This is a genomic window from Rhodococcus sp. 06-156-4, from assembly GCF_002259345.1.
In the GTDB taxonomy this organism is placed as follows: Bacteria; Actinomycetota; Actinomycetes; order Mycobacteriales; family Mycobacteriaceae; genus Rhodococcoides; species Rhodococcoides fascians_E.
In genome coordinates, this window is record NZ_NPGB01000018.1 from 173014 (window position 1) to 288356 (window position 115343).

At 65.5% G+C, this 115343-nt stretch carries 109 protein-coding genes and 1 tRNA gene (2 of these 110 only partly in view); 34 read left to right on the forward strand and 76 right to left on the reverse strand.

What is annotated here, in order from left to right:
• From mshC to CH290_RS11575, 5 genes are all read right to left on the reverse strand, one after another.
• Nucleotides 1-760, reverse strand: the 5' portion of a protein-coding gene (mshC, locus tag CH290_RS11555) for a cysteine--1-D-myo-inosityl 2-amino-2-deoxy-alpha-D-glucopyranoside ligase (RefSeq protein WP_026347989.1). 482 nt of this gene lie to the left of the window's left edge; 760 of the gene's 1242 nt are visible here — the first part of the coding sequence; its start codon is at nucleotides 758-760; its stop codon lies beyond the left edge, outside the window.
• A gap of 43 nt (nucleotides 761-803) precedes the next feature.
• On the reverse strand, nucleotides 804-1589 hold the full coding sequence (locus tag CH290_RS11560; protein ID WP_170947581.1) for an SCO1664 family protein: 786 nt from the start codon (nucleotides 1587-1589) through the stop codon (nucleotides 804-806).
• Nucleotides 1590-1624: 35 nt separating this feature from the next.
• The gene (locus CH290_RS11565; RefSeq protein ID WP_026347991.1) at nucleotides 1625-2218 is read right to left on the reverse strand and encodes a DUF3090 domain-containing protein; all 594 of its coding nucleotides are present in this window, start codon (nucleotides 2216-2218) and stop codon (nucleotides 1625-1627) included.
• A gap of 167 nt (nucleotides 2219-2385) precedes the next feature.
• Nucleotides 2386-3117 (reverse strand): histidine phosphatase family protein, encoded by a 732-nt coding sequence (locus tag CH290_RS11570; protein WP_019666293.1) that lies wholly within the window; start codon nucleotides 3115-3117, stop codon nucleotides 2386-2388.
• A 30-nt stretch (nucleotides 3118-3147) separates the two neighbouring features.
• The gene (locus CH290_RS11575; protein ID WP_170947582.1) at nucleotides 3148-3990 is read right to left on the reverse strand and encodes an undecaprenyl-diphosphate phosphatase; all 843 of its coding nucleotides are present in this window, start codon (nucleotides 3988-3990) and stop codon (nucleotides 3148-3150) included.
• A 207-nt stretch (nucleotides 3991-4197) separates the two neighbouring features.
• Between CH290_RS11575 and CH290_RS11580 the strand changes: the two genes are divergently transcribed.
• The 4 genes from CH290_RS11580 to CH290_RS11595 all read left to right on the forward strand — a co-directional run bounded on the left by CH290_RS11580 (nucleotide 4198) and on the right by CH290_RS11595 (nucleotide 8114).
• Nucleotides 4198-5130 (forward strand): aldo/keto reductase, encoded by a 933-nt coding sequence (locus CH290_RS11580; protein WP_033189705.1) that lies wholly within the window; start codon nucleotides 4198-4200, stop codon nucleotides 5128-5130.
• A gap of 97 nt (nucleotides 5131-5227) precedes the next feature.
• A complete protein-coding gene (locus CH290_RS11585) occupies nucleotides 5228-6196 on the forward strand; it encodes a heme/hemin ABC transporter substrate-binding protein (RefSeq protein WP_230595727.1) in 969 nt (322 codons plus the stop codon).
• Nucleotides 6196-7263, forward strand: a complete 1068-nt coding sequence (locus CH290_RS11590) for a FecCD family ABC transporter permease (protein ID WP_033189704.1) — start codon at nucleotides 6196-6198, stop codon at nucleotides 7261-7263. Before CH290_RS11585 ends, CH290_RS11590 begins: the two co-directional genes overlap by 1 nt.
• 56 nt (nucleotides 7264-7319) lie before the next feature.
• Complete coding sequence (locus CH290_RS11595; protein WP_495677187.1) at nucleotides 7320-8114, forward strand: heme ABC transporter ATP-binding protein; 795 nt, start codon at nucleotides 7320-7322, stop codon at nucleotides 8112-8114.
• Here the strand turns inward: CH290_RS11595 and CH290_RS11600 are convergent.
• Nucleotides 8111-8488 carry a hypothetical protein gene (locus CH290_RS11600; protein ID WP_020110083.1) on the reverse strand — a complete coding sequence of 126 codons (378 nt, stop codon included), beginning with the start codon at nucleotides 8486-8488 and terminating at the stop codon, nucleotides 8111-8113. The genes CH290_RS11595 and CH290_RS11600 overlap by 4 nt on opposite strands.
• Nucleotides 8489-8682: 194 nt before the next feature.
• Between CH290_RS11600 and CH290_RS11605 the strand changes: the two genes are divergently transcribed.
• From CH290_RS11605 to CH290_RS11615, 3 genes are all read left to right on the forward strand, one after another.
• On the forward strand, nucleotides 8683-9711 hold the full coding sequence (locus CH290_RS11605) for a YncE family protein (protein WP_020110084.1): 1029 nt from the start codon (nucleotides 8683-8685) through the stop codon (nucleotides 9709-9711).
• Between the two features lie 118 nt (nucleotides 9712-9829).
• Nucleotides 9830-10048: a DUF5703 family protein gene (locus CH290_RS11610; protein ID WP_052083189.1), complete on the forward strand. Its 219-nt coding sequence runs from the start codon at nucleotides 9830-9832 to the stop codon at nucleotides 10046-10048.
• A gap of 15 nt (nucleotides 10049-10063) precedes the next feature.
• Nucleotides 10064-11131 carry a quinone-dependent dihydroorotate dehydrogenase gene (locus CH290_RS11615; RefSeq protein WP_033189702.1) on the forward strand — a complete coding sequence of 356 codons (1068 nt, stop codon included), beginning with the start codon at nucleotides 10064-10066 and terminating at the stop codon, nucleotides 11129-11131.
• A gap of 90 nt (nucleotides 11132-11221) precedes the next feature.
• Here the strand turns inward: CH290_RS11615 and CH290_RS11620 are convergent, their stop codons facing one another.
• Both CH290_RS11620 and CH290_RS11625 read right to left on the reverse strand, forming a co-directional pair.
• Entirely contained in the window at nucleotides 11222-11749 is a 528-nt protein-coding gene (locus tag CH290_RS11620; RefSeq protein ID WP_019666303.1) for a YbhB/YbcL family Raf kinase inhibitor-like protein, read from the reverse strand.
• A gap of 27 nt (nucleotides 11750-11776) precedes the next feature.
• Nucleotides 11777-13138: a M20/M25/M40 family metallo-hydrolase gene (locus CH290_RS11625; protein WP_080733931.1), complete on the reverse strand. Its 1362-nt coding sequence runs from the start codon at nucleotides 13136-13138 to the stop codon at nucleotides 11777-11779.
• Nucleotides 13139-13266: 128 nt separating this feature from the next.
• Between CH290_RS11625 and CH290_RS11630 the strand changes: the two genes are divergently transcribed.
• The 5 genes from CH290_RS11630 to CH290_RS11650 all read left to right on the forward strand — a co-directional run bounded on the left by CH290_RS11630 (nucleotide 13267) and on the right by CH290_RS11650 (nucleotide 18256).
• Nucleotides 13267-13355, forward strand: a tRNA-Leu gene (locus CH290_RS11630).
• A gap of 130 nt (nucleotides 13356-13485) precedes the next feature.
• The gene (locus CH290_RS11635) at nucleotides 13486-14994 is read left to right on the forward strand and encodes an SDR family NAD(P)-dependent oxidoreductase (protein WP_230621016.1); all 1509 of its coding nucleotides are present in this window, start codon (nucleotides 13486-13488) and stop codon (nucleotides 14992-14994) included.
• 82 nt (nucleotides 14995-15076) lie between these two features.
• Nucleotides 15077-16573: a glutamate-cysteine ligase family protein gene (locus CH290_RS11640; RefSeq protein ID WP_019666306.1), complete on the forward strand. Its 1497-nt coding sequence runs from the start codon at nucleotides 15077-15079 to the stop codon at nucleotides 16571-16573.
• 16 nt (nucleotides 16574-16589) lie between these two features.
• Nucleotides 16590-16970 carry a DUF2784 domain-containing protein gene (locus CH290_RS11645; RefSeq protein ID WP_019666307.1) on the forward strand — a complete coding sequence of 127 codons (381 nt, stop codon included), beginning with the start codon at nucleotides 16590-16592 and terminating at the stop codon, nucleotides 16968-16970.
• 20 nt (nucleotides 16971-16990) lie between these two features.
• A complete protein-coding gene (locus tag CH290_RS11650; protein ID WP_033189700.1) occupies nucleotides 16991-18256 on the forward strand; it encodes a saccharopine dehydrogenase family protein in 1266 nt (421 codons plus the stop codon).
• A gap of 25 nt (nucleotides 18257-18281) precedes the next feature.
• Here the strand turns inward: CH290_RS11650 and proP are convergent, their stop codons facing one another.
• Complete coding sequence (gene proP / locus CH290_RS11655; RefSeq protein ID WP_019666309.1) at nucleotides 18282-19766, reverse strand: glycine betaine/L-proline transporter ProP; 1485 nt, start codon at nucleotides 19764-19766, stop codon at nucleotides 18282-18284.
• Nucleotides 19767-19981: 215 nt separating this feature from the next.
• Between proP and CH290_RS11660 the strand changes: the two genes are divergently transcribed.
• A complete protein-coding gene (locus CH290_RS11660; RefSeq protein WP_170947573.1) occupies nucleotides 19982-21043 on the forward strand; it encodes a nucleoside hydrolase in 1062 nt (353 codons plus the stop codon).
• 8 nt (nucleotides 21044-21051) lie between these two features.
• Here CH290_RS11660 and meaB read toward each other — a convergent pair whose 3' ends face one another.
• Genes meaB through CH290_RS11675 form a run of 3 tightly spaced genes read right to left on the reverse strand, consistent with a single transcriptional unit; the run spans nucleotide 21052 to nucleotide 26233 of the window.
• A complete protein-coding gene (meaB, locus tag CH290_RS11665; protein WP_020110089.1) occupies nucleotides 21052-22056 on the reverse strand; it encodes a methylmalonyl Co-A mutase-associated GTPase MeaB in 1005 nt (334 codons plus the stop codon).
• 2 nt (nucleotides 22057-22058) lie between these two features.
• Nucleotides 22059-24341 (reverse strand): methylmalonyl-CoA mutase, encoded by a 2283-nt coding sequence (gene scpA, locus CH290_RS11670; RefSeq protein ID WP_020110090.1) that lies wholly within the window; start codon nucleotides 24339-24341, stop codon nucleotides 22059-22061.
• A 2-nt stretch (nucleotides 24342-24343) separates the two neighbouring features.
• The gene (locus CH290_RS11675; RefSeq protein WP_020110091.1) at nucleotides 24344-26233 is read right to left on the reverse strand and encodes a methylmalonyl-CoA mutase family protein; all 1890 of its coding nucleotides are present in this window, start codon (nucleotides 26231-26233) and stop codon (nucleotides 24344-24346) included.
• A 164-nt stretch (nucleotides 26234-26397) separates the two neighbouring features.
• Here CH290_RS11675 and CH290_RS11680 point away from each other — a divergent pair, with 164 nt between their 5' ends.
• Genes CH290_RS11680 through CH290_RS11690 form a run of 3 tightly spaced genes read left to right on the forward strand, consistent with a single transcriptional unit; the run spans nucleotide 26398 to nucleotide 28355 of the window.
• Nucleotides 26398-27099 (forward strand): TVP38/TMEM64 family protein, encoded by a 702-nt coding sequence (locus tag CH290_RS11680; RefSeq protein ID WP_027498514.1) that lies wholly within the window; start codon nucleotides 26398-26400, stop codon nucleotides 27097-27099.
• Nucleotides 27100-27130: 31 nt separating this feature from the next.
• Nucleotides 27131-27748 carry a hypothetical protein gene (locus CH290_RS11685; RefSeq protein WP_019666315.1) on the forward strand — a complete coding sequence of 206 codons (618 nt, stop codon included), beginning with the start codon at nucleotides 27131-27133 and terminating at the stop codon, nucleotides 27746-27748.
• A gap of 37 nt (nucleotides 27749-27785) precedes the next feature.
• Entirely contained in the window at nucleotides 27786-28355 is a 570-nt protein-coding gene (locus CH290_RS11690) for a hypothetical protein (protein WP_020110093.1), read from the forward strand.
• 43 nt (nucleotides 28356-28398) lie between these two features.
• On the opposite strand, the gene CH290_RS11695 is transcribed toward CH290_RS11690, so the two are convergent.
• From CH290_RS11695 to CH290_RS11705, 3 genes are all read right to left on the reverse strand, one after another.
• On the reverse strand, nucleotides 28399-29604 hold the full coding sequence (locus CH290_RS11695; protein ID WP_019666317.1) for an SPFH domain-containing protein: 1206 nt from the start codon (nucleotides 29602-29604) through the stop codon (nucleotides 28399-28401).
• Between the two features lie 6 nt (nucleotides 29605-29610).
• On the reverse strand, nucleotides 29611-30042 hold the full coding sequence (locus tag CH290_RS11700) for an NfeD family protein (protein WP_026347998.1): 432 nt from the start codon (nucleotides 30040-30042) through the stop codon (nucleotides 29611-29613).
• Nucleotides 30043-30159: 117 nt separating this feature from the next.
• Entirely contained in the window at nucleotides 30160-30972 is an 813-nt protein-coding gene (locus CH290_RS11705) for a DUF3097 domain-containing protein (RefSeq protein WP_033189699.1), read from the reverse strand.
• A 194-nt stretch (nucleotides 30973-31166) separates the two neighbouring features.
• Here CH290_RS11705 and CH290_RS11715 point away from each other — a divergent pair, with 194 nt between their 5' ends.
• Nucleotides 31167-32012, forward strand: a complete 846-nt coding sequence (locus tag CH290_RS11715) for an Rv1486c family protein (RefSeq protein ID WP_176460160.1) — start codon at nucleotides 31167-31169, stop codon at nucleotides 32010-32012.
• A 48-nt stretch (nucleotides 32013-32060) separates the two neighbouring features.
• Here CH290_RS11715 and CH290_RS11720 read toward each other — a convergent pair whose 3' ends face one another.
• The 8 genes from CH290_RS11720 to CH290_RS11755 all read right to left on the reverse strand — a co-directional run bounded on the left by CH290_RS11720 (nucleotide 32061) and on the right by CH290_RS11755 (nucleotide 40841).
• Nucleotides 32061-33143: a ferrochelatase gene (locus CH290_RS11720; protein ID WP_033189696.1), complete on the reverse strand. Its 1083-nt coding sequence runs from the start codon at nucleotides 33141-33143 to the stop codon at nucleotides 32061-32063.
• Nucleotides 33144-33209: 66 nt separating this feature from the next.
• Complete coding sequence (inhA, locus tag CH290_RS11725; protein WP_020110096.1) at nucleotides 33210-34034, reverse strand: NADH-dependent enoyl-ACP reductase InhA; 825 nt, start codon at nucleotides 34032-34034, stop codon at nucleotides 33210-33212.
• Nucleotides 34035-34078: 44 nt separating this feature from the next.
• Nucleotides 34079-34801: a 3-oxoacyl-ACP reductase FabG1 gene (fabG1, locus tag CH290_RS11730; protein ID WP_019666324.1), complete on the reverse strand. Its 723-nt coding sequence runs from the start codon at nucleotides 34799-34801 to the stop codon at nucleotides 34079-34081.
• Between the two features lie 84 nt (nucleotides 34802-34885).
• On the reverse strand, nucleotides 34886-35878 hold the full coding sequence (locus CH290_RS11735) for a VWA domain-containing protein (protein ID WP_019666325.1): 993 nt from the start codon (nucleotides 35876-35878) through the stop codon (nucleotides 34886-34888).
• A complete protein-coding gene (locus CH290_RS11740) occupies nucleotides 35875-36864 on the reverse strand; it encodes a DUF58 domain-containing protein (RefSeq protein WP_019666326.1) in 990 nt (329 codons plus the stop codon). Before CH290_RS11740 ends, CH290_RS11735 begins: the two co-directional genes overlap by 4 nt.
• Complete coding sequence (locus tag CH290_RS11745; protein WP_371828590.1) at nucleotides 36861-38288, reverse strand: AAA family ATPase; 1428 nt, start codon at nucleotides 38286-38288, stop codon at nucleotides 36861-36863. Before CH290_RS11745 ends, CH290_RS11740 begins: the two co-directional genes overlap by 4 nt.
• Before the next feature lie 136 nt (nucleotides 38289-38424).
• Nucleotides 38425-39915 carry an NlpC/P60 family protein gene (locus CH290_RS11750; RefSeq protein ID WP_020110099.1) on the reverse strand — a complete coding sequence of 497 codons (1491 nt, stop codon included), beginning with the start codon at nucleotides 39913-39915 and terminating at the stop codon, nucleotides 38425-38427.
• A 392-nt stretch (nucleotides 39916-40307) separates the two neighbouring features.
• Entirely contained in the window at nucleotides 40308-40841 is a 534-nt protein-coding gene (locus tag CH290_RS11755; RefSeq protein WP_019666329.1) for an Rv1476 family membrane protein, read from the reverse strand.
• 391 nt (nucleotides 40842-41232) lie between these two features.
• Between CH290_RS11755 and acnA the strand changes: the two genes are divergently transcribed.
• Together acnA and CH290_RS11765 are read left to right on the forward strand one after the other, a co-directional pair.
• Nucleotides 41233-44037 carry an aconitate hydratase AcnA gene (gene acnA, locus CH290_RS11760; protein ID WP_026348000.1) on the forward strand — a complete coding sequence of 935 codons (2805 nt, stop codon included), beginning with the start codon at nucleotides 41233-41235 and terminating at the stop codon, nucleotides 44035-44037.
• Between the two features lie 182 nt (nucleotides 44038-44219).
• Nucleotides 44220-44795, forward strand: coding sequence for a TetR/AcrR family transcriptional regulator (locus CH290_RS11765; protein ID WP_026348001.1), 576 nt, complete (start codon nucleotides 44220-44222; stop codon nucleotides 44793-44795).
• A gap of 16 nt (nucleotides 44796-44811) precedes the next feature.
• On the opposite strand, the gene CH290_RS30710 is transcribed toward CH290_RS11765, so the two are convergent.
• Nucleotides 44812-45057 (reverse strand): helix-turn-helix domain-containing protein, encoded by a 246-nt coding sequence (locus tag CH290_RS30710; RefSeq protein ID WP_020110102.1) that lies wholly within the window; start codon nucleotides 45055-45057, stop codon nucleotides 44812-44814.
• A gap of 105 nt (nucleotides 45058-45162) precedes the next feature.
• A complete protein-coding gene (locus CH290_RS11775; RefSeq protein WP_019666332.1) occupies nucleotides 45163-46794 on the reverse strand; it encodes an ABC-F family ATP-binding cassette domain-containing protein in 1632 nt (543 codons plus the stop codon).
• Between the two features lie 166 nt (nucleotides 46795-46960).
• On the opposite strand from CH290_RS11775, the gene CH290_RS11780 reads away from it, so the two are divergent.
• Genes CH290_RS11780 through ku form a run of 3 tightly spaced genes read left to right on the forward strand, consistent with a single transcriptional unit; the run spans nucleotide 46961 to nucleotide 49859 of the window.
• Nucleotides 46961-47749: an SDR family oxidoreductase gene (locus CH290_RS11780; protein WP_019666333.1), complete on the forward strand. Its 789-nt coding sequence runs from the start codon at nucleotides 46961-46963 to the stop codon at nucleotides 47747-47749.
• Entirely contained in the window at nucleotides 47746-48864 is a 1119-nt protein-coding gene (locus tag CH290_RS11785) for a lycopene cyclase family protein (protein WP_033189695.1), read from the forward strand. Before CH290_RS11780 ends, CH290_RS11785 begins: the two co-directional genes overlap by 4 nt.
• 53 nt (nucleotides 48865-48917) lie before the next feature.
• Nucleotides 48918-49859 carry a non-homologous end joining protein Ku gene (gene ku / locus CH290_RS11790; RefSeq protein ID WP_033189749.1) on the forward strand — a complete coding sequence of 314 codons (942 nt, stop codon included), beginning with the start codon at nucleotides 48918-48920 and terminating at the stop codon, nucleotides 49857-49859.
• An 87-nt stretch (nucleotides 49860-49946) separates the two neighbouring features.
• Here the strand turns inward: ku and CH290_RS11795 are convergent, their stop codons facing one another.
• From CH290_RS11795 to CH290_RS11825, 7 genes are read right to left on the reverse strand one after another with little or no spacing between them, the layout of a single operon-like run.
• On the reverse strand, nucleotides 49947-50336 hold the full coding sequence (locus tag CH290_RS11795; protein ID WP_019666336.1) for a metal-sulfur cluster assembly factor: 390 nt from the start codon (nucleotides 50334-50336) through the stop codon (nucleotides 49947-49949).
• An 11-nt stretch (nucleotides 50337-50347) separates the two neighbouring features.
• Nucleotides 50348-50839 (reverse strand): Fe-S cluster assembly sulfur transfer protein SufU, encoded by a 492-nt coding sequence (sufU, locus tag CH290_RS11800; RefSeq protein ID WP_020110105.1) that lies wholly within the window; start codon nucleotides 50837-50839, stop codon nucleotides 50348-50350.
• On the reverse strand, nucleotides 50839-52179 hold the full coding sequence (locus CH290_RS11805) for a cysteine desulfurase (RefSeq protein WP_033189694.1): 1341 nt from the start codon (nucleotides 52177-52179) through the stop codon (nucleotides 50839-50841). Before CH290_RS11805 ends, sufU begins: the two co-directional genes overlap by 1 nt.
• A 2-nt stretch (nucleotides 52180-52181) precedes the next feature.
• Complete coding sequence (gene sufC / locus CH290_RS11810; protein ID WP_020110107.1) at nucleotides 52182-52958, reverse strand: Fe-S cluster assembly ATPase SufC; 777 nt, start codon at nucleotides 52956-52958, stop codon at nucleotides 52182-52184.
• Nucleotides 52959-52987: 29 nt separating this feature from the next.
• On the reverse strand, nucleotides 52988-54205 hold the full coding sequence (gene sufD / locus CH290_RS11815) for a Fe-S cluster assembly protein SufD (protein ID WP_094739410.1): 1218 nt from the start codon (nucleotides 54203-54205) through the stop codon (nucleotides 52988-52990).
• Nucleotides 54206-55612, reverse strand: a complete 1407-nt coding sequence (gene sufB, locus CH290_RS11820; RefSeq protein WP_441347086.1) for a Fe-S cluster assembly protein SufB — start codon at nucleotides 55610-55612, stop codon at nucleotides 54206-54208. It abuts the gene before it with no gap.
• Nucleotides 55613-55647: 35 nt separating this feature from the next.
• The gene (locus CH290_RS11825) at nucleotides 55648-56472 is read right to left on the reverse strand and encodes a helix-turn-helix transcriptional regulator (RefSeq protein ID WP_052083185.1); all 825 of its coding nucleotides are present in this window, start codon (nucleotides 56470-56472) and stop codon (nucleotides 55648-55650) included.
• 269 nt (nucleotides 56473-56741) lie between these two features.
• Between CH290_RS11825 and mptB the strand changes: the two genes are divergently transcribed.
• The 4 genes from mptB to CH290_RS11845 are packed head-to-tail and all read left to right on the forward strand — an operon-like array spanning nucleotide 56742 to nucleotide 61190.
• Nucleotides 56742-58394, forward strand: a complete 1653-nt coding sequence (gene mptB / locus CH290_RS11830; protein WP_230594255.1) for a polyprenol phosphomannose-dependent alpha 1,6 mannosyltransferase MptB — start codon at nucleotides 56742-56744, stop codon at nucleotides 58392-58394.
• Nucleotides 58395-58420: 26 nt separating this feature from the next.
• The gene (locus CH290_RS11835; protein WP_026348004.1) at nucleotides 58421-59353 is read left to right on the forward strand and encodes an ABC transporter ATP-binding protein; all 933 of its coding nucleotides are present in this window, start codon (nucleotides 58421-58423) and stop codon (nucleotides 59351-59353) included.
• Nucleotides 59350-60150 carry an ABC transporter permease gene (locus tag CH290_RS11840; RefSeq protein ID WP_019666345.1) on the forward strand — a complete coding sequence of 267 codons (801 nt, stop codon included), beginning with the start codon at nucleotides 59350-59352 and terminating at the stop codon, nucleotides 60148-60150. Before CH290_RS11835 ends, CH290_RS11840 begins: the two co-directional genes overlap by 4 nt.
• A 56-nt stretch (nucleotides 60151-60206) precedes the next feature.
• Nucleotides 60207-61190, forward strand: coding sequence for a COX15/CtaA family protein (locus CH290_RS11845; RefSeq protein ID WP_033189746.1), 984 nt, complete (start codon nucleotides 60207-60209; stop codon nucleotides 61188-61190).
• A gap of 120 nt (nucleotides 61191-61310) precedes the next feature.
• Here the strand turns inward: CH290_RS11845 and CH290_RS11850 are convergent, their stop codons facing one another.
• Entirely contained in the window at nucleotides 61311-61694 is a 384-nt protein-coding gene (locus CH290_RS11850) for a hypothetical protein (RefSeq protein ID WP_019666347.1), read from the reverse strand.
• 73 nt (nucleotides 61695-61767) lie between these two features.
• On the opposite strand from CH290_RS11850, the gene CH290_RS11855 reads away from it, so the two are divergent.
• Nucleotides 61768-62733, forward strand: a complete 966-nt coding sequence (locus tag CH290_RS11855; RefSeq protein WP_027498519.1) for a quinone oxidoreductase family protein — start codon at nucleotides 61768-61770, stop codon at nucleotides 62731-62733.
• Between the two features lie 7 nt (nucleotides 62734-62740).
• Here the strand turns inward: CH290_RS11855 and CH290_RS11860 are convergent, their stop codons facing one another.
• The gene (locus CH290_RS11860; RefSeq protein WP_020110113.1) at nucleotides 62741-63772 is read right to left on the reverse strand and encodes a heme o synthase; all 1032 of its coding nucleotides are present in this window, start codon (nucleotides 63770-63772) and stop codon (nucleotides 62741-62743) included.
• A gap of 293 nt (nucleotides 63773-64065) precedes the next feature.
• On the opposite strand from CH290_RS11860, the gene tkt reads away from it, so the two are divergent.
• The 5 genes from tkt to pgl are packed head-to-tail and all read left to right on the forward strand — an operon-like array spanning nucleotide 64066 to nucleotide 70500.
• Nucleotides 64066-66165: a transketolase gene (gene tkt / locus CH290_RS11865; protein ID WP_019666350.1), complete on the forward strand. Its 2100-nt coding sequence runs from the start codon at nucleotides 64066-64068 to the stop codon at nucleotides 66163-66165.
• 3 nt (nucleotides 66166-66168) lie between these two features.
• Nucleotides 66169-67293, forward strand: coding sequence for a transaldolase (gene tal / locus CH290_RS11870; protein WP_019666351.1), 1125 nt, complete (start codon nucleotides 66169-66171; stop codon nucleotides 67291-67293).
• Between the two features lie 3 nt (nucleotides 67294-67296).
• Nucleotides 67297-68853, forward strand: a complete 1557-nt coding sequence (zwf, locus tag CH290_RS11875; protein WP_019666352.1) for a glucose-6-phosphate dehydrogenase — start codon at nucleotides 67297-67299, stop codon at nucleotides 68851-68853.
• A complete protein-coding gene (opcA, locus tag CH290_RS11880; protein ID WP_026348006.1) occupies nucleotides 68850-69758 on the forward strand; it encodes a glucose-6-phosphate dehydrogenase assembly protein OpcA in 909 nt (302 codons plus the stop codon). Before zwf ends, opcA begins: the two co-directional genes overlap by 4 nt.
• On the forward strand, nucleotides 69751-70500 hold the full coding sequence (gene pgl, locus CH290_RS11885) for a 6-phosphogluconolactonase (RefSeq protein WP_019666354.1): 750 nt from the start codon (nucleotides 69751-69753) through the stop codon (nucleotides 70498-70500). Before opcA ends, pgl begins: the two co-directional genes overlap by 8 nt.
• 45 nt (nucleotides 70501-70545) lie before the next feature.
• Here the strand turns inward: pgl and CH290_RS30245 are convergent, their stop codons facing one another.
• From CH290_RS30245 to CH290_RS11980, 20 genes are all read right to left on the reverse strand, one after another.
• Complete coding sequence (locus tag CH290_RS30245) at nucleotides 70546-70698, reverse strand: hypothetical protein (protein ID WP_020110115.1); 153 nt, start codon at nucleotides 70696-70698, stop codon at nucleotides 70546-70548.
• Between the two features lie 64 nt (nucleotides 70699-70762).
• Nucleotides 70763-73594 (reverse strand): phosphoenolpyruvate carboxylase, encoded by a 2832-nt coding sequence (gene ppc / locus CH290_RS11890; protein ID WP_033189693.1) that lies wholly within the window; start codon nucleotides 73592-73594, stop codon nucleotides 70763-70765.
• A gap of 90 nt (nucleotides 73595-73684) precedes the next feature.
• On the reverse strand, nucleotides 73685-73918 hold the full coding sequence (gene secG / locus CH290_RS11895; protein ID WP_019666357.1) for a preprotein translocase subunit SecG: 234 nt from the start codon (nucleotides 73916-73918) through the stop codon (nucleotides 73685-73687).
• Nucleotides 73919-74045: 127 nt separating this feature from the next.
• Nucleotides 74046-74831 (reverse strand): triose-phosphate isomerase, encoded by a 786-nt coding sequence (tpiA, locus tag CH290_RS11900; RefSeq protein ID WP_019666358.1) that lies wholly within the window; start codon nucleotides 74829-74831, stop codon nucleotides 74046-74048.
• Between the two features lie 3 nt (nucleotides 74832-74834).
• Nucleotides 74835-76046 carry a phosphoglycerate kinase gene (locus CH290_RS11905; protein WP_019666359.1) on the reverse strand — a complete coding sequence of 404 codons (1212 nt, stop codon included), beginning with the start codon at nucleotides 76044-76046 and terminating at the stop codon, nucleotides 74835-74837.
• A 4-nt stretch (nucleotides 76047-76050) separates the two neighbouring features.
• Nucleotides 76051-77070: a type I glyceraldehyde-3-phosphate dehydrogenase gene (gap, locus tag CH290_RS11910; RefSeq protein ID WP_019666360.1), complete on the reverse strand. Its 1020-nt coding sequence runs from the start codon at nucleotides 77068-77070 to the stop codon at nucleotides 76051-76053.
• Between the two features lie 157 nt (nucleotides 77071-77227).
• Entirely contained in the window at nucleotides 77228-78211 is a 984-nt protein-coding gene (whiA, locus tag CH290_RS11915; protein ID WP_019666361.1) for a DNA-binding protein WhiA, read from the reverse strand.
• On the reverse strand, nucleotides 78202-79200 hold the full coding sequence (locus CH290_RS11920; protein WP_019666362.1) for a gluconeogenesis factor YvcK family protein: 999 nt from the start codon (nucleotides 79198-79200) through the stop codon (nucleotides 78202-78204). The genes whiA and CH290_RS11920 overlap by 10 nt, the downstream gene beginning before the upstream one ends.
• Nucleotides 79197-80123: an RNase adapter RapZ gene (gene rapZ / locus CH290_RS11925; protein WP_371828079.1), complete on the reverse strand. Its 927-nt coding sequence runs from the start codon at nucleotides 80121-80123 to the stop codon at nucleotides 79197-79199. Before rapZ ends, CH290_RS11920 begins: the two co-directional genes overlap by 4 nt.
• A 56-nt stretch (nucleotides 80124-80179) precedes the next feature.
• Complete coding sequence (uvrC, locus tag CH290_RS11930; RefSeq protein ID WP_080733959.1) at nucleotides 80180-82306, reverse strand: excinuclease ABC subunit UvrC; 2127 nt, start codon at nucleotides 82304-82306, stop codon at nucleotides 80180-80182.
• 41 nt (nucleotides 82307-82347) lie between these two features.
• Nucleotides 82348-82803, reverse strand: a complete 456-nt coding sequence (locus tag CH290_RS11935; protein WP_019666365.1) for a PH domain-containing protein — start codon at nucleotides 82801-82803, stop codon at nucleotides 82348-82350.
• A complete protein-coding gene (ribH, locus tag CH290_RS11940; RefSeq protein ID WP_020110118.1) occupies nucleotides 82800-83297 on the reverse strand; it encodes a 6,7-dimethyl-8-ribityllumazine synthase in 498 nt (165 codons plus the stop codon). Before ribH ends, CH290_RS11935 begins: the two co-directional genes overlap by 4 nt.
• Nucleotides 83294-84547: a bifunctional 3,4-dihydroxy-2-butanone-4-phosphate synthase/GTP cyclohydrolase II gene (locus CH290_RS11945; protein WP_019666367.1), complete on the reverse strand. Its 1254-nt coding sequence runs from the start codon at nucleotides 84545-84547 to the stop codon at nucleotides 83294-83296. Before CH290_RS11945 ends, ribH begins: the two co-directional genes overlap by 4 nt.
• A gap of 81 nt (nucleotides 84548-84628) precedes the next feature.
• Nucleotides 84629-85243: a riboflavin synthase gene (locus CH290_RS11950; protein ID WP_033189691.1), complete on the reverse strand. Its 615-nt coding sequence runs from the start codon at nucleotides 85241-85243 to the stop codon at nucleotides 84629-84631.
• 25 nt (nucleotides 85244-85268) lie between these two features.
• On the reverse strand, nucleotides 85269-86294 hold the full coding sequence (gene ribD, locus CH290_RS11955) for a bifunctional diaminohydroxyphosphoribosylaminopyrimidine deaminase/5-amino-6-(5-phosphoribosylamino)uracil reductase RibD (protein WP_019666369.1): 1026 nt from the start codon (nucleotides 86292-86294) through the stop codon (nucleotides 85269-85271).
• Entirely contained in the window at nucleotides 86294-86971 is a 678-nt protein-coding gene (gene rpe, locus CH290_RS11960) for a ribulose-phosphate 3-epimerase (RefSeq protein WP_019666370.1), read from the reverse strand. The genes ribD and rpe overlap by 1 nt, the downstream gene beginning before the upstream one ends.
• 63 nt (nucleotides 86972-87034) lie before the next feature.
• The gene (locus tag CH290_RS11965) at nucleotides 87035-87370 is read right to left on the reverse strand and encodes an MmcQ/YjbR family DNA-binding protein (RefSeq protein WP_033189745.1); all 336 of its coding nucleotides are present in this window, start codon (nucleotides 87368-87370) and stop codon (nucleotides 87035-87037) included.
• A 51-nt stretch (nucleotides 87371-87421) separates the two neighbouring features.
• Nucleotides 87422-88852, reverse strand: a complete 1431-nt coding sequence (locus CH290_RS11970) for an RsmB/NOP family class I SAM-dependent RNA methyltransferase (RefSeq protein ID WP_371828592.1) — start codon at nucleotides 88850-88852, stop codon at nucleotides 87422-87424.
• Between the two features lie 41 nt (nucleotides 88853-88893).
• Entirely contained in the window at nucleotides 88894-89817 is a 924-nt protein-coding gene (gene fmt, locus CH290_RS11975; protein WP_033189689.1) for a methionyl-tRNA formyltransferase, read from the reverse strand.
• An 87-nt stretch (nucleotides 89818-89904) separates the two neighbouring features.
• Nucleotides 89905-90528: a PadR family transcriptional regulator gene (locus CH290_RS11980; RefSeq protein ID WP_080748739.1), complete on the reverse strand. Its 624-nt coding sequence runs from the start codon at nucleotides 90526-90528 to the stop codon at nucleotides 89905-89907.
• A gap of 158 nt (nucleotides 90529-90686) precedes the next feature.
• Here CH290_RS11980 and CH290_RS11985 point away from each other — a divergent pair, with 158 nt between their 5' ends.
• Nucleotides 90687-92474: a GGDEF domain-containing protein gene (locus CH290_RS11985; RefSeq protein WP_033189687.1), complete on the forward strand. Its 1788-nt coding sequence runs from the start codon at nucleotides 90687-90689 to the stop codon at nucleotides 92472-92474.
• Here the strand turns inward: CH290_RS11985 and CH290_RS11990 are convergent.
• The 17 genes from CH290_RS11990 to CH290_RS12070 form a co-directional block, all read right to left on the reverse strand.
• Nucleotides 92390-93241 (reverse strand): cyclase family protein, encoded by an 852-nt coding sequence (locus CH290_RS11990; RefSeq protein WP_033189686.1) that lies wholly within the window; start codon nucleotides 93239-93241, stop codon nucleotides 92390-92392. The genes CH290_RS11985 and CH290_RS11990 overlap by 85 nt on opposite strands.
• Nucleotides 93242-93332: 91 nt before the next feature.
• Nucleotides 93333-95369 carry a primosomal protein N' gene (locus CH290_RS11995; RefSeq protein WP_176460161.1) on the reverse strand — a complete coding sequence of 679 codons (2037 nt, stop codon included), beginning with the start codon at nucleotides 95367-95369 and terminating at the stop codon, nucleotides 93333-93335.
• On the reverse strand, nucleotides 95366-96583 hold the full coding sequence (gene metK, locus CH290_RS12000) for a methionine adenosyltransferase (RefSeq protein WP_019666379.1): 1218 nt from the start codon (nucleotides 96581-96583) through the stop codon (nucleotides 95366-95368). The genes CH290_RS11995 and metK overlap by 4 nt, the downstream gene beginning before the upstream one ends.
• Before the next feature lie 99 nt (nucleotides 96584-96682).
• Nucleotides 96683-97975: a bifunctional phosphopantothenoylcysteine decarboxylase/phosphopantothenate--cysteine ligase CoaBC gene (coaBC, locus tag CH290_RS12005; RefSeq protein WP_033189684.1), complete on the reverse strand. Its 1293-nt coding sequence runs from the start codon at nucleotides 97973-97975 to the stop codon at nucleotides 96683-96685.
• A gap of 22 nt (nucleotides 97976-97997) precedes the next feature.
• Entirely contained in the window at nucleotides 97998-98303 is a 306-nt protein-coding gene (gene rpoZ, locus CH290_RS12010; protein ID WP_019666381.1) for a DNA-directed RNA polymerase subunit omega, read from the reverse strand.
• Nucleotides 98304-98367: 64 nt separating this feature from the next.
• Nucleotides 98368-98964 carry a guanylate kinase gene (gene gmk / locus CH290_RS12015; RefSeq protein ID WP_019666382.1) on the reverse strand — a complete coding sequence of 199 codons (597 nt, stop codon included), beginning with the start codon at nucleotides 98962-98964 and terminating at the stop codon, nucleotides 98368-98370.
• An 18-nt stretch (nucleotides 98965-98982) separates the two neighbouring features.
• Nucleotides 98983-99303, reverse strand: a complete 321-nt coding sequence (mihF, locus tag CH290_RS12020) for an integration host factor, actinobacterial type (RefSeq protein WP_019666383.1) — start codon at nucleotides 99301-99303, stop codon at nucleotides 98983-98985.
• Nucleotides 99304-99463: 160 nt separating this feature from the next.
• Nucleotides 99464-100288 (reverse strand): orotidine-5'-phosphate decarboxylase, encoded by an 825-nt coding sequence (gene pyrF / locus CH290_RS12025; RefSeq protein ID WP_170947574.1) that lies wholly within the window; start codon nucleotides 100286-100288, stop codon nucleotides 99464-99466.
• Nucleotides 100285-103626: a carbamoyl-phosphate synthase large subunit gene (carB, locus tag CH290_RS12030; RefSeq protein ID WP_033189683.1), complete on the reverse strand. Its 3342-nt coding sequence runs from the start codon at nucleotides 103624-103626 to the stop codon at nucleotides 100285-100287. The genes pyrF and carB overlap by 4 nt, the downstream gene beginning before the upstream one ends.
• Nucleotides 103626-104762 carry a glutamine-hydrolyzing carbamoyl-phosphate synthase small subunit gene (carA, locus tag CH290_RS12035; RefSeq protein WP_019666386.1) on the reverse strand — a complete coding sequence of 379 codons (1137 nt, stop codon included), beginning with the start codon at nucleotides 104760-104762 and terminating at the stop codon, nucleotides 103626-103628. The genes carB and carA overlap by 1 nt, the downstream gene beginning before the upstream one ends.
• A complete protein-coding gene (locus tag CH290_RS12040) occupies nucleotides 104759-105271 on the reverse strand; it encodes a PH-like domain-containing protein (RefSeq protein WP_019666387.1) in 513 nt (170 codons plus the stop codon). The genes carA and CH290_RS12040 overlap by 4 nt, the downstream gene beginning before the upstream one ends.
• Nucleotides 105271-106608, reverse strand: a complete 1338-nt coding sequence (locus tag CH290_RS12045; protein WP_033189682.1) for a dihydroorotase — start codon at nucleotides 106606-106608, stop codon at nucleotides 105271-105273. The genes CH290_RS12040 and CH290_RS12045 overlap by 1 nt, the downstream gene beginning before the upstream one ends.
• Nucleotides 106605-107576, reverse strand: a complete 972-nt coding sequence (locus CH290_RS12050; RefSeq protein WP_019666389.1) for an aspartate carbamoyltransferase catalytic subunit — start codon at nucleotides 107574-107576, stop codon at nucleotides 106605-106607. Before CH290_RS12050 ends, CH290_RS12045 begins: the two co-directional genes overlap by 4 nt.
• A complete protein-coding gene (pyrR, locus tag CH290_RS12055) occupies nucleotides 107573-108205 on the reverse strand; it encodes a bifunctional pyr operon transcriptional regulator/uracil phosphoribosyltransferase PyrR (protein WP_080748738.1) in 633 nt (210 codons plus the stop codon). Before pyrR ends, CH290_RS12050 begins: the two co-directional genes overlap by 4 nt.
• 131 nt (nucleotides 108206-108336) lie before the next feature.
• Nucleotides 108337-108825: a transcription antitermination factor NusB gene (gene nusB / locus CH290_RS12060; protein ID WP_026348015.1), complete on the reverse strand. Its 489-nt coding sequence runs from the start codon at nucleotides 108823-108825 to the stop codon at nucleotides 108337-108339.
• A 43-nt stretch (nucleotides 108826-108868) separates the two neighbouring features.
• Entirely contained in the window at nucleotides 108869-109432 is a 564-nt protein-coding gene (efp, locus tag CH290_RS12065; protein ID WP_019666392.1) for an elongation factor P, read from the reverse strand.
• Between the two features lie 48 nt (nucleotides 109433-109480).
• Nucleotides 109481-110584 carry a M24 family metallopeptidase gene (locus tag CH290_RS12070; protein ID WP_026348016.1) on the reverse strand — a complete coding sequence of 368 codons (1104 nt, stop codon included), beginning with the start codon at nucleotides 110582-110584 and terminating at the stop codon, nucleotides 109481-109483.
• A gap of 73 nt (nucleotides 110585-110657) precedes the next feature.
• Between CH290_RS12070 and CH290_RS12075 the strand changes: the two genes are divergently transcribed.
• Nucleotides 110658-111278: a B-4DMT family transporter gene (locus CH290_RS12075; RefSeq protein ID WP_019666394.1), complete on the forward strand. Its 621-nt coding sequence runs from the start codon at nucleotides 110658-110660 to the stop codon at nucleotides 111276-111278.
• A gap of 83 nt (nucleotides 111279-111361) precedes the next feature.
• On the opposite strand, the gene aroB is transcribed toward CH290_RS12075, so the two are convergent.
• The 5 genes from aroB to CH290_RS12100 form a co-directional block, all read right to left on the reverse strand.
• On the reverse strand, nucleotides 111362-112474 hold the full coding sequence (gene aroB / locus CH290_RS12080) for a 3-dehydroquinate synthase (RefSeq protein ID WP_026348017.1): 1113 nt from the start codon (nucleotides 112472-112474) through the stop codon (nucleotides 111362-111364).
• A gap of 5 nt (nucleotides 112475-112479) precedes the next feature.
• Nucleotides 112480-113010 carry a shikimate kinase gene (locus tag CH290_RS12085; protein ID WP_019666396.1) on the reverse strand — a complete coding sequence of 177 codons (531 nt, stop codon included), beginning with the start codon at nucleotides 113008-113010 and terminating at the stop codon, nucleotides 112480-112482.
• On the reverse strand, nucleotides 113007-114194 hold the full coding sequence (aroC, locus tag CH290_RS12090) for a chorismate synthase (RefSeq protein WP_033189742.1): 1188 nt from the start codon (nucleotides 114192-114194) through the stop codon (nucleotides 113007-113009). Before aroC ends, CH290_RS12085 begins: the two co-directional genes overlap by 4 nt.
• Before the next feature lie 13 nt (nucleotides 114195-114207).
• Entirely contained in the window at nucleotides 114208-114633 is a 426-nt protein-coding gene (locus tag CH290_RS12095) for a prepilin peptidase (RefSeq protein WP_230594246.1), read from the reverse strand.
• Nucleotides 114634-114748: 115 nt separating this feature from the next.
• Nucleotides 114749-115343, reverse strand: the 3' portion of a protein-coding gene (locus CH290_RS12100; protein WP_020110132.1) for a shikimate dehydrogenase. Its footprint extends 215 nt past the window's final position; only the last 595 of its 810 coding nucleotides appear in the window; its start codon lies beyond the right edge, outside the window; it ends in the stop codon at nucleotides 114749-114751.

Here is a 115343-nt window from a genome sequence, read left to right on the forward strand (position 1 = left end):
AGATCAGATCGCTTCCACCGCCCTGGATGTCGAAACCGGTCCCGATGCGGTTCAGTGCGATTGCGGCGCACTCGATGTGCCATCCCGGACGTCCAGGTCCGAACGGGGACGGCCAGAACGGCTCGCCTTCGCGGTGGGCGCGCCACAACAGAGCGTCGAGCGGGTCACGCTTGCCCACACGGTCCGGGTCGCCGCCACGTTCGGCGAAGAATCGGTCCATCGTTGCCCGGTCGTAGCCCGACTCGTATCCGAACTCCGTGGTCGCGTCTGCTCGGAAGTAGACGTCGGGGAACTCGGAATCGTCCACGACGTACGCCGCACCCGAAGCCACCAGCTTCTCCACCAACTCGATGACCTCGTCGATGGACTCGACGGCTCCGATGTAGTCGCGGGGCGGAAGAACTCGGAGCGCCTCCATGTCCTCACGGAAGAGCTGAATCTCGCGGGTGCCCAGGTCGATCCAGTTCTCACCGTCTCGGTCCGCACGCTCGAACAGCGGATCGTCCACGTCGGTCACGTTCTGGACGTAGTGCACGTCGTGTCCGGCGTCCCGCCAGATGCGGTTCACCAGATCGAATGTGAGATACGTCGCGGCGTGCCCGAGGTGTGTGGCATCGTACGGGGTGATTCCACAGACGTACATCTTTGCTTCGGAACCCGGTGTGACCGGCCGGACCTGACGATCCGCCGTGTCGTACAACCGAAGCGGCGGCCCCTGACCAGGGATCGACGGTACGGCAGTATCGGACCAAGATTGCATGCGTACAAGCCTATCCGAGACGGATCAGAGCGCGGGCAGGGCGTCAGAAGGCCGGCCAGGGTATCGGCCTGCTCGAGCGCGGCTCCGGCATGACCGGGTCGGCCACCAACGCGCACGCGCGGGCCAGCAGAGCATCGACCTCGGCCTCGGTGATCTTCCCGCGAATGCGGGGTTCCACCGCGTCGGCGAAGGTGTCGACGAAGGTCACCACGTCGGCCATCAACGCGTCGTCGACGGTTGTGCCCGCCCAACCCCACAGCACGGTCCGCAGTTTGTCCTCCGAGTGCAGGCAGATTCCGTGGTCGACGCCGTAGACATAACCGTCGAGTCCTTCGAGCGCGTGACCGCCCTTGCGGTCCGCGTTGTTGAGCAGTACGTCCAGAACGGCCATCCGCTGGAGGCGAGGGTCGTCCGCGTGAATCAACGCGACCTCCTCCCCCTCACCGTCGTATGCCTGCAGCACCGGTATCCACCCGGACGGGACCAGATCGGGCCTGCAGATGTCGATCAGATCCACTCGGTCGCCCCGGTCTCCGTGCGGTTCGGGGGTGTCGATCCAGCGTTGCACCATGCCGGGCCCGAAGGGACCGTCCCGCAGCACGGTCGGGGGCACGACGTCCCAGCCGAGGGCGTCGGATATCTCGAACGAGGCGACCTCGCGTCCGGCGAGGGTCCCGTCGGGGAAGTCCCACAACGGAACTTCGCCACGAATCGGCTTGTAGACGCACCGCACGGGTTCACCGCCCGCAGCGTCGGCTGCGTCGCACACCAATGTCGCGTTGCTGGCCGTGACGACCCGTCCGACGACGGTGAGCTCGCCGACGGTCATGGACTGCAGGCCATCGAACGGCGGCCGAGTGTCGGTCAAAGCTCGTCACCGAGTTCCGACGCGGATCCGAAGGTGGCGTCGCGTCGGTACCCGTTCGTCCGGATGCAGATGTGGCCCTCCTGCGTGAGTGGTTGTCCGCACAGGGGGCACGGAGCACGTCCGGCGGCGATCACGCGCTCGGATCGAAGGGCGAATTCTCGCGCCTGCACCGGAGTGAGAAACACGCGGACGGCGTCGGGACCGTCCTCGGTGTCGTCGAGCACGACGGACTCGTCGATCTCCGATTCGCTCACGGCGAGGAGTTCCACGACGACAGCGCCTGCATCCGCATCCCATCCCAGTCCCATGGTCCCGACTCGGAACTCGGTGTCGATCGGTGTCAGGAGCGGGCTGGTGTCCCCGACCTCGGTTTCCTCGGGCGGGATCTCGGCGCCGAAACGACGATGCACTTCGTCGAGCAGCAATCCCATACGGTCCGCCAGGACCTGCACCTGCTGCTTCTCCAGTGCAACGGACACCACGCGGTGCTCGTGCACGGCCTGAAGAAAGAACGATCGGTCGCCCGGTTCACCCACGGTTCCGGCGACGAATCGATCAGGGGTGCGGAAAACATGTATTGCGCGTGGCATTGCACCTCCTGCGTCTAGATATTGTCGACAATCCTGTCTCGTGATTCTTCACCGACGAAGGATCACAGCTCTCCATTATCCGCCCCTGCGGGCCGTGCCCATTATCCGCCGCCGAGGGGGCGAAGACCCCGAACCTATCCGCTATCGAGGGGGCGAAGACCCCGAACCTATCCGCCACTGTGGGCCGCGGGCCCGGAGCCGCCACCGGGGACAGCATCGGAATCCGACGGCGAACCGGCTGCGGACTCCGCGTGCGGCGCCTTCTCGGCCGCGACGACGAGGCCCGACAGATCGGCTCCCGTGTCGTTGGTTCGAAGGACGAAAGCACGGGTCTCGGTGTACCGGATGACGCTGATCGACGCCGGATCGGCCACGATGCGCTGAAACGCGTCGAGGTGGCAGCCGACCGCGTCCGCCAGGATCGACTTGATGACGTCGCCGTGGGAGCACGCCACCCACAGCACGTCGCGCCCGTACTCGGCGGCGAGCCTGCGGTCGTGTTCACGCACCGCCGTCACCGCCCGTGCCTGGACCTGAGCCAATCCCTCACCGCCGGGGAACACCGCCGCCGACGGATGCTGCTGCACCACCTTCCAGAGCGGCTCGGCGAGCAGTTCCTTGATGCTGCGGCCGGTCCACGTGCCGTAATCGACTTCTTCGAGACGGTCGTCCACGACCGCAGTCAGGCCTCTGCGCTCGAGCAGCGGCTCGACAGTCTGCGCGCACCGCTGCAACGGAGAGCGAACGACCTCTTCGACGGGTAGTCCGCCGAGACGTTCGGCGAGGCGCTGCGCTTGCTCGCGCCCCTTGTCGTCCAGGTCGATCCCGGGTGACCTACCCGCAAGCGTTCCTGCGGTGTTGGAAGTCGAGCGGCCGTGCCGCAACAAGATCACCGTCATGGCACCACACTAGTATCCGTCGGCGAGCCGTCAGGTCGCGGAGACGACGCCCGCCGACAACAACGCCATGACACCGACGCCGAGCACGATGCGGTAACCGACGAACCAGTACAGCGAATGGTTCGCCACGAACTTCAGCAACCACGCGATCGATGCGTACCCCAGCGCGAACGCGATGATCGTCGCCACCACCAACTGCGCACCCGACGCGTTCAGTCCTTCCCCGGCCGGCTCGAACGCGTCGGGCAGCGAGAACAGGCCGGATGCGGTGACGGCGGGGATCGCCAGCAGGAACGAGAATCGTACGGCGGCCTCGCGCTCCAGACCGAGGAACAACCCGGCGCTGGTCGTTGCTCCGGAACGCGACACGCCCGGGATGAGCGCGAGGCACTGAGCGGCACCCATGACGAGACCGTCACGCGTGGTGATCTTCTCGATGGGGCGACGCTTGGTGCCGACGTACTCGGCCACCGCGATGACGATCGCGAACACGATGAGCATGGTGGCGATGAGCCACAGGTTTCGAGCGCCGGTCCGAATCTGGTCCTTGAACAGAATGCCGAGGACACCGATGGGAACGGTCGCGATGATCACGTACCAGCCGAGCCGGTAATCGAGATCTCGCTTCGCCTTGTCCAGCAACCCGGCGAACCAGGCTTTCACGATGCGGACGATGTCGCGCCAGAAGAAGAGGAGCACCGCAGCTTCCGTGCCGAGCTGGCTCACGGCGGTGAACGACGCGCCTGCATCGTCGCCGAAGAACACCTCCGACACGATCCTCAGGTGCCCCGACGACGAGATCGGGAGGAACTCGGTCAGCCCCTGGACAGCTCCGAGAATGATCGCCTGCAACCAGGTCATAGACTCGCCGATCACTGGCGCACCCCCGCACGACCCGATTCCCCGAGCACGTCGAAACCTGGGCCCTCTACACATTTCACGGCCACGACGGTACCCGGCAGCGCACTGCCGCACAGGCCGACACACGCGGACGACCCGCGGCAGGCTCGCATCGACGGTGCGGGCGCACTACTGTGCTCATCTGGCGCCGGACACAACGTGAGGAATCTCGAGAACACCATGAAGCAGAGATCTGTCGGATCCAGTGGCCTGCGCGTTTCCCGACTCGGTCTCGGAACTCTCGGCTGGGGTAGCGGAACGGACGGCGACGACGCCGCCGCGCAGTTGTCGGCATTCGCCGAGGCCGGTGGAACACTCGTCGACTCGTCTCCGTCCTACGGCGAAGGCCGCGCCCAACGCGTACTCGCCGAGGTACTCGACGACGTCGTTCCGCGGCGCGAACTGATCGTGAGCAGCGCAGCGGGAGTGATCACCACCGGTGGGCGATACCGCGTCGACTGCTCTCGCCGATCGTTGCTCGACCAACTCGACAACACGCTGCGCGAACTCGGCACCGAGTACCTGGACCTGTGGCAGGTCGGCGCCTGGGACGAGCACACCCCCGTCGACGAGATCGCCTCGACGTTGGACTATGCGGTGACGAGCGGCAAGGTGCGGTACGTCGGCGCACGCGGCTACCTCGGTTGGCAGTTGGCGACGGCGGCGGGCGCGGCAGACGCAGGACGAATCGTCGCGACGCAGGCCGAGTACTCGCTGCTCGCACGCGGGATCGAGGACGAACTCCTGCCCGCCGCGCAGCACCATGGCGTCGGAGTGCTGGCAGCGATTCCGCTCGCCGGCGGGGTACTGACCGGAAAGTACAGCCACGGCACACCTGCCGATTCACGCGGCGCCGACGACGCCTATGCCCAGTCGATCGCCGGGTACCTGACCGACAGCGCCGCCAACGTCGTCGAAGCCGCAGTCACCGCTGCAAGTGGCTTGAAGACATCCCCGCTCACCGTGGCCCTCGCCTGGGCGCGCGACCGGCCAGGGGTGGCGTCGGCGATCGTCGGTGCACGTGATCTCGCTCAGCTCACCGGCATCCTGGTCGTCGAGGACCTGGAACTCCCCCGCGCCATCACGTCCGCACTCGACGACGTCAGCAGCTGAGTCAACTCAGGCTAACCTTGTCTGCGTGAACTTCTCGTCGACACTGCAACGCTCTTCGCGTCGCTCGGCTGTGGTTGCTGTCGTGGCGGCTACCGTGTTGGCCTCGGTTGCGTGCTCCGCCCCCGACCAGCAGACGCACTCCGGGGCGGATTCCATCGGCCCGCGCACCGCCGTGATCGCCGACCCCGATCCGGAACCCGTCGATTCCCGGCAGCAGCCGACCCTGCCGGTGACGGTCCGCGGTTTCGACGGAACAGACGTCACGATCACCGACGCCAGCCGCATCGTCGCAGCCGATCAATACGGAACGCTCACCACCACGGTCTACGCGCTCGGACTCGGCGACAACCTCGTCGGTCGGGACACGTCCGCAGAATTTCCGGCCGTCGCCGATGTCACCGACGTCACGCCGAACGGCCATTCGCTCAGCGCCGAATCCATCCTCGCGCTCGCCCCGACGGTAGTGCTCACCGACACCAGTGTCGGCCCACGCGGAGTGCAGGATCAGCTCCGCGCCGCCGGGATCCCCGTCGTCTTCTTCGATCCGACCCGAACGATGAACACGGTCGGGGACCAGATTGTCTCCGTCGCGAACGCTCTGGGGGTGCCCGAGCGCGGATCGGTTCTCGCGCAGCGCACCGAGGCCGAGATCGCCGAGGCATCGTCGAGTGCACCCACCGACGGCGAACCGGTGAAGATCGCGTTCCTCTACATGCGCGGTCCGGCGATCAAGATGCTTGCCGGGCCCGGGTCCGGAGCCGATGCGCTCATCGCCGGCCTGGGCGCGGAAGACGCGGGCACCGCATCGGGTCTCACCGAACAGTTCGTCCCGATCACCAGCGAAGCCCTCATCGCCGCCGCACCGGACGTCATCCTCATGATGACCGGTGGACTCGACTCGATCGGTGGGATCGACGGCCTCGAGCAGGTACCCGGCATCGCACAGACACCGGCAGGGCAGTCCCAGCGCGTCGTCGACATGGCCGACGGCGTCGTTCTCAGCTTCGGCCCCAACACCGGCAAGGTTCTGAGTGCGCTGGCCGAGGCCGTCTACGCGCCCGCTTGATGGACACATCGACTGCAGCCGTGCCGACACCTGCTCGGCTCCGCACCACCGTCGTCTTCGCCGTTCTGGCGATCCTCGCCGTCGGACTCGCCGTGTATTCGGCGTGCGTCGGCCAGGTTCCGACGACGCCACTCGAAGTGATGGGCAGCGTCCTGCATCGAATCGGCCTCGACGTCGGACCCATGCCTGCCCACCCCAGCGGGGAAGTCACCCTGTGGCAGGTTCGCTTTCCACGCATCTTTCTCGGTGCCGTCGTCGGCGCCTGTCTCGGCACGGCCGGTGCACTGTTGCAGGGAGTGTTCGCCAATCCGCTCGCCGAACCAGGAGTGATCGGCGTGTCCTCGGGCGCAGCTGTCGGAGCATCCTCCGTGTTCGTGCTCGGAGGAGCGTTCGCCGGGGTGTGGTCGGTCGCCACCGCCGCATTCCTCGGCGGTCTGATCACGACGGTGCTCGTCTACGTACTGGCCCGAGGCGGTGGACGGACGGAAGTCGTCACGCTGATCCTCACCGGCGTTGCCATCAATGCGTTCGCCGGCGGTCTCATCGCGTTCTTCACCTTCGTCGCCTCACCGGCAGCACGCGATCAGATCGTCTTCTGGCAACTCGGATCACTCTCGGGCGCCACCTGGCAGGCCGTCGGCGTGGTGGCGCCGCTCGCCGTCGTCGGAATCGGGGCGTCCGTCGCCCTGTCACGACGACTGGACCTGCTCGCACTCGGGGAGAACGTCGCCCGGCACCTCGGTGTGAACGTGGAACGGCTGCGACAGACCGCCATCGTCATCGTGGCCGTACTGGTCGCCTCCGGCGTCGCGTTCACCGGAATCATCCTGTTCGTCGGCCTCGTCGTCCCGCACCTGATGCGTATGCTTCTCGGTCCGGCTCACCGAACCTTGGTTCCGGCGAGCGCGCTGTGCGGTGCCGTCGTTCTCCTGGCGTCGGATCTCCTCGCACGAACGCTCGTCGACAACGTGGACATGCCCCTCGGCATGATCACGTCACTGATCGGCGCACCGTTCTTCTTCTGGATGCTGCGTAGAACTCGCGCCGAGCAAGGCGGATGGGCATGACGCTGTTTCGACGGAACCGGGACCTTCCCGACGACGTGACGGCCGGAACCGTGACCATGAGCACCGCCGGAGTCACCGCCGTCCGTTCCGGTCGGGAAGTACTCCGAGGCGTCGACATCGACGTCGTCGCCGGCGAAGTTCTGACACTGGTCGGGCCGAACGGCGCAGGCAAATCCACACTGCTGGCCGTACTCACCGGCGAACTCCGACCTGCCGCAGGCTCGGTCGAACTGCACGGACGACCGCTCACGCGCTGGTCGGACCTCGACGCCGCGAGACGCCGTTCGGTGCTCCCTCAGCAGCACACCGTCGGGTTCTCCTTCACCGCGCATCAGGTCGTCCGCATGGGCAGGGCGCCGTGGGCGGGCACGGACGAGGCGGAGAACGACGATGCGGCGGTCGCCCTCGCCATGAAGCACTGCGATGTCACGGAATTCGCGGATCGACCGTTCGCCGGTCTGTCCGGCGGCGAGCGTGCCCGAGTCTCACTGGCACGAGTGCTGGCGCAGAGAACCTCGACGCTGCTGCTCGACGAACCGACCGCCGCGCTGGACATCGGCCATCAGGAAACCGTCATGTCCGTGGCACGTGATCGAGCTCGCCGCGGAGACGCAGTCGTCGTGGTCCTGCACGACCTCGCCCTGGCGGCCGCCTACTCCGACAGAATCGCGATCCTCGACCGCGGCGCTCTGGTCGCGGTCGGTTCTCCGCGGTCGACTCTGAACGAGGAGCTTCTGACCCGCGTGTACGGCCACCGCGTGGAGGTGTTCGACCATCCACGTACCGGCGGACTGCTGGTACTGCCCGTTCGCGGCGATCGAGCGAAAGGTTCGCAGCGAGCCGGTTTCTAGATGGACGCCATCACCGAGCCGACACGGCCGAGAAAGGATCGGACGGCCGAGGATTCCTTGGCGTCCGCGCCGAGCGAATCGGCGGAGCCGACCGCATCTCTGACCGCAGCCACGATGCTTCGCTCGTCGGTCAGGTCGATTTCCGTGACCGACTGCTCCGCAACGGCCGTCACGTCGGAGCGGTCCGGAACCGGCGACGGAAGATCCGCGCGATAGATCTCCAGGTACAGCGTTCTCTTGTACACGCGAAACGCGAAGGGCCTGTTGTCCTCGGTGCTGCCGAACCCGCTTGCCTGAGCTCCGGTGCTGACCTGCTCCACCTGGAACGTCGCGACACTCGACGCGTCGCTGTCGTGTTCGGTCGCCAACTCCACTCCTCGTATTTTCGACGGTCCTGGCTCTTGACGGTCCTGGCCTTCGACTGAACAGGGTGCCGAATCACGGTACCGCCGATGTGTGCATGCCCGGTCACCGGAGGTCCGGCGAACACCGGTCATCGATCATCAGGCAAGGTGAACGGGTGCACCGACGGTGCTGACAGCGCCCCGAGAGAAGGATTTGCGGATCGATGAACGTTCGACACACCCCGTGGCATCTATTCGCCGCGGCCGCATCCGCATGTCTGCTGGTGGCCGGATGCTCGGACTCCGGCTCCGGCTCGTCGGACGAACCGGATGCGGTCGACCTCGAACCCCTCACCGGCATAACGTCGCCCGACACATCGGTTCCCCCGAGCGGCTCGGTCGTTCCCTCCCCCTCCGGACTGCATTCCACCACATTCGAACCGGTGACGCGCAGCATCGTCGCGCTCGACGATGCTCGCACCGCCCTGACGGTCTTCGACGCCGACGACGCGGCCGCACCGCCGCGGTCGGTCCCGCTTCCCGGTGCGGCAGCCGACGTCGTTCCCGGCGTCGACGGCACCCTGCTTCTCCCGATGAACGGAAGCCTCGCCGAGGTCGATCTCCGCAGCTCCGGGGTTCGAAACGTGGACACCGGCGGAAACCTTCTCAGCGCGGCCACTCTCTCGGACGGCACTGTCGTCGCCGGTGACGACAGTGGCAGCATTCATATCGTCGACTTCGGTGCGAATCGGTCACAGTCCATCGGCGGGCTGACCTCCGTCGACGCACTTGCGTCCACCGAACACGGGCTGGCCGCCCTCGACCGCCACCAGACTTCGCTGACTCAGGTGAACGTCGACGACGAATCCCTCGGTCTGGCCCTCAGGGCGGGCACAGGCGCCGCACGCCTCGACACGGACGAGTACGGCCGGATCCTCGTCACGGACGCCGCAGGCGGCGAACTGCTGGTGTACTCGTCCGACGACCTTCTTCTTCGGCAACGTTTTCCGGTCGGTGCGCAGCCGTGGGCAGTCACCTACGATGACAAGTCCGACACAGTGTGGGTCACCACTCCCGCGGACAACGAGGTGGTCGGCTACACCCTCGACACAGGAATTCCCGTCGAGTCCGGCAGGTTCTCCACGGTGAGGCAGCCGGACTCGATCACGGTCGACCCGGATTCGGGTGCGCTCTACGTCGGGTCGGCCACCGGAGGCGGTCTACAACGGATCGACACCGCCGAACGGGGCTGAGCACTCGCAACGCTCACAGCAGGTCGAGGGCACACCGCAGGTCGAGGGCACACCGCAGGTCGACGGCACACGGCAGGGAAGGGCGCAGCGTTTGAAGAACAACAGCACACGCAGCAGGATGCCTACGGAGTGGGAGTCCGGGTCCGACGACTGGGAGTACATTCCGTTGCGACTGCCGCCCGATGTCACGCGAGTGACCGCATCCATGAGACTGGCGATCCAAGCCGAATTCGGTGGTTGGGAGCTCTCTCGCGTGCGCCTCTACACCGACGGCAGCCGGCAAGTACTGCTCAAACGTAAGAAGACTGCCCACCACATCCCGGATCCGGGAATCTAGGTCGAAAGAAGGCTCGTGTACCGCGCTCTGCTCCGCTTGATGTTCCTTGTCTCCCCGGAACGCATTCACCATCTCGCGTTCTTCGCGATGCGCGCAGCAACGGCGTGGTCACCGATCCGCGCGCTCGTGGCGAAGGTCCTCGTCGTGAACGATCCGGCGCTGAGGAGCACCGCCTTCGGCGTCGACTTCCCCACTCCACTCGGGCTCGCCGCGGGATTCGACAAGAACGCCGACGGAGTCGACGTGTGGGGGCCGCTCGGATTCGGCTTCGCCGAGATCGGCACGGTGACCGCGCAGGGACAGCCGGGCAATCCGCAGCCACGACTGTTCAGGCTGCCCGCCGACCGCGCACTGATCAACCGCATGGGTTTCAACAATCACGGCTCCGGTCATGCGGCGAACGCGCTGCGCCACCGCCGAGGAGGAATTCCCATCGGGGCCAACATCGGCAAGACGAAGGTGACCCCGGCGTCCGAGGCCGCCGCGGACTACACCGCAAGCGCGACTCTCCTCGGGCCGCTCGCGGATTTCGTCGTCGTGAACGTCAGTTCCCCCAACACCCCTGGTCTTCGCGACCTTCAAGCGGTGGAATCGTTGCGCCCGATCCTGTCGGCGGTCCAATCCGTCGTATCGGTGCCGGTGTTGGTCAAGATCGCACCGGACCTGCTCGACGAGGACATCGACGCGGTCGCCGACCTTGCCGTCGAACTCGGTCTCGACGGAATCGTCGCCACCAACACGACGATCGGCCGGTCCGGTCTGCGGACGCCCGTCGACGCGGTGGACACCATCGGCGCAGGAGGGCTGTCCGGCGCGCCGTTGGCCGACCGGTCCTTGGATGTCCTCAGGCGGCTGTACGCGCGTGTCGGAGGATCCATCACACTCGTGTCGGTCGGAGGAATCGAGACACCCGATCAGGCCTGGGATCGCATCACGGCCGGAGCGTCGTTGGTTCAGGGCTACACCGGCTTCATCTACGGCGGCCCGTTCTGGATGCGGTCGATCAACCGAGGAATCGCGAAGCGGCTCCGCGCGGAAGGATTCAGCACACTCTCCGACGCCGTGGGCTCCGCGCACAGTTGAGTCGAACCACTCCACCGCCGGGCAGCTGCACTGCCGAACTGCGCCCGCTCCGCCCGCTCGACAGCGGGCGGAGCGGGCGCAGTCGCTGAATCAGGCTTCGTAGGTAGCGGTCAGCAGCGCCCTGCCGATCGCGTGCGAGAACAGGTTGAACCCGAGGTACGCCGGCGTCGCGGTCTCGTCGACCTCCAGTCTTTCCACGTCGACGGCGTGCACCGCGAAGATGTAGCGATGCGGCCCGTGACCGGCCGGGGGTGCGGCGCCGATGTAGCGGAACAGCCCCGCGTCGTTCTTCAGCGTCACCGCGGTGCTCGGGATTCCGGTGCCACCGTCGTCTCCTGCGCCGGAGACGAGCGACGTCGTCGATGCCGGGATATTGGCCACTGCCCAATGCCAGAAGCCCGAGGCGGTAGGCGCGTCCGGGTCGTACACGGTGACGACGAAGCTCTTGGTCCCGTCGGGGAAGCCCGACCAGGACAGTTGCGGTGAGTTGTCGTGGCCACCTGCACCCATGATGCCGCTGACCTGTTGCGTCGCCAGAGTTCCACCGTCGGTGACGTCCTCGGACGTCAGCTCGAAGGTGGGAAGCGACGGGAGTGATGCATAGGGGTCGTACGTCACGTGATCAGCCCTCTCGAATATTGCTTGTCAGCTGTGGAGCAAGAAGTGTTCCAATACCTGTGTACCGAACTCGAGCGAACTGACCGGTACCCGCTCGTCGACGCCGTGGAAGAGTGCCGCGAAATCCAGCTCGGGCGGCAGCTTCAGTGGCGCGAAACCGAAGCACCTGATGCCCAGCTTCGCGAAGGCCTTCGCGTCGGTGCCGCCGGACAGCATGTAGGGAACGGTTCGACCGTTCTCGTCGTGCGCGAGGACTGCATCGTTCATCGCGTCGACGAGGTGCCCGTCGAACGTCGTCTCGTAGGAGTCGAGCTTGGTCACCCATTCCCGCTCGACGTTCGGGCCGATCAACTCGTCGACCTCGCGCTCGAACTCGGCTTGCCTACCGGGAACCACACGGCAGTCGACCATGGCTTCCGCGGTCTGCGGAATCACGTTGGCCTTGTACCCGGCCTTCAGCATCGTCGGGTTGGCGGTGTCCCGAAGCGTGGCACCGACGATCCTGGCGATGCTTCCGAGCTTCTGCAGGGTGCCGTCGAGGTCGGGCGACGTCGGGTCGAAGTCGAGGCCCGTCTCCTCCGCGACCGCGGACAGGAATTCTGCGACCGAGTCGGAGATCACGAGAGGGAACGTGTGGTTGCCCAACTTCGCCACAGCTTCCGCGAGATAGGTGACGGCGTTCTCGTCGTGCAGGAAGGATCCGTGGCCTGCCCTCGCCTTCGCGGTCAACTTCATCCACCCGAGGCCTTTCTCCGCCGTCTCGACCATGTAGAGACGCTTCTCGGTACCGTCCGGCCGGGCGACGGTCAGCGAGAACCCGCCTACTTCACCGACAGCTTCGGTGACGCCTTCGAACAGGTCGGGACGATGCTCGACGAGCCACTGCGAACCCCACCGACCGCCGTTCTCCTCGTCGGCGAGAAACGCGAACATGATGTTGCGCGGCGGCACCGTTCCGTTGGATTTGAACTGGCGCGCCAACGCGAGTGCCATACCGACCATGTCCTTCATGTCCACGGCGCCGCGGCCCCAGACGTACCCGTCCTCGACCGCGCCGGAGAACGGGTGGACGCTCCAGTCCGCCGGCTCCGCCGGGACGACGTCGAGGTGACCGTGAATCAGCAACGTCCCTCGGTTCGGGTCCGCGCCCGGAAGTGTCGCGAAGACGTTACCTCGACCGGGTGCACCGGATTCGACGTATTCGGTCTCGTATCCCACTTCCCGAAGCTTCTGCGCCACCCACTCGGCGCATTCCTTCTCGCCCTTGGTCGTCGCCAGTTCGCCGGTGTTCGACGTGTCGAATCTGATCAGCGAACTGACGAGGTCCACGACCTCGTCGAGCGCGGTGGTGCGGACAGAACTGACAGGTGAATTATCGGAAGAAGACACACCACTTTCCTACCACCAGTCTTCGGGCCTCGGGCGAACTGACGTGCGGATTTGGGCGATCGGGCACCCTTGCTATATCTTTGTCGAGCACGCAGCGAGCGGGTGTGCGAACAATTGAACAACATCTGGTCCGAGTGGCGGAATGGCAGACGCGCTAGCTTGAGGTGCTAGTGTCCTATTAACGGACGTGGGGGTTCAAGTCCCCCCTCGGACACCAGGGATCGCAACGATCCAAGATTTCTGAGTTGAGACAGACGACATAGACCCCGATTCCAGCGGAATCGGGGTCTATGTCGTTGTGGGCCTGCGTTGACGACGGTGTGGGCGCAGCGCGAAAGGACAGATCGATGAACGACCCCGAGTTCGACACCCCGTCCGACACCGAGTCCGACGCCGTGTCGACCACCGCGGAGGGAATCGATCCCGCTGATCTCGAGGCGTGTCTACGGGTGTTGAGGCAGGCCGGATCGTTGGATAAAAATCATCCTGATTCCATTGTCGTGCAAAGAGCCTCGGGTCAGCTTTTCAAGGACTTGAAGCGCTCGCGGCGTATCGCCGCGCGCAACGCGAAGTCGGAGGCCGACCGAGCCGTCGTCGCTTCGACTGCGACCGGTTCGCCGGATCGTATCGACGACGAGACGGCCGGGCTGTCGCTGACGGCACGCGCGTCGGGCGAGTACGCGGGCACGCTGATTCGCGCGCGGCCGTGCTACATCTGCAAGCAGCGCTACACCCTCGTCGACGCGTTCTATCATCAGTTGTGTCCGGAGTGCGCGGCGTTCAATCGCGGAAAGCGTGATGCGCGTACCGATTTGACGGGGCGACGGGCACTGCTCACCGGCGGGCGCGCGAAAATCGGCATGTACATCGCTCTGCGACTGTTGCGCGACGGCGCGCACACCACCATCACGACCCGCTTCCCGAACGACGCGGTTCGACGATTCTCGGCGATGGAGGACAGCGCAGACTGGCTGCATCGTCTTCGGGTCGTGGGCATCGATCTCCGCGATCCGGCCCAAGTGGTGGCACTGGCGGATTCGGTGGCCGCGGAGGGCCCGTTGGACATTCTCGTCAACAACGCCGCGCAGACGGTGAAGCGCTCCCCCGGTTCCTACAGCGCACTGATCGACGCGGAATCCGAAGCCCTACCCGCGGGTTCCGACGTCGCGACCATTTCGTTCGGTAAGACCAGCGAAGCGCATCCGGCATCACTCGCCAAATCATTGCCACACAGCGACGACGGCGCCGTGTCCGGCGAGGCACTGTCGGCCGAGGCGGTCAGTTCCCTTGCGCTGATTGCAGGTTCGGCCACCGCCGAGCGCATCGAGAAGGGTATCGCGATCGATGCCGGTGGCCTGGTGCCGGATCTGGCGGGAACCAACAGCTGGATTCACACGGTCGAGCAGGTCGACCCTGTCGAGTTGCTCGAAGTGCAGCTGTGCAACTCGGTGGCGCCGTTCATTCTGGTGTCGAGGTTGCGTGCGTCGATGCAGGCATCGACCGCCCGGCGCAAGTACATCGTCAACGTCTCCGCGATGGAAGGCCAGTTCAGCCGCGCCTACAAGGGCCCCGGCCATCCGCACACCAACATGGCGAAGGCTGCGCTGAACATGCTGACGCGCACCAGCGCCAAGGAGATGCTCGAACACGGAATTCTGATGAGTGCTGTGGACACCGGCTGGATCACCGACGAACGACCCCACCCGACGAAGATGCGTCTGGCCGACGAAGGCTTCCACGCACCGTTGGATCTCGTCGACGGCGCAGCTCGCGTCTACGACCCGATCGTGCAGGGCGAGCTCGGCGTGGACCTCTACGGCAAGTTCCTCAAGGACTACCAGCCGTCGCCCTGGTAGTCCCGTTCGCCGACGTTTGCCCGGCCGTACTCACGGATATACGAGATCCTCGGGGTACGACACGACGGGACGGTGGTCTTCGATGGGTGACGATGTCGAGCAGCGCAAGTTCACCCGGCAGGACCGGCATCGATTCCGACAGAAGGTGCAGGACTGCCTCGACGCACTCGCGATCATGCTCGCGGACGAGACGTTCGACGTCGGCGAGCCACAGATCGGCATGGAAGTCGAACTCAATCTCGTCGACGAGAGCATGGCGCCGTCGATGGCCAATGCCCAGGTGCTCGACGCCATTGCCGATCCCGATTATCAGACCGAGCTCGGGCAGTTCAACATCGAGATCAACGTGGCTCCCAGGCCGTTGTCCGGCAGCAGCATCTCGGATCTCGAGGCAGATCTTCGCCGCTCACTGAACGAGGCGGACCGACGTGCCCGTGAATCGGGAAGCCGCCTGGTCATGATCGGGATGCTGCCGACGTTGGCAGAGAAGCACTTCGAGCATCGATGGCTGTCCGCGAACCCCCGCTACGACCTGCTGAACCAGCAGATCTTCGCCGCCCGCGGCGAGGACATCGAATTGCACATCGGTGGAGTCCGCTTGCCGGGCGCGGACGAGCCGGAGGAACTCAGGGCGATCACGGACACCATCCTGCCGGAAGCCGCCTGCACGTCCGTCCAACTCCATCTTCAGGTTGCTCCCGAGAACTTCGCCGCCTACTGGAATGCCGCTCAGGCACTGGCCGGTGTCCAGGTAGCGCTCGCCGCCAACTCACCGTTCCTGGCTGGACGCGCATTGTGGCACGAAACGCGGATTCCGCTGTTCGAGCAGGCGACCGACACCAGGCCGCAAGAGCTCAAGAATCAGGGCGTACGCCCCCGGGTCTGGTTCGGAGAACGGTGGATCACCTCGATCTTCGACCTGTTCGAGGAGAACTCGCGGTACTTTCCGGCTCTCCTCCCCGTCTGCAGCGACGAGGACCCCACAGCCGTTCTCGCCGACGGTGGCACGCCGTCGCTGTCGGAGCTGCGCATGCACAACGGCACCGTGTACCGGTGGAATCGGCCGATCTACGACCGATCCGGTGGAGGTCATCACATTCGCCTCGAAAACCGCGTACTGCCCGCCGGCCCGTCCGTAGTCGACACCCTCGCCGACGCTGCGTTCTACTACGGCACGGTGCGCGCCCTCGCGGACGCCGATCGCCCCCTGTGGAGCCAGATGTCGTACGACGCCGCCGCCGAGAACCTGCATTCGGCCGCGCGTGGCGGCTTCGATTCTCGGCTGTACTGGCCCGAGGTCGGCTGGGTCAGCCCGCAGGAGTTGATCCTGCGGCGGCTGCTCCCCATGGCCGACGCCGGGCTTGCGGCATACGGCGTCGGGGCCGACGTACGCGATCGCTATCTGGGTGTGGTCGAAGCCCGCTGCCTGAGCCGACGGTCCGGCTCCGTCTGGCAGCGCGACGCCGTCGTCGCGCGCGAGAAGGCGGGACAGACGCGCGAGGCAGCACTCGCGGGCATGTTGTCCGATTACGTGACCCTGATGAGCGAGGGCGATCCCGTCCACACCTGGCCGCTCTGAGGCATACCATTCCCTCATGTTGTATCGGGCGATCGCCGACGTCACCGTGGTGGTCCACCTTGCCTTCATCGCCTATGTCGTGGTGGGTGGATTCGTCGCCTGGAAGTGGCCGCGGACGATATGGCTGCACGCCTGCGCCGCGGCCTGGGGGCTGGCGTCCGTCGCCGTCGGGATCGACTGCCCGCTGACCGCGCTGGAGAACTGGGCGCGCGTGCATTCCGGGGGCGCAGCGCTGGTGTCGACCGGTTTCATCGATCAGTACCTCACCGGAGTGATCTATCCGGACAGCGCACTCGCCGCGGTCCGAGTTGCGGTCGCGGTCACCGTGGTGGCGTCCTGGGCAGGGTTCGTGGTGCTACGCACCCGCTCACGGACGGTTCTTCGACTCGGTCAGTGATACGCGTTACTGTCCAGTACATGACCTCGACCGAGCCGACCGATCAACCATCCTCCGACCGCACCTACGACATCGTGGTCTACGGAGCCACCGGATTCGTCGGCCGCCTCACCGCCAAGTACCTCGCCGAGCACGCACCGAGCGGCACCAGAATCGCCCTCGCTGGACGTTCGCGGCAGAAGCTGGAAGCGACACGGCGGTCACTGCCGGGTGTCGCCACCGAGTGGCCGCTCGTCGAAGCCGACTCGACCGACACCGACGCGCTGCGCTCACTCGCCGAGAGCACCCGTGTCGTGATAACCACGGTCGGCCCGTACGCCAAGTACGGCCTACCGCTGACGACGGTGTGCGCCGAGGCCGGGACCGACTACGTGGACCTCACCGGCGAGGTGTTGTTCGCACGCAAGAGCATCGATGCCAATCACGAGATCGCGCGGCGCACCGGTGCACGCATCGTCCACTCCTGTGGGTTCGATTCGGTCCCTTCGGATCTCGGCGTCCACGTGCTCCACGCTGCCGTCGCAGCGGATGACGCAGGCGACCTGACCGACACCACGCTGGTCGTCACGTCGATGCGCGGTGGAGTCAGCGGCGGCACCGTGGATTCGCTGCGAACACAGATCGAGGAAGTCAAGAAGGACGGCTCACTCCGGCGCCTCGCAGCACGGCCGTACTCGCTGAGCCCCGACCGATCGACGGAACCCGACCTCGGCCGCCAGTCCGACGTGGTGCTGGTCAACGGCAAGGACATCGCGCCGGGCCTACGCGGATGGAAGGCGCCGTTCGTCATGGCGTCGTACAACACACGAGTCGTACGACGAAGCAACGCACTGCGGGACTGGGCCTACGGCACCGCGTTTCGATACCGCGAGGTCATGTCGGTCGGATCCTCCATCGCGTCGCCCGTCATCGCCGGCGCGGTATCCGCCGGGCTCGGCGCGATGGTGCTCGGTATGACCTTCCTACCCAAGCCCGTCCTCGACCGCATTCTGCCCAAGCCGGGTGACGGGCCGAGCCCCTCCGCGCAGGAGAACGGTCACTTCACGATCGATGTCTACACCACCACGACCACCGGCGCGCACTACCGGTCGCGAGTCAAGGCCTCGGGCGACCCCGGATACAAGGCAACCTCGGTGATGCTGGGCGAATCCGCTCTCGCGCTGGTCCACGACAGGGCCGACCTGCCCGGCGGCGGGGGCGTTCTCACCCCGGCGACCGGCCTCGGTGACGCACTGGTGAACCGGCTACGTGCTGCCGGATTCGAGATCTGGGCCAAGAAGGTCTAGAGGGACCGCGTGGCCGGCGTTCGCCTCAGGCGGCGGGCGCCGGCAGCGCGGAAGCCTCGGAGTACAGCTCCTTGGCCTCGTTCGGCGAATCGACCTGGGGCGGGGATCCTTCCAGAGGTTGAGTGGCGGACTCCTTCAGGAACCCGACCGCGACCAGACCGATCACGCCGGTCAGGATCAGATAGAACGCCGGAATCATCGTGTTTCCCGTCGCGGTCACCAACGCGGAGGTCACCAGCGGTGTGGTGCCGCCGAAGAGCGACACCGACAGATTGAAGCCGATGGACAGTGCCGCATAGCGGACGCGCGTCGGGAAGAGCGCAGGAAGCGTCGACGCACTCGGCGCGGCGAAGCACGCAAGTACGACGCCGAGAACGAGACATCCCACGAGCGGCCCGAACCACCCGGTCTGCTGAACGAGCAGGAAACACGGTATCGCCAGGACGATCTGGGCCACCGCTCCGAACACGAACACCGGTTTGCGGCCGATCCAGTCCGTCAGCCGACCGACGCCGACGATGATCGACACCACGATCACCATCGCCGACAGCACGAGCAGGTCGGCGCTGAGTTGGCTGCGACCGACGACCTCGGTGAAGTAGGTCGGCAGGTAGCTCGTCACCATGTAGTTGGTGACGTTGTACAGCAACACGATTCCCATGCAGATCAGCAGTGCACGCCAGTGCCTGGTGAAGATCTTGCCGATTTCGCGCGCTCCACTCTCCTGCTGCTTGACCTTGTTGTCGTGATCGTCGAGTTGCTTGCGGAAAGCCGGGGTGTCCTCCAGCTTCAGCCGTAGGTACAGCCCGATGATTCCCATGGGACCTGCGATGAAGAACGGTATGCGCCAACCCCATTCGACCATCGTGGCGTCGCCGAGGACGGCGTTGAGGATTGTCACCAGACCCGACCCCATCGCGTATCCCACGAAGGTTCCGAAATCGAGCCAGCTGCCCAGGAATCCGCGTCTCTTGTCCGGCGAGTACTCGGCGATGAACGTCGTCGCTCCCCCGTACTCGCCTCCCGTCGAGAAACCCTGAACGAGTCGAGCAACGAGCAACAGGATCGGAGCCCAGATGCCGATGGACGCGTAACTCGGGATGAGTCCGACGGCGAGTGTGCCGATCGCCATCATGATCATGGTCGCCGCGAGGACCTTCTGGCGACCGATCCTGTCGCCCAACGGCCCGAAGAACAGGCCACCGAGCGGACGGACCACGAACGCCGCGGCGAAGGTCGCGAACGTGCTGATCAGCTGGACTCCAGGCGACGCGTCCGGGTAGAACACCTTGCCCAGCGTGGCGGCGAGGTAGCCGTAGACACCGAAGTCGAACCATTCCATCGTGTTGCCGAGCGCCGCCGCGGAGACCGCACGCTTGAGCATCGGCTGGTCGACGACGGTGATCCCGTCCTCGGTCAGTCTCGGTTTACGGTGCATGAGTTTGGCGAACACACCGCGCCTGAGATGTTGGATGTGGTCGTGTCCCCACCGCGGATGCTCGACTGTCATTTACACAACGTTAGCCAGAGCAACAACCAGTCTTCAAACCGCGAACCGTGCCCTCGGCTCGATTTCCGCACGTATCGCCAGGTCAACGACCGGTTCCGCCAATTTTGTTGCCGCCAGGGACAATTGAGATCTATCGGGCAGATCGGACATCGCCCGATCTCGTGTCGACGACCCCGGCTCGACCGGTTCGCACGCGCGGAAGGCACGATGACACCGTGCCTGAATCCCAACCCGACATCCGCCCGACCGTTCCCCTGATCGTCGACGTCGACACCGGTATCGACGATTCGCTCGCGCTGCTCTATCTATTGGCAAGCCCGGAAGCGGACATTCTGTCCATCGCGTCCACAGCAGGGAACGTCCCGGTCGATCAGGTTGCCGCGAACAACCTCGCATGGCTCGACCTGTGCCGCGCGACGGACATCGAGGTGACGCTGGGCGCGCAGGCGCCTCTCGTCGCACCGCTGATGACCACGGAGGACACGCACGGACCTCAGGGCATCGGATACGCCGAGCTTCCCGTGTCGACGCGGTCTCTCTCCGACAGAGACGCCACGACGGCCTGGGTGGAACTCGTGCGCGACCGACCGGGTGAGATCACCGGACTGGTCACCGGACCGCTGACAAACCTGGCAACGGCCATTCGTGTCGAGCCCGACCTGCCGCGGCTCCTGAAGCGTCTGGTCGTGATGGGCGGGACCTTCTGGCATCCGGGAAACACGACACCGACAAGTGAGTGGAACATCGCCGTCGACCCGGAAGCCGCTGCGGAGGTGTTCGCTGCGTTCTCCGGTCTACCCGCAGATCGCCTCCCGATCGTCTGCCCGCTCGACGTGACCGAGACCATCGAGATGTATCCCTCGCACGTCGAGCGACTCGCAGCACGCGCCGGAAGCACACCGCAGGAGATCATCTCGGAATCGGACGCGCCCTGCACGAGATCGGCCGCGTCGAACCCCGTCGTGCGTCACTTCGCCGATGCCGTCCGCTTCTACATGCAATTCCACCGAGAGCACGATCAAGGATTCCTGGCCCACATGCACGATCCGTTCGCAGCCGCCGTGGCACTGAAACCCTCGATCGTCGACGTCGTTCCCGCCGTCGTGGACGTGGAACTGAACGGAACGCTGACTCGCGGAACCACCGTGGCCGATCGACGCGGGATGTGGGGCAGACCGAACAATGCGCTGATCGCGACGTCCACCGACCCGAAGGCCTTCTTCGATCAGTTGATCGACCGTGTCGGCGCACTTGCGGAACGCCTGTACCCGCGCTGACCGACAGGTCAGACGCCGTCGAACGCGTCGACGATCTCCTTCGCCGCCAGGGCGGCCGTGAGCGAACCGTCACGAACCTGTCGTTCGACATCGCCTCGTATCGCCCGGACTGCCGGATTGGACGCCAGTCGTCGCAGCAGCTGATCGTTGACCATGGTCCAGGTCCAGTCGACTTGCTGGGTACGGCGCTTCTCCGCGAACTGGCCCGCGTCCGACAACACCTGCTGGTGTTTCAGCACCGTGTTCCAGAAGTCGTCGAGGCCGATCTTCTCGAGGGCACTCATCGTCAGGACCGGTGGATGCCAGATCGCGTCGTGCGGGTAGATCATCCGCAGCGCCCCCGACAGCTCGCGCGCCGCACTCTTCGCCTCGATCGCGTGTTTACCGTCGGCCTTGTTGACCGCCACGAGGTCGGCGAGCTCGAGAACGCCCTTCTTGATCCCCTGCAGCTGATCGCCGGTCCGCGCGAGAGTCAAGAATGCGAAGCAGTCCACCATGTTGGCCACCGTGACCTCGGACTGCCCGACACCGACGGTCTCGACGAGGATGACGTCGAAACCTGCCGCCTCGAGGAGCACGATCGTCTCGCGTGTCGCCCGTGCCACTCCTCCGAGCGTCCCCGACGTCGGGGACGGCCGGATGTACGCGTCCTTCTGAACCGCCAGGTTCGCCATTCGAGTCTTGTCACCGAGAATCGACCCACCGGTCCTCGTCGACGACGGATCCACCGCCAACACCGCCACTCGATGCCCCTTGTCGATCAGGTACATCCCGAGTGCGTCGATGAACGTCGATTTGCCCACCCCGGGAACGCCGGTGATCCCGACGCGATGCGAGCCACCGGCCTTGGGCAGCAACTGCAGGAGCAGCTGCTGCGCCAGGTCTCGATGGTCGTCTCGCGTCGACTCCACCAGCGTGATCGCACGAGCCAACCCCGACCGTTCGCCGGACAGTACCGACTTCGCGACCGCATCGATGTCGATCGTGCGACCAGCTCTGTTGGGAGAACTCATGTTCAGGCAGATGCCTCGCGCGGCGCATCGGGCGGAGTGTGACCCAGCTGCACCGACAGTTTCTCCACGAGCCCGATCGCGGCGTCCGCGATGACCGTCCCCGGCGGGAAGATCGCCGCGGCGCCTGCCGCGTAGAGCTCGTCGAAGTCACCCGGAGGGATGACACCGCCGACGACGATCATGATGTCGGGGCGGTCCACCGCCGCGAGCGCTTCCCGCAGCGCGGGAACCAACGTCAGGTGGCCTGCAGCCAACGAGGACACTCCGACGACGTGGACATCGTTGTCGGCCGCCTGACGTGCGACCTCCTCCGGAGTCTGGAACAGCGGGCCGACGTCGACGTCGAATCCGATGTCCGCGAACGCCGTCGCGATGACCTTCTGACCGCGGTCGTGACCGTCCTGGCCCATCTTGCAGACCAGGACACGCGGACGGCGCCCCTCGTCCTCGGCGAACTGCCGGGCCAGTTCGGTGGCCTTGGTCAAATTCTTCGCTTTGCCGGCTTCGTCGCGATACACACCACTGATTGTCCGGATTTCCGCCTGATGGCGCCCGTAGACCTTCTCCAGCGCGTCGGAGATCTCCCCGACGGTGGCCATCTTGCGCGCTGCGTCGATGGCCAGGTGCAGAAGGTTGTTTTCGAGCCCACTCTCCGACGACGCTGCCGCCCTGGTCAGGTTGGCCAGCGCCTCTTCGACGGCCGCGTTGTCTCGCTCGGCGCGCAGACGCGTCAGCTTCTCGATCTGCTCCTTGCGGACCTTCGAGTTCTCGACCTTGAGGACTTCGATGGTGTCGAGCTCGTCCGGGACGTACTTGTTGACGCCCACCAGCGGCTGCCGACCGGAGTCGATCCGAGCCTGCGTCCGCGCCGCGGCCTCTTCGATGCGGAGTTTCGGAATACCCTCGCCGATGGCTCGAGCCATACCGCCCGCGGCCTCGACCTCCGCGATGTGTGCGCGCGCACGATCGGCCAGCTGGTGGGTGAGCCATTCGACGTAGTGCGAGCCACCCCACGGATCGATGGGACGCACGGTGTTGGATTCCTGCTGAATCAGCAACTGCGTGTTGCGGGCGATTCGAGCGGAGAAGTCCGTCGGCAGCGCCAACGCCTCGTCGAGTGCGTTGGTGTGCAACGACTGTGTGTGGCCCTGTGTCGCCGCCATCGCCTCCACACAGGTGCGCGCGACGTTGTTGAACACGTCCTGAGCGGTGAGCGACCATCCCGAAGTCTGCGAATGTGTGCGCAAGGAACGCGATTTCGCACTCTTCGGTTCGAACTTCTGCACCAGTTCCGACCACAGGAGACGACCCGCGCGGAGCTTGGCGACCTCCATGAAGAAGTTCATCCCGATGGCCCAGAAGAACGACAGACGAGGCGCGAACGTGTCGATGTCCATCCCCGCGTCGAGCCCGGCGCGGATGTATTCGACGCCGTCGGCCAGGGTGTAGGCGAGCTCCAGATCTGCTGTCGCGCCTGCCTCTTGGATGTGGTAGCCGGAGATGGAGATGGAGTTGTACTTGGGCATCTTCGCGCTCGTGTACGCGAAGATGTCCGAGATGATTCGCATCGACGGCTTCGGCGGATAGATGTAGGTGTTGCGGACCATGAACTCTTTGAGGATGTCGTTCTGGATGGTGCCGGCCAACTTCTCCGGCGGCACACCCTGTTCCTCGGCAGCGGCGACGTACAACGCCAGAATCGGCAGGACCGCGCCGTTCATCGTCATCGACACCGACACGCTGCCGAGATCGATGCCGTCGAACAGCTGACGCATGTCGTAGATGGAATCGATGGCGACACCGGCCATTCCGACGTCGCCCTGCACGCGTGGATGATCCGAGTCGTACCCGCGGTGCGTCGCGAGGTCGAACGCGACGGACAGGCCCTTCTGTCCGGCCGCGAGATTACGGCGATAGAACGCATTCGATTCCGCTGCCGTCGAGAAACCGGCGTACTGCCGGATGGTCCACGGCTGGTTGACGTACATCGTCGGGTACGGCCCGCGCACGAACGGTGGGGTCCCCGGGTAACTACCCAGCGGGTATCCCTGCGCTTCCACCTCGTCGCGATCGGCCTTGGTGTACACCGGTTTGACGTCGATGCCCTCGGGTGTGGACCACACGACCTGCTCGGCGGTGTAGTTGTTCGCTGCCGCACCGGCCTCGATGTGCGCTGCCGCGTCCTCGGCCGTCGGCGCGGTGGCGGCGGGGGTAGATGGATCCTTCAGCGGCACATCGGCGAAACTGCCGATGACGTGCGACGTACGAGAGTCGTGAGTGGTCATCGTCAGGCTCCCAGGTAATCGAGAAGATCGGTCAGGACCGCAACAGCGTCGACCTTGGCAGTGAGGAAGTCGTCGGGTCGGCTGTCGTCATCGACACCGGAATCAGCGTCGAGGCGGCCGAAGATCTTCTCCGGACCGGCGAGGAGAACCCGCTCGATTCCCGCCTGCCGCAACGCCAGTACCGCCGACCTCGCGTCGTCGACGTACCGTTTGTCGGTGCCGCACAGCACAGCCACCCGGGCCCCGGAACTGCGCACCGCCTCCGCGATCGACTCGGTGGTCAGCGGCCCCGGGTTCTCGGTGTGAATACCACCGGACGCGAGGAGGTTGGCCGCGAAGGTCGTACGCACGTTGTGCTCGGCCACCGATCCGATCGGGGCCAGAAGCGCGAGCGGACGCACATCGTGCTCGAGCAGGTAGGCATCCGACCGGTCACGCAACGCCTCGAACGCAGCGCCGTACCGGGCCACGGTGGCGTCGGGTTGTGGCGGAATGGGCGCCTCGGCCAGGTTCGGGAACTCGTTCACTCCGGTCAGCGGGGTACGCCGGTGCGCAACGTCGGAATCGCGCTGCGCCTTCGTCTTCGCGATCGCGGCTGCCGTGGAACCCGACTCGAGCGCGGCGAGGTAGCCTCCGTCGGACTCGATGGTTCGGGTGAATTCCCACGCCTTCTCCGCGAGATCGCCGGTGAGCTTCTCGACGTACCAGGACCCGGCACCCGGATCCAGCACCCTCCCCAGATGCGATTCCTCGAGCAACAACAGCTGAGTGTTGCGAGCGATCCTTGCCGCGAACGTCTTCGACACTCCGGCAGCGCCGCCGTCGAGCGCAACGTCGAAGGGCAGCACGGTCACTGCATCTGCCCCGCCGATGCCTGCACCGAACGCAGCCAACGTGGTACGCAGCATGTTCACCCACGGATCACGCTGACTCATCATCGCCTCGGACGTGACGGCGTGTTGCGGGGCACCGCCCGCATCTGGTGCACCGACGACCTGAGCCACCCGTGCCCAGACCACGCGGGCTGCTCGGAACTTCGCGATGGTCTGGAACTGGTCGTCCGTGGCGGCGAAACGGAACTCGATCTGCGACAGAGCCTGCTCGGCCGTCAGACCTGCGGCGGTCAATACGCGCAGATACTCCAACCCGGCCGCGACGGATGCGCCGACCTCCTGGGTATCGCTCGCTCCGGCATTGTGAAAGACAGTGCCGTCCACCGTGATCGCGCGGACGGTCTCGGGCCGAGCCTCGGCGAGAACGGCGAGTGCGACGGTCTCGTCCACGTTCACGGAACCGACACCGGCGAATCGGGCTGTCAGCGGTGCAGCGCCCAGGCGAATGTCGACAGCGGCACGGTCCTCGACCGACGAGGAATCCGCCACTGCGAAGATCGCATCGGCTGCCGCGGCGACGTCCGACCCGGCGTCGACGACCACCGGCGCAAGATCCAACAACACACCGTCCAGCGCACGCGCTACCCCGGTCACCGGAAGTCCGGATCCACCGATCGAGAGCCACACTCCGCTGATTCCGTTGTTCAACCCGTCCAGGATGGACTCGTTGATGGACTCCGGATCGGAGGTCCCTGCACCGAACTTCGCACTGACGGTCCAGCCGGCGTTCACATCGCGAGTACGGTCACGGCCGCGGACGAACGGGTGAACTCCCGGCAGCGGATGTTCCGGTTGTTCGTCGAGCACACCGTAGAGCGGCGCGACCGTCACTCCGTCGTAGGTCACTGCGTCGAGCAGGTGCTCCGCGTCGACCGGAAGGTCCGCGACGTCCACTCGTCTCGACTTCGCGAGGACGCCCGCGACGGCCTTCTGCCACGCGGCGTACGCACTGGTGGAAGCGCCTTCTTGCGAAGCGCTTTCTGGTGAAGCAACGGACACAGTGACTGCTCCCTCGACTCGATCGGCACGCAGATCGACAAATTGCGACTTCTGTGATGTTAACCGCGATTGTTGGAACACTATCGTGAGGATCACCTCATGTCTGCGTGGGCATCGGTTCGGCGAGCGTCGCTGCTTAGCGGGTGCCGGTACTGTCGGCGAATGTGAAGAGGCGCTTTCGAGACCCCCGGCTCATCGGCCTCGTTCTCCTTCTCCTGGTCCTCGCTCTCGCCGCAGCGTTCACGCCACATCCGTCCGTCGCTCAGATCCGCGAGTGGTCGCATTCGATCGGTCCCGCGTTCCCACTCGTGTTTTTCGCCGTACACGCGGTGGTCACGGTTGCACCGATTCCTCGTACCCTGTTCACTCTCGCCGCGGGCGTCCTGTTCGGGTCGCTGACCGGCATCGTCGTCACGGTCGGCGCGTCCACGGTCAGCGCGGTGATCGCCCTGCTCATGGTCCGGGCCGTAGGTCGGGAGTGGTTCGCAACCAGAATGACCCACCCGGCGGTCAGGGCCATCGACGACAGCCTGGCTCGCCGAGGCTGGCTCGCGGTGGGCTCGCTGCGGTTGATCGCGCCCGTTCCGTTCTCGGTGGTCAACTACTGCTGCGGGGTGTCGTCGATTCGCATCGCCCCGTTCGCGTTGGCCACTGCCGTCGGGGTCGTGCCCGGAACAGTGGGCATCGTGGTGCTGGGCGATGCCCTGGGCGGCAACGCCGATCCGGTGATGCTCGCGTTGTCGGCGTCGTGCATTGCACTGGGCGTGCTGGGCCTGATCGTGGACTGGCGCCTGACGACGCGCGGTCGAACCCGGGCACGTCAAGCCGTGGAACTTGATATTCAGGAGTCAAGTCAAAAACGTTGACTTGCATATTTCAAGGCATTAGCCTTGACGAATGTTCGTCATGACGATCGATCAGCGTGGAAGCCGACGCGAACGCGATCGCGTCGAAGACCTACTGGAGTCCATGCACGGCGTGCCGCTTCTCCGTCCGTTCGATCGAACGGCGGGCGACGAGGTTCAGGCCGTCGTGGAGAACTCGCCCACCGGAGCGCGCACCGTCGTCGACGTCGCATTACGCCTCGTCCGCGAGCAGCACTGGAGTATCGGCATCGGAGTCGGCGCCGTCGAACTCCCGCTCCCCACCACAACCCGGGCCGGACGAGGACACGCGTTCGAAGCAGCCCGTGACGCCGTGACCCGAGCCAAGAACGCACCGGGTGGCGTCGCAGTCGCCAGCGCGCGCGACGATCTCGCCGCCGCCGCAGCGGACGCCGAGACAGCACTGATACTGGTCGCACTGCTCGTCACCGACCGAACCGAGCAAGGCCACGCCGCAGTGGACCTCATGACTGCCGGCCACACGCAGACCAGCGCCGCCGAGATACTCGGCATCAGCAAGCAAGCGATGTCGCAGAGATTGTCGGTGGCGAGGTGGAGTATCGAATCGGGCGGGCGAACATTGGCCGAACATCTACTGAGCGACCTGTCCGGTCACGAGGACCGACTGTGACGACTCGGCACGGCAGGCACAATCGAGGGGGAAACTGATGTCCGTTTCGGCACTGACGACCGTCATGACGCCGGTACTTCTGGTCGCCTCGGCCACGGCGTCGATCGCCCCGTCGACAGGCCGACTGCCCACCAGGCTGCCGACGTGGGTGCCTGCAGCCACGTCCGTGGGTCTGCTCGCGGTCGCTGCCGTCTGCGCGTCTCTGACCGACCCGGTGCACGGATTCATGTTGGCCACCACGTACGTGGTCACGGTCGCCGTAGCCGCCGTAGGCGGTTCCGGCATCGTTCCGGCGGTCTTCGCACTTGCCCGGCGGAGCGGCACGCCCGGACCCGACGATTCGCCGGGACCACTGCACGGCGGACGCACCATCGGAATCCTCGAGCGCACGGCGGTCGCGGCATCCATCCTGTCCGGTTGGCCCGAGGGCATCGCGATCGTCCTGGCCGTCAAAGGGCTTGCCCGCTATCCGGAACTGCGTGCCAGCGAGCCGTCCGCCCAGTCGCCTGCCGCGACGTCGGCCTCCGAGCAGTTCATCATCGGCACCTTCGCGAGCGTCATGTGGGCCGTCGCCGTCTGCGGAGTCGGCCTCGCCCTGACCACCTGACCGTCCGACCGGCATCGCGAACTGCGACGACCCGCCTCGCTTCTTACCGCTCCGGTTCAGCCTGAGGCGCAGTCCACTGCTGATGCGCCGGCCCCGCCGACAGCTCGCCTACGTCGAGCCCTTTCGTCAGACTGGGGTCGGGAGCAAGGGAGGTGTCGACGGGCGTGCGCGCGACGGCTTCCGCAGCCGCCACGGCTTCCGCGACAGCTGGATCGCTCTTCGTCTCGAACCAATCCGCAACTTCTTCCGAGTCGTCCTCGGGTTTGGTGTCCGCACCCGAGGTGTCACTCGGCTGGAACCTGAACACACCATCTTCCCCTGGCGCGCCGAGAGTCTTGGCGAATCCCTTCAACGCATCCCCGAAGTCGCTGGGGATCATCCAGACCTTGTTGGCGTCACCCTGCGCCATCTGGGGCAACGTCTGCATGTACTGGTACGCAAGGAGCTCGGGCGTCGGCTTGCCTGCCTTGATGGCCGCGAACACTTTCTCGATCGCTTTGGCCTGACCCTGCGCCTGAAGGTACTTCGCAGCCCGATCGCCCTGGGCCCGAAGGATTCTGGATTGACGCTCACCCTCGGCCGTGAGAATCGACGCCTGCTTGGCGCCTTCCGCTGCGAGGATCCGACTCTGCTTGTCACCCTCGGCCGTCTTGATAGCGGACTCGCGGTGTCCCTCCGCCGTCAGAATCGTCGCTCGCTTCTCACGGTCGGCCTTCATCTGCTTCTCCATCGACTCCTGGATCGACGGCGGCGGATCGATGCTCTTCAGTTCCACACGTGCCACGCGCAGGCCCCATCGCCCGGTCGCCTCGTCGAGAACCCCCCGCAGCTGGCCGTTGATGGAGTCGCGAGACGTGAGCGTCTCCTCCAAGGTCATGCCACCGACGACGTTGCGCAGCGTGGTCGTCGTCAACTGCTCCACGCCCACGATGTAGTTGTTGATCTCGTAGACGGCGGCCTGAGGATTGGTGACCTGGAAGTACACGACCGTGTCGATCGACACCGTCAAGTTGTCCTTCGTGATCACCGGCTGCGGCGGGAAGGACACAACCCGTTCTCGCAGATCGACTTTCGCGCGAACCCGATCGACGAACGGAACGAGGAACGTCAACTGCCCCGACACCGTCTTCGAATACCTACCGAGCCGTTCGATCACCGCGGCCTCGGCCTGCGGCACCAGCGCAACCGATTTGGCCACCAGAACGACGACAAGAAGGACGATCACGCCCAGAACGATGAGTGCTGTCATGGTCGACTACGGTCCTCTCCACACGAGCGCAGTTGCGCCGTCTATTTCCATCACGGTCACTGTGGTCCCCGGCGCATACACCTCGGTGGAATCGAGAGGACGCGCCGTCCACACCTCTCCGCCGATCTTCACCTGACCTTCGGTGGCCGACACCTGTTCGAGAACCAGCGCGCTCTTGCCCGACAACGCCTCGATTCCGGTCGGCAGGACAGGCGGTTTCGCGAACTTGCGCAGCAGAATCGGACGCACCCCGAGAACGAGGGCCAACGACACGACGGCGAACACCACGGCATCGACCCACACCGGAAAATCCGTGACAGACGACACTCCGGCCGTTGCCAGGGCCCCTCCGGCGATCATCAGCAGGAAGAAATCACCCGTCAATGCCTCGGCTGCCGCAAGGAGCACGCCCGCGATGAGCCAGATAATCGCTGCCACACCCCCAGTGAACCACAAATCGGACATCTGCCGGTGAGACGAGACGACAACTCACCGCGGTAACCGGAGTCCGGGTTACCGGTATTCGATTTCCGAGACTCGGTGACCGGGGCTCGGTTACTGGGGTTCGGTGACGAAATCGACGAGCTGCTCGACCGCGCCGATCAACGGCGCCTCGAGATCGCGGAAACTGGACACCGATTGGTACACACGTCGCCAACCGTCGCGCGGAGATCCCCACCCCAGCTCCCGGCAGATACCGGTCTTCCAATCCTCGCCTCGCGGAATCCGCGGCCACGCAGCAATACCGACTGCCTTCGGGCGCACCGCTTCCCACACGTCGATGTACGGATGGCCCGTCACGAGCACATGCGGCCCCAAGGATGTCGTCAGCTTCGACTCCTTGGAACCCGTCACGAGATGGTCGACGAGCACACCGACACGGCGCCCAGGCCCTGGCCCGAACTCCGCGAGACGCTCACCTAGGTTGTCGAGCCCCTCGAGGTGCTCGACCACAACACCTTCGACGCGCAGATCGTGACCCCACACCCGCTCGACCAGAGCGGCATCGTGGACACCCTCGACCCAGATCCGGCTCGCACGGGCCGTACGAGCACGCAGCCCCTCGACACGGGTGGAACCCGACGCCGAACGAGACGGGCCCGCCTTCGGAGCCGCGGCGGCGCGTACCAACGTCACCCGCTTGCCGTCGATCAGGAACGCAGCCTCCCGCAACGCGAACAGACGTGTCGTTCGCGCAGCGTCCTCCAAACGCACGAAATCACCGTCGTACGTTCGCTCGAACCCCACGACGGCACCGCAGTACCCGGTCGCCGCGTCCTCGACCACGAGCCCACGCTCGGCCGGAACCTGCGGCGCAGGCACCTTCCGCATCCGACTGTGCCCCGCAAGAATGTCCGACCCGTACATATCCGCCACGGCCGAACACGCTAGCCCAACCCACATCACTCGAGCCGCACGCCACGCCGTTCGAAAGCCCTCACCTACGGCTCATGTCTGCAGGCTCCACTCCCGGCTCCTCCCTGGTCATTTCTGCAGGCTCCACTCCCGCCTCCTCCCTGGTCATTTCTGCAGGCTCCACTCCCGGCCTAAACTGGTGAGCCGTGAGTTCTCCCAGTGCAAGCCTCGCCGTATGGGCGAGTTCGTGGTTGGCCGGCGTGAGCGCACCGGACGACGTGATCGACGCCATGGCCGAATGGGCGCCGATGCATCTGATCGTGGCTGCGGACGAGGCAACCGCGGCCTCCACGTCGCTGGCGTGGCCGAGCCCGCGTGCCGACGGCATCGCAGCGTTGCTGACGCTCGTGCGCGCGACGTCGGGCCGCATGCCGGGCGCAGCCGGGGCCGGACAGCCCGGGAACCCAGGAATCGAACTGCTTCTCCCCTCGCCTGGATCGGCGCAGAATCTCACACCCGGTACCGCATTCTCCCGTGCGGCTCTGGTCACCGGTCAGGCTGTTCTCGTCGGCTCTCCCGGAGCCGACGGAATCGGCCTGGTACCTGCGGTCGAGGGACCGGACGTGATGCGCTGGACGGTGCACACCGTCCGGATTCCCGATCACTTCGTACGCGACTTCTCGCTGGGCGAAGCTGAATACGCGATGCGCGACGCCGTGCGGGACGCAGCCGAGGCTCTCGGAACGATGTCGGCACTGCCGACTCGCACTCCGAACGGTGACCCCCGTACCCGGATTGCCGCCGAATTGGAATCGCTTGCACGCCATCGCTACCCGATCGACACTCCTGAACGAGTGCTTCGTGTTCTGGAATCGGCCGACCGAGTGTCCGCGATACTGTCCGTCGCTCAGCACGATTCACCCACCGAGGCACCGACCGCTGCCGCAGAGGCTGCACGGGAGAACCTGATACGGCCGCTGTGGTCGGCAGTGCGGGCTGCGCGACTCAGCGCTGTGGCGCGCAGCATCGAGGAAGGAGCGCCGCGTGCCTGAACGGAGCTGAGTCGGGGCGGAGTCGGGGCCGCCTGAACAAGAGATGCGTCAGCGAGGCGCGCCGACCGGACGACGTGCGGGTTGCTCGCAGCAGTTGAGCGCGCATCGATCACCGTTCGCCGTCGAGCCGTAACGGGGGACGCTACCGATCCCACGGGGAGAGGTATCGCCGACGTACTCCCCCACCAACTCGACGACCATCTTCGCGAACCGCGGATCCGTGCCCGGCGTGGCCACGCGCGCGAAAGCCATCGACAGTTCGGCTGCCTTGTCGCGTGCCTCGGTGTCGAGATCCCACACCACCTCGAGGTGATCGGAGACGAAGCCGACCGGGCACACGAGTACCGCGTCGACGCCCTTGTCCGACAGAGTCTGAAGGTGGTCGCAGATGTCCGGCTCGAGCCACGGCACCTGAGGTGGTCCGGAACGCGACTGCCACACCAGGTCGTAGTCCTGGAAACCTGCTCGTTCGGCGGCCAGTCGGGAGGCGTCGGCAACTTGCCTGCTGTACAGGTGCCCGCCGTCCTCGGGCGGCCCCGCGTTCGCGTCGGCGGCGCTGGGAATGGAATGTGCGGTGAACACGAGTCTCGCGCCTGCACGTTTGTCGGCCGGCAACTGTTCCAGCGCGACGGTGATCGCGTCGGCGAAGGAGTCGATCATCAGAGGATGATCGTAGAACTGCCGGATCTTGACCAACTCGGGTGCGCTGTCCCCTACCGACCGACGCGCACGCGCGATGTCCTCGTGGTACTGCCTGCACCCGGAATATCCGCCCCATGCGGACGTCGGAAACACCAGCGCGCGGCGGACCCCGTCCGCGGTCATCCGGCCGACCGTGTCCTCGACCATCGGATGCCAGTTCCGGTTGCCGAAATACACCGGTAGGGGGATAGAGGCCGATGCCAATTCGGATTCGACCGCCGCGATGATGTCGCGGTTGAGTGAATTGATGGGAGAGACCCCACCGAAATGCATGTAGTGCTCGACCACCGCGTCGAGGCGCTCGGGTGGTACCCCGCGTCCACGGGTGACGTTCTCGAGGAACGGCCGGACATGTGACGGGTCCTCTGGGCCACCGAAGGACAGGAACAGCAGCGCGTCGAAACCATCGACACCACGAGAGTCGGTCATCGGTCCATTGTGCGCCCGGGGAGGATGTGACCGAACACGCCCCTCCCCGGGCGTACGAACAGAAAATCAGACGTTGTCCGGCAGGTACGTGTTGTGGCTCGCGCCACCGTCCACGTAGATGATCGAGCCGGTGGTGCCCGGCAGCCAATCGGACAGAAGCGCAACGATCGACTTGGCAACTGCCGTCGGGTCGTCGTAGTTCCAGCCGATGGGCGATGCACCGTCCCAGTACTCGTTGAGCTGCTGCATCTTCGCGGCGTCACCCGTAGCCGTTCCGGCGATGGCCTTGGCGGCCAAAGTCCGGATAGGGCCTGCGGCAACGAGGTTGGAGCGAACACGCTTGGCCTGACCGACCTCGCGAGCGACGTACCGGTTGACCGACTCGAGCGCGGCCTTGGCCACGCCCATCCAGTTGTAGTACGGCATGGCGGTGCGCGGATCGAAGTCCATTCCGACGATCGATCCTCCCTCGTTCATGACGGGGAGCACAGCGCGGGCCAGCGAGGCGTAACTCCATGCGGAGATCTCGAACGCACGCGAGGCGTCGGGGCCCGGCCCGTCCAGGAACGGCTTGGCGTCCGGTCCCATCAGAGTGCGCGGCGCGAAAGCGATGGAGTGCAGTACGCCGTCGACACCCTCGGGTGCGAGTTCACGAACGCGGTCGGCCAGAGCGGCCAGGTGCTCCTCGTTGGTTGCGTCGAGTTCGATCGCCGGGGGCACCGGCTGCGGGAGCCGCTGCGCGATGCGGTCGATCAGGCGGAGCCTGTCGAATCCGGTGATGATGACCTTCGCGCCCTGGTTCTGCGCCATTGCGGCAGCGTGGAACGCGATCGAGGCATCGGTGATGATGCCGGTCACGAGAATTGTCTTGCCTTCGAGCAGTCCGCCCATGTGTATTCCTTACAGATCGAATCGAAAAGAGAAAACGAAGAAAATCAGTGACCCATGCCCATGCCACCGTCGACCGGGATGACCGCACCCGACACGTATGCGGAGTCGGGGCCGGCCAGGAAGCTCACGACGGCCGCCACATCCTCCGGTTGACCGAGTCGCTGCAGCGGAATGAACTCCTTCGCCTTGCTGCGAAGGTCGTCGGGAAGCTCGGCCGTCATGTCCGTTTCGATGAAACCGGGCGAGACGACGTTGGCGGTGATGGACCGCGACCCGAGTTCACGCGTGATGGACCGCGCCATACCGATGACGCCCGCCTTGGACGCGGCGTAGTTGATCTGGCCGGGTCCACCACCCAGTGCGACGACGGAACTGAGGAACACCATTCGGCCCCACCGGGCGCGCAACATTGCGCGGTTGGCACGCTTGGCAACGCGGAATGCACCGGTGAGGTTGGCGTCGAGAACTCTCTCGAACTGCTCCTCCGTCATGCGCATCAACAGTGTGTCGTCGGTGATCCCTGCGTTGGCCACCAGTACCTCGACGGGCCCTTGCTTCTCCTCGACCTCTTTGAACGCAGCGTCGACGGATGCAGAATCGGTGACATCGCACACGACGCCGAGCAGACCTTCCGGCGCGCCCGAGCCGCGGTGCGTGACGGCGACCTTGTGGCCGTCCGCGGCGAGCCGCTGAGCGATGGCAAGGCCGATGCCTCTGTTACCTCCGGTGACAAGTACGGAACGAGCGATGAAGTCGGGTGTGGACATGCCTGCAACCTATCTGTTCGTGCTGGAATGACAAAGCAGTGTTACTCATGAGTAATAACAGTGAATAGGTACGAATTCGGTAAATCAGGGCAAACGCTGTCGAAGTACCAAAGCCGTACCGAGCCCCGCCGCTGTGAACAGGACGCCGAGAATCAGCCACGGTCTACTCGCGTCGCCCCGAGTCATCTCGAAGCCGATCTGCTCTTCGAGAGTGTCGTAGACGGCCCGTAGTTCCTCCAAAGACGAGGCCGTGAAGAAACTGCCGCCGGACAGAGTGGCGATTTCCTTGAGCGACGGGTCGTCGACCGGCACCGGCACTCTCTCCGAACCCGATTCGCTCTCGATGTCGACGGTGCCGTAACTCGTTCCGAACGAGATGGTCGATATCGGTACGTCCTTCTCGGCAGCAGCACGCGCCGCGGTGTAACCGCCTCTCGGATCGTCCGGGTTTTCCGGCACCGTCTGCTTGCCGTCCGACAGAAGCACGATGCGGGCAGGTGGGGCAGCGTCCCCGCCGCCGAGTACCGCGCCCAGAGTGTCGATCGATTGCAGCGATGTGAAGATCGCTTCGCCGGTGGCCGTGCGCTCGCTGAGCTGAAGTTTGTCGATCGCCGCTTTGGTCGCTTCGCGATTCGCGGTGGGCGACACCAGAACCGAAGCAGTGCCGGCGAACGCCACCAATCCCAGATTGATGCCTGGAGTCAAACCGTCGGCGAACGATTTACCGGCTTCCTGCGCTGCCGCCAGACGTGACGGTTCGACGTCGGTCGCTTCCATGGACAGCGACACGTCGATCACGAGCATGACGGTTGCGCGATTGCGCGGAACCCGTTGATCCGACGTCGGGCCGGCCAGCGCGACGGTGAGCAGAAGCAGGCCCACCAGCACCAGAGCCGTCGGAACGTGCCGCCAGTATCCGGGCCGGTTCGGCGCTACCTTCTCGAGCAACTCCATGTTGGAGAAAAGCAGCGTGTTCTTCTGACGGCGACGCTGCACGACGACGTATCCGGCGACGAGAGCGCCGACGACCAACAGAAACAGCAGCCACCACGGAGAGGTGAAGTCGGACAGGCTCACCGGCGACCCGCCCGTGCAGTGTTGGCGGCACTTGCCCCGAGCGTGTGCCTTCGCGAGGACACGAAGCGAACCACGTCGGCGATCCAGTCACCGTCGGTCCGCAATGTCAGGCGGGGCGCCCCACAACGGCGCAACACGCGTTCGACGTCGCTCCGGTGCGCTGCCGCGGCCTCCGCGAAATCCGCCCGCAATCGCGGGGTGGTGCTGAACTCTCGGGTGCGCCCTGATTCGGGGTCGTGCAGCACCACATCTCCTATGTCGGGAAGTTCGAGGTCGCGCGGATCGAGTACTTCGACGGCGAGGACATCGTGCCGCGCCGCGATGGCTCGCAGCGACCGTTCCCAGTCGATCGGCCCGAGGAAATCGCTGATGATCACCGCCATTCCGCGCCTGCGCTGCGGCCGCCGGAGCGACTCGATCGCGCCCACCAGATCGCCTCGGACACCGTCCGCTGCACTGGGAGTGGTCGCGATCGTCCGTAGCATCGACTGTGCGTGAATCTGCCCACCGCGCGCGGGAATTCGCGTCAGTGTGGAGCCGGTGGCAACGACCGCGCCGATCCGGTTACCGCCTCCCCCGGTCAGATGTGTGATCGCAGCGGCGGCAGCAACGGCGAGGTCGCGCTTCTCGCATCCGGTGGTTCCGAAATCGAGGCTTGCCGACAGGTCGAGAACCATCCACGTTTCCAGCTCCCGGTCCGCCACCGACTGGCGTACGTGCGGATGCGTCGTGCGTGCCGTCACCGACCAGTCCATCTGACGGACGTCGTCGCCCGGCTGATACTCGCGAGCATCCCCAGGCTCGGACCCGGGACCGGGGATCAACCCGAGGTGATCACCGTGCAGCACACCGTCGAGCCGACGCCGAACCGTCAGTTCGAGCGTCCGGAGCGCCGCGGCGAGCGACGGGTCCCGCAGCTCCCCGCTGCGGAAGGACGGAGGGCGAGCCTCGTGCCGCCGTACCGCACCTTCGGCCGGTCCACTCACTGCTTCTGGTTACCCGCGGTCGACTCGTTGCCGACCGGCTGTTGCCCCTGCTGGCCCTGATGCACCTGCTGACCCTGGGGTGCACCGTTACCTGGTCCTGGTCCCTGCCCGCCCGGCGCCGGGAACTGACCTGCGTGCGGATGCGGTTGCTGCTGGTGCGGTTGCGGCGCCTGCGCGAACGACGGCTGCTGCGCAAAGGGTGGCTGCTGGGAGTTGGGGCTGTGCTGCGGGTTCGGAACCGGCGGCGGTGTCGGCTGCGGCCCTCCTCCGACGGCTTGCGGCGCGACCTGCGGAAGCCCGACGGTCTGCAGGACGCGAGTGATGACGTCCTCCGGCGTGACCTCGTCGGCGAGAGCGTCGTAGGACAGGACGAGCCGGTGCCGGAGCACGTCGGGAATGACCTCGAGGACATCCTGCGGAACGACGTAGTCACGTCCGCGGAGCAGTGCAAGTGCACGAGACGCCGAGATGATGCCGAGCGTCGCACGAGGGGATGCACCGTAAGCGATCCAACTGGCGACGTCGTCGAGACCGAGCTGCTCCGGTGTTCGAGTTGCCGCGATGACTCGGACGACGTAATCGACGAGAGCGTGATGCACGAAGACGTTGCTCGCGACTTTCTGCAAGCGGACGAGCTCAGCCGGGTCGAGTATCTGCTTCGGCGTGGGGACCGCGGTTCCCATCCGGTAGACGATCTCCCGCTCCTCCTCGACCGACGGGTAATCCACCACGATCTTGAACAGGAATCGGTCCCGCTGGGCTTCCGGAAGCGGGTACACGCCTTCGTTCTCGATCGGGTTCTGTGTGGCCATCACCAAGAACGGATCAGGCATCGGGAACGTCTTGCCGCCGATGGAGACGTGCCGTTCGGCCATCACCTCGAGAAGCGCGGACTGGACCTTGGCCGGGGCACGGTTGATCTCGTCCGCCAGTACGAAATTGGCGACGACAGGGCCCAGTTCGGTGTCGAACTCCTCGCGTCCCTGTCGGTAGATGCGGGTACCGATCAAGTCCGTCGGCACCAGGTCCGGGGTGAACTGCACACGAGAGAACGAACCGCCGACCACCTTGGCGAACGTCTCCACGGCGAGCGTCTTGGCCACTCCGGGAACGCCCTCGAGCAGAACGTGTCCGCGGGCGAGCAACCCGACGAGAATACGCTCGACAAGCCGATCCTGGCCGACGATGACGCGCTTGACCTCGTACACGGCCTTTTCGAGAATGCGTACGTCCTGCTGCAGATCGTTCACGGCATCCACCGAAGCGTTCCGCTCCGTGGTCTTCGGTTCGGTGCCGTGCGAAGCACTTACGTTCGACACTCCCCCGTTCGATCCGTCGCCCTTCGACAGGTCGGCCTTCGATGCGTCACCGTTCGACACGCCGTCACGTGATGCCACCAACAATCCACCGCTTCCACTCGACATTTCGCGGGCACGTTCCTCCATGTCCGCCACCAACTATTGCAGGTGACGACGGAATGCGCCGACGGTCCCGCCCCAGGCTACCGGCGCGCACGGGCGAGCCTATCGGTACTGCGGTCAGGAGACCATGCACACCGATTCAGGAGACCATGCGCACTGCGTACGGGGTCATACCGTCGTACCGGACCGGCGAGACCTTCACGACGCTGCCGGACTGAGGGGCCTCGAGCATCTTTCCGTCACCGAGATACAGCGCGACGTGCTGGCTCGCGTTCGGACCGTAGAACAGCATGTCTCCGCGCTTCATGTCCGAGGACGGAACCTGTTTGCCCGCGGTGTACTGGTAACCGGTGTAGTGCGGGAGTGAGATCCCCAGACCGGCGAACGCGTAGATCATCAACCCGGAGCAGTCGAAGCCGACCTTGTTGTAGTCGCCGTAACTGTCGGCGACACCTCCGTCACGGATTCCCTTGGTCGGCCCGTTCTCGTCTCCACCTCCCCACGAGTAGGGCACACCCAACTGCGACATTCCGCGATCGATGACCAGTTCCACTGCGGCACTGCCGGTCAGAGATGGATTGCTCTGCCCACCGCTACGCGGCTTCTTCGGTGTCGTGGACGTGGACGGCGACGGGGTTGAGTCCGAATCGTCGATGTCGGTGTGCGAGCGTTGGCCGGCGGCTGCGGCCGCCGCTGCTGCCGCAGCCGCCTGGTTCGCGGCGACGCGTGCAGCGGCCTGTACAGCTGCGTCGCGCGCGGCGGCTGCAGCTGCCGCGATTGCGGCGTCCTCGGCCGCCTTCTGCTGCTCCCATGCGGAGTACGCGTCGCGCTGGCCCTCCAATCCTGCGACCTCGGATCGCGCGGAGTCCAGTTGTGACTGCGCGGAATCGCGTTGAGCCTCGATCGCCGTCTTCTGCTCGGCCTGGGCGGCGAGGGCTGCACGCGCGGTGGCAATGGCGTCTTCCGCCGCGGCCTTCTTGTTCTCCGCGTCGCTGGCAGCGGCGTCGGCCTCCTGCTTGGACTCACGGGCGGCGGAATCCTTGTTCGCCTGCTCGGTGCGTGCACGTTGCAAGCCATCGAGAACCGCATTCTGGCTGGACGACAACACCTTGAGGACCTGCGCTCGGTCGAGTACATCGTCCGGCCCGGTCGACCCGAGGAACGACGAGATCGATGCCACGCCCGTGCCCTGCGTGTAGCTCGACACCGCGAAATCGTTGAACTTGGTTTGAGCAGCTTGAATCTGTGTACCTGCGTCGGCGAGTGCCTGCTGTGCGACGCCGACCAGTTGCGCGGCGACGTCGGCAGCATCACGGGCATTCTGCAGGTCGACGAGCGCCCGGTTCACGTCCTCGCGTTTGATCGCGACATCGGCGTCGAGCTGAGCAAGTTGCTGATTGGCTGCGGCTACCTGGTTGATCAGTTCACCGACCGCACCGAGCTGCTGCTCCACCCGTGTGCCGGCAGCGGCGATGTCCGAGTCGGACGGATTCGGCGGAGGTGGTGGCACCGCCGCGGCAGTGCCGGACACGGCACCGAGCAGCGCTATCACCAGTCCGGACCCGACCAGTAGTCGTGCAGTGGCAGAGAACGCTCCACGGCGAATGCCGCGATCAGCTCGACGCCTCACAAAAAGTCTCCCTCGGTCCCGGCGCTCGCGACCGCTTCACGAGGAAGCAGCCGACGCCGGACGGACCGGCTGGACAGCCTTCCCCAGATGTCCTCGTCGTTCCGCCGGGCAGGGAGAGAGCACGCAGCACCACGTCAGATGCAGACCACGCCGGTCACACCCGAAGCATCGGCCACCCGAGGCAACTCGGATACACCTCTGCCCTCTGCGACACTCCTTCCCCAGCAGTGCCAAAGGCACCGTACGACACTTTGAGCACTAAGGAAACTCCAGTCACAAATGACACATTTGTGATTTCAGCTGTGAAAACGCGCTGAACTCGGGCGTTCGCCCGAAACATTTTTTTCGACTTTTTCGCGCGCTGCGCGAGCAACCCTCGGAGAGGGTGACCGTCAGGCCCGAGGGGCCGTCGACGAGGGCGTGTCGGCCGCCGATCGCCGCCGCTTGATCTTGACCCAGGCGGTGGCCGCGGACGCACCGGCAACCACGACGAGAATGACGGCAGTGATTGCGGTCCAGGGTGCACTCGGCTCGATCAGGGTGTCGACGAAATTGTCCGCGGCGACCACAGGATCACCGGTGTACGTGCGGTCTTGACCGGCTTCGAGAACGACTCGGCTGACACTGTCACTGAACGAGCCCACCTGATTCGGACTCAGCACCAAGACTGTCCCGCCGTCCTCGGCGCCGACGGCAGTGGCGAGATCGCGCAATTGCGAGTCGTGCCGCGGGTTGTCCTCCACCACGACGATGGACAGATCGATGCCGTGTTCCTCGGCGCGGTCCACTGCGGACTCGAGTCGGCTCTCGATCGAAGCCGGTGCACTGACGCCGGTCGCCGCGACTTCCGCGACGATCGTGTCGACGTCGACGCCGGGAGGTACGTCGGCCGACATCGGCGTGAAGGCAAGACCGGGTACAGGCATCAGAAAGGTTCCAGTTCACTAGCTGCGTCGGGACGGTCGAGCGCCCCGTCACACTCGGGGTCACGAGCGTTTCCGACGTTGTGGGTGATCGGAGCGCGCTCGACGAACGAACACTACGTGACGCCCCGGCCGACGGGTTCGCGACTTACCGGGAGACTCGCCTGCGAGTGAGGTTCCCCTGCATTGCGTAGCCAGGTTCGCTGGACGAAGATCGACTGTCGAGGGCCGTCGACCAGCAATGTAGGCTGCCCTTCGTTTTCAACAGGACAAGCGTACTGTTAGACTCGACCGCGAGACGAACAAGCCAGCGGCACATGCCTGCGAGGTGCGTCTCGCTTCAACCGTCGACACAGCCCCGTCGGCGGTGTGCCTCAAGACGAGTGGAGCTGAAGTGACCGCCAGTAATGATTCGTTCGGTGCAAAGGGCACCCTCGAAGTCGGAGACAACTCCTACGAGATCTTCCGCCTGTCAGCCCTCCCTGGCGCCGAGAAGTTGCCCTACGCACTGAAGGTTCTCGCGGAGAACCTCCTCCGCACCGAAGACGGTGCCAACATCACCGCCGACCACATCCGTTCGATCGCGTCGTGGGACCCCTCGGCCGACCCGAGCATCGAAATCCAGTTCACCCCCGCCCGCGTCATCATGCAGGACTTCACCGGCGTTCCTTGCGTCGTCGACCTCGCAACCATGCGTGAAGCAGTGACCACTCTCGGCGGCGACCCGAACAAGGTCAACCCGCTCTCGCCTGCCGACATGGTCATCGACCACTCGGTCATCCTCGATGTCTTCGGTCGCGCCGACGCGCTCGAGCGCAACGTCGACCTCGAGTACGAGCGGAACGGCGAGCGCTACCAGTTCCTTCGCTGGGGCCAGGGCGCGTTCGACGACTTCAAGGTCGTCCCCCCCGGCATGGGCATCGTCCACCAGGTCAACATCGAGTACCTCGCCCCCACCGTCATGACCCGCAAGGGCCAGGCCTACCCCGACACCTGTGTCGGCACGGACTCGCACACCACGATGGTCAACGGCCTCGGCGTGCTCGGTTGGGGCGTCGGCGGCATCGAGGCCGAGGCGGCCATGCTGGGCCAGCCCGTCTCCATGCTCATTCCCCGCGTCGTCGGCTTCAAGCTCTCCGGCGAGATCCAGCCAGGCGTGACCGCTACCGACGTCGTGCTCACTGCAACCGAGATGCTCCGTAAGCACGGTGTGGTCGGCAAGTTCGTCGAGTTCTACGGCAAGGGCGTCTCCGAGGTTCCGCTGGCGAACCGCGCGACCCTGGGCAACATGAGCCCCGAGTTCGGTTCCACCGCGGCGATCTTCCCCATCGACGAGGAAACCATCAACTACCTGCGCCTCACCGGCCGCAGCGACGAGCAGTTGGCACTCGTCGAGGCGTACGCCAAGGAACAGGGCATGTGGCACGATCCGGACAAGGAGCCGGTGTACTCCGAATACATCGAGCTGAACCTGAGCGACGTCGTTCCGTCGATCGCCGGACCGAAGCGCCCGCAGGACCGCATCCTCCTGTCGGACTCGAAGGTGGCCTTCCGCAAGGACATCCACAACTACGTGGAGGAGAACTACCCGACGGACCACACCCAGCTCGACGAGGCCATCGAGGAGTCTTTCCCCGCGTCCGACCCGGCGACGCTGTCCTTCGCCGACGACGGAGCAGTCGACGTCCAGTCGGCCGCGTACGGCTCCGAGGGACGCCCGAGCAAGCCCGTGCGCGTCGTCACCGACGAAGCAGGCGAATTCGTGCTCGATCACGGTGCGGTCGTCGTCGCAGGCATCACGTCCTGCACCAACACCTCGAACCCGTCCGTCATGCTCGGCGCCGCACTGCTCGCGCGCAACGCCGTCGAGAAGGGCCTGTCCACGAAGCCGTGGGTCAAGACCAACATGGCACCCGGTTCGCAGGTCGTCACCGACTACTACGAGAAGGCAGGGCTGTGGCCCTACCTCGAGAAGCTCGGGTACTATCTCGGCGGATACGGATGCACCACGTGCATCGGTAACACCGGCCCGCTGCTCGAGCCGATCTCCAAGGCCATCAACGACAACGACCTCTCGGTCACTGCTGTGCTGTCGGGCAACCGCAACTTCGAGGGTCGCATCTCCCCCGACGTGAAGATGAACTACCTCGCGTCGCCTCCTCTCGTCATCGCCTACGGCCTCGCGGGCACCATGGACTTCGACTTCGAGTCCGATTCGCTCGGCACCGACCACGAGGGCAATCCCGTCTACCTGAAGGACATCTGGCCGTCCTCGCAGGAGATCGAGGAGACCATCCAGTCCGCGATCAGCCGGGACATGTTCAGCAAGTCCTACGAAACGATCTTTGCCGGGGACAGCCGCTGGCAGAACCTGTCGACCCCCGAGGGCGACACCTTCGAGTGGGACCCGAACTCCACCTACGTTCGCAAGGCGCCGTACTTCGACGGCATGGAGATGGAGCCGGCTCCGGTCAAGGACATCAAGGGCGCCCGCGTCCTCGCACTGCTCGGCGACTCGGTCACCACCGACCACATCAGCCCGGCAGGTCCCATCAAGGCCGGTACACCTGCAGCCCAGTACCTCGACTCCCACGGCGTCGAGCGCAAGGACTACAACTCGCTCGGATCGCGCCGCGGTAACCACGAGGTCATGATTCGCGGAACCTTCGCGAACATCCGCCTGAAGAACCAGCTCCTCGACGACGTCTCGGGCGGATACACCCGCGACTTCACGCAGGAAGACGGTCCGCAGGCGTTCATCTACGACGCGTCGCAGAACTACCAGGCTGCAGGCATTCCTCTCGTCGTCCTCGGCGGCAAGGAGTACGGTTCGGGCTCGTCGCGTGACTGGGCTGCCAAGGGCACCTCGCTTCTCGGTGTCAAGGCCGTGATCACCGAGTCGTTCGAGCGAATCCACCGTTCCAACCTCATCGGTATGGGCGTCGTTCCGCTGCAGTTCCCGGCAGGCGAAAGCGCGAAGTCGCTGAAGCTCGACGGTACCGAGACGTTCGACATCGTCGGCGTCGAGAAGCTGAACGAGGGCGTGACGCCGAAGACCATGGCTGTCACAGCCACCAAGACCGACGGAACCAAGGTCGAGTTCGACGCAGTGGTGCGCATCGATACCCCCGGCGAGGCGGACTACTACCGCAACGGTGGCATCCTGCAGTACGTGCTGCGCAACATGATCCGCGGCTAGACGCCACTGGATTTCGATCCCTGGAGGTTCCATCACCGACCAGGACAGCAGAACGCGCACGACCACCACGCGTCGGGCTCATGCCCGGCGACTGCGGTGCTCGTGCGCGTTCTGCGCTTGCCAGCAGGTCCCCCGTGCGCACCGTCCGTGCGCACCGGCAGTCCGACGAAGGAGGCGTGCACGTGCCCAAGGTCAGTGAAGACCAGTTGGCCGCGCGGCGCAGCGAGATTCTCGACGGCGCACGCAGGTGCTTCGGTGAGTTCGGCTACGAAGGTGCCACCGTTCGACGTCTCGAAGAGGCCACCGGCCTCTCCCGCGGCGCGATCTTCCATCACTTCAAGGACAAGGACGGTCTGTTCCTGGCTCTCGCGCGGGAAGACGCTCGCCGTATGGCCGAGGTCGCCGCCGGCCAAGGTCTGGTCCAGGTCATGCGCGACATTCTGGAGGAGCCGGATCGATTCGAATGGCTGGGAACGAGGCTCGAGATCGCCCGACGCCTGCGCACCGATCCCGAGTTCAGGAACAGCTGGTCTCAACAGTCCGCCGAACTGACGGACGCCACGCTCGCCCGCTTGGAGCGGCAGAAGACAGCCGGCCGCCTACGGGACGACGTCGCGCCGGACGTCATGGTCGAGTACCTCGATCTGGTGCTCGACGGCCTGGTCGCGCGAATCGCATCCGGTCAGGACGGTCACAATCTTGCTGCGGTGCTCGACCTCGTCGAGGAATCCGTTCGTAAGCCCGACACCGCCGGCTGATCGAGTGCTACCCGACTCACCCCGGGAGACGACGCACTGCGGGTTTTCGGTTGGGCCCGCCGCGTGATCTGAGGACGGTGCCGGACTCCCCCAGCACCTTGTGCACGAACCCGTACGATCTGCCCGTTCGCACGGCCAGAGATCGAATACTCGCCCCGGCCTCGTATTGCTCCTTCAGCGAGGACTGCAATCGATCACGCGAATCCCCGGTTATACGAGCACCTTTCACGTACGTGGACTTTCGGGCTCGTTCCTTGGCCATGGGATCCTCCAGTCAGCCACGAATGTGCTCGCTCACCGAAATTCCCCCGCGGATTCAGGGTAGAGGACAGAGGACGCCCGGCATGGCCGAACGCGTCGAACTCGATCACGCGAGCTGAATCAGCTCCAGGTACTCCTGTGACCAGTGATCCTCGGTGCCGTCGGGAAGAAGAATGACGCGTTCCGGTGACAGCGCTTCGGCAGCACCCGGATCGTGCGTGACGAGCACGACGGCACCCTTGTAACTCCGCAAGGCGTCGAGCACCTGCTCGCGCGAGATCGGATCGAGGTTGTTGGTGGGCTCGTCCAACAGAAGTACGTTCGCCGCCGACGAGACCAGACCGGCCAGTGCCAGACGGGTCTTCTCACCGCCGGACAGAGTCCCCGCGGGCTGCTCGAGTTGAGGGCCGGTGAACATGAACGCACCGAGCAGCGAACGAAGTTCCTGCTCGCCCGTGTCCGGAGCCGCGTGCCGAATGTTCTCCCACACCGACGCGTTGTCGTCGAGGGTGTCGTGTTCCTGAGCGAAATATCCGACGCGCATGCCGTGGCCCGGTTCGATGTCGCCCGTGTCGGCTTTCTCCGTGCCGGCGAGGATACGGAGAAGAGTTGTCTTGCCTGCGCCGTTCAGCCCGAGTACCACCACACGGCTTCCTCGGTCGATGGCGAGATCGACGCCGGCGAAGATTTCGAGGGATCCGTACATCTTCGTGAGGTTCTTGGCCATCAGCGGAGTCTTTCCGCAGGGCGCGGGCTCCGGGAAGCGAATGTGCGCAACCTTGTCCGATACCCGCTCGGCGTCCAGATTGGCCAACAGTTTGTCAGCGCGCTTCGCCATGTTCTGCGCTGCAACGGCTTTGGTGGCTTTCGCGCCCATCTTGGCGGCCTGTACGCGTAGGGCACCCGCCTTCTTCTCCGCATTGGCACGTTCGCGACGACGACGCTGTTCGTCCGTTGCCCTCGCGTCGAGGTACTTCTTCCAGTTCATGTTGTAGATGTCCGCTTCGCCGCGCACCGCGTCGAGGAACCACACACGGTTGACCACGTCGCCGAGCAGTTCCACGTCGTGACTGATCACGATCAGCCCGCCCTCGTGGTTCTGCAGAAAACCGCGGAGCCACGTGATCGAATCGGCGTCGAGGTGGTTTGTGGGCTCGTCGAGCAGAAGTGTGGTGGTGGAGCGGCCGCCGCTACCGTCCGACGCGGCGAACAGAATGCGGGCGAGCTCCACGCGACGGCGCTGTCCTCCGGACAGCGTGCGGAGCGGTTGGCCGAGGATGCGATCCGGCAACCCCAGGCTGTTGGAGATTCGGGCAGCTTCGCTCTCGGCCTCGTAGCCGCCGAGCGAAGCGAATCGTTCCTCGAGCTCGCCGTACTTGCGTACCGCGCGGTCCAGGCGATCCTCGTCGGCCGTCTCGGCCATCAACGCCTGCTGCTTCTCCATCTTGTGCAGCAGCGTGTCGAGTCCGCGCGCGGACAGCACTCGATCCTTCGCGAGAACGTCGAGGTCTCCCTCTTTCGGGTCCTGCGGTAGATAGCCCAGCTCACCGGTACGTACGACGGAGCCCGCGTACGGCTCGCCCTCGCCGGCCAGGATGCGCAAGGTCGTGGTCTTGCCTGCACCGTTACGACCGACGAGCCCGATCCTGTCGCCGGCCTGTACGCGAAGGGCTGGTCCTGGCGCCGAGAGCAACGTGCGGACACCGGCACGAACTTCGAGGTCGGTGGCGGTGATCACGCGTGGGCTCCTTGGACTGGGAAGACAACAGGGCATGCAAGTCGATCGGTTGTTCCCCCGCACCATGTGCACGGCGAGGACTCGAAGACAGAGCAACCACTCATTTTAGACCGTCGAACGGCGTGCTCCGACCACCCGCGACAGTGACACCGGTAACGTCTCGCCCATGACAGCCGCGAACACTGCACCACGCAAGGATCTGACCGGAAGAACCGCTCTGGTGACCGGCGCCAGCCGGGGAATCGGCAAGGCAATCGCCGCCGAGTTGCTCGGGCGCGGTGCGAACGTTGCGATCACCGCCCGCAAACCGGAACCGCTCGCCGACGCCGCCGGCGAACTGCAGGCCGCGGCACCCGATGGCGCGAAGGTGCTGACCATCGCCGGTAACGCAGGTGACGCGGATTCCCGTCGAGACGCAGTCGATCGGACCGTCGCCGAACTCGGGTCCTTGGACATTCTGGTCAACAACACCGGCATCAATCCGGTGTACGGGTCGTTGATGGAAGCGGACCTCGCAGGCGTCAAGAAGATCTTCGACACCAACGTCGTCGCGACTCTCGGGTTCGTGCAGGAGGCGTACCGAGCCTGGATGAAGGAGCACGGCGGCGCCGTCGTCAACCTCGCCAGTGTCGCCGGTATCCGGTCGACCGGTGTCATCGCGGCGTACGGGGCGTCGAAGGCCGCACTGATCAGGTTGACCGAGGAACTTGCCTGGCAGCTGGGACCGACAATTCGCGTCAATGCGGTCGCCCCCGGCGTGGTGAAGACGAAATTCGCCGAAGCACTGGTCGCCGGCGGCGAGGACACCGCGTCGGCCGCGTACCCGCTGAGGCGTTTGGGAGTCCCCGAGGACGTGGCGTCGTTGGTCGCGTTTCTCGTATCGGACGAATCGTCGTGGATCACCGGCGAGACCGTGCGGATCGACGGAGGTCTCCTGGCCACCGGAGGGCTGTGAACGCCTCTCGTTCCGCCGATGTCGTGGTGATCGGACTCGGGCCGGCCGGTCGTGCGCTGAGTACGCGAGCATCTGCGGCGGGCATGACGGTGATCGCTGTGGACCCCCATCCCGAGAGGGCGTGGACGCCGACCTACTCCGCGTGGTCGGACGAGCTTCCAGGGTGGCTGTCCCCCGACGTCGTGGCCACCAGAACGTCGAGCCCCACCGTGTTCACCACGGCTCGCCTGTCGATCGAGCGGCCGTATTGCGTACTCGACACGCCTGCGCTGCAGCGCAGTCTCCGGTCCGACGGCGTGCAGGAGGTGCAGGCACACGCCGAGTCCGTCAGCGCGAATGCGGCGACCCTCGCCGACGGCACGGTATTACGCGCCGGAACGGTCGTCGACGCTCGTGGAACAATCGGCGAGGTGGGCCTCGCCGAACAGACAGCGTTCGGCATCATGGTGCCGAGAGATGTCGCATCGCCCGCGCTCGACGGCGTCGACGCATGGTTCATGGACTGGCGCCGCGACAACGGTGCGGCACCGACCGATGTCCCCAGCTTTCTCTACGCGGTGTCACTCGACGCCGAGACCGTATTGCTCGAGGAGACCTGCCTGGTGGGAAGGCCGGCACTGAGCTTCGCTGTCCTCGCGGAGCGCCTGAGGACTCGGCTGTGGAACAGAGGGGTGATCGTCTCGGGCGCCGAGCCGGTCGAGCGGGTCCGATTTCCCGTCCAGCCGCCACCGAGGAACGGCGCTGAACGTGGAGTGGTTCGTTTCGGAGCCAGGTCGTCGATGATGCATCCTGCCACCGGCTACAGCGTCGCGGCTTCGCTCAGCGCCGCAGACGAGGTGGTCGACTTCATCGGGCGAGGTGAGCGAATGGGCTCGCTGTCGATCTGGGCGGTACAGAAGCTGCGCAACCTCGGACTTCGAACCGCCCTCGGACTCGAACCGGAGCTCGTTCCACACTTCTTCGCGAGCTTCTTCGATCTGCCGGTTCCGCTGCAGCGCGCCTACCTGTCCGGTCGGGCAGATCCGAAGGGCACCGCACTGGCGATGACCCGCATGTTTCCGACGCTGCCCACCGCGGCCAGGATTGCCATTGCGCGAACAGTTGCAGGCCGATAGTTTTCTGCCCATTGGGGTCGACTGACGCACGTATCTCGTGAATCATGAACCCCATGCGTTCCATTTGGAAGGGATCGATCGCCTTCGGGCTCGTCAACGTCCCGGTGAAGGTCTACTCGGCGACCGAGACACACGACATCAGGTTCCACCAGGTGCACGCGAAGGACGGCGGCCGCATCAAGTACGACAGGGTGTGTTCGGAGTGCGGTAACTCGGTGCAGTTCGCGGACATCGACAAGGCCTACGACTCTCCCGACGGGGAACGCGTCATTCTCACCGACCAGGACTTCGACAAATTGCCTGCCGCGGAGAAACACGAGATACCCGTGCTCGAGTTCGTTCCGACGGACCAGATCGATCCGATTCTCTTCGACAAGAGTTATTTTCTCGAACCCGATTCGTCGTCCCCCAAGGCCTACGTGTTGCTGCGCCAGACTTTGCTGGAAACCGAGCGAACAGCGCTCGTGCACTTCACTCTCCGGCAGAAGACGCGTTTGGCCGCTCTGCGCGTACGCGACGACGTACTGGTGATTCAGACCCTGCTCTGGCCCGACGAGGTTCGCGCCGCCGAGTTCCCGTCGCTCGAAGACGCCCCCGACGCGCGCCCACAGGAAGTGAAGATGGCGACGTCGCTGGTGGAAAGCATGTCGTCGGATTTCGATCCCACCGAGTTCACCGACGACTACCAGATCGAACTCCGCAAACTCATCGACGACACGATCGCCAACGGTGGCGAGAAGGTGATTCAGACCGACGAATCGTCGTCCGACGACGGTGAGGACGCCGAGGTGGTGGACCTGGTCGCCGCGCTACAGCGGAGTGTCGAAGCCGCGGGCAAGAACGCGAAGAGTTCCGGCGGTTCCTCGGAACCCGCGAAGAAGACGGCCGAAAAGAAAGCGCCGGCCAAGAAAGCCACAGCCAAGAAGGCACCCGCAAAAAAGGCGGCAGCCAAGAAGACTGCCGCCAAAAGTACTCAGGCACGCAAGGGCGCCTGAGTACCTCCTGCTCCGTGAGCTCTGTTTGTGGGAGCTCTGTGTTTGAGAGCTCTGTGTTTGAGAGCTCTGTGTTTGAGAGCTCTGTCGCTACACGGTGAAGCCGAGTGCCCTGAGCTGCTCACGACCGTCGTCGGTGATTTTGTCCGGGCCCCACGGCGGCATCCAGACCCAGTTGATCTTCAGGTCCGAGCACAGGCCGCTGCGAACGAGCGCACCCCGCGCCTGATCCTCGATGACATCGGTCAGCGGGCAGGCCGCCGACGTCAGCGTCATGTCGATCGTGACGATTTCCTCGTCGTCGATCTTGATGTCGTACACGAGACCCAGGTCGACGACGTTGATGCCCAGTTCGGGGTCCACGACGTCACGCATCGCTTCTTCGAGATCCTCGAGGACCTTGATCTCCTCGGGGGTCAACGGCGCAGGCGCCTGGGCGCTCTCCGTCGTCTCTGTCACGGTGGTGTCAGTTTCGGTCATTCTTGTCGTCCCTACGATCGTGCGGGTTCAGCAGGTCCCGCTGTCTTCTCGTTCACTGTCGGGCTCTCGTCCACTATTCGAACAACCGCGTCCTTGAAAGCCATCCATCCCAACAACGCGCACTTCACGCGCGCGGGATACTTCGACACACCAGCGAAAGCGATTCCGTCACCGATGACGTCTTCGTCACCTTCGACGGTACCCCGGCTGCCGACCATCTCGTTGAACGATTCGACGATCTTCAGCGCGTCACCCACCGACTGCCCGACGACCTGATCGGTCAGCACGGACGTCGACGCCTGACTGATCGAACATCCCTGCCCGTCGTAGGACACATCGGCAACGGTGCCGTCGTCGGAGATGTGCACGCGAAGTGTCACCTCGTCGCCACACGTCGGATTGACGTGATGCACCTCGGCACCGAACGGTTCACGTAGGCCGCGGCCGTGCGGATGCTTGTAGTGATCGAGGATCACCTCTTGATACATCTGCTCCATACGCATCAAGCACCCCCAGCCTCTCGGGTCACTCCTGCATGCTCCGCTCCCAACCCCTTACGGGTCACTCCTGCAGGCTCCGCTCCCACCCCGAAGAACGTCTGCGCCCGGCGGATTGCGTTGGCCAGCACAGCGACCTCGTCGACGGTGTTGTACAGAGCAAAGGATGCTCGTGCGGTTGCGGCGACACCGAACCTACGGTGCAGTGGCCAAGCGCAGTGATGACCGACTCTGATGGCAACGCCCTCGTCGTCGAGGATCTGCCCCAGGTCGTGGGCGTGGATCCCGTCGACGACGAACGACACTGCAGAGCCCCGGTTCACGTTCTCGGTCGGCCCGATCACGCGCACACCGTCGATCGCGGCGAACTCGGCCAATGTGGCTGCCACCAGCGCTTTCTCGTGTGCAGCAATGGCGTCGATTCCGATGCGCTCGAGGTACTGCACTGCCGCGCCGAGTCCGACGACCTGCGATGTCATCGGCACGCCCGCCTCGAACCGCTGTGGCGGAGGCGCGTAGGTCGTCTTCTCCATCGTCACGGTCTCGATCATCGAGCCGCCGGTGATGAACGGCGGCATGGCATCGAGGAGCTCACGCTTGCCGTACAACACACCGACCCCGGACGGACCGAGCATCTTGTGCCCGGAGAACGCCGCGTAATCCACGTCGAGCGCGTGGAAGTCGACGCTCATGTGCGGAACCGACTGGCACGCGTCGAGTACGACGAGCGCACCCACGGCTCGCGCTCGCCTCACCAACTCCTCGACCGGCGCTACCGCGCCGGTGACGTTGGACTGGTGGGTGAACGCGACGACCTTCACGCGCTCGGTCAGTTCCAGCGAATCCAGGTCGATACGACCGTCGTCGGTCACGCCGTACCACCGCAGTGTCGCACCGGTTCGTCGTGCGAGTTCCTGCCATGGAACGAGGTTGGCGTGGTGCTCGAGCTCGGTGATCACGATCTCGTCGCCAGGACCGACTCGGCGGTCGAAGCGGTCGTCACCGAGCACGTGCGTCACCAGATTCAACGACTCGGTCGCGTTCTTCGTGAACACGACCTCGTCCACGTCGGAACCGACGAAGGATGCGATCAGCACGCGAGCACCCTCGTACGCATCGGTGGCTTCTTCGGCGAGTTGGTGTGCGCCGCGGTGTACGGCCGCGTTGCACGTGACGAGGAAGTCCCGCTCCGCGTCGAGAACCTGCACCGGGCGCTGCGACGTAGCGCCGGAATCCAGGTACACCAACGGTTTGTCGTCACGAACGGTCCTCGCCAGGATCGGAAAATCCGCGCGGATCGACGTGACGTCGAAAGCGCTGTCTTTCAGAGCAGCCGGCGCGACCATTTTCACGCTCCTGTCGGTGCAGCCTGAGTGAACCCTGCGTAACCGTTGGCCTCGAGCTCGTCGGCGAGCTCTGCCCCACCGGACTGAACGATCTTGCCGCCGACGAACACGTGCACGAAGTCCGGCTTGATGTAGCGCAGGATGCGGGTGTAGTGAGTGATCAGCAGCACACCACCGTCCTCGCGCTCCTTGTACGTGTTCACGCCCTCGGAGACGACACGGAGCGCATCGACGTCGAGCCCGGAGTCGGTCTCGTCGAGGATCGCGATCTTGGGCTTGAGCAAGCCGAGCTGCAGGATCTCGTGGCGCTTCTTCTCGCCGCCCGAGAATCCTTCGTTGACACTGCGCTCGGCGAACTCTTCTTTGATCTCGAGTTCGCCCATCGCGGTCTTGACCTCTTTGACCCAGTGGCGGAGCTTGGGTGCATCACCGCGCACGGCAGTTGCCGCGGTGCGCAGGAAGTTGGACATCGAGACGCCGGGAACCTCGACGGGGTACTGCATCGCGAGAAAGAGCCCGGCGCGAGCACGCTCGTCGACGCTCATCTCGAGAACGTCCTCGCCGTCGAGAGTGATCGTTCCCGACGTGACGGTGTACTTGGGGTGTCCAGCGATGGCGTAGGACAGCGTCGACTTCCCGGATCCGTTGGGACCCATGATGGCGTGCGTCTCACCGGAACGCACCGTGAGGTCGACACCATTGAGGATGTCGATCGGCTCTGCGGTGGCATCGGAGTTCGCGACGCTGACGTGGAGGTCGCGGATTTCGAGCGTGGACATGAAATTTCCTTACGAAGTTCGTTGAATGACTAGGCGCCGGTGACGGCGAGTTCGGTCTCGATCGCGGCGTCGAGACGCTCGCGGACCGCAGGAACCGGAATGCGATTGATGATCTCGTGGAAGAACCCGCGCACGATCAAGCGTCGTGCGGCATCCTCGGAGATTCCGCGAGCGCGTAGGTAGAACAGCTGCTCGTCGTCGAAACGTCCAGTGGCGCTTGCGTGCCCGGCACCGAGAATCTCGCCGGTCTCGATTTCGAGGTTGGGAACCGAATCGGCGCGTGCACCGTCGGTGAGCACGAGGTTGCGGTTGAACTCGAACGTCGAGGTGTCCTCGGCTTCGGCGCGGATGAGGACGTCGCCGATCCAGACGGTGTGTGCGTCGACTTTCCCCGGTCCTGCTTCACCTTGCAGGGCGCCCTTGTAGAGGACGTTGGACTTGCACTTCGGCGCGGTGTGGTCCACCAGCAGCCGCTGCTCGAGATGCTGTCCGGCGTCGGCGAAGTACAGACCCAGTAGCTCGGCGTCGCCGCCCGGAGCGTCGTAGTGCACCGTCGGGCTGACTCGGACGAGATCGCCGCCGAGGCTGACGTTGAAGTGCCGCAGCACTGCGTCACGACCGAGGCGGGCGTGGTGTGCCGCGACGTGCACTGCGTCGGATTCCCAGTCCTGGATCAGCACGACCGTGAGCTTCGCGCTGTCGTCGACCACGAATTCGATGTTCTCGGCGTACGTTCCACTACCGACCTGATCGTTGACGACGGTCGCGACGGCGAACTTCTCGAGCCGGATCTGCAAATGCCCGTAGGCGATCGCGTCGGCACCGGGGCCGGTGACGGTGATCTCGATGGGCTCGGCGACCTCGTTCTCCGAGGCGACGGTCACGACCGTCGCGTCGGAGAACGACGAGTACGCCTGCGCTGCAATGCGATCGGCGGGCACACCGGCCACACCGATCCGAGCGTCGTCGCGGGCTACGGTCTCGACGGTCACGCCGGCCGCGTCGGACACCGCGATGTTCGCGCCTGCCGTGGACACCGCCGAGCCGTCGTGGAGCCCACGGAGGCGTCGCAGCGGCGTGAACCGCCACAGCTCGTCACGACCGGACGGAACCTCGAACGCGTTCACGTCGTAGGAGGTGAACTGGGCGCCCTTGTTGGCGACCAGCTTGGACTTGTCTTCGCGAGCCGGGTTCTCCGACGTCACTGCGTCGATCACACCGTTCGCGGGTACCGCTGGGTTGCTCACTTAACCGACCGATCCTTCCATCTGAAGCTCGATGAGCCGGTTGAGCTCGAGCGCGTATTCCATGGGTAGTTCGCGGGCGATCGGCTCCACGAAGCCGCGGACCACCATCGCCATGGCCTCGTCTTCGGTGAGACCGCGACTCATCAGGTAGAAGAGCTGGTCGTCACTGACTTTCGACACCGTCGCCTCGTGGCCCATCGACACGTCGTCTTCACGGATGTCGACGTACGGGTAGGTGTCCGAGCGCGAGATCGTATCGACCAGCAGCGCGTCGCACTTCACCGTCGAACGCGAGCCGTGCGCACCCTTGTTGATCTGGATCAGACCGCGGTAGGAGGTACGTCCGCCACCGCGAGCCACCGACTTGCTGACGATGTTCGACGACGTGTGCGGCGCGAGGTGCAGCATCTTGGAACCGGTGTCCTGATGCTGGTCCGGTCCGGCGAACGCGACCGACAGAACCTCACCCTTGGCGTACTCGCCGGTCATCCACACGGCCGGGTACTTCATGGTGACCTTGGAGCCGATGTTGCCGTCGATCCACTCCATCGTCGCACCTGCTTCTGCCTTGGCGCGCTTGGTGACCAGGTTGTACACGTTGTTGGACCAGTTCTGAATGGTCGTGTAGCGGCAACGGCCACCCTTCTTCACGATGATCTCCACGACCGCCGAGTGCAGGGAGTCCGACTTGTAGATCGGCGCCGTGCATCCCTCGACGTAGTGCACGTACGCGCCCTCGTCGACGATGATCAGCGTCCGCTCGAACTGCCCCATGTTCTCGGTGTTGATGCGGAAGTAGGCCTGCAGCGGGATGTCGACGTGCACGCCGGGCGGCACGTAGATGAACGATCCGCCGGACCACACTGCGGTGTTCAACGCGGAGAACTTGTTGTCACCGGCAGGAATCACGGTGCCGAAGTACTCACGGAACAGCTCGGGCTGCTCCTTCAATGCCGTGTCGGTGTCGAGGAACAGCACGCCCTGAGCCTCGAGATCTTCACGAATCGAGTGGTACACGACCTCGGACTCGTACTGCGCTGCGACACCGGACACGAGGCGCTGCTTCTCTGCCTCGGGGATGCCGAGCTTGTCGTACGTGTTCTTGATGTCCTCGGGCAGGTCGTCCCACGTGGCTGCCTGCTTCTCGGACGAACGCACGAAGTACTTGATGTTGTCGAAGTCGATGCCGTCGAGGTCGGAACCCCAGTTGGGCATGGGCTTGCGGTCGAAGGTCTTGAGCGCCTTCAACCGAGCCTCCAGCATCCACTCCGGCTCGCTCTTCTTCGCGGAGATGTCCCGCACTACGGCCTCGGACAGGCCTCGCTGCGCGCTCGCGCCTGCGACGTCCGAGTCCGACCAGCCGTAGCCGTAGTTGCCGAGCGAGGCAATGGTCTCGTCCTGAGTCATCGGCACTGCTGGTGTCACCTGATCTGGTGTGACGGTCATGCGAGCTCCTTCCGGAGGCTTGTGCGATTTCCGGTGCTGGGCTGAGCACCGGACGGGGTGGAGGGGGTGGACAGGTCGACTGGATTGGTCAGGGGTACGTGCGTGGTGCAGGCGCAGTCACCGTTGGCGATGGTGGCCAGACGCTGCACGTGAGTACCGAGCAGCTCGGCGAAGGCCTCGCGCTCGGCGTGGCACAACTCGGGAAATTCGGATGCCACGTGCGACACCGGGCAGTGGTGCTGGCAGATCTGCACGCCGTTGCCCACGACCCGCGTCGATGCGGCGAATCCGGCAGCGGTGAACGCGTCGGCGATGCGATCTGCGGCCTCCTCGATGTCCGACGGCTCGGCGCCGCTGATCGGTTCGACGTCCGCGACGATCGCGTCGACTCGCTGGCGAGCGAAGGTTTCGATCGCAGCGTCGCCACCGATCTTGCGCAGTTGCCGCATCGCGGCACCGGCCAAGTCGTCGTAGGTGTGGCCCAGCTTGTTCCGCCCGGCCGCCGTCAACTGGAAGTGCTTGGCGGGGCGGCCTCGGCCTCGTCGCCGGAGGGCAGCGGCGGGTGCGACCCGAGCTTCTCCGTTGTCGATCAGGGCTTCGAGGTGACGACGAACACCGGCCGCGCTCAGACCGAGCCTGGTGCCGATGTCCGACGCGGTGATCGGGCCCTCTTCGAGAAGTAGGGTCACCACAGCGCTTCGGGTGTGACCGTCGTGGCCGACGCCGGAAGCCCCGACTCCACCGGCGGGCGTTTGAGCAGGGGCGAGTGTGCCGTTACCGGCGCTTTCGCCTGCGCGCGCCGCGGTAGTCGTGGTTTTCACAACACCAGTGTGACGGAATTGATTGCACTGGTCCAGCAAGGGTGCCCTTCTTCACCCGGTGGCGTCACCAGGGAATATCGCAAGGTGCGCTCGTGTTGGGGGCGGTCATCCGAGAGGCCGACCTCGAGCCAGTGGTGTTCATCTCGGCTGCGGGGCACCGCTACGCTCTTTTGGTGCCACCGCCCGCTGACGAGCAGAACATCGAACCGAAGTCCGCGGTCTCTTCCGTCGACGTCGTGCGTCCGGTATCCGGTGTCGAGCGACGCGTCGTGCGGCCACTGCGTCGCCTGGTCGGACTGGACGCCGATCAGCGCGAGTCGAGTGTGTCGATCCTTCACGGGGACGAGGCCGAGTCACCTGGCCTGAATTCCACCGAGACCGGACAGCTCCGGAGTATTCGCAGGTTCGGCGCTGCCGGCGCGATTCTGATGGCCGTGGGTGCTCTCGGCGCGGGTGCTCAGCCGGTACTGCAGAACCCGGTTGTCGGCGTTCGGATTCTCAGCCTGCCGTCGCGAATGGCCACCACTGCACTGACGGTGACGATGACCGGCACGGTGATGGTGGTGTTGGCGTGGTTGTTGCTCGGCCGATTCGCCGTGGGGCGCCTGCGAGGCGGCACGGCTCCGCGGCGCCTGACGCGGTCGCAGTTGGACAGAACTCTGCTGCTGTGGATTCTTCCGTTGTGCGTCGCTCCGCCGATGTTCAGCCGCGACGTCTATTCGTATCTCGCGCAGAGCGAGATCACTGCTCGAGGCCTCGACCCCTACGAGATCGGCCCTGCCGGCGCCCTCGGCGTGGACAACGTTCTCACCAGAACGGTCCCCAACATCTGGCGCGAGACGCCTGCGCCGTACGGTCCGCTGTTCCTCTGGATGGGCCGCGGGATCACGTGGTTGACCGGTGAGAACATCGTGGCCGGGATCTTCCTGCACCGCCTACTGGCGATCGCCGGTGTCGCGCTGATCGTGTGGGCATTGCCCAGGCTCGCGAAACGATGCGGTGTGGCTGCGGTGAGCGCTCTGTGGCTGGGCGCCGCGAACCCTCTCCTGCTCTTCCACCTGGTGGCCGGTATCCACAACGAAGCGCTGATGATCGGTTTGATGCTAGCGGGTACCGAGCTCGCGTTGCGCGCCATCGAATCCGCGGATCCACTGAAGAAGACATCTCTGCTCCTGTTGTTGTCCGGCGCCGCTCTGATCGCACTGTCCTCGACGGTGAAGATTCCCTCTCTCATCGCGCTGGGATTCGTGGGCATGGCCCTCGCCCGCAGATGGGGAGGCAGTTTTCGGGCGGTCGCGGCGGCTGCCGCTCTGCTCGGAGCGGTGAGCATCGTCATCATCGTCGGTGTCAGCGCCGTCAGTGGTCTCGGATTCGGCTGGGTGCACACCCTCGGCACCGCGGGGGTCGTGCGGAGTTGGATGTCTATTCCCACCATCCTCGGCCTGGGCACCGGGTTCGTCGGCGTACTTCTGGGGCTCGGTGATCACACCACCGCGGTGCTCAGCCTCACGAGACCGATCGCCGCCCTCGTCGCCGGCTTCATCGCACTGCGAATGCTCGTTGCCGTGTTGAAGGGACGCCTGCATCCGGTCGGCGCCCTCGGTGTCTCGCTCGGCGCGCTCGTGCTGCTGTTTCCGGTCGTTCAACCCTGGTACCTGCTGTGGGCGGTCACTCCCCTCGCCGCGTGGGCGACGACGCGGGCGTTCCGCGGTCCCGCCATCGTCTTCTCGTCGATCGTCAGTGTCATTCTGATGCCGAACGGCAGTGAGTACCTTCCGTTCCAGATCGTTCAGGCTGCGCTGATGACCATCCTGACCATCGGCATCCTGTTCCTGCTCACCCGATCACGATTGCCGTGGCGAGGCGAGACCGGACCACCGGAACCCGGTCGGCCGGTCGGGGAATACGCTGGTTCCTCGTGATCGCCGGTGCGCAGACGAGAAGCGGGGTGTCGAACTCGACGCAGCCCGCAGTGCAGCTGACAGACGTGACCAAGACGTACGACGGCACCGTTGCCGTGGACGGGCTCGGCTTCACCGTCGAGCGCGCCCAGGTACTCGCCCTCCTCGGACCCAACGGTGCGGGCAAGACGACGACGGTGGAGATGTGCGAGGGCTTCGTCGCCCCCGAGTCCGGCTCGGTGCGTGTGCTCGGCCTCGATCCGATCACCCAGTCCGCGCAGCTGCGGCCCCGCATCGGCGTGATGCTGCAGGGAGGCGGCGCCTACCCGGGTTCGAAAGCGGGCGAGATGTTGAAGCTCGTCGCCTCGTACTCCAACGATCCGCTGGACCCCGACTGGCTGCTGGACTGCCTTGGCCTCACACAGGCGACGAGAACCCCGTACCGGCGGCTGTCCGGCGGTCAGCAGCAACGTCTGGCGTTGGCGTGCGCCATCGTCGGCCGGCCGGAACTGGTGTTTCTCGACGAGCCGACGGCCGGGCTCGACGCGCAGGCTCGGCTGCTCGTCTGGGAGCTCGTCGATGCATTACGCCGTGACGGGGTCAGCGTCTTGTTGACCACACATCTGATGGACGAGGCGGAGCAGCTCGCCGACGAACTCGTCATCATCGACAACGGCAAGATCGTCGCGTCCGGGACGGCATCGGAACTGACGAAGCAGGGGGCGGAGGGACGACTGCGATTCAGTGCGCCCGCCGGACTCGAGTTGTCGCTGCTCGACGCGGCCCTTCCGGCCGGCTATCACCCGGTCGAGGAAAGTGCCGGGTCGTACGCGATCGAGGGCGTGATCGAACCGTCCATACTGGTGACGGTGACGTCGTGGTGCGCCGAACAGAACGTACTGGCGACGGAACTGCAGGTGGACCAGCGAAGGCTGGAAGACGTCTTCCTCGAATTGACCGGCAGGGAGCTCAGGAAATGACGGCTCGCAAAGACGTGCGGCTCGCGAGCAACAGGTTCGCCGACGGCCTGTTCGCACCGAAACCCGAGCCCAGCTCTCCGGTCACGATGTTGTCCGCCCAGTCGATGCTCGAGCTGAAGTTGCTGCTGCGCAACGGCGAACAACTGCTGCTGACGATGTTCATTCCGATCACCCTGTTGATCGGCCTCACGCTGCTGCCACTGGGCGCCATGGGCGACGACCCCGTGAATCAGGTCGTGCCCGCGGTGATGATGGTCGCGGTGATGTCCACGGCGTTCACCGGCCAGGCCATCGCCGTCGGATTCGATCGCCGCTACGGAGCACTCAAACGGTTGGGCGCGACCCCACTGCCCAAGTGGGGAATCATCGCCGGGAAGTCCATCGCCGTTCTGCTCGTGGTGATTCTGCAGTCCGTGGTTCTCGGCGGAATCGGACTGGCCCTCGGCTGGCGGCCGGAGGTCACCGGCCTGCTGCTCGGCGCAGTCGTGATCGCGCTGGGTACGACGACGTTCGCCACCATGGGTCTGCTGCTCGGCGGCACCCTCAAGGCCGAGATCGTCCTGGCCCTCGCGAACATCCTCTGGTTCGTGATGCTGGGTATCGGGTCTCTCGTCGTACTGGCCGACGATCTGCCGACCACCCTGCACACGATCGCTCGACTGGTGCCGTCGGGTGCGCTGGCAGAGGCACTCGGTCAGGCGGTCACCGGTTCCGTCGACTGGTTCGGAATTGCCGTTCTTCTCGGCTGGGCAGGACTGTGCGGCGTGCTCGCGAGCCGCTCGTTCCGCTTTACCTGACCGACACCGCCGGGGTCAACGACAGCGTGTAGTTGATCGCCGTCTACCATCGCTACGTGCTGTATCGAGCGTATTTGCGCATTGTCGACCGCTTGCCGTTGCCTTCGGTCCGAGCGCAGAAGATCCTGGCGTTCGTCGTCATTCTGACTCAGGGCGGCATCGCCGTGACCGGTGCCATCGTCCGCGTCACCGCGTCGGGCCTGGGCTGCCCGACGTGGCCGCAGTGCTTTCCCGGTAGTTTCACACCCGTCGGAGTCTCGGAAGTACCGGTCCTGCACCAGGCCGTCGAATTCGGCAACCGCCTTCTGACGTTCGTCGTCGTGCTCGCCGCAGCTGCCGTCGTCCTCGCTGTCACCCGCGCCCGCAGGCGCAACAACGTGATTTTGTTCGCGTGGTTCATGCCGTTGGGAACGGTCGTTCAGGCGATCCTGGGCGGCATCACCGTGCTGACCGGACTGTTGTGGTGGACAGTGGCAATCCACCTCCTGGCCTCGATGGCCATGGTGTGGCTCGCAACTCTCCTGTACTTCAAGGTGGCCGAATCCGACGAGGACTCCGTAGTCGTCAAGACGGTCCCCGAACCGCTCCGCCTGTTGACCGCACTGTCCGGTGTCGTCATGGCAGGTGTGTTGGTAGCCGGAACGATGTTGACCGGCGCCGGTCCGCATGCCGGCGACAAGAGCATCGACGAGCCCGTCCCTCGCTTCGAGGTGGAGATCGTCACGCTCGTGCATCTGCACGCACAGCTCCTCGTGGCGTACCTCGCGCTCTTGGTGGGTCTCGGGTTCGGCCTGTACGCGGTCAAAGCGACGCAGAACGTCACGACGAGGTTGAAGGTACTGGTCGCCGTGGTGGTGGCGCAGTCTCTCGTCGGAGTCGTGCAGTATCTGACCGACGTACCCGCTGCACTCGTGGCCATTCACGTGGCAGGAGCAGGCGCTACGACCGCGGCCACCGCTGCTGTCTGGGCAGCGTGCCGAAAGCGGATACCTGCATCCGACGACACGGCCGAACACGCCGAGAAGGTCAGCCCCTCCTGACCGGAGAGACACGAGAGGAGAGGTAGCCGGTCTCCCCCTCAGACGACCGACTACCTCTCCCACTTAGATTTGACGGACCCGAACCCCGATCGGTTCCACCTCCACCGAAAATCTTTCGAACTATTTCTCCAGAGCCGCGTTACGCGCCTTCGGGAATTTAGTCTGGCGAGCAACCCATCCCGCCATCTTGCGGTAATGCCCGGGCGCAGGGGTGACTGCACTGACGAGTTCGCGATCCCACTCCGATTCGGTCAAACCGTCGACGGCGGCGACGAGGGCGTGTGCGACGTCGTTGTTCTCCACGACCTGATCGCCCAACACGCCGTCGGCACCGACCAGGGTGACGCGCGTTCCGGCACGTCCGATCGGTTGGATCACGACATTGCCGGTTCCGCCGTGCTCTCCGACGAACGCCTTGACTGCCGAGAGGGCACCTGCAGGCACCTCGACCTTCGGCTCGGCCGCGTCGGTCTCACGCGATGTTGTCTCTGTTTCGGTCGCCATACTCGAAGACGATACCGCTCGGTAACTTCGTGTGGCCAGAACCCCTGGAAATCGGCAGGTGTACAAAGACACCATGCGTGCACTGGAGATCCGTGAACATGGTGGACCGGAGGTCCTCGTCCCCGTCGACATCGCCGAGCCGACTCCCGGCCCCGGCCAGTTGCTCGTGCGGCTCGAAGCCGCAGGCGTCAACTACATCGACACCTACTTCCGCACCGGCCTGTACAAACGCGAACTGCCGTACGTGCCCGGAGACGAGGGGTCGGGGGTGGTGGAGTCCGTCGGCGACGGGGTCGGCGAGTTCGTCGTCGGTCAGCGCGTTGCCTGGGCGACCGCGCCGGGTAGCTACGCCGAGAAAGTGATCGTTCCGGCGTCGGCCGCGGTAGCGGTACCCGACGGTGTTCCAGCCGAACAGGCCGCATCCGCACTTCTGCAGGGCATGACAGCCCACTACCTCCTGAAGTCGACCTACCCGGCCGCTGCGGGCGACACCGTGCTCGTGCACGCGGGTGCGGGTGGCGTCGGGCTCATCCTCACCCAACTCGCCGTCGCGGCGGGTGTTCGTGTGATCACGACCGTATCGACGGACGCCAAGGCCGAGCTGTCCCGGCAAGCGGGTGCCTCGGAGGTACTGAAGTACACCGACGACGTCCCAGCGCGGGTACGGGAACTGACCGACGGGGAGGGCGCACACGCGGTGTACGACGGTGTGGGCGCCGCGACGTTCGAGCAGAGTCTCGCCTCGCTACGGATCCGCGGGACGCTCGCACTGTTCGGCGCCGCCAGCGGTCCGGTACCGCCGTTCGACCCGCAGCGGCTCAACGGAGCGGGGTCATTGTTTCTCACTCGGCCGACGCTGGCTCATCACATTCGTGATCGACGTGAGCTCGAGTGGCGTGCGGGCGAGGTGTTCAAGGCGATCGCCGACGGAATTCTGAACATTCGAGTGGGTGCGGTGCACCCGCTGTCGGAGGCAGCCACGGCTCATACCGAGCTGGAGGGGCGCCGCACGACGGGCTCGGTGGTACTCGTTCCCTGAGACCGGATCAGGACAGGAGCTGGCTCAGGGTGTCCCACCCGACGACCGAGTCCACGGCCAGGCCGCAGAACACCAACGCCAGGTACTCGTTGGACAGAATGAACAACTTCAACGGCTTGACCGGAGTGCCTGCGCGTACTCCGGCATACAGCCGGTGCGCCACGACGAGGAACCAGATGCCCGACGCCAGGGCCACCGCCGCGTAGATGACTCCCGAACCGGGCGCCAGAGCGAACGTCGCGCCGACAGTGGCCCACGCGTACAGGACGATGTGCTTGGTCACCTTGGTTTCCGATGCCACGGCAGGAAGCATCGGGACGTTGGCCGCCTGATAGTCCTCCTTGTACCGGAGCATGAGGGCCCAGGTGTGTGGCGGAGTCCACAGGAAGATGACCAGGAACATGACGACTGCTTGCCAGCCGATTGTCCCGGTGACGGCGGACCAGCCGATCATCACGGGCATGCAGCCTGCAGCGCCGCCCCAGACGACGTTCTGTGACGTACGGCGCTTGAGGACGAGGGTGTAGACGAAGATGTAGAAGCAGATGGTGACGACCGCAAGGATGCCGCTCAGCAGGTTGGTCGTGAACCACAACCAGAAGAACGAGACGACACCCAGGGTGACACCGAACACGAACGCGTGCGACACCGGCATCGCGCCGCGTGCGAGCGGGCGTTTGGCCGTGCGGGCCATCACTTTGTCGATATCGGCGTCGGCGACCATGTTCAGGCAGTTGGCCGACGCGGCGGCGAGCATTCCACCGAACAACGTAGTCAGGATCAGACCGGGCTGCACCTGGCCTCGATCTGCGAGAAGCATCGCCGGGATCGTCGTGACGAGCAGAAGTTCGATCACACGCGGCTTGGTGAGCGCGACGTATGCCATGACGAGCGCAAGCGCCCGCCGAGGAGCCGACTTCGGCGGTTCGGCTGCACCGGCCCGATGCCCGTCCTCGGGTCCACCAGCGGATCCGTCGTGCTCGGGATGGCTGGGGCCGCCTGCGAATCCGTGGCCGCCCGGCTGCTGCCCAATTCGCACTACGTCTCCTTGCACGGGCTCGACACTCATGAACGAGCAGCACGCACACCGGCACAGAAACCTGAGGCGAGCGCACTACTACAAGCGATGGTAGACGTGAACCACCTGCACTCCAATTCTCAGGGCACCCAAAGTGAAGAGACGGAGCCCTGTGACGACACAGCCCGGGCTCGACCGGGGGGAAGGCACGACAGCCGACCCGGACGGAACTAGGCTGGTGGTCGACGTGTTCGATCTGCGCCAGATCGAGCGCGTTCTGCCTCACTCGTACCAATGTCAGGAGATCTCTGCTCGTGTCGATCACAGACGATATTGACGTCCTCACCACAGCGCACCACCCCAGCGACTGGACGGACCTGGACACCAGGGCGGTCGACACTGTCAGAGTCCTCGCTGCCGACGCAGTGCAGAAGGTCGGCAACGGCCACCCCGGCACCGCGATGAGTCTCGCGCCCCTGGCCTACACCCTCTTCCAGCGGACCATGCGTCACGACCCGAACGACACGCACTGGATCGGGCGCGACCGATTCGTTCTCTCCTGCGGGCACTCGAGCCTGACGCTGTACCTGCAGCTGTACTTGGGTGGCTTCGGTCTCGAACTGGTCGACATCGAGTCGTTGCGCACGTTCAAGTCCAAGACTCCGGGCCACCCGGAGTTCCGCCACACCGACGGTGTGGAGATCACCACCGGACCTCTCGGCCAGGGCTTGGCCTCCGCGGTCGGCATGGCCATGGCCTCGCGTCGCGAGCGCGGACTGTTCGATCCCGAGCCCGCGCTCGGGACGAGCCCGTTCGACCACTTCATCTACGTCATCGCATCCGACGGCGACATCGAGGAAGGTGTGACGTCGGAGGCGTCCTCGCTCGCCGGCACGCAGCAGCTCGGCAACCTCATCCTGTTCTACGACGACAACAAGATCTCGATCGAGCACGCCACCGACATCGCCTTGTCGGAGAACACCGCCGCACGCTACGAGGCATACGGCTGGCACGTGCAGGTCGTCGAGGGCGGTGAGAACGTCACGGCCATCGAGGAAGCCATCGAGGCCGCGAAGGCCGTGACCGACAAGCCGTCGATCATCGTGCTGCGGACCATCATCGGGTTCCCGGCGCCGACGATGATGAACACCGGCGCAGTTCACGGTGCAGCCCTCGGCGACGAGGAAATCGCCAAGGTCAAGAAGGCACTCGACTTCGACCCGGAAAAGAAGTTCGAGGTCACCGACGAGGTCATCGCCCACACGCGCGGACTGCAGGAGCGCGGCCGCAAGGCGCACGCGGAATGGAACACGGAATTCGACGCGTGGGCTGCGCGTGAGCCCGAGCGCAAGAAGTTGCTGGATCGACTGACCGCGGGCGATCTCCCCGAGGGCTGGACCGACGTCCTGCCGACGTGGGAGCCCGGCAGCAAGGCGATCGCGACCCGCGCCGCGTCCGGCGAAGTTCTGAGTGCCGTCGGACCCGTTCTTCCCGAACTGTGGGGCGGATCCGCCGACCTCGCCGGCAGCAACAACACCACCATCAAGGGCGCGAAGTCCTTCGGGCCCACGTCCATCTCCACCGACGACTGGGATGCCGAGCCCTACGGACGGACTCTGCACTTCGGAATCCGTGAGCACGCGATGGGCTCGATCCTGTCCGGCATCGTCATGCACGGGCCGACCCGGGCGTACGGCGGAACGTTCATGCAGTTCAGTGACTACATGCGCCCCGCAGTCCGGCTCGCGTCGCTGATGGACATCGACCCGATCTACGTCTGGACGCACGATTCCATCGGCCTCGGCGAGGACGGCCCGACGCATCAGCCCGTCGAGCACCTCGCCGCACTGCGCGCCATCCCCAACCTGTCCGTCGTCCGTCCGGGCGATGCCAACGAGACGGCGTACGCCTGGCAGTCGACGCTCGCGCGTTCCAGCAGCAGCGGACCCGTCGGCCTGGCACTGACCCGTCAGGGCATCCCGGTCCTCGAGGGCACCAGCTACGAGGGGGTCTCGAAGGGCGGCTACGTCCTCGTCGAGTCGTCGAAGGCTGCTCCGGACGTGATCCTGATCGGAACGGGTTCCGAGCTCCAGTACGCAGTCGAGGCACAGAAGACGCTGGAAGCACAGGGAATCGCCGCACGGGTCGTGTCAATGCCGTGTGTCGAGTGGTTCAACAGCCAGGACCAGAACTACCGCGACCAGGTTCTTCCGCCCACGGTCAAGGCTCGCGTCTCCATCGAAGCGGGCATCGCGATGCCGTGGTACCCGATCGTCGGCGGCTTCGGCGAGATCATCTCGCTCGAGCATTACGGAGAATCCGCCGACGCCAAGACCCTTTTCCGCGAGTACGGATTCACGGCCGACGCAGTGGTCGCCGCCGCGCAGCGCTCCATCACCAACGTGAAGGGATAACCCATGACCCAGAACAAGAACCTCGCAGATCTGTCCGCAGCAGGCGTATCCGTCTGGCTCGACGATCTGTCCCGTGACCGCATCACCTCCGGCAACCTGCAGGAGCTCATCGACAGCAAGAGTGTCGTCGGCGTCACCACCAATCCGTCGATCTTCCAGGCGGCACTGAGCAAGGGCGACGCCTACGACGCCCAGGTCACCGAGCTCGCCGAGCGCGGAGCGGACGTCGACGCGACGATTCGCACCGTCACCACCGACGACGTGCGCAACGCCTGCGACATCTTCGCTCCGATCTACGAGTCCTCGGCAGGCGTCGACGGACGCGTGTCGATCGAGGTCGATCCGCGTCTGGCCCACGACACCGAAAAGACGATCGCGCAGGCCGTCGAGCTGTGGAAGATCGTCGACCGACCCAACGTCCTGATCAAGATCCCCGCGACCGAGGCAGGCATTCCGGCCATTGCCAAGGTCATCGGCGAGGGCATCAGCGTGAACGTCACGCTGATCTTCTCGGTCGAACGCTACGAGGCCGTCATCGGCGCGTACCTGGAGGGCTTGGAAGCTGCACGTGCAGCCGGCCACGACCTGTCGAAGATCCATTCCGTGGCGTCGTTCTTCGTCTCGCGCGTCGACACGGAGATCGACGCCCGGCTGGACAAGATCGGCACGCCCGACGCCGAGGCGCTCAAGGGCAAGGCTGCGCTCGCCAATGCTCGCCTGGCGTACGTCGCCTACCAGCAAGCGTTCGAGGTCGGGCCTCGCTTCCACGAGCTCGCAGGCTCGGGAGCTCGTCCGCAGCGGCCACTGTGGGCATCCACCGGGGTCAAGAACACCGCCTACCCCGACACGCTGTACGTGACCGACCTGGTCTCCCCCAACACCGTCAACACGATGCCGGAGAAGACTCTGGACGCCGTCGCCGACCACGGTGAGGTATCGGGAGACACCATCTCCGGCAAGGGTCCCGAATCGCAGGAAGTCTTCGACCGGCTGTCCGCGATCGGAATCGACGTGACGGACGTGTTCCTCACCCTCGAGAACGAGGGCGTGCAGAAGTTCGAGGCGTCCTGGAGCGAGCTGCTCGAGGCCACCGGCGAGCAGCTGCGTCAAGCAGGCCAGAAGAGCTGAGACGTGGCCACCGCAGAAACCGATCAGAAGGATTCCGCGGAGTGGCACAATCCACTTCGCGATCCACGTGACAAGCGTCTTCCACGGATCGCGGGTCCCTGCAGCCTCGTGATCTTCGGTGTCACCGGCGACCTCGCCCGTAAGAAGCTCATGCCTGCGGTGTACGACCTGGCGAACCGGGGGCTCCTGCCCCCCGGTTTCGCCCTCGTCGGTTTCGCGCGGCGTGATTGGGAGAACGAGGACTTCGCGCAGATCGTGCACGACGCGGTCCGCGATCACGCCCGTACGCCGTTCAGCGAGGAGGTGTGGAACACCCTCGCCGAGGGATTCCGCTTCGTTCAGGGATCGTTCGACGACGACGCAGCGTTCGACACCCTGTCGACCACGCTCGCCGAACTCGACGAAACTCGTGGCACGGGTGGCAATCACGCCTTCTACCTGTCGATTCCCCCCGGCGCCTTCCCTGTCGTTCTGGAACAGCTCTCTCGCTCCGGACTCGCCCAGCGTGAGGAAGGCAAGTGGCGCCGAGTCGTCATCGAGAAGCCTTTCGGTCACGATCTGGACAGCGCCAAGGAACTCAACGCTGTCGTGAACCGAGTGTTCCCCGAGGACACCGTCTTCCGCATCGATCACTACCTGGGCAAGGAAACCGTCCAGAACATTCTGGCTCTGCGCTTCGCGAACCAGTTGTTCGATCCCATCTGGAACGCCCACTACGTCGACCACGTGCAGATCACGATGGCCGAGGACATCGGATTGGGCGGTCGCGCGGGGTATTACGACGGTATCGGCGCGGCCCGGGACGTCATCCAGAACCATTTGCTGCAGTTGCTGGCGATCACGGCGATGGAAGAGCCGGTCAGCTTCAGCCCGTCCGAGCTGCAATCGGAGAAGATCAAGGTTCTCTCCGCCACCAAACCCGCCGAACCGTTCGCCGAGACCACCGCCAGGGGTCAGTACGCAGCCGGGTGGCAGGGCAGCCAGAAGGTCAAGGGGCTCAAGGAGGAAGAGGGATTCGACCCCGAGTCGAGCACCGAAACCTACGCCGCCATCACACTCGAGGTCGACACGAGACGCTGGGGCGGAGTTCCGTTCTATCTGCGGACCGGAAAGGCTCTGGGCCGCAGGGTCACCGAGATCGCCATGGTGTTCAAACGTGCGCCACACCTGCCGTTCGACGCCACCATGACCGAGGAGCTCGGTCAGAATGCGCTCGTGATCAGGGTCCAGCCCGACGAGGGCGTGACCATGCGATTCGGTTCGAAGGTGCCCGGGTCGAGCATGCAGGTTCGCGACGTCAGCATGGACTTCAGCTATGGCCAGGCCTTCACCGAATCTTCGCCGGAGGCGTACGAACGGCTCATCCTCGACGTTCTGCTCGGGGAACCGTCGCTGTTCCCCGTCAATGCCGAGGTCGAGTTGTCCTGGAAGATCCTGGATCCGATCCTCGACTTCTGGGCGTCGGGCGGCACCGCTGAACCGTACGAGGCAGGCACCTGGGGTCCGGCGACCGCCGACGAGATGATGCAACGTACCGGACGCGAATGGAGAAGGCCGTGATTGTCGACATTCCCTCGACGACGACAGCCGAGGTGGGAAAGCAACTGGTCTCGCTCCGGGAGTCCGGCGGTGCCGTGACCATCGGGCGTGTGTTGACGCTGATCGTCGTCAGCAAGGACGCCACGAAAGCGGAGACCGCGATAGCTGCGGCGAACGAGGCATCCCGGGAGCATCCGTGCCGCGTCATCGTGCTCATCCACGGTGACCGGTCCGCGGAGTCGAGCCTCGACGCACAGATTCGTGTCGGAGGTGACGCAGGAGCGTCCGAGGTCGTCGTCCTTCGCCTGAACGGCGAACTGGCAGATCACGAGCACAGCGTCGTCATACCGTTCCTGCTGCCGGACACACCGATCGTCGCCTGGTGGCCCAACGAAGCACCTGCCGTTCCTGCTCAGGATCCCCTGGGGCGCCTCGCGATTCGCCGTATCACCGATGCGACCAACGCACCGGACACGACGGCTGCGATCAAGAGCAGGTTGTCCAGTTACACCGACGGAGACACCGACCTGTCGTGGAGCCGAATCACCTACTGGCGTGGGCTTCTTGCCACGGCACTGGATCAGGCACCGCACGAATCCGTCGTCTCCGCGGTGGTGTCCGGTCTGGCCGAGGAGCCGGCGCTGGACATCCTCGCCGGTTGGCTCGCGGCCAAGCTGGAGGTTCCGGTGCATCGTCGAACGGGTGAGCTGAAGGTCGTGCTGGATCGCGAGACCACCAGCATCTCCATCACCCGCCCGCAGACCGGAAAAACCGCCACGCTGCGCAGAACCGGCCAACCCGACGCGGAGGTCGCGCTTGCTCGACGTGGAACCCGCGAGTGCTTGGCCGAGGAGCTCAGGCGCCTCGATACCGACGAAATCTACGAACTGGCCCTGAAGGGTCTGTCGAAGGTGAGCTATGAGTAAGAAATCCGTCCTGCAGTTTCTCGACGCGCAGTCATTGGTCGACGCAGCTCGATCCCGCTTCGTCGACGTGGTCGTGGCCGCTCAGGCCGAACGCGGCGTCGCATCGGTCGTGCTTACCGGCGGCGGCACCGGCGTCGCGCTTCTCGAGGCCCTCCGCGCGGATTCCGGGGCCATCGACTGGGGACAGGTCGACATCTACTTCGGCGACGAACGGTTCCTTCCCGCAGGCGATCCCGAACGCAACGAAGTGCAGGCATCGGAGGCACTGCTCGAGCACGTGGGTGTGCACCCGGACCGCGTGTTTCGCATGGCGGCGTCGGACGGGCCGCACGGCAGTGATCCCGAGGTGGCTGCGGCAACGTACGCGCAGATCCTCGGTGCCCGCTCGAACGGTGAGCACACACCGGAATTCGACGTGCATCTCCTCGGCATGGGCGGTGAGGGACACATCAATTCGCTGTTCCCGCACACCGACGCCGTTCGCGAACAGCACCGGTACGTGGTGGCCGTCGAGGATTCACCGAAACCGCCGCCGGTGAGAATCACGCTCACGTTGCCCGCTGTCCGACGTGCGAAGCACGTCTGGCTCCTGGTGTCCGGGGACGCCAAGGCCGACGCGGTGGCCGCTGCAGTGGGCGGCGCCGACTCCGATGACGTCCCGTCGGCGGGCGCCGTCGGATCCGAATCGACCGTGTGGTTCCTCGATGCAGGCGCGGCGTCGAAGCTGGAGAACAGCAACTAGATTCGAGCCACGACCGACTGGCAGGCGGCGCCGGTACCCGATTCTTCACAGGGTACCGGCGCCGTCGGCGTCGGTGTCGCGTGTGGTCGCCGTCTCGTCGGCGTCCTTCTCCACGGGCGGTGTCCGCCGCCTCGACTGCGCAGAACGGTACGCCGAGCCGTCGCGCCAGGATTTGGCATCGGATGTGCACTGCCTCATACCTAGTCAGACGCAGCCGGCACGGCGACGGTTCCCGAGTCGACGACGGCGGAACCGCAGGTGACTACCCGCTGTTGCGCAGAGCAGTCGCCAAACCGTTCATCGTCAGCAGGATGCCGCGTTTGACGCGCTCTTCCTCGTCACCGGCGCGGTAGCGGCGCAGCATCTCGACCTGCATCTGATTGAGGGGCTCGAGGTACGGGAACCGGTTGTGGACCGACCGTTCCAGGGCCGGATTGTCCTCGAGCAACCTCGAGTGTCCGGTGATGGACAGGTACATCTCGATGGTCTTCGCATGCTCTGCTTCGATCATTCCGAAGATCCTGGTGCGCAGTTCCACGTCCGGGACGAGTTCGGAGTAGTGGGCAGCGATCCCCAGATCCGATTTGGCCATGACCTGCGCGAGGTTCGACAGCACAGTCTGGAAGAACGGCCACTTCCGGTACAGGTCCGTCAGCACCGCCAGCTTGTCGTCGTCGCCGCCGACCCATTCCTCGAACGCCGTACCCGTTCCGTACCAGCCGGGAAGCATCACGCGGCACTGGCTCCAGGACATCACCCATGGGATCGCGCGCAGGTCGTACACCGAATTGGTCGGCTTGCGTGACGCGGGGCGGCTTCCGATGTTCAGCTCCCCCACCTCGGCAACCGGCGTGGACATGCGGAAGTACTCCACGAATCCGGGCTCCTCGTGCACCAATCGGCCGTACGCAGCGCGGGCTTTCGCCGCCAGGTCGTCGAGCACCTCGTAGGCGGGCTCGGCGCCGTCGCCCAGACCCTCCACGTCGAGGAGGGTCGATTCGAGCGTGCCCGCCACCAGCGATTCGAGGTTGCGGCGCGCCATGGACGGCTCGGCGTACTTGGCGGCGATGATCTCGCCCTGCTCGGTCAGACGCAGCGACCCCTGCACGACGCCCGGAGGCTGCGCGAGGATGGCGTCGTAGCTCGGACCGCCGCCGCGACCGACGGTGCCGCCACGACCGTGGAACAGCCGCAACCGAATTCCGGTCTTCCGCGACGCCTCGAGCAGATCCAGTTCGGCGCGGTACAACGCCCAGTTGGCGGCGAGGTATCCGCCGTCCTTGTTCGAGTCCGAGTAACCGAGCATCACTTCCTGGTTCATCCCGCGGCCCGCGACGAGAGCCCGGTAGACCGGAACGTCGAGGGTGGCCACGAGCGTGGCCGCACCCTGCTGCAGGTCCTCGATGGTCTCGAACAGGGGCACGACGCCCACCGTCGACGTCGGGGCGGATCCGTCGGTGCCGGGGTCGAAGATCCCGGCCTCCTTCAGCAACAGGGCTGCCTCGAGCATGTCGCTCACCGACTGGCACATGCTGATGATGTAGTTCTGGATCGTGTCGGGCCCGAGGTGATCGATGGCCACCTTCGCGGCGCGCACGATACCGAGCTCCTTGGTCGCGAGCTCGCTCAGCTGAGCTGTCGGACCCACGAGGGGACGACGAGTGGTCAGCTCGCGGGACAGAAGAGCCACCCGCTCGTTCTCGTCGAGCGAGGCGTAATCGGGGTGCACGCCGGCCCAGGACAGGAGTTCGGCGACGACTTCCTCGTGCGTCTCCGAGTTCTGGCGCATGTCCAGAGCCTGCAGGTGGAATCCGAACGTCTCGACGGCCTGACGCAGCGCCAGCAGACGATCGTCGGCGATGAGCGCATCACCGTCGGCGCGCAGCGCCCGGTCGATCGTGTCGAGATCGTTCAATACGTCCTGGGGCGCGGCATACGGGGTGGATCCGACGTCGAGTCCGGCGACGGGAACGGAGTCGAGAACCCGGGCGGCGGTGGCCGTCAGGCGTGCTCGGATCCCGCGCACCGCAACGCGATACGGCTCGTCGTTGCGGTTGTCGGCGGGATCGCCTGCTTCTGCCGCCAACGTCAGCAGTTCGTCGCTGACCGCGACGAGACGCACGGACATCGACAGTTCTTTCTCGAGCGCGACGAGCTCGTCCAGGTAATGAGCGAACGCGGTGTACCCGGCCTGATGGGTCGCGGTGTGCACGACCTCGGCCGTGACGTTCGGATTACCGTCGCGGTCTCCGCCGATCCACGAACCGGGACGAAGAATGGGCTGCGGCAGCAGGTCGCTCGACGGCCACCTCTGCCGAAGGGCCGCACGGACGTCCGCGTTGAGCGCCGGAATGACGTCGAACAGTGACGTCTCGAAGTAGCGGAGGCCCACCTCGATCTCGTCCTGAATTCGGAGCCGTGACAACCTGATCAAGGCCGTCTCCCACAACGTCAGAACCTGGCGACGGATCTGAATGTCCACCGCAGCAAGCTCTTTGGCGGCACTCGACGCCTTGTTCGCCGCCGCGGACGAGGCAACCTCGCGCCGTCGCATGAGCTCGGTGATCCTGGATTGAACATCGAACACCGTCCGTCGACGCGTTTCCGTCGGATGCGCAGTGATGACCGGGGCCACCAGTGCATCGGTCAGCGCGTCGGCCACCTGTTGCTGGGTGAGGTCGGCGGAATCGAGTTTGATCCACGTCGCGTCGAGGCTGCTGTCCTGAGGCGGATCCTCGCGATCGAGGTGAATTGCGCGACGGCGCTCGCGGTGCAGGTCCTCGGCGAGGTTGGCCAGCAGCGAGAAATGACTGAACGCACGAATGAGCGGAACTGCCTGCGACACGTCGAGATCTGCGTAGATCCCGAGTGAATCGTCGCGCTCGCCCTCCGAGCGGCGGACGGCGAAGGATTCGACGCGGGCACGTTCGACGAGGTCGAACACGGCGGGTCCTTCGTGCTCGCGGATGATGTCACCGAGAATTCCACCGAGGTATCGAATGTCTTCCCGCAGCGGCTCGGTCAACTCACGACCTTGCGTCGTGGGTGTGACGAAGGCGGGAGATCCTGACGACTCCAAAGGGGTTTCGCTCATCCCCCGATTATCGTGCACCCACCGGTGTCATGCAGCCCGAGGTCCTGTTCGGGCCCGGCACCGACACATGATATGTAAGGACAAATCCGATCAGGAGAACTTGATCTCCAGGCCGATTCCGAGGATTGCGATCAGCCACACGACGCCGGTGAAGATGGTCAACCGATCCAGGTTCTTCTCCACGACCGTCGAGCTCGACAGAGACGACTGGACACCGCCGCCGAACAGACTGGACAGGCCGCCACCCTTGCCCCGGTGCAGCAGCACCAGAAGAATCAGCGCCAAACTGGTGACCACCAGCAAAATATCCAGGAACAGTTCCATGTCCGCCTCACAATAGTCTCAGCTCACAACCCGTGACAGCCTACCTGCACGACGCACATTGCCGTGTCACCGCCTCGGTGGCGGTGACACGGCAATGTCCGATGTACGGCTCGACCAGCTGCTGCGATCAGGGCAGAGGGCCACCCGCGGCGATTGCCGACAATGTGGCGAACTCGTCCGCCTTGAGGGAGGCTCCACCGACGAGCGCACCGTCGACGTCGGGCTGGCCGACGATCTCGCCCACGTTCTTCGCGTTGACGGAGCCGCCGTAGAGGACCCGCACGCCCGCCGCCACCTCTGCGGAGGCGAGCGTCTTCAGCTCCTCGCGGATTGCCGAGCACACTTCCTGCGCGTCCGCGGCACTGGCCACTCGACCGGTGCCGATCGCCCACACCGGCTCGTAGGCGACCACGACCTTCGCGATGTCCTCGGCCGACAACCCGGCCAGCGAACCACGAAGCTGCGTGATGTTGTACGAGACGTGCTCGCCAGCCTCACGGATGTTGAGGCCCTCACCGATGCACACGATCGGTGTGAGTCCGTGCTTCAGTGCAGCCTTGGTCTTGGCTGCGACCGCGGCGTCGTCCTCGCTGTGCAGGGTTCGACGCTCGGAGTGCCCGACGACAGCGAACGTGCAACCGAGCTTCGCGAGCATCGACCCACTGATCTCACCGGTGTATGCGCCGGACTCCTGTGCGGAGACGTCCTGCGCGCCGTAGGTGAGCAGGAGCTTGTCGCCCTCGATGAGCGTCTGCACACTGCGGATGTCCGTGAACGGCGGAATGACCGTCACGTCCACCTTGTCGAAGTACTTCGCGGGCAGCGAGAACGCGATCTTCTGCACCAGCGAGATCGCCTCGAGGTGGTTCAGATTCATTTTCCAGTTGCCTGCGATGAGCGGCTTACGTGCCATGGTTCATCCCTCCAGCGCTGCGATGCCGGGAAGCTGCTTGCCCTCGAGGTATTCGAGAGATGCACCGCCTCCGGTCGAGATGTGCGAGAAGCCGTCGTCGGACAGTCCCAGTGCACGGACGGCGGCTGCGGAGTCCCCGCCGCCGACGACGCTGAACGCGCCCTTCTCGGTGGCACCGACGATTGCCTCGGCGATGCCCCGCGTTCCTGCGGAGAACTTCTCGAACTCGAAGACACCGGCCGGGCCGTTCCAGAAGATCGTCTTCGCGTTCGCGAGCACGACGGTGAATCGGCTGACGGACTCCGGCCCGATGTCCAGTCCCATCCAACCGTCCGGGATCTCGGATGCGGCAACGGTCTTGGCTTCGGCGTCCTTCGAGAACGAGTCACCCACGACGATGTCGACCGGCAGGTGGATGACATCGCCGAACCGCTCGAGCAGGTCCTTGCAGACGTCGATCTGGTCTTCCTGCAGAAGCGAAGAACCGACCGAGTAGCCCTGTGCGGCAAGGAAAGTGAACGCCATGCCGCCGCCGATGACCAAAGTGTCGACCTTGGGTGCGAGCGCCTCGATGACACCCAACTTGTCCGAGACCTTCGACCCGCCGAGCACGACCGCGTACGGGCGTGCCGGATCCTCCGTCAACTTGGCCAGCACGTCGACCTCGGTGGCCACCAGACCACCTGCGTACGACGGAAGCAGCTTCGCCACGTCGTACACCGAAGCCTGCTTGCGGTGCACGACGCCGAAGCCGTCGGACACGAAAGCACCCTCACCGTCGGTGAGCGCGACCAACTCGGCTGCCAGCTGAGCACGCTCGGCCTCGTCCTTGCTGGTCTCACGCGGATCGAACCGGATGTTCTCCAGCAGCAGTACGTCGCCGTCGGTCAGCCCTTCGGCACGAGCCTGAGCATCCTGGCCGACGACGTCGCCCGCCAACTGAACGTGGCGACCGAGCAGTTCCCCGAGCTTCGACGCCACCGGCGCGAGCGAGTACTTCGCCTCGGGCTTGCCGTCCGGCCGGCCGAGGTGTGCGGTGACGATGAGCTTCGCACCGGCGTCGAGCAGTGCGTTCAACGTCGGAAGCGATGCGACGATGCGACCGGGATCGGTGATGACACCGTTCTCGATCGGCACGTTGAAGTCCGAGCGCACCAGAACCGGGCGACCCGACACGCCGGCGTCGATCAGGTCCTGCAGAGTCTTGACTGCCATGTGATCAGAGGGACTTTCCGACGAGACCGATGAGGTCGGCCAGGCGGTTGGAGTAGCCCCACTCGTTGTCGTACCAGGACACGATCTTGACCTGGTCGTCGATGACCTTGGTCAGCGGTGCGTCGAAGATCGACGAGTGCGGGTCGGTGACGATGTCCGAGGACACGATCGGGTCGGTGCTGTACTTCAGGATGCCCTTCAGCGGGCCTTCCGCTGCTGCCTTCATGGCGGCGTTGATCTCGTCGACGGATGCCGACTTCTTCAGGTTCGCCGTGAGGTCGGTGACCGAGCCGGTCGGGATCGGCACCCGCAGTGCGTATCCGTCGAGCTTGCCGAGAAGCTGCGGGAGCACCAGGCCGATGGCCTTTGCCGCGCCGGTGCCGGTGGGGACGACGTTGAGGGCCGCTGCGCGTGCGCGACGCAGGTCGCTGTGCGGGCCGTCCTGCAGGTTCTGGTCCTGCGTGTACGCGTGCACCGTGGTCATGAGCCCCTTGACGATGCCGAACTCGTCGTCGAGGACCTTGGCAATGGGGCCGAGGCAGTTGGTGGTGCACGACGCGTTGGAGATGATGTTCTGGCTGCCGTCGTACTTGTCGTCGTTGACGCCCATGACGATCGTGATGTCCTCACCCTTGGCAGGTGCGGAGATGATGACCTTCTTGGCGCCTGCGTCGAGGTGGCCCTTGGCCTTCGAGGCGTCGGTGAAGATACCCGTGGACTCGACTACGACGTCGACGCCCAGGTCACCCCACGGGAGAGCCGACGGTCCCTCGCGCAGCGACAACGCCTTGATCTTCTGATCGCCGACGACGATGGTGTCGTCGCCTTCGAGGCTGACGTCGTGCGGCAGACGGCCCAGGATCGAGTCGTACTTCAACAGGTGCGCCAGGGATGCGTTGTCGGTGAGGTCGTTGACAGCCACGATCTCGATGTCGGTGGTGCCCAGAGCTTTCTGCGCATCGACTGCCCTGAAGAAGTTACGTCCGATGCGGCCGAAGCCGTTCACGCCTACCCGGATCGTCACTGTTCGCTCCTAAGTTGTTGAACCGATTGTCGTATTTCGCGCATGGGGCAAGTCCCTACGTGCGTTTTCCACCCTAGTGTGCGCACTGCATTCGCGCGCGCATCACCCTCCACCTGCAGTTATCCGAGCAGTCGCGTCGTCGGCTCTCGCCGGTGCCTCAGGCCTCGTCGAGCAACTCGGCGGTGACGGCGGACTCGGTGTCCGGAATGCCGGTGTCCTTCGCCTTTCGATCAGCCATGGACAGCAACCTGCGGATACGTCCGGCGACCGCATCCTTGGTCATCGGTGGGTCCGCGAGTTGGCCGAGTTCTTCGAGCGATGCCTGTCGATGCTGGACGCGCAGCGACCCGGCCGCAGCCAGATGATCCGGCACGTCTTCGCCGAGAATCTGCAGCGCACGTTCGACCCGCGCCGCCGCGGCCACGGCGGCTCTCGCCGACCGGCGCAGGTTGGCGTCGTCGAAGTTGGCCAGCCGGTTGGCGGTAGCACGCACCTCACGACGCATGCGCCGTTCTTCCCAGACGAGCCTGGTGTCCTGCGCTCCCATGCGTGTGAGCAGCGCGCCGATGGCTTCTCCGTCCCGCACGACGACTCGGTCGGTGCCTCGCACTTCCCGTGCCTTGGCGACGACGCCGAGGCGGCGAGCTGCACCGACCAGTGCCAGTGCGGCCTCGGGACCGGGGCAGCTGATCTCGAGTGCCGAGGACCTACCCGGCTCCGTCAGAGAACCGTGAGCCAGGAACGCCCCGCGCCACGCTGCTTCGGCGTCACCGACCGTGCCGCCGACCACCTGAGCGGGCAGCCCTCGGACGGGACGTCCACGCATGTCGAGAAGTCCGGTCTGGCGGGCGAGTGCCTCGCCGTCCTTGGCCACTCGGACGACGTACCGCGAGCTCTTCCTCAGACCACCGGCGCTGAGAACGTGGACGTCGGACGTGTACCCGTAGAGGTCCAGGATCTCGCGGCGCAGTCGGCGTGCTGTCGAACCGAGGTCGACTTCCGCCTCGACGACTACTCGTCCGGCAACGATGTGAAGCCCGCCGGCGAAACGCAGCAGCGCCGACACTTCGGCCCTCCTGCAGCTCACCTGGGTGACAGCGAGCCTGCTCAGCTCGTCCTTCACCTCAGCTGTCATGGCCACGAAGTGATCCCCTCTCTGCGCGGCCCGTCGGACGCGTCGTTCTCCTGCGAGGAGACGATGCTACCGAGAGCCGCAGCCAACTTTCCGAAATGATGTGCGTGGGTGCCCGGTTCCGCGACGTCCACGTAGACGACGTCGGCTCCCAACCGTGCTGCCGCTCGGGCGAGATGCTCGCGTTCGCCACCGGCCGGGACGAACGCGGAGTCGACGACGATGTGGTCGACCCTGAAATCCGGTGCGTGCTGGGACAGTACGTGCAGGTGCCGCTCGGCGGAGAATCCGGTCGTCTCCCCCAATTCCGGTGCCAGATTGAGTACGAGCACCTTGACCGCGGACGACCGTGCCAATGCGGCCAGCAGATCCGGGACGAGTACGTGGGGAATCACACTCGAGAACCACGACCCCGGTCCGAGTACGACCAGATCGGCCTCGTCGATGGCGCGAACCGCTTCGGGCGTCGCGGGCGGATCCGACGGTAGGAGTCGTACGCGCCTGACCTTGCCCGGTGTCGTCGCGACGGCGACCTGTCCGCGGATGACGCGCGACACCCTTGGATCGTCCTCCAAGCCCGAGACGTCGGCCTCGATGTCCAGCGGGATCGGTGCCATCGGCACGACGCGGCCCTCGATTCCGAGCAGGCGCGCTGCTTCGTCCAACGCGAGCACCGTGTCACCGAGAACCTCCGTCAGGCCCGCGAGGATCAGGTTCCCGACGGAATGGCCCGCGAGCGCACCCGATCCACCGAACCGATGCTGCATGACGTCCGCCCACATGCGCGTGCGTTGTTCCTCCGACGACAGCGCTGCCAGCGCCATACGGAGGTCGCCCGGCGGGACCATCCCGAGCTCCGCGCGGAGCCGGCCCGAGGACCCACCGTCGTCCGCGACGGTGACGATTGCTGTCACGTGCGATGCGAGCCTGCGTGCCGCGCTGAGCGTTGCGTACAGACCGTGTCCACCGCCGAGGGCGACGACTTTCATGTCGCTCATTCGCGGCCCGCGTCTCGGTGCAGCACCCGCACCGACAAGTCTTTCTCTCGCGCCAGCATGTCTGCCAGCGCTTCTGTCATTGCCACACTTCGATGCTTGCCACCCGTACACCCGACCGCGACGGTCATGTAGCTCTTGCCCTCCCTGCGATACCCGTCGACGGTCAAGTGCAACAAGTGCCGAAAGGTCTGCAGGTAGTCCTGGGCACCGTCTTGACCCAGGACGTAATCACGCACTGCAGGCTCTTTGCCAGTATGTTCTCGCAACTCGGGAACCCAGTGCGGATTCGGCAGAAATCTCACGTCGCACACCAGATCGGAATCGATCGGCAGACCGTATTTGAAGCCGAAGGACTGGACGGTCACACCGATCACCGCGATGTCGGTTCCTCCGAACGACGCCTCCACTCGGCGACGTAGTTGATGCACCGACAGCGATGTCGTGTCCACGACGACGTCCGCGACGGATTTCACCTCGGCGAGCCGGGCACGTTCGGCGTGAATCCCCTCGGACAGGGTGCCGTCCTGGCCGTCGTTCTGTAGTGGGTGGCTTCGGCGGTTGGATTCGAACCGTTGGATCAGCACCGCATCCGCGGCCTCCAGGAACAGGACTCGGTTCCGTATGCCCCGCGAGTTCAGTTCACGAACGACCCATCCGAGATCACCGGTGAACAGTCGGCTGCGGACGTCCATCACCAGTGCGAGGCGTTCGAGCGGAGGTTCCGAGGCGAGCGCCACGTCGATCATCTTCGAGATCAACTCGGGTGGCAGGTTGTCCGCCACATACCACCCCAGGTCCTCGAGCACCTTCGCGGCCGTGCGCAGACCCGCACCGGACAGACCGGTCACGAGCGCAACCTCGATAGCATGAACTGCGGTCGCTCGAACTGCGGTGGCTGGAATCGCGTCCGGTCGTGCGTCCACGTCTCCAACCGGGTCCGCTTCGTGAACGTCGTCGTCCTGCCGAACATCCGGTTCGCTCACGTCACAACCTGCCCTGTCGAAGTCGTCTCCTGCCGATCTTCCCCCACCGGCGCCGTCGATGCCGACATATCGCCCTCGACCTCGGCCGACGACCCTTCGCCTGCGGCTGCCCCCGTCGCGGTGACGCCGGCGTCGGCGTCACCTGCCCCCAGTGCGTCCAGGACTGCCTTGGCGGTGGTGGCTCCGATTCCCGGGACCTCGACGATGTCCTCCACCGTCGCCTGTTTGAGTTTCGCGACGGAGCCGAAGTGCGTCACCAGCGCCGTCCGTCTGGTCTCGCCGAGACCCTTCACCGAATCGAGCGCCGACGCGGTCATCCTTCTGGACCGCTTGCTGCGGTGGAACGTGATGGCGAACCGGTGCGCTTCGTCCCGAACCCGCTGGAGCAGGTACAGCGACTCGCTGGTTCGAGGAAGGATCACCGGATCGGATTCGCCGGGAACCCACACTTCCTCCAGACGCTTCGCCAGGCCGACCACTGCGACGTCGGTCACACCCAACTCGTCGAGTACCTCGGACGCGGCAGCGACCTGCGGTGCTCCGCCGTCGACGACGAACAGGTTGGGCGGATACGCGAACCGTCGCGGACGCCCGGTCTGCGGATCCAACGCGGCCTCCGGCGACAGGTCGCCCCCGGATTCGTTGCCCGAGGCATCGGAGCTGTGGCGCAGGAATCGTCGGCGGGTGACCTCGGCGATGCTCGCGACGTCGTCGGAATGCCCGTCTCCTGCGGCTTCCTTGATCGCGTAGTGCCGGTAATCGCTCTTGCGCGGCAACCCGTCCTCGAAGACGACGAGCGACGCGACGACATCGGTGCCCTGAACGTGCGAGATATCGATGCACTCGATGCGCAGCGGCGCGGAATCCAGATCCAGCGCCTCCTGAATACCCTGCAGCGCGGCGGATCTCGATGTGAAGTCACCGGCTCGCTTCAACTTGTGCTGTTGCAGAGCTTCTTTCGCGTTTCGTTCGACGGTTTCCGCGAGCGCCTTCTTGTCTCCTCGCTGCGGAACCCTCAGCTGCACGTTCGATCCGCGCAGCTCGCTCAGCCACTGCTGCACCTCGTCCGCGTTGCCCGGTAGGACCGGGACCAGCACTTCCTTCGGGACCGCGTTGGCTCCCGCGTCGTCGACGCCGGGAGTGCGCGAGGACAACGCTGCTTCCTGGCCGTAGAACTGGGTGAGGAACTGCTCGACCAGAGCCGGAAGGTCGGACTGATCGTCGGCCACCGTCTCGATGACCTCACCCGCCTTCTCCACGACCCATCCGCGCTGTCCGCGGACTCGGCCGCCGCGTACGTGGAAGACCTGCACCGCAGCCTCCAGCGGATCGGTCGCGAAGGCCACCAGGTCGGCGTCGGTTCCGTCACCGAGCACCACAGCCTGCTTCTCCAGTGCCCGCTTCAAGGCGCCCACGTCGTCGCGGAGTCGAGCAGCGGATTCGAAGTCCAGATTCTCCGACGCGTCCTGCATCTTCTTCTCCAGCTGCCGAACCAGCTTGTCCGTCTTGCCGGACAGGAAGTCACAGAAGTCCTCGACGGTGCGTCGGTGCTCGTCGGCCGACACGCGTCCGGTGCACGGCGCGGAACACTTGTCGATGTAGCCGAGCAGACACGGGCGACCGATCTGCTTGTGCCGTTTGAGAACTCCTGCCGAACAGGTACGGGCCGGGAACACACGCAACAACAGATCGAGAGTCTCGCGAATTGCCCACGCGTGTGCGTAGGGACCGAAGTATCGGACGCCCTTGCGCCTGGGTCCGCGGTAGACGAACAGACGCGGATACTCCTCGTTCATCGTGACCGCAAGCATCGGGTAGCTCTTGTCGTCGCGGTACCGAACGTTGAATCGAGGATCGAACTCCTTGATCCAGTTGTACTCGAGCTGCAGCGCCTCGACCTCGGTCGTCACCACGGTCCATTCGACGGATGCCGCCGTGGTGACCATCTGGCGAGTGCGCGGGTGCAGGGACGCGACGTCCGCGAAGTACGAATTGAGGCGGCTTCGAAGGCTTTTGGCCTTGCCCACGTAGATCACGCGTCCGTGAGGATCACGAAATTTGTACACGCCGGGCTCCACCGGGATGGTTCCGGTTGCCGGGCGATATGTAGCTGGGTCGGACACGGTGTCCAGGTTAGCCGCAGCCACCGACCGGCTTCGGCGAGCTAGCGGTCCGAGCCCGCATACTTCGCTTCCAGGCTGCGGAAGGACCGGACCGCGGCGACCGCGTGATCCCGATCGTTCGACTGGATGGCCATCACCGGAATGAACTCGTCGTCCGGGATGTCCACCCGCGCCCACATCGCCCCGTCGGGGAAGGACAGACCGCGAACGAGGTCCCATTCGATCAGACGCTCGGACAGGATGTTCCTGACCGCAACGCCCTTCTTGCCGACCCGCACGCGTGGGCGCGTCAACAACAGTGCGATACCGGCCAACAACACACCGATGCCGGCCAACGCCAGCTGATCGGCAGTGCGGAAGTACACCCCGGTGGGCGAGATCCGCAGCAGGATCGCCACGGTGGTGTGTGCCACCACCAGCAGAACAGCGGCAGCAATCGCGTAGCGCGCGGACTTCTTGGACCGGACCTCGAGATCCCAGCCTGCGTTCTCCGTCATCGAAATTCCTGGTTCGTCCACGGTTGCCGCAGATGCTTCAGGGTCAGCGCGGTGTCGATCGCCGCCGCAGCGGCCTGCCCGCCCTTGTCCTCCTTCGACCCGGGAAGCCCGGACCGATCGAGAGCCTGCTGCTCGTCGTCCGTCGTCAACACTCCGTTGGTCACGGGAGTGCTCTCGTCGAGCGACACCCGCGTCAGACCGGCCGTGACGGCGTCGCACACGTACTCGAAATGCGGTGTTCCGCCTCTGATCACCACGCCGAGAGCAATCACCGCGTCGTGGTCACGGGCCAAGGTCTGCGCGACGACCGGAAGCTCGATCGCCCCCGCCACTCGAACGACGGTGACCTCGGTGACACCGGCTTCCTCGACCTTCTTGCGTGCGCCGTCGAGCAGAGCCTCGGAGATGGTGCGATGCCACTGACCGGCAACGATGGCGACCTTCAGATCACCTGCGCCCTCGAGTTGTAGTTGTGGTTCGCCTTCCCCGCTCATGAATGCTGCCCCTTCTCGTATTCGTCGAGTCCGGCCAGGTCATGGCCCATGCGGTCGCGCTTGGTGCGTAGGTAGGTCAGGTTCTCCGCGTTCGCCCGCAGCGGCATCGGGACGCGCTCGGTGACGTGCAGTCCGTATCCGTCGAGACCGACTCGCTTGGCTGGATTGTTCGTCAGCAGGCGCATCGAGGAGATGCCGAGATCCACCAGAATCTGAGCACCGATTCCGTAGTCCCGCGAATCGGCTGGAAGTCCGAGCTGAAGGTTTGCGTCGACGGTGTCCGAACCTGCGTCCTGCAGCTGGTACGCCTGCAACTTGTGCAACAGTCCGATACCGCGGCCTTCGTGCCCTCGCATGTACAGCACGACGCCTCGGCCCTCGGTGGCGATCATGTCGAGCGCAGCATCGAGCTGAGGACCGCAGTCACACCGCAGCGAACCGAAGACGTCGCCGGTCAGGCACTCCGAGTGCACACGGACCAGGACGTCGCTGCCGTCACCGTCCGGTCCGGCGATATCTCCGCACACCAGGGCGACGTGCTCCACCTCGTCGTAGACGCTCTGGTATCCGACGGCGCGGAAAGTGCCGTGAGCGGTGGGAATCCGAGCATCCGCGACGCGCACGACGTGCTTCTCGTGCTTGCGGCGCCACGCGATGAGATCGGCGATGGAGATGAGTGCGAGGTCGTGGTCGTCCGCGAAGACCCGCAACTCGTCGGTCTGCGCCATCGAGCCTTCGTCCTTCTGGCTGACGATCTCGCAGATGACTCCCGCAGGCCGCAGATCGGCCATTCGTGCCAAGTCGACGGCCGCTTCGGTGTGACCCGGTCGACGCAGGACTCCGCCGTCCTTCGCGCGAAGCGGAACCACGTGTCCCGGCCGGGTGAAATCGCCCGCGCCCGTCGTCGGATCCGCCAGCAGCCGCATGGTCGCAGCCCTGTCCGAGGCCGAGATTCCGGTCCCGATGCCCTCCCGGGCGTCGACCGTCACCGTGTAGGCCGTGCCGTGCTTGTCCTGGTTGGTCGCGTACATGGGAGGAAGACCCAGGCGGTCGCAATCGTCACCGGACAGCGGTACACAGAGGTACCCCGAGGTGTACCGCACCATGAACGCGACGAGTTCCGGCGTCGCCTTCTCGGCCGCGAAGATGAGGTCGCCCTCGTTCTCGCGATCCTCGTCGTCGACCACGACCACAGCTTTACCTGCGGCGATGTCCGCAACCGCGCGCTCGATACTGTCGAACCTTGTCACGTCCTACGCTCCATACGTCTTGTTCACACCCCAGACGAATTCAGGCATGAATACTTCGTCAACAGTAACTTTCCGGCATTCCTACTCGGCGGCGAGGGTCTGCAGCCGTTCGACGTATTTGGCGATCACGTCGACCTCGAGGTTCACCGGCGTCCCGACGTCCGAACTACCCAGCGTCGTCAGGTCGAGCGTCGTCGGAATGAGCGAGATCTCGAACCAGTGCCCGCCGTCGTCGTCGCGACCGAGCGCCGACACCGTCAGCGACACCCCGTCGACGGTGATGGAGCCCTTCTCGACGACGTACCGCGCGACCGAGGTGGGCATTGCGATCCGGACGACCGTCCAGTTCTCCGAAGGAGATCGGTTCACCACCGTCCCGGTGCCGTCGACATGACCCTGAACCAGGTGACCACCCAGCCTGCTGTTCAGTGCTGCCGCACGTTCCAGATTGACCCGGCTGCCCACCTCCAAGCGCTGCAAGCTGGACCGGTTCAACGTCTCCTGCATCACGTCGGCCGTGAACGCGCCGTCGGCCAGCACGTCGACGACCGTCAGGCACACACCGTTCACGGCGATCGAATCACCGTGCCCTGCATCCGACGTGACGATCGGACCCTTCACCGTGAAGCGGGCGGCATCGGTCAGATCGTCCTTGCCGACGATCTCGCCGAGTTCCTCGACAATCCCAGTGAACATCAGATCTCCACTCTCTCGTTTCCGGTCACTTCTGCAGCTTCACCGCGCTGACGACCACGTCGGTTCCCAGTGGGACGACACTCTCGATCGAGAACCGCAGGGCGTCGGAAATTGTTCCGACGCCTGCATTCTCCACCGCCGAGGTCCCCGAACCGAGTACGACGGGAGCGATGTACGCCACGATGCGGTCGACGACACCTGCGGCGAGAAAAGCGCCGGCCAGGGTCGGCCCACCCTCGACCAGGACGTCGGTGTACTCACCGAGCGCGTCGACGACGTCGTGCGGATCGTGCGATCGGACGAAGATCGTGCGTGTGTGGTCGCCGCGGATGCGCGCCTCGGGAGGGATGTCACGATGGCCGACGACGACGCGGACGGGTTGGTGCGGTGCGGAGCTTCCGTCGGGAAGCCGGGCCGTGAGCAGCGGATCGTCCGCGATCACGGTTCCGGTCCCGACGACGATTGCGTCCAGAGTCGCGCGCTGCGCGTGTACGTGCGCGCGAGCGTCGGGTCCGGTGATCCACTGACTCGTGCCGTCCTGCGCTGCGCTGCGGCCGTCGAGACTCGCCGCGTACTTCAACGTGATGTGGGGGCGTCCGGTCCGTTGCTTGTGCAGCCACGCACGCAGTGGACCGCGCTTCACGGCGTCGGACTCCAATCCGGACGAGACGTCGACGCCTGCCTCGGCGAGCGTGCCTGCTCCCCCTTCGGCAAGAGGGTTGGGATCGGCCACCGCATAGACGACACGACGAACGCCTGCCGCGATCAGCGCCTGCGAGCACGGACCGGTCCGACCGGTGTGATTGCACGGTTCGAGCGTGACCACTGCCGTTCCGCCGCGTGCGCGTTCACCGGCTTCCGCAAGAGCGACCACCTCGGCGTGCGGACCCCCGGGCGGCCGCGTCGCCCCGGTCCCCACGACGACCCCGTCGGCGTCGAGGATGACGGCTCCGACCGGCGGATTGGGACTGGTCGACCCCCTGGCCGTTTCCGACGCGGCGATGGCGAGCGCCATGGCGGCGGTCTCGCTCACAGCGGCGCCGGATGTCATCAGTGTGCGAGGTGGTGCGACGCCCCGGCTGCACGGTCGCGCAACGCGCGCACGGTCGCTGCGGGATCGGCTGTGCCGTACACGGCGGACCCGGCGACGAAGCAGTCGACGCCGGCGTCCGCGGCCTGCTCGATGGTGTCGGCATTGATGCCGCCGTCGATCTCGACGACCAAGGTCAGTTCGCCGGAGTCGACGAGATTGCGTACCGTGCGAGCCTTGCTCAGCACCTCGGGCATGAACGACTGTCCGCCGAAGCCCGGCTCGACGCTCATGACGAGCAGCGTGTCGAAATGCCGAAGTATCTCGAGGTACGGCTCGATCGGGGTGCCGGGCTTCACGCTCAGGCCTGCTTTGGCTCCCGCTGCACGGATGTCCTTCGCGACGGCAATGGGATCGTCCGTCGCCTCCGCGTGGAACGTGACGTTGTAGGCACCCGCCTCCGCGTACGGCGGCGCCCACCGAGCCGGATCCTCGATCATCAGATGGCAATCGAGGGGTATGTCGGTGGCCTTGACGAGACTCTGGACGACGGGAAGGCCGAGCGTCAGATTGGGAACGAAATGCGCGTCCATGACGTCGACGTGGAGCCAGTCGGAGCCTGCGACGGCCTCTGCTTCCTCCCCCAGACGGGCGAAGTCGGCGGAGAGGATGGACGGAGCGATCATCGGAGCTGCCACGATGAGACAGCTTAAAGGGTCGGCCGCCGGGCTCCCGCGGCGCGTGATTTCTCCGTGCCCGATTCAGAGCCGCTTCAGGGCCCGCTTGGGCGCCTTCGCTCGCCACGCTTCGGTGAGCAGCTCCTGCACTTCAGTGGCGTCCGCCCGGTCCAGGTCCACGATGATCGAGCCGTGCCCGTCGTAGTGATCCGTGGTGTAGTACGCGGAGCCGGGCGAGGCCAGCAGAGCTTCTTTCTCTTCGAGGCTGCACATGACGACCACGCCGCCCTCTGCTTCGGCCCGTAGACGGGCTATCAACTTGTTCGCCACCTTCAACGCGGGAGTGTTGTAGGACGTCGACTCCTCGGTCTCCGGAAGGGTCGCGGCGAACGTGACGAGGTCTTCCCATGCAAGTGCCATGGGAACAGTGTCGACCATGTCCGGCCGCGACACTTGGAGGAATGCGCAGCGTCAGTCCAACGGTCGACGAAGCGCAGCGAGGAACATCGCGTCCGTTCCGTGGCGGTGCGGCCACAGCTGCGCCGACGCACCGTCACCGAGCTGTGGAACGTCGGGCAGGAGCTGGTGGGTGTCGAGCTGCCGAGCACCGTATCGGCGCACCGCGTCCGCGACGACGGCCGTGGTCTCGGACAGGTGCGGCGAACAGGTCGAATACACGACCACGCCGCCCGGCCGTACCAGCTTCAGTGCGGAGGCGAGCAGTTCCTTCTGCAACGCCACCAGCCCCGCCAGGTCGGACTGCGTGCGACGCCACCGCGCCTCGGGCCTCCGGCGCAGCGCTCCGAGTCCGGTGCAGGGCGCATCGACCAGGACGCGGTCGTATCCGCCGTCGAGACCCGGGTCCCGGCCGTCCACGATGTGAACGGTGACCGGGAGCCCCTTCGTCGTCTTCGACACGAGGTCGGCACGGTGCGGGGTCGGTTCGACGGCGTCGACACGGGCGCCGTCGATCTCGGCGATCGCCCCGAGCAGAGCCGCCTTGCCTCCGGGACCTGCACACAGGTCCAGCCAGCGTCCGCCGTCCTCGCCCTCGATCGGTGCCAGCGTCAGCGCGCGCGCCACCAGTTGGCTGCCCTCGTCCTGCACACCGGCCAGGCCGTCTCGGACTGCGTCGAGCTTGCCGGGATCACCGCCGTCGAGATAGACGGCGTACGGCGAGTACTTGCCCTCTTCACCTCCGGTGACGAGGGCGAGCTCCTCGGCGGAGATCTCCCCAGGTCGTGCGACGAGATGGACTGCGGGCCTGGCATCGTCGGCGGCCAGCACATCCGCCAGTTCTGCGGCGTCCGCCCCGAGCGCGTCGGCGAAGGCCTGCGCGATCCACTTGGGATGCGCGTACTCGAACGCCAGATGTCCGACGGGATCCTTGTCTGCTGCGGGAGCGAGCTCGTCGACCCATCGATCGGCGGACTTCTCCGACACTCGCCGAAGCACGGCGTTGACGAATCCTGCCTTGCCGCTGCCGAACTCGGCCCTGGTCAGATCGACCGACGTCGCCACGGCAGCGTGGGGCGCCACGCGGGTACGAAGCAGTTGGTAAGCACCCAGCCTCAGGATGTCGAGCAGACCACCGTCTATCTCCGAAATCGCACGACCCGAACCGCTTTCGATGACCGAGTCGAGGAATCCTCGGGCTCGCGACGCTCCGTAGGCGAGTTCGGTCGCCAGGGCAGCATCACGCGTGTCGAGCTTGCGCTCGCGCAGCAGCCCCGGGAGCACGAGGTTGGCGTAGGCATCCCGCTCGCGTACCGCCTTCAGTACGTCTCTGGCGGCGAGTCGCGCAGGGTCGACAGGCGGGGTCGACCCCGGCCCTCCCCCACGATTCGGCCGGTTGCCCGCCCCCCGGCGGGATCCCGAGGTGCGCGTCGGCCCGTTGTTCACGTTGCCGCGTCGGCCTGCTCGGCCCTGGTTCTTCTCGGAGCTCACAGGGCAACCGCCGTTTCCGTCAGCCGGGCACCGCGCGCCCAGTCGAGTGCTTTCATGAGTTTCTTGCCCTGGGGTTGGACGTCGCCCAGAGCTACTGCGGTCGTTGCAGTCCCGACGAACACCCCGTCCTTGCGGACCAGGACGTGCCCGGCTTCGAGGTCCACGTCCGACACTGTGACCGGGGCTACTTTCAGCCGCACGTCTCCGATCGTCGTCCACGCACCGGGCGACGGGGTCACCGCGCGGACGTGCCGGTCGATCGACGCCGCCGAGGAGGTCCAGTCGATGCGCGCCGAGTCGACGGTGATCTTCGGTGCGTAGGACACGCCGTCTACCGGTTGCGGAACTGCGGAGGCCTCACCGGCCTCGATCGCGTCGAGAGTCGCTTCGAGCAGTACCGCACCACTGAGCGCGAGGCGGCCCAGCAGGTCGCCCGCCGAGTCGGTCGACCCGATGGTTTCGGTGACGACGCCCAGGACCGGGCCGGTGTCCATGCCTTCCTCGAGGAGGAACGTCGATGCGCCCGTCACGTCGTCGCCCGCGGAGATCGCTGCTTGAACCGGGGCCGCGCCCCGCCACGCGGGGAGCAGCGAGAAGTGCAGATTGATCCATCCGAACTTCGGTACGTTCAGCACCGGCCGCGGCAGCAGTGCTCCGTATGCGACGACCGGGCACACGTCGGGTTCGAGCGCGGTGAGAGCGTCGAGGAACTCCGGCTCCGACGGGCGCTGCGGCGTCAACACCGGGATCCCGTGTTCATCTGCCAGCAGTCCGACGGGCGAGCGTCCGATCTTGCGTCCACGACCTGCGGCCGCATCCGGACGCGTGATCACCGCGACCACGTCGTGCCGATCCGACGAGATCAGTCGCGCCAGCGACGGAACTGCCGGGTCGGGCGTACCTGCGAACACAACGCGCACCAGAGGGCTCCCACGAATAGGTAGAACGGATTTCTCACGAACCACCCATTCTAGGGACCACCCACCGGGCACGAGCACGCCCGTCGATCATGCGTCGGACTCACCGGCGTGCGGTGTCTCCTCCTCGGCCAGAATTCGGTACAGGCGTCTGCGCGCATCGACGAGAACCTCGCTTGCGGCCGCGACCTGACCCGGCGTCCCGACCGCAGCGACCTGACCTGCGGCACCCATCAGCAATCCGATCAGACCCCGCAGGTCCATCGCATCACCTCCGACCGTTCCGCGTACGTCGTCCCACGGAGAACCCAGATCCTCCCGGTGTTCGTCGACGAACGTCCGGCCGGTCTCGGTCAGGCGAGCCGTCTTGCGACCGTCGACCTTCTCGATCAGGACGAGACCCTCGTCCTCGAGCTGTGAGAGCGCGGGATAGATGGACCCCGGGCTCGGCTTCCACGCGCCCTCGCTCTTCGCGACGATCTGCTGGATCAGCTCGTACCCGTGCATCGGCGACTCGGCCAGGATCAGCAGGACTGCAGCTCGAACGTCACCGCGACGACCTCGTCCTCCGCGGCCGCGGCCGCGGCCGAGGTTGCCCGCAGGCCCGAAACCGCCGGGACCGAAACCGCCCCGATGATGGGGACCGCCCCGGTGATGCGGTCCCCCGCGCCGTGCGTGTCCGTGGACGTGCTCATGTTCGTAGAAATTTTCCATGTCCGTCTCCTTCTGTATCGTTTGGACGTATTGACGATATATCGACAATACGTTTTCGGCAAGAGTGACTGTCGAGCAGTTCATTGGACGGCGGCCGACAGCTGCCACGAGCGGCTAGCCTGTTCGCACCGAGGTTCGTGTCGATACGAGGGGGCACCATGGCGAACTCACTGAGGAAGCGCGTGATCGCTTCCCTCGGTGCGGTCGCCCTCGTCGTGGCGCTCGCGAGTTCCGGACTTCTCCCCGACGCCGCGTCGGTCGCCCTCGACGACGCAGGCCAACTCGCCGGAGGGATCGCTGCCACCGTCGTGTGCTGGCGCACCGGTGGACGCCGATCCGGCGCACAGCGTCGGTGGCGCCTGCTGATGGCCGCCGGCATGGCGTGCTGGACCGGCGGGATGGTGATCTGGGCCCTCTACCGATCGGTGCTGGATGTGCCCTTGCCATCGCCGTCCTACGCGGACATCGGTTTCTTCCTCTTCCCCATCTTCGCGGTGCCCGCACTCCTGTCCGTGATGCGACGCGCGCCCCATCGCACGGAGTCGGGCAGCACTTACCAGTGGCTCACGTCGGTTCTGGACGGTCTCGTCGTCGTCGGCTCGTTGTTCGTGATCTCGTGGGCGACGGTGCTCGGTCAGGTCGCCCGCTCGGACCGATCCGATTCGCTGCAGTTCCTCATCGCTCTCATGTACCCCATCACCGACCTCGTCCTCCTGGCCATGGTCGGATTGCTCGCCGTGATACCCCGCGTCCTGCGGCGTTACCGGGCTCAGCTCACCCTGCTGGGTGGGGGTCTGACATCGCTGGCCGTCTCCGACAGCCTGTACGCGTACCTGGTCGCATCGGGTGCAAACGAGATGCCGTTGATCGCCGACGCCGGTTTCATCGCCGGACCGGTCCTGATCGCGCTGGCGGCCTCGGCGCCGTCGGTCGTCGCGACGAGCACGGACCCCGAGTTCGCCCCAACACCGGCGCCCATCCGATCACCCGCGCCCATCCGATCACCCGGGCCCACCCGGCCACTCGAGCCCACCGAGTCGCTGCCCGGATCCGGGCACGACCGGACCCAGCTCCTGGTGCCGTACGCGCTGATGGCTCTGACCGGAGTGGCCGTGGCGCTGCAGCGGTTCACGAACGGGACCGTGGACCCTGTCGTCTTCGGTCTGTTTCTCGGCGTGATCGTGCTCGCGGTGGTGCGGCAGGTCATGACGCTCGTACAGAACGACGCGCTCCTGCGCACGCTGTACTCGACTCAGAACGAGCTGACCTATCGCGCGCACCACGACGGATTGACCGGTCTGCTCAATCGCTCCGCCTTCGACGAACACCTCGCCGCCGCCATCGAACGTCACAACGACAACGGCGATGTCGGAGTACTTCTGCTCGTCGACCTGGACGACTTCAAAGCAATCAACGACAGGCTCGGTCACGGAGCAGGCGATCGATCGCTGAAGACTCTGTCGGGTCGACTCGTGGATTCGGTGAACGCTGGAGAACACGGCGGAGTCGTCGCCCGATTCGGCGGCGACGAGTTCACCGTGCTCATCCCGGCATCCATCGATGCCGGCTGCACCACGGCCCGATCGATAGTGGACTCGCTGCGAGAACCACAGGACATCGAGGGCCACGTCGTCTCCATCGGTGCCAGCGTCGGCGTCGTGGAACTCGACGTGTTCGAGCACTCCGTCACCGCCGACGCCCTGCTACGCAACGCCGATCGAGCGATGTACGAGGCCAAGAAGAACGGCAAGGCCGGAGTGTTCGCGTACGACTCCGACGGAACCCTCCGTATGGTCTACAACCTGTCGGTGCAGGGCGCGCCGTTCGACTGGTTCGGTCACGGGCGCGCCGCTGCGGACGCTCAGGGCAGCCGTGGAACCAGTCCGAATATCGTTGCCGGCGAACCGGATCCAGCCCGATTGATCGGACCACCGACCAGAACGTAGGCGCCGGTGGTGGGCAGCTGTTCCAGGTTGCGCAGATTCTCGAGGCTGATGCGATGCCTGTCGTACAGCTTCACCGACACCGGATAGGTATCGTCGTTGCCGAGGTCGGGCCCGAAGGTGTCGGTTCCCAACGCACCTCGTTCCGCGAGACGACCCGTGTCGATGAGCCACTGCACTGCATCGACGGAGAATCCCGGCTGGTGAGTGACACCGTCGGCGTCGGCGTTCACGTACGCGTCTGTCCCCCAACGCGATTCCCACCCGGTCCACAGAACGACGGCGGCACCGGACGGAATTCGTCCGTTGGACGCCTCCCACTCCTGAAGATCGGCGATCGTCACCGCGTAGTCGGCGTTCGCCGCCGCCCTCTCCCGAATGTCGATCTTCACCGCCGGGAGAAACAGATCCTCCGGAACGAGCTGATCTGCCGTCAGGCCACCGTCCTGGAAATGAGCGGGTGCACCCCAATGCGATCCGGTGTGCTCACCCTCACGAACGTTCTGGAGGTAATAGCCGTCCTCGGCCACCGTCGCAGCCGTCTCGAGCACGAACTCCGGATCGCCGGGGAAGATCGGCGTCGTCGCCGGGTCGTTCACGTGCGAGAGCGACACGATCTTCAGCAGACGATCCAGCGGTATTCCGAACCCCGGCAGATTCGACGACCCCGACCCCGGTGCCGCCTGGGCGACCGCAGGCCCGGCGAGTTTCGCACCTGCGACGACGGCCAAGCCCGTCGCGACACGTCTGATCAACTGTCTACGTTTCATTTCCCCGACCCCGCTCCGATGTACGACTCGTGTCCAGTCCGACTCGACTGTCGGTATGGACTCTAGGCGCTGAGGGGCGCTGATGGGAGCGTCAACCGATGCGGATCGGATCGATCTGTACGCGAACCGCTTCCGTGTTCTTCCGGGCGCTGCTGGCGGCTTGCGCGTCGGCGAGAGCACGCGCCAGCGCTCCGCCTGCACGACGAGGCACGCGGAGCAGTATTCGCTGTACGTCGCCGGGAAGTCGGTCCTCTCCCCCGCCCGCGGGCAGACGCTGCCCGTCGGGCAGTTCCACGGGCCCGAGGACTTCGGTCTCGGCCGGAAGTTCCGCGGATTCGACGAGCGCCGTGATCGCGGCTGTCGTTCCGTCGACCGCCGCGACGTGGACGGCGGGAGGAAAGCGAACGTCGACGCGCTCGTCCAACTCGCTTCGGGCGTGGCCGACCGGATCCCACCGCACCAACGCCTGAACGGTGGGCAGCTCGGATTCCGCGACCACGACCACCCTGCCGCCGTCGGCACCGGGGCGTACCAGCGCCGACGCCGTCATCCATCGTCTGAGGGTTTCCTCGGCCGCTCGGAGGTCCGCACGCCCGAGCAGTGCCCATCCGTCGAGCAGCAGCGCCGCCCCGTACCCGCCGCTGATCGTCGGTTCCGCACCCACCGTCGAGATCACCAGCGACGCACCGGCATCCACCGAGTCCAGGACAGCGCTTCCACCGGACGTGCGCACCGGAACACCTGGGAAGGCGCGGCCCAACTCCTCGGCGGTGCGGTGCGCGCCGATCACGACCGCACGCAGGGCCCTCGATCCGCACACAGCGCACTTGTGGTTGGTGTCCGCAGCTCCGCACCACCGGCACGTCGGGCTACCTGCTCCGTCGGCACCCGGCGCAGACGGCAACGCGAGCGGTCCGTTGCACCGTCGACATCGAGCGGGGTTGCGGCACTTCGCGCATGCGAGCGACGGTACGTACCCGCCGCGCGGAACCTGAACCAGCACCGCCGTGTCGTTCTTCAGAGCGGTCCTCGCGGCGTCGAACGCGATGGCCGGCAGTCTCGCAGCACGCGCCCCCGGGTCACGTGCCAGCGCATGATCACTGTCCGCCAGCGCGACGATGTGCGGTTGCGCGGCCCGCACCGTCTCACGCGACGCCAACAGGTCGTGAGCCCAGCCCGAGTCGACGAGGGCTTCGGCCTCGGCGGTGCGCGCATGCCCGGCGAGGACGACGCCGCACCCGGTGCCGTGCGCTCGGAGGAGCGCCACCTCGCGCGCATGGGGATAGGGCGAACGTGGTTCGGCGTACCCGTCGTCGCCGTCGTCCCACAGCACCATCAGGCCGAGGTTCTGCACCGGGGCGAACACGGCACTCCTGGTCCCGACCACTACGGACACGTCGCGCCGTAGCGCAGCGAGCCAGCGTCGATAGCGTTTCGCCGGGCCGAGCCCGGCCGACAGTGCCACCACCTGGTCGTCGCCGAGGACGGCCTGACACGCCGACGCCACTCGGTCCAGATCCCGCTGGTCCGGCACCACTACGACGGCACTGCGACCCGACGTTGCCGTCACGGCCGCTATCTCCGCGATCCGCCGTGCCCAGTCCTCACCCGGCAGCGCCTGCCAGACCGCTCGGGGTCCACGGCCCGCCCTGAGAGCATCGACGAACGCAGCGCCGTGTGTGTACCTGTCCCACACAGAGGCGTCGACAACTGGGTGGTCGGCAGCGGTGGAGACGGCGGAGACATCCGGCAGCGGCTCCGATTCGACCTTGGCGTGACGCGGCGGGACGGCGAGCCTCAACACGTCGGCGCGCGTTCCTGCGTAGCGGTGCGCAACAGCGTCGACCAGCGTCGCGATCTCCGAGGTGAGGACACGTTCGGGTGAGACGACGCGATCGAGAAAGCCGAGTTTGCCGGTGTGGTCGCTCGTGGCGACACGCTCCACGATGTAGCCGTCGACCAGCCGGCCGGCAAAGCGAATACGCACTCGCACACCGCGATTCGCATCCTCCGAGAGCTCCGCCGGAACGAGGTAGTCGAATTCGCGGTCGAGATGCGGGAGCGGGAGAAGCGGCAACACCCGAGCTACGGGTAGCTCGGGTGCTGCCGCTTTCGGTGCGCTGCTCAGGCGAGTCCCGCGGCGGCGCGGAGCTTGTCTGCGCGGTCCGTCGACTCCCACGGCAGGTCGATGTCGGTTCGGCCGAAGTGGCCGTACGCGGCGGTCTGCGCGTAGATCGGTCGAAGCAGATCCAGATCGCGGATGATGGCGCCCGGACGTAGGTCGAACACCTCCGAGATCGCGGCCTGGATGCGAGCAGGATCGGTCTTCTCGGTTCCGAAGGTCTCCACGAACAGACCGACGGGTGCAGCCTTGCCGATGGCGTAGGCAACCTGTACCTCGATGCGGTCCGCGAGACCTGCCGCCACCGCGTTCTTGGCTACCCAGCGCATCGCGTACGCGGCGCTGCGGTCCACCTTGGACGGGTCCTTGCCCGAGAACGCGCCACCGCCGTGCCGGGCCATGCCGCCGTAGGTGTCGACGATGATCTTGCGTCCGGTCAGGCCTGCGTCACCCATGGGCCCGCCGAGAACGAACTTGCCGGTGGGGTTGACCAGCAGCCGGACGTCGGAGGTGTCGAGGGACGGGACGTTCAGTTCCGCCAGGACCGATCCGAGCACCTTCTCGCGAATGTCCGGCGTCAGTAGGTTGTCGAGATCGATGTCCGCGGCGTGCTGCGTGGACACGACCACCGTGTCGAGACGGACTGCGTTGTCACCGTCGTACTCGATGGTGACCTGAGTCTTGCCGTCGGGACGCAGGTACGGCAGGACGCCGCTCTTCCGCACCTCGGTGAGTCGTCGAGAAAGCCTGTGCGCCAGAGCAATCGGCAGTGGCATGAGCTCAGGAGTGTCGGTGTTGGCGTACCCGAACATCAATCCCTGGTCGCCTGCGCCCTGACGGTCGATCTCGTCGTCGGACAACCCCTCGACACGCGCCTCGTGCGAGTGATCGACGCCCTGCGCGATCTCGGGCGACTGTGCGCCGATCGCCACGTTGACTCCGCAGGAGTTGCCGTCGAAGCCCTTCGCCGACGAGTCGTACCCGATCTCGAGCACCTTGTCGCGCACGATCTTGGGGATGTCCGCCCACGCCGTCGTATTGACCTCGCCGGCAACGTGAACCTGGCCCGTCGTGACGAGCGTCTCGACGGCCACGCGTGCACGAGGATCCTCCGTCAGCAGCGCGTCGAGGATCGAGTCGCTGATCGCGTCACAGATCTTGTCGGGGTGGCCCTCTGTTACCGACTCACTGGTGAAGAGCCGACTACCGGACTTGCTCACGTGTTTCCTCTCGACGTGTCAAAAGCGTTCACTTCAGCCAAGCTGTATCTACAAATATTCGACACTAGTCGTGCACAGGATGCCTGTGCACCCTTGCAATCACGGCTGATTCGAACCCGTGCGATGTGTCGATTCCGTGCGCTGTGTCGAACCCGTGCGCTGTGTCGAACCTGCGGACAGTATCGTGCCGACCGCGTCGAGGACGCGGCCTGCGAGCAAGGACTTGGATCCCTCACCCAGTGCGGACTCGGATCCGTCGGCGCCGAGCAACCATCCGTCGTTGTGGTCGACCTCGAACGCCTTGCCTTCGCCCACGGCGTTGACCACCAGTAGGTCGCATCCCTTGCGGGCCAACTTGGCCCTCGCGTAGGTCAGAACGTCGCCGTTCTCGTCGCCGGTCTCCGCCGCGAACCCGACGATGACGGTGGAGGCGGGGATTTCGCCTGCTCGACGGGCGTCGACGAGGCCGGCGAGTATGTCGTCGTTCTTGACCAGAGGTATCGAATCGGGCTCGTTCGCGCCCTTCTTGATCTTGCTGCCGGCCACGCTGGCCGGACGGAAGTCCGCAACGGCGGCAGCCATGACGATCGCGTCCGCGTCGGGAGCGAACTTGCGAACCGCGGCCTGCATTTGCTGCGCCGTCTTGACTTCGACGACATCGACAGCGGCGGGGTCCGCCAGATTTGCGGTGTAGCCCGAGATCAAGGTCACATCCGCCCCACGCTGAGCGGCGACTCGCGCGAGCGCGTACCCCTGCTTGCCGGAACTCCTGTTCCCGAGGAACCGAACAGGATCGAGAGGTTCGCGCGTACCGCCCGCCGTGACGACGAGCGTGCGACCGGTCAAGTCACGAGGAAGCGCGTCCGCGCGCTCGGCGAGCAGAAGCGCGAGACCGTAGATTTCGTCTGGGTCGGGGAGTCTGCCTGCCCCCGTGTCGCGTCCGGTCAGCCGACCGGATGCGGGTTCGAGGACGGTGACGCCCCGACTGCGCAGCGTGTCGACGTTGGCGACGGTTGCCGGGTGCTCCCACATCTCGGTGTGCATCGCTGGAGCGAGCAGCACGGGACACCGAGCGGTGAGCAGAGTTGCAGTCAGGAGATCGTCTGCACGGCCGCCGGCGAGTCGAGCCATCAGATCCGCCGTTGCAGGCGCGACGACGACAAGATCGGCTTCCTTGCCGAGCCGGACGTGTGGCACCTCGGGCACGTCGGCGAAGACGCCGGTGTGAACCGGGCTGCCGGACAGAGCCTCGAACGTTGCGCGACCGACGAATTCCAACGCCGATTCCGTGGGCACCACACGAACGTGATGACCTGCCTCGGTGAAGCTACGAATGATGGAACAGCTCTTGTAGGCGGCGATTCCCCCGCCTACCCCGACGACTACGCGCAACGGACCCGGTCCTATTCGATTGTCATTCGCCTTCGGTGTGCTCGAGCAGATCTTCGTGGATCTCGCGGAGCGCGATCGACAGCGGCTTCTCCTGCAGACCCGGCTCGACGAGCGGGCCCACGTACTCGAGGATTCCGTCACCGAGCTGGTTGTAGTAGTCGTTGATCTGGCGTGCACGCTTGGCCGCGTAGATGACCAGTGCGTACTTGGACGACGTGCGAGCGAGGAGCTCGTCGATGGGAGGGTTGGTGATTCCGAGCGGCGTGTCGTAAGCCGGAAGTGCGCTACGCGCGTCGAAGTCGGAACCGGCCAGAGAACTACTGCTCACTATGAATCTCCTGAGTTGTACATCGTGTGTGCTGCGGAGCGCTTTCGTCGATTGCAGGCCGGGGTCAACCGACCGACGACCTACCGACCAACAAGGATACCAACTGAGCACAAGAATGGTCGACATCGGTATTGACAACCACCGTGTCGAACTCCTCCTGCGCAGCCAATTCGACCTTCGCCGTCTCGAGTCTACGTGCGGTGACCGCCGGATCCTCCGTCGCACGCGAGGTCAGGCGCTGGACCAGATCGTCCCACGTGGGCGGGGCCATGAACACCAGAGTTGCCTCCGGCTTCGACACACGTACCGCGCGTGCCCCAGCCAGATCGAGCTCGAGCAGAACGGGCTTGCCGTCCTCCAACGCCGCCTCCACCGGCGCGGCAGGCGTACCGGAACGATGCAGACCACTGTGCACACTCGCCCACTCGAGCAACTCGCCTGCCTCGATCATCCGGTCGAACTCGGCCGCTGTGACGAAGTGGTAGTCCTCGCCGTCGATCTCGCCGGGCCGCGGATCCCGCGTCGTCACCGACACGCTGAACCACAGTTCCGGAAGTTCACGTCGCAACACGCGAACGACGCTGGATTTGCCGACACCGGAGGGACCGGCCAGAACGATCAGCCGGCCCCTCCCGTGCGGTGACGCGTCACTGTCGGACACGTGCCGTACCTCCGTAGATCACGCTTCGAAATCGAATTTGGTCAACAAAGCCTTACGCTGACGATCACCGAGGCCCCGGATGCGCCTCGACGGTGCGATCTCCAACTCGGTCATCAATTCTTGAGCCTTGACCTTACCCACCTTCGGCAACGCCTCCAGCAGGGCCGAGACCTTCATCTTGCCGAGGATCTCGTCGGTCTCCGCATCCGCGAGAACCTGCTTCAGATCGGTCCCGCCTCGCTTGAGCCGCTCCTTGAGCTCGGCACGTACTTTTCGGGCTGCAGCCGCCTTCTCTAGCGCGGCGGCACGCTGCTCCGGCGTCAATTGGGGAAGCGCCACGATTCCTCCGTAACTCGTTCGTCGATGAACCGTGCACCTGTGGTCTCCCGGTGCACGTCGCTGCTGACAGACCAGCGGTAACCAGCAACGACAGCGACGGTACCGACGTGCGGGCCGCGCCGCTAACTCACCCCGTGGCCGACGAGGTCGGTCCTATCGGCTATGAAAGACCCGCCTCGACTTCGTCGCGGAGCGTCGCCGCAGCGCTTCGGAGAGCAGCGACCGACGGCCCGGCAGCGAGAACGCCACGCGAGGAGCTGGGAAGCAGCAGCGCTGTCGAGGCGTCGAAGATCTGCGCCAGATCGGCCACTGTCGCACCCTGCGCGCCGAGCCCGGGCGCGAGAATCGGGCCGTCGAAGGACGACAGATCCAGTCCGTGATCACGGGTGGCGCCGACGACGAGGCCGACCGTCGCCGAGCCGTCGCCGTTCGCTGCCGCTGCACCGTCGACGATCGACTGCGCGACCGTCGAGGAACCCGCCGCGGCGTTCTGCAGGGCTGCGCCTTCGGGGTTCGAGGTGCGCGCCAGAACGAACACTCCCCTGCCACCTCGTCGAGCCAGCGAGATCGTGTCCTGCAGGGACTCGAAACCCAGGTACGGCGAGACGGTCACCGCGTCCGACGACAGGTCGGTCCCGTCCCCGAGCCACGTCTGCGCGTACGCGCTCATCGTCGTGCCGATGTCGCCCCGTTTCGCGTCGGCGATCACGAGAGTCCCGGCATCCCGCAGTACCGAGATGGTGCGCTCCAGAACCGCGTATCCCGCACTCCCGTAGGCCTCGAAGAATGCGACCTGAGGTTTCACGACAGCGACCTCGCCGACGAACGCCTCCACGCACTTCTCCGCGAACACCTCGAGCCCCTCGGCGTCCACCGACAGTCCCCACTGCTCGAGCAGTGCAGGGTGAGGATCTATCCCCACGCACAGTCGTCCGCGGTGCTCGATCGCACGGCGGAGCCGTCCGAGCCACCCGTGGTGGCTCATGACGGCCCGGCACCGCCTGCGAGCGCCGCGTGCAGATCCTGCAGCGAACGCACGCCGATACCGCCCGCGATACCTGCCTCGATCCCCAGCACCGCGGCAGACGCGCCCTGCACAGTGGTGATGCACGGAATGTTCTGCGCAACGGCCGCGCTTCGGATCTCGTAACCGTCCACGCGAGGGCCCGAATTGCCGTACGGGGTGTTGATCACCATGGCCACGTCGCCGGCGAGAATGCGATCGACGATGGTCGATTCGCCCGCAGGGACGTCCTCGCCCGATTGCTTGTAGACCTGTTCGCACGCAATCCCGTTGCGTCGGAGCACCTCTGCAGTGCCTTCGGTCGCGAGAATCGTGAAGCCCAGGTCCGTGAGCCGTTTGACCGGGAAGATCAACGAACGCTTGTCCTTGTTGGCCACGGAAACGAACACGGCGCCCGAGGCCGGGAGTGAGCCGTACGCCGCCGTCTGGCTCTTGGCGAACGCGGTACCGAAGTCCGCGTCGATGCCCATGACCTCACCGGTGGACTTCATCTCGGGACTCAGGAGCGTGTCCACGCCCGTTCCGTCGGCACGACGGAAGCGGTTGAACGGAAGCACGGCTTCCTTGACCGCGATCGGTGCGTCGAGCGGCGTCGTTCCCCCGTCGCCTTCCGCGGGAAGCATGCCGCTGGCGCGCAGGTCCGCGATCGACTCACCGAGCATGACGCGGGCGCACGCCTTCGCCAACTGCACTGCCGTCGCCTTGGACACGAACGGCACCGTGCGGCTCGCGCGGGGGTTCGCCTCCAGGACGTACAGGATGTCGTCCTTGAGGGCGTACTGAACGTTGAGCAAACCCTTGACGCCGATGCCCTTGGCGAGCAACTCCGTCGAGCGGCGCACGTTCTCGATGTCCGCTCGGCCCAACGTGATCGGCGGCAGCGCACACGCGGAGTCACCGGAGTGGATTCCGGCTTCCTCGATGTGTTCCATGACGCCGCCGAGGTAGACCTCGCTGCCATCGCACAATGCGTCGACATCGATTTCGACGGCATCCTCGAGGAAGCGGTCGACGAGAACCGGGCGGTCGTGCGAGATCTCGGTGGCGCGCGAGATGTAGTCGGCGAGGGATGCCTCGTCGTACACGATCTCCATGCCGCGTCCGCCGAGGACGTACGACGGACGCACCAGCACGGGGTATCCGATTCCGCCGGCGATGTCGCGGGCACCGTCGAACGTGGTCGCGGTGCCGAACTTCGGTGCAGGCAACCCTGCTTCGGTGAGGACGCGTCCGAACTCACCGCGGTCCTCGGCGAGATCGATGGCCTCGGGACTGGTACCGACGATCGGCACACCGGCGGCCTTCAGTCGCTTGGCAAGGCCCAGGGGCGTCTGACCGCCGAGCTGCACGATGACGCCGCGCACGGTTCCCGACGCAGCCTCGGCGCGGTAGACCTCGAGTACGTCCTCGAACGTCAACGGTTCGAAGTAGAGCCGATCGGCGGTGTCGTAATCGGTGGAGACGGTCTCGGGGTTGCAGTTGACCATGACGGTCTCGTACCCGGCTTCCGACAACGTCTGTGCCGCATGGACACACGAGTAGTCGAACTCGATGCCCTGTCCGATTCGGTTCGGGCCCGAGCCGAGAATGAGCACCTTGTCACGTTCACGCTGCTCGGCTACCTCGGACTCCGCCTCGGGGTCGAGTTCGTAGGTTCCGTAGTGGTACGGGGTCTTCGCCTCGAACTCCGCCGCACAGGTGTCGACCGTCTTGTAGACAGGATGGACGCCGAGCTCGTCGCGCAGCGCGCGAACACCGTCCTCGTCCACGAGTTCCGGACGCAGCGCAGCGATCTGGCGGTCCGACAGCCCGTGGTACTTGGCCTGTCGCAACAGCGTCTCGTCGAACTTCTCGGCGGCACGCAGTTCGTTGCCCAGCTGGTGGATCTGCTGGAACTGATCGAGGAACCACGGGTCGATCTTCGTGGCGTCGAACAACTGCTCGAGAGTCGCACCGAGCGCGAAGGCCTTCTCGATGCCGTACATCCGGCCGTCCTTCGGGACCGAGATGTCCTCCAGCAAAGCCTCGAGGCTCACGGCTTCGACCTCGGGGCCGGTCCAGTAGCCCGCACGCTTGGTCTCGAGCGAACGCATGACCTTGCCGAAGGCTTCGGTGAAGTTGCGCCCGATCGACATCGCCTCGCCGACGGACTTCATCGTCGTCGTCAGGGTGCCGTCGGCGCCGGGGAACTTCTCGAACGCGAACCGAGGTGCCTTGACCACGACGTAGTCGAGCGTCGGCTCGAAGCAGGCCGGTGTTTCCTTGGTGATGTCGTTGACGATCTCGTCGAGCGTGTAGCCGATGGCGAGCTTGGCTGCCATCTTCGCGATCGGGTATCCCGTCGCCTTCGATGCAAGAGCCGACGACCGCGACACGCGGGGGTTCATCTCGATGACGACGAGCCGTCCGTCGGTCGGGTCCATGGCGAACTGGATATTGCAGCCGCCGGTGTCCACGCCGACCTCACGAAGGATGTCGATCGAGAGGTCACGCATCTTCTGGTACTCGCGGTCGGTCAGCGTCATGGCGGGAGCAACCGTGACCGAGTCCCCGGTGTGCACACCGACCGGGTCGACGTTCTCGATGGAGCAGACGATGACCACGTTGTCGCGGCCGTCGCGCATCAGTTCGAGCTCGTATTCCTTCCATCCGAGGATGGATTCCTCGATGAGCACGTTGGCCGTCGGCGACGCGGCGAGTCCGCCGCCGGCGATGCGTGCAAGGTCCTCGTCGTTGTAGGCCATACCCGAGCCGAGGCCACCCATTGTGAAGGACGGGCGGACGACGACGGGGAATCCGAGATCGGCGACCGTCGCCCGAACCTCGTCCATCGTGTAGCAGACAGCCGAACGAGCCGACTCTCCCCCGACCTTGGCGACGATGTCCTTGAACTTCTGCCGATCCTCACCGCGCTGAATGGCGTCGAAATCGGCACCGATGAGCTCGACGTCGTACTTCTCGAGAATTCCCTGCTCGTGCAGTGCCACCGCGGCGTTGAGCGCCGTCTGGCCGCCGAGCGTCGCCAGCACGGCGTCGATCGGGTTCCCCTGCAGAGCTTCGCGAGCGAAGATCTTCTCGATGAAGTCGGCCGTGATCGGCTCGACGTAGGTGGCGTCGGCGAACTCGGGGTCGGTCATGATGGTGGCCGGATTGGAGTTGACGAGGCTGACGCGCAGTCCTTCCTCGCGGAGCACCCGACAAGCCTGGGTTCCGGAGTAGTCGAACTCACAGGCCTGTCCGATGACGATCGGTCCCGATCCGATGACCAGGACGTGTCCCAGATCTGAGCGGCGTGGCATTACTTGTCAGCTCCCTCGAGGGTGGATGTGAACCGATCGAACAGGTAGGCGGCGTCGTGCGGGCCTGCCGCTGCCTCCGGGTGGTACTGGACCGAGAACGCGGTGCCGCTCAGCAGCTCCACGCCCTCGACCGTCCCGTCGTTGGCGCAGGTGTGGCTGATACGAGCCCGACCGAAGTCGGTGTCGAATTCCTCGCCCGCTTCGCCTTCGAGAGCGAACCCGTGGTTCTGGGCGGTGATGGCGATACGTCCGGTGGTGTGTTCGACGACCGGGATGTTCATGCCGCGGTGGCCGAACTTCATCTTGTACGTGCTACGCCCGAGCGCGCGTCCGAGGATCTGGTTACCGAAACAGATGCCGAAGAGCGGCAGCTTCCTCTCCAGCACCTCGCGAGTGAGCGCAACGTTGGCGTCGGCCGTTGCCGGGTCGCCCGGTCCGTTGGACAGGAACACCCCGTCCGGTTTCAGTTCCAGAATCTGCTCGATCGACGTGGCCGACGGGACGACGTGCACGCGGATACCGCGCTCGGCGAACATCCGTGGGGTGTTGGTCTTGATTCCCAGGTCCACTGCGACGACGGTGTAGCGGGCGTCGCCGCCCGTCGGCTCGATGACGTAACCGGACTTCGTGGTGACTTCACCCGCCAGGTCGGCGCCGAGCATGGAGGGCTGATCCAGGACCTGCTGCAGCATCTCGTCCTGGGTGCCCAGAGCGTCCCCGGAAAAGACGCCCGCACGCATGGATCCGCGTGTACGCAGGTGACGCACCAGTGCTCTGGTGTCGATCCCCGCGATGCCCACGACGCTCTGTGCTTCGAGCTGATCCTGCAACGAACCGGTCGCGCGCCAACTCGACGTGCGCCGAGCCGGGTCTCGAACGACGTAGCCGGCAACCCAGATCTTGTTGGGATCCTGAGCGCTGGCCGCTTCGCCGTCCTCCTGGTTCCAGCCTGTGTTGCCGATCTGCGGCGCCGTGGCGACGACGATCTGGCGGTGGTAGCTGGGATCGGTCAGTGTCTCCTGGTAGCCGGTCATGCCGGTGCAGAACACGGCCTCTCCGAGCGTCCGGCCCTGTGCACCGAAGGTGGTGCCGCGGAAGGTCCGGCCGTCCTCCAGAACAAGAACTGCGCTGCTCACGCCGTTGTCTCCTTCGAATCGTGTCGATCGGTATCGGTGTCCACCCAGATGGGGTAGACGAGTTTGTCGTCGGCGCGGAAGCCTGTGTCGATCTCGGTGCCGGTGGGAAGCGTCCAGCGGATGACGAGCAGTCCGTCCTTGCTCATGACCTTGCCCGCGAGCCCGCGTTCGGTTCGGATCACCGAGATGGACTCCTGCGGAATCCAGATTGTGGACTCCCCGGAACGCTCGAGCAGGATTCCTCGCTCGTGTCGGGACAGCTCACCGGTTGCGCGGTGGCCGATGTCGCCGACGGCGATGCGGTCCTGCCAGCTGGGGGCGATGGTGCTGCCCACGTACAGCCCGGTGGAGGGTTCGATCAGTGTCGCGCCGAGGTCGTCCGGGACCGGTGGGAACGAGCCGATCGAGTCGGCTTGACGCTTCTGCCTGCCTCGCCAACCCCAGAAGATGAGGCCGATCATCGCGATCCAGAACACGATGAACGCGATGACGATGAGAACTCTGTCCATTACTCGCTCACCTTCCGGTCATCGACACTGCCGAGTCCGAGACGGTCGGGGCGTCGAACCACACCGTCGCGAGCGGTGATTCGACCGCGCAGCAGCGTGGTGGTGACCTTGGCGGAGAAGGTCATCTCCTCGAACGGTGTGTTGTGCGACAGGCTGGCCAAGCCCTTGCCTCGCACCGTCCACGGCGAAGCGGGATCGACGAGGACGAGGTTGGCGACCTCCCCCACTTCCACGGGTCGTCCTTGATCCGGGAGGCCGACGATCTCGGCCGGACGCTCGCTCATCACCCTGGCAACACCGCGCCAGTCCAGCAGGTCGGTGTCCACCATCGTCTGCGCAACGATCGCAAGCGCGGTCTCGAGGCCCAGCATTCCTGGACGTGCCTGGGAGAATTCACAGCACTTCTCCTGCTCCGCATGCGGTGCATGGTCGGTCGCGACGCAGTCGACCGTGCCGTCGGCCAGTCCTCGCCGGAGAGCGTCGACATCCGATGCTTCCCGGAGCGGTGGGTTGACCTTGTTGATCGCGTCGTACGTCTCGAGCCGCGAATCGTCGAGCAGAAGGTGGTGAGGCGTCACCTCGGCGGAGATCGAAATCCCCTGCCCCCGCGCCCACTTCAGGATCTCGACCGTTCCGGCAGTGGACGCATGGCAGATGTGCGCCTTCGCACCCGCATCGCGCGCCAACAACGCGTCCCGGGCGACGATGGACTCCTCAGCGGCGCGTGGCCACCCGGTCAACCCGAGCCGAGCCGCAGTCGGGCCCTCGTGCGCCACGGCTCCGACGGTCAACCGAGGCTCTTCGGCATGCTGCGCGACGAGAACACCCAGAGAGCTCGAGTACTCGAGTGCCCGGCGCATGATCAACGGGTCGTCGACGCACTTGCCGTCGTCGGAGAACATCTTCACCTTGCCGACACCACCGGCCATGGTCGCCATCTCGGCGAGCTGAGTACCACCGAGCCCGACGGTCACCGCTCCGACGGGATGCACGTCGACCAAGCCGACTTCCTGCCCGCGACGCCACACGTGGTCGGTGATGACGACGGAATCGGCGACAGGCGCGGTGTTGGCCATCGCGAACACTGCGGTGTATCCGCCCAGTGCCGCGGCAGCAGATCCACTGTCGATGGTCTCGGTGTCCTCACGACCCGGCTCACGCAGATGTGTGTGCAGATCCACGAATCCGGGAAGCAGTATCTGCCCGCTCCCCTCGACGACCTCGGCATCGCCGGCGTCGAGATCGGTTCCGATCGCGGCGATCTGGCCGTCGGACACGAGAACGTCGGTGGCCGGTTGTTCCCCGTAGACGAGGACGTTGCGGAGCAGAACGCTCACAGCGCACCTCCGTCCGAGCCGACGAGCAATCGGAACAGCACCGCCATGCGCACATGAACTCCGTTCGTAACCTGTTGCAATACAGCAGTCCGCGGTGAATCCGCCACCGACGACGCAATTTCCATTCCGCGCAGCATCGGACCGGGATGCAGAACGACAGCGTGCTCGGGCAGAAGATCGAGCCGCTTCTGCGACAACCCGTAGGTGATCGAGTACTCCTTCGGCGACGGGAAGAACCCACCGTTCATACGCTCCGCCTGCACCCGCAACATCAGCACCGCATCGAGCGCGGGCAACTCGGCGTCGATGCTGTGAGACACCCGAACCGGCCACGTCGACGCTCCGACCGGAAGCAACGTGGGCGGCGCGATGAGCACGACCTCGGCCCCCAGCGTCGACAGCAGAATCGCATTCGACCGCGCCACACGACTGTGCAGAATGTCCCCGACGATTCCGATGCGCTTGCCTTCGATGTCGCCGAGCCGCTGCCGCAACGTCAACGCATCCAGAAGCGCCTGCGTCGGGTGTTCGTGAGTACCGTCGCCTGCATTGATGACCGACGGGCCGCCGGATGCGGAAGCGTCGAAGGACCCACCGGTTCCCAGCCCAGCCGTCCACTTCGCGATCTGGTGCGCAGCACCCGACGCAGGGTGACGAACGATCAACGCATCCGCGCCCGCCGCCCGCAACGTCATCGCCGTGTCACGAAGAGACTCACCCTTGGACACCGACGAGCTGCTGGCACTGACATTGATGACATCGGCACTCATCCACTTGCCCGCCACCTCGAACGACACCCTCGTCCGGGTCGAGTTCTCGAAGAACACCGTCATCACCGTGCGTCCCCGCAACGTCGGAAGCTTCTTCACCTCCCGGCCCAGCAACGCCTGCTCGAACCGGTCCGCGTCGTCGAGCAGTTCGGTCGCGCTCTCACGGCTCAGATCCGCAACCGACAACAAATGCTTCACCGGGCGTCCTTCCCGTCTTCTTCTCGCTCACTCCTGCGGACTCCGCTCCCGTCCGAAATGCTGACGCGATCGTGGCCGTCGTGCTCGACCAATTGCACCGACACGTCCTCGGTACGCGCGGTCGGTACGTTCTTGCCGACGTAGTCCGCCCGGAGGGGTAGTTCGCGGTGACCGCGGTCGACGAGGACCGCCAGTTGAACGGCACGCGGTCGACCGAGGTCCCGCAGTGCATCCAGGGCCGAGCGGACCGTGCGGCCGGAGAAGAGGACATCGTCGACGAGGACCACGAGGGCGTCGTCGATGCCGCCCGAGGGGACGGACGTACGTTCGAGGGGGCGATGCGGCTTGCCGCGAAGATCGTCGCGGTAGAGGGTGATGTCCAGCGAACCGACGGGCGGGCGGACGCCGGTGAACGTTTCGATCCGCTCGGCGAGGCGCTCGGCCAACGTGGTCCCGCGAGTCGGGATACCGAGGAGGACCACGCGGGGCGCATCCGCGGAGTCGAGTGCCGTCTTCTCGATGATCTGGTGTGCCATTCGAGACACGGTCCGACCAACGTCGGCGGCGGAGAGAAGCTCACGCGACGAGCCGGGTGACGGGGGATCAGGCGTCGAGGGATCGGGGGGCACAACGGACGCAGGCAAACTACGACCTCCTTCTCCGCCTCTCTGGACGGATCGTTAAAGGATGTCTGACGGTGTAACAGCCTAGCAACGACGCTCCCCGTCGGCGTAATTCGGGGAGCGTCGCGTGAGCGGTATTACTCGCTGTCGGTGCTGCTGTTCGCGTCGTCCCGGGAGGACACCGCAGCAGCAGCTGCGCGGACCTGTGGGGCGACGAGAACGATCTGGCCGAGAACACCGTTGACGAACGACGGTGAATCGTCGGTGGACAGCTGCTTGGCCAGTTCGACCGCTTCGTCGACAGCGACGACGGGAGGCACGTCGGTGGCGTGGAACAGTTCCCACACCGCGACACGAAGGATCGCCCGATCCACCGCGGGAAGCCTGTTCAGGGTCCAGTCGGTCAGATGATCGGAGATCACACTGTCCAGCCGGTCCAGGTTCTCCGCTACCCCGCCGACGAGAGTTTCGGTGTACTCGCTGACCGGCGCGATCGAATCGTCGCCGCGAGCGAGCTCGATGCGTTCCTTCGCCAGGTTCACAGGATCGGTGTCCCGAGCCTCGGCTTCGAACAGGAAGTCCACGGCCCGCTTGCGGGCCTTGTGGCGTGCACCGAGCTTCTTCACCGGCTCACCTTTGCCGGCCGAATGGTTCTTCTTCGACGACACGTCAGGAATTCACACGCCCGAGGTAGTTGCCGTCACGCGAATCGATCTTCAGCTTGTCGCCCGTGTTGACGAACAGCGGAACCGACACCTCGGCGCCGGTCTCGAGGGTGGCGGGCTTGGTGCCGCCGGTGGAGCGATCTCCCTGGAGGCCGGGATCGGTGTGCTTGACCTCGAGCTCGACCGTGACGGGCAGCTCGACGTACAGCGGTGCGCCCTCGTGCGTCGCGACCTGGACCTTCATGTTCTCCAGGAGGAATCGCGAGCTCTCGCCTACGGTGGCCTCGCTGATGGAGATCTGGTCGAACGTGTCGCCGTCCATGAACACGAAGTCCGAACCGTCGTGGTACAGGTACGTCATGTCGCGGCGGTCGACGGTTGCGGTGTCCACCTTGACGCCCGCGTTGAAGGTCTTGTCGACGACCTTGCCCGACAGGACGTTCTTCAGCTTGGTGCGCACGAACGCGGGGCCCTTGCCCGGCTTGACGTGCTGGAACTCGATGATCGACCACAGCTGGTTCTCGATGCTGAGGACAAGACCGTTCTTGAAATCGCTTGTGGAAGCCACTGGCTCTTACGTCTCCTCGTGTTTCTCGTGTTCAGGAACTGCCGTGCGTCACACGAGAGTAAGTTCCTTGCTGGTCATGGTCAGCAGCTCGGGACCGCCGTCACGGACGATGAGCGTGTCTTCGATCCGGACGCCACCGCGTCCCGAGAAATACACTCCCGGCTCGACGGTCACAGCTGCACCGCTCAGCAGTGTACCGGTGCTGGTGCGGGCAATTCCCGGCGCTTCGTGGATTTCCAGTCCGACGCCGTGGCCGAGCCCGTGGAGGAAGAACTCGCCGTAACCGGCCTCCTCGATCACCGAGCGCGACGCTGCGTCGACGGACGCCGTGCTCACACCAGGTGCAAGGGCGTCCCTGCCTGCCGTCTGCGACTGCAACACCAACGCGTACAGATCCTTCTGCCAGTCCTGCGGAGCGCCGATGACGAGTGTGCGCGTCATGTCCGAGTGATAGCCCCCGACCAGCGCTCCGAAATCGAACTTCACGAAGTCACCGGTCGCCAGGACCGCGGATGTCGGGCGGTGATGCGGAACGGCCGAGTTGGGCCCGGCTGCCACGATGGTCTCGAACGAGATTCCGTCGGCTCCGTGCTCGATCATCAGCGATTCCAGTTCTCGGGCGACCTCGAGTTCGGTACGTCCAGCAGCGACGGATCCACGCTCCACCAGCACCGCGAACGCGTCGTCCGCTGCCCGGCATGCATCGCGCAGCAGGGCTACCTCGTGCTCGTCCTTGACCATCCGCAGGTCCTCCACCAGACCGGGACTACGAACGAGATTCAGGGCGGAGTCGAGGCTCGTCCACGCCCGGTGCTGGTCGACCGTGACGACGTGGGATTCGAAGCCGATCGATGCGTTCCTGGGCGCGAGTTCGCCGCCCAGGAGGTACGACGCCGACGCGCGGTCGATCACGGCTCGCAGGTCCGGCACCTGATCGGCGACCTGGGTCACGTAACGCCCGTCCGTGCAGACGACCGTGTTGTCCTCGCGGCCCGGCGAATCGTGAATCGATACGATCAACGCGGCGTTGGACCCGGTGAATCCGGTGAGGTAGCGAATGTTGAGAAGGTCGGTGACGAGCAGGGATTCGAGATCGTTCGCTTCCATGCTTCGCCGAAGAGCGGCGCGTCTGCCGCTGTGATCTACAGGCATTCCTACAAACTACCGCCGGACAGTTCTGTGGGGTCGGACACACCTACCGGCGCGTAGGGCTAGGCTGTCCCCCATGACAGGGTGGGTGGTACGCGGAATCGGCATGTGCTTGATCAACGTGGGGGTGCGAATTCTTCTCGGCGTCACTGTGACTCAGTGGCCTCTGCACGGATCGCAACTCCGGTGGCTGGGCATCGCGGTGGTGTTGATCGCCGTCGTCGTCTGGGCGGGGCTGGACGGCATTCGGGACCGGCGGAAGAATCCCGATCCGGACTACGGCGAGGACTTGACCATGGTCTGGCTCAAGGCTGCGGCATTGGGCGGCCTGGCTGCCGGTCTGGTGACCTGGCTGGTCCAGCTCATCGTCGACTTCAGCGTCGGTCAGAACACCCTCTTCTTCGAACTGACCTCCGGGGCCGCGTTCACGGTGTTGGTCATCTTCATTCCTGCCACCATCGCGGTCTTCCTGGGTCGGCTTCTGGCGGGGCGAGAAGCCAACAAGAAACTTGCGGCCGCGGACGAGGAGCACGCCAAGGAACGGCACGACCGCCATCCGGTGGACAGCACCGCAGGTGCTCCTCAGCAGTCCGGACGGCATCAGTCCGGTCGCGATCAGGCGGGCCGAGAGCAATCGCAATGGTCGGGAGACAACTCCGACACCGAGGTCTTCCCGGCGGTAGAGAAAGACAGGTAGTCCCCTGAGCTGACCGGTGAGGGCATGTGTGCACGTGCACACATGCCCTCACTGGTCAGAGCGGACGGGTCAGAGCAGGTCGGTCAGAGCAGGATGCCGGTGGACGACGAACCCGAGTTGTCCTTCGCGATGGCCGAGTAGGCCGCCACCAGCAGGGACGGGTCCGGTCCTTCGAGACGACCCGGCTTGGCCAGCCCGTCGAGCACAACGAAGCGCAGCAGCCCCGCACGGTTCTTCTTGTCGGACTGCATTCCCTTGAGCAGGTCGCCGAAGGCGTCGCCGTCGTAGCCCACGGGAAGTCCCACTGCTTCGAGCACACTGCGATGACGGTCCGCGGTCGCGTCGTCCAGGCGGCCCGCGAGCCGGCCCAATTCGGCTGCGAACACCAGGCCCACCGCGACTGCTGCGCCGTGGCGCCAGCGGTACCGTTCACGTCGCTCGATCGCGTGGCCGAGGGTGTGCCCGTAGTTCAGGATCTCGCGCAGGTTGGACTCCTTGAGGTCCGCGGCCACCACGCGTGCCTTGACCTCGACGGAACGCCGAATCAGCTCGGGCAGCACGGTGCCCGACGGGTCGAGCGCAGCCTCCGGGTCGGCCTCGATCAGGTCGAGGATCACCGGGTCGGCGATGAAGCCCGTCTTGATGACCTCGGCGAGACCCGCGACGATCTCGTTGCGCGGGACCGTTTCCAGTGTGGCCAGGTCGACCAGGACCGCCGACGGCTCGTGGAACGACCCGACGAGGTTCTTGCCGGCCTCGGTGTTGATGCCCGTCTTGCCGCCGACGGCAGCGTCGACCATCGCAAGCAGCGTCGTCGGGACGTGGACGATCTTCACGCCGCGCATCCACGTCGCAGCGACGAAACCCGCCAGATCTGTGGCGGCACCGCCGCCGAGGCTCACCACAGCGTCGGATCTCGTCAGTCCGATTCGTCCGAGAACCTCCCAGCAGAAGCCGGCCACGGCAAGTTCCTTGCCGTCCTCGGCATCGGGGATCTCGATGCGGTGAGCATCGATTCCCTTCGCCGCCAACGACTCTCGTACTACTTCGGCGGTCTCGGCCAGCGGAGGTTGATGAAAGATGGCAACGGTCGCCACACCGGCGAGTTCGTCGACCAGATCGTTCAACAATCCCCGTCCGATGATCACCGGGTAGGGAGCAGCCGTTTCGACCATGACGCGCACAGGCTCGGTCATATCGGTCACCTCACACTTTTCTGCTCGTGGTACTGGGTCAGTTTCGAGACGACCTGCCCGACGACCCGCGCCGGACTTCGACCGTCGGTACGTACTCGAATGGACGCGACTCCGCGGTAGAGAGGTCGACGTGTTCGCATCAGATGTTGGTACTTCGCGCGTGGATCGGGCCCGGCCAACAGTGGCCGGGCGGTGTTCGCGCCGGTGCGCCGCAGGCCCTCGGCGACACTGATCTCGAGGTACACGACGGGCAACGGCGCCAGAAGTGCTCGGGTCCGTTCGGACAACACCGAACCACCTCCGAGGGAGACGACGCCGGAGTGCGTCGCCAACGCCTCTGCGACGACGGTCTCCTCGATGCTTCGGAAGGCCGGTTCCCCATCTTGCGAGAAAATGTCCGCGATCGTGCGCCCCGTGGTCCGTTCGATGGCCACGTCGGTGTCCAGAAGCTCGAGCTCCAGCGCCGCGGCGACCCGTCGACCGATCGTGGACTTGCCGGCGCCGGGCGGGCCGACCAGCACCGCGTACGGAGTCATCGCGGAGGTCGGGCAGCTGTGCCCTTCACGTAGTGATAGACGTTGCTGACCGTCTCCGCCAACGAATCTCCACCGAACTTCTCCAACGCTGCCTGCGCGACGACGAGAGCCACCATGGTCTCGGCGACGACCCCCGCGGCGGGCACGGCGCACACGTCGGAACGCTGGTGAATGGCGACGGCTTCGTCGCCGGTACTCATGTCGACCGTCGCGAGAGCACGAGGCACCGTGGAGATGGGCTTCATGGCCGCGCGGACGCGCATGGCTTCACCGTTGGTCATTCCGCCCTCGAGCCCACCGGCGCGGTTGGTGGAACGGAGAATGCCGTCGGGCCCGGGTGTCATCTCGTCGTGCGCGGCGCTGCCGCGTCGACGGGCAGTCTCGAAGCCGTCGCCGACCTCGACACCCTTGATGGCCTGGATCCCCATGAGTGCGGCAGCGAGCCGTGCGTCGAGCCGCCTCTCGCCGCTGACGAAGGACCCGAGACCCACGGGCAACCCGTGCACGACGACCTCGACGATTCCGCCGAGGGTGTCGCCGTCTCGCTTGGCTGCTTCGATCTCGGCGATCATCGATTCCTCGGCCGCCTTGTCGAACGCCCGCACCGGACTTGCGTCGATGGCGTCGAGGTCGTCACCGTGCGGCGGCGGGCCGACGTAAGGGTCGGAGGCACCGATGGAGATGACGTGCGAGACGACGTCGACACCGAATGCCTGCTTCAGGAATCGACGGGCGACGGTGCCGATCGCGACACGAGCCGCGGTCTCACGCGCACTCGCGCGCTCGAGAACCGGGCGGGCGTCGTCGAATCCGTACTTGAGCATGCCCGAGTAGTCGGCGTGGCCCGGCCGTGGGCGCGTCAGCGGTGTGTTGCGTGCGAGATCCGACAGGACGCTCTGATCGATGGGATCGGCCGACATGACCTGCTCCCACTTCGGCCACTCGGTGTTACCCACCTCGATGGCGATGGGGCCACCGAGGGTACGACCGTGCCGCACACCGCCGGTGATGGTGACCTTGTCCGCCTCGAACTTCATCCGCGCACCTCGGCCGTACCCAAGACGGCGACGAGCGAGTTGAGTGGCAATGTCCTCGGAGTTCACCTCGACGCCCGCCACCATTCCTTCGAGAATGGATACGAGAGCGGGACCGTGGGATTCTCCGGCAGTTATCCAGCGCAGCACAGCGACCATCTTTTCACGTCGGGGCCACGGTGATCGCCAGCAGGGTCGCCGCGCACATCGCCGGGCCGTGGGGCACTGCGACGTGGCGTCGCCCGGCGAGGACACAGGCCATCCCGGCCGCCCCGGTGAGCAGCGGCGCAGTCACGGCCGCCATGGCCCACGCGTCCACACCGAACTGTCCCGCGACGCCTCCGACGGTGAACGCCAACTTGACGTCACCGGCACCGAACGCGCGTGGCACCGCCAGGTGCACCACCAGATAACACCCGAACAATGCACCGGCGCCCGCGAACGTCGCACCGTACTCGTCACCGGTGACAGCCCATCCGATCAGTCCGGCCGCCCCGACGCCGGTGAGGAGGTTCGGGAGCCTGCGAGTCGCGAGGTCGACCGCGCTGGACACCACGCACCACAGGACGAACAGAGCGCACCACGTCACGGGAATCACTCTGGACCGAGCACCCGAGGGAGCCGACGCGACGTCCCAGCTCGGACATTGCCCTGTGCACAACCGCCGACCTGTGGACAACGCGCAGGCTGTTCACCGGACGGCGCTACGGCGCGGCGAGGGCGGCGCGCATCTCGTCCTTGGGTGCGGGCCGACCCGTGAACTGCTCGACCTGCCCGTACGCCTGGTTCAGCAGCATGGCCAGACCGGAGACGACGGTGCCGCCTGCGCCGCGGACTGCGTCGGCCAACGGAGTCGGCCACGGGTCGTAGATCGCGTCGAGGACGACGGGAGCCTGCGCCATCGCGTGTGCGTACGGTGCGGCGCCGTTCGCCGGAACGGTACTGACCAACACCGACGACGCAGCCGCAGTGTCGGCCAGTTCGGGATCGTCGACGGCCAGAAAAGCTGCGCGCACTCCCGACGCCGCCGCGCAGTCGAGGGTGTCCTGTGCTCTCTCACGCGAGCGTGCGACGACGGTGACCGATGTCGCGCCCAATTCGGCCAGGGCGACGATCGCCGGCCGTGACGTGCCACCGGCTCCGACGACGGTGACGGCCGTTCCCGTCAGATCGTCGGTCCCGGCTTCCCTCAACGCCCCGAGCACACCGTCGACGTCGGTGCAGTCAGCTCGCCAGTGCCCGTCGACGCGAACGAGCGTGTTGGCCGATCCAGCGAGCACAGCACGTTCGGTGCGTTCG

Coding starts and splice junctions, on each gene's coding strand:
- CH290_RS11580 (WP_033189705.1), top strand. CDS start 4,198: ATGAAGCAGAGATCTGTCGGATCCAGTGGCCTGCGCGTTTCCCGACTC.
- CH290_RS11840 (WP_019666345.1), top strand. CDS start 59,350: ATGACGGCTCGCAAAGACGTGCGGCTCGCGAGCAACAGGTTCGCCGAC.
- CH290_RS12085 (WP_019666396.1), bottom strand. CDS start 113,010: ATGACTCCGTACGCGGTGCTGGTCGGCCCGCCCGGCGCCGGCAAGTCC.
- CH290_RS11950 (WP_033189691.1), bottom strand. CDS start 85,243: ATGTTCACTGGGATTGTCGAGGAACTCGGCGAGATCGTCGGCAAGGAC.
- CH290_RS11905 (WP_019666359.1), bottom strand. CDS start 76,046: ATGGCAGTCAAGACTCTGCAGGACCTGATCGACGCCGGCGTGTCGGGT.
- sufU (WP_020110105.1), bottom strand. CDS start 50,839: ATGCGTATGGAGCAGATGTATCAAGAGGTGATCCTCGATCACTACAAG.
- CH290_RS11590 (WP_033189704.1), top strand. CDS start 6,196: ATGGACACATCGACTGCAGCCGTGCCGACACCTGCTCGGCTCCGCACC.
- proP (WP_019666309.1), bottom strand. CDS start 19,766: ATGACAGTCGAGCATCCGCGGTGGGGACACGACCACATCCAACATCTC.
- CH290_RS11990 (WP_033189686.1), bottom strand. CDS start 93,241: ATGAAACGTAGACAGTTGATCAGACGTGTCGCGACGGGCTTGGCCGTC.
- CH290_RS30245 (WP_020110115.1), bottom strand. CDS start 70,698: ATGAGGCAGTGCACATCCGATGCCAAATCCTGGCGCGACGGCTCGGCG.
- CH290_RS11720 (WP_033189696.1), bottom strand. CDS start 33,143: ATGACCGACTCTCGTGGTGTCGATGGTTTCGACGCGCTGCTGTTCCTG.
- CH290_RS11690 (WP_020110093.1), top strand. CDS start 27,786: ATGTCCGTTTCGGCACTGACGACCGTCATGACGCCGGTACTTCTGGTC.
- CH290_RS11570 (WP_019666293.1), bottom strand. CDS start 3,117: ATGACGGTGATCTTGTTGCGGCACGGCCGCTCGACTTCCAACACCGCA.
- CH290_RS30710 (WP_020110102.1), bottom strand. CDS start 45,057: ATGGCCAAGGAACGAGCCCGAAAGTCCACGTACGTGAAAGGTGCTCGT.
- inhA (WP_020110096.1), bottom strand. CDS start 34,034: ATGGGCGGACTGCTCGAAGGCAAGACAATTCTCGTGACCGGCATCATC.
- CH290_RS11935 (WP_019666365.1), bottom strand. CDS start 82,803: ATGACGGAGAACGCAGGCTGGGATCTCGAGGTCCGGTCCAAGAAGTCC.
- scpA (WP_020110090.1), bottom strand. CDS start 24,341: ATGACCACTCACGACTCTCGTACGTCGCACGTCATCGGCAGTTTCGCC.
- CH290_RS11705 (WP_033189699.1), bottom strand. CDS start 30,972: ATGTACGGGTCGGACATTCTTGCGGGGCACAGTCGGATGCGGAAGGTG.
- ribD (WP_019666369.1), bottom strand. CDS start 86,294: ATGACATCCGGCGCCGCTGTGAGCGAGACCGCCGCCATGGCGCTCGCC.
- CH290_RS11745 (WP_371828590.1), bottom strand. CDS start 38,288: ATGTCGAGTGGAAGCGGTGGATTGTTGGTGGCATCACGTGACGGCGTG.
- tpiA (WP_019666358.1), bottom strand. CDS start 74,831: ATGGCACGTAAGCCGCTCATCGCAGGCAACTGGAAAATGAATCTGAAC.
- pyrF (WP_170947574.1), bottom strand. CDS start 100,288: ATGAGCCACCACGGGTGGCTCGGACGGCTCCGCCGTGCGATCGAGCAC.
- secG (WP_019666357.1), bottom strand. CDS start 73,918: ATGGAACTGTTCCTGGATATTTTGCTGGTGGTCACCAGTTTGGCGCTG.
- CH290_RS11780 (WP_019666333.1), top strand. CDS start 46,961: ATGACAGCCGCGAACACTGCACCACGCAAGGATCTGACCGGAAGAACC.
- CH290_RS11695 (WP_019666317.1), bottom strand. CDS start 29,604: ATGACAGCACTCATCGTTCTGGGCGTGATCGTCCTTCTTGTCGTCGTT.
- ppc (WP_033189693.1), bottom strand. CDS start 73,594: ATGAGCGAAACCCCTTTGGAGTCGTCAGGATCTCCCGCCTTCGTCACA.
- carB (WP_033189683.1), bottom strand. CDS start 103,626: ATGCCACGCCGCTCAGATCTGGGACACGTCCTGGTCATCGGATCGGGA.
- CH290_RS11610 (WP_052083189.1), top strand. CDS start 9,830: ATGCCTACGGAGTGGGAGTCCGGGTCCGACGACTGGGAGTACATTCCG.
- CH290_RS11635 (WP_230621016.1), top strand. CDS start 13,486: ATGAACGACCCCGAGTTCGACACCCCGTCCGACACCGAGTCCGACGCC.
- pgl (WP_019666354.1), top strand. CDS start 69,751: ATGAGTAAGAAATCCGTCCTGCAGTTTCTCGACGCGCAGTCATTGGTC.
- CH290_RS11795 (WP_019666336.1), bottom strand. CDS start 50,336: ATGACCGAAACTGACACCACCGTGACAGAGACGACGGAGAGCGCCCAG.
- CH290_RS11920 (WP_019666362.1), bottom strand. CDS start 79,200: ATGAGCGACATGAAAGTCGTCGCCCTCGGCGGTGGACACGGTCTGTAC.
- CH290_RS11645 (WP_019666307.1), top strand. CDS start 16,590: ATGTTGTATCGGGCGATCGCCGACGTCACCGTGGTGGTCCACCTTGCC.
- ribH (WP_020110118.1), bottom strand. CDS start 83,297: ATGAGCGGGGAAGGCGAACCACAACTACAACTCGAGGGCGCAGGTGAT.
- CH290_RS11965 (WP_033189745.1), bottom strand. CDS start 87,370: ATGGCACTTGCATGGGAAGACCTCGTCACGTTCGCCGCGACCCTTCCG.
- CH290_RS11595 (WP_495677187.1), top strand. CDS start 7,320: ATGAGCACCGCCGGAGTCACCGCCGTCCGTTCCGGTCGGGAAGTACTC.
- CH290_RS11980 (WP_080748739.1), bottom strand. CDS start 90,528: ATGGAAAATTTCTACGAACATGAGCACGTCCACGGACACGCACGGCGC.
- CH290_RS11640 (WP_019666306.1), top strand. CDS start 15,077: ATGGGTGACGATGTCGAGCAGCGCAAGTTCACCCGGCAGGACCGGCAT.
- sufC (WP_020110107.1), bottom strand. CDS start 52,958: ATGTCCACGCTCGAAATCCGCGACCTCCACGTCAGCGTCGCGAACTCC.
- CH290_RS11560 (WP_170947581.1), bottom strand. CDS start 1,589: ATGACCGTCGGCGAGCTCACCGTCGTCGGACGGGTCGTCACGGCCAGC.
- CH290_RS11805 (WP_033189694.1), bottom strand. CDS start 52,179: ATGGTCGCGCCGGCTGCTCTGAAAGACAGCGCTTTCGACGTCACGTCG.
- CH290_RS11685 (WP_019666315.1), top strand. CDS start 27,131: ATGTTCGTCATGACGATCGATCAGCGTGGAAGCCGACGCGAACGCGAT.
- sufB (WP_441347086.1), bottom strand. CDS start 55,612: ATGACTCAGGACGAGACCATTGCCTCGCTCGGCAACTACGGCTACGGC.
- CH290_RS11985 (WP_033189687.1), top strand. CDS start 90,687: ATGGCGAACTCACTGAGGAAGCGCGTGATCGCTTCCCTCGGTGCGGTC.
- tal (WP_019666351.1), top strand. CDS start 66,169: ATGACCCAGAACAAGAACCTCGCAGATCTGTCCGCAGCAGGCGTATCC.
- fabG1 (WP_019666324.1), bottom strand. CDS start 34,801: ATGTCCACACCCGACTTCATCGCTCGTTCCGTACTTGTCACCGGAGGT.
- CH290_RS11605 (WP_020110084.1), top strand. CDS start 8,683: ATGAACGTTCGACACACCCCGTGGCATCTATTCGCCGCGGCCGCATCC.
- CH290_RS11855 (WP_027498519.1), top strand. CDS start 61,768: ATGCGTGCACTGGAGATCCGTGAACATGGTGGACCGGAGGTCCTCGTC.
- meaB (WP_020110089.1), bottom strand. CDS start 22,056: ATGAGTTCTCCCAACAGAGCTGGTCGCACGATCGACATCGATGCGGTC.
- CH290_RS12040 (WP_019666387.1), bottom strand. CDS start 105,271: ATGGACAGAGTTCTCATCGTCATCGCGTTCATCGTGTTCTGGATCGCG.
- CH290_RS12075 (WP_019666394.1), top strand. CDS start 110,658: ATGACAGGGTGGGTGGTACGCGGAATCGGCATGTGCTTGATCAACGTG.
- CH290_RS11650 (WP_033189700.1), top strand. CDS start 16,991: ATGACCTCGACCGAGCCGACCGATCAACCATCCTCCGACCGCACCTAC.
- CH290_RS11755 (WP_019666329.1), bottom strand. CDS start 40,841: ATGCCTGTACCCGGTCTTGCCTTCACGCCGATGTCGGCCGACGTACCT.
- aroB (WP_026348017.1), bottom strand. CDS start 112,474: ATGACCGAGCCTGTGCGCGTCATGGTCGAAACGGCTGCTCCCTACCCG.
- ku (WP_033189749.1), top strand. CDS start 48,918: ATGCGTTCCATTTGGAAGGGATCGATCGCCTTCGGGCTCGTCAACGTC.
- CH290_RS11850 (WP_019666347.1), bottom strand. CDS start 61,694: ATGGCGACCGAAACAGAGACAACATCGCGTGAGACCGACGCGGCCGAG.
- CH290_RS12070 (WP_026348016.1), bottom strand. CDS start 110,584: ATGCCTGTAGATCACAGCGGCAGACGCGCCGCTCTTCGGCGAAGCATG.
- CH290_RS11565 (WP_026347991.1), bottom strand. CDS start 2,218: ATGCCACGCGCAATACATGTTTTCCGCACCCCTGATCGATTCGTCGCC.